The sequence below is a fragment of the Treponema berlinense genome, assembly GCF_052273165.1.
Lineage (GTDB): Bacteria > Spirochaetota > Spirochaetia > Treponematales > Treponemataceae > Treponema_D > Treponema_D berlinense_A.
In genome coordinates this window covers 1-115,343 of the sequence record NZ_DAVZIU010000001.1, presented here as the reverse complement: position 1 = coordinate 115,343, position 115,343 = coordinate 1, and the positions used below count along the sequence as shown (strand labels likewise).

Sequence of the window (115,343 nt, the reverse complement as noted above, 5' to 3'; positions counted from 1 at the left end):
GATTATTATGGCGATTATAACGGCAATTACCAGATTGTAAAGACTTGCGTGAGTTCCGACCGCCTGAGCAAAATTTTCGTCAAAGGTTACGGCGAAGATTTTGTTGTAAAAGACGATAAATGCGGTAATTACGGCAATCGAGAGAATTACGCACAGATAAACTTCTGCTTTTGTAAGCGTCAAAATCGAAGTTGAACCAAAAAGCGTAGAACAGACGTCGCCAGCAAGGTTTGCGGACGAACTAAAAATATTCATTAGAAGATAGCCGAGAGCAAGAGATGAAACGCTTATGACAGCAATTGCGGCATCACCCTGAATTTTTGTGTTTTTTCCAGTGCGCAGGAGGAGAATTGCGGCTATGACGGTAAATGGCAGGACAAGATACATGTTGTTCGACAAATTAAGAACCGCTGCAATCGCCATGGCTCCAAACGCAACATGGCTCAATCCGTCGCCAATAAAACTGAACCGTTTTAAAACCAAAGTTACGCCGAGCAGGCTTGAACAAAGCGAAATCAAAACTCCGACGATAAACGCATACTGCACAAACGAAAAACTAAAATAATGGATTAAAGTGGACATAAAATTGTCTCCAAAATTAAAAAATCAATTTAGATAAGTTGAAACTTTGCTTTTTACAAAAGTTACAAAATTTACAAAAGTTTTACTCCCATAATTCGCTTTATCTGTCCGTTGCAATCTGGGCAGGTCGATTTATGCACAAATTCGGCCTTTGTTCCAAAAAAAAGTTCTTTTCCAATATGCAGAACGTGGGTTGCGAAGCGAAGCGAAGCGTCTATATCGTGGCTTATCATAATGACCGTTATTCCACTTTTATGCAGATTTTCGATAAGCTTGTACATTTCTTCCTGTGCTCCTGGGTCAAGCGCGCTTACAGGTTCGTCGAGCAAAAGCATTTTTTGTGTGGCGCACAATGCCCTAGCAAGAAGAACTCTCTGTTGCTGTCCGCCTGAAAGTTCACGGTAACACCGGCGCGCAAGATGAGCAACTCCCATTTTTTCCATATTTTTCATGGCGAGTTTTTTTTCTTCTCTTTTATAAAACGGACGACAACCGCAACGGCTCTGACAGCCAGAAAGAACTATTTCCCAGACGCTAGCTGGAAAATCCCTCTGAACAAAAGTCTGTTGCGGCAAATATCCAATTTCGTCCGCCAAAAGTCCGTCTCCAGTTTCGATTGTTCCAGAAATCGGTTTTAAAAGTCCAAGAATTGCCTTCATCAAGGTCGATTTTCCAGAACCATTTTCGCCGACAATGCAAAGATAGTCGCCAGAATTTATCTTGAAAGACAGATTTTTTATTATGATTTTTGATTCATAGCCTAAAACAAGGTTTTTGCAAATTAACTGTGCCATAATTCCGGGCGTTTCCCTCCACTTCGCTACGCTCCGTTTCGGGCCGCTATGTCCGCCCTTCGCCGCAAACGCGGCTCATTGCACGGCTCATCGCCACGCAACTTCGGGGCTACCAGCGCTAACGCATTCACTCCTTTCCGAAAAAATTTAATTTTTCGTAATTTTCCTTCATAACGTCGATATAATTTTTTCCAGCTTTTATCTGCTCAAAAGTCGCAGACTGCATGGAATCGATTACAAAAATTTCGCATTTTCCGTCAAAACCAGCATTTTTTATTACAGTTTTTGCAATTTTTTTGTCAGAATTTTCAGTCACAAAAACCTTCGGTTCTTCAAATTCCTGAACCTTTTTTGAAAGAAAGGCAACCGTTTCAAAACTTGCTTCCGTTTCTGCCGAACATCCAGAAAAAGCAGCAAAATATTTTGCTCCAAGCTCGTCGGTCATGTAACGGAACGGAAAACGGTCGCAAAAAATCAAAGGTTTTGAAGAAAAGTCATTTTTTTTGGAAAGTTCAATCGCAAGCTCCGAAAGAGAATCAAGTTTTTCAAGGTAATTCTGCAAATTTTTTGCATAAACAGAAGAATTTGCAAGATCCAAAACTTCAAGATATTCTGCAATTTTTGTAACAGCGGTTTTTGCATTTTTTACAGAAAGCCAGACATGCTCGTCATATTCGATTTCGTCTTCGTGCCCGTCATTTTCTTCATGGCTTTGCATGCCTTCTACGGTTTCTTCTTCCTTAACATTTTGCGCAAGAATTTCCATTAGATTTACGGTAAATTGATTTTTGTTGTTTGAATTTTTTATCACCTGAGAAACCCAAAAATCACTTTCGCCGCCAACATAGATAAAAAGGTCGGAACTTGCAATTTTTACAATGTCGGCCGTGCTCGGCTGGTAAGAATGAAGGTCTGTTCCGTTTTTTACAAGAAGCTCAAGCTCAACGCTGTCGCTCCCTTCAATCAAGTTTTTTACCCAATCGTATTCTGGAAAAATCGTTGCAACAACCTTTATTTTTTGTTTTTCTGTTTCAGATGCGTTTTTTGAATTTTGATTTTTTTTGCAGCCTGCAAAACTCAGAGCAAGAAGCGCCACAAAAAAAACTTTGACAAACTTATTCATTTTCATTTTTTTCTCCACAACTTTTACAAATTCCAACCAAGGTGCTTTCGCCACGACTCACTTCAAATCCTGTGTTTTTTTCAAGAGCAGTAACAAGATTTTCCGCAGCCACTTCATCGAGATGAAAAATTTTTCCGCATTTCTGGCACGAAAGGTGAATATGTGTCCGGCAGGAATTGCAATCAAAAAACTGATAGAAAGATTCCCTTGAACCTGGTTTTGAACATCTTTTGATTTTTCCTTCAGATTCCAACTCCGCCAAATTTCTGTAAATGGCGCTTTTGCTGATTTCTTTTCCGCTCAAGGCAAGTTCAACCTGTTTTGCAGAAAACATCTTGTCGGGATTTTCGCTCAAAAACGCAAGAAGAGAATTTCGCTGTTCAGTAGAATAATTGATTTTAGCCATATTTTAATTTGCGAATTAGTCGCAAATTGATTTAAGCATAATGCAAAATTTTATTCAAGATTTTGCATTAATTTATCAAAAAAAAGAATAAAAATTTGTGAGAAAATTGAAATTTTAAAACCTGGACTGTAACTAAATCCGCACCTGAGCCGTGTAGAGATTAAAATATTCGCCTTTTTTATTCAAAAGCTGTTCGTGAGTTCCACTTTCTACAATTTTATGGTTTTCCAGAACGGCAATTTTATCCGCATTTTTGATTGTACTCAGGCGGTGCGCAATCACAAAAGCCGTGCGTCCACTGCACAACCTGTCAAAAGCGCTTTGGATTTTTTGCTCGGTAATGCTGTCGAGTGCGCTTGTTGCTTCGTCCAAAACCAAAACAGGAGGATTTTTTAAGAAAACGCGCGCAATGCTTATCCGCTGTTTTTGTCCACCAGAAAGTTTAATTCCACGTTCACCGATTACGCTGTCAAAACCGTTCTGCATATTCATTATGTCGTCATAAATTTCTGCTTCTTTTGCAGCTTCGATAATCTCTGCCTCAGTCGCATCTGGCCGTCCATAAGCAATATTTTCTCTTATTGTTCCAGCAAACATAAAAACATCCTGCTGAACAAAACCAATTTGCGAACGAAGAGACTTTAACTTGTAATCACGAATATCAATTCCGTTTATTTTTATTGAACCGTCCTTAACTTCATAAAAACGCGCAAGAAGGTTGCAGAGAGTAGTTTTTCCGCCACCACTCGGTCCGACAAAAGCAACAGTCTGGCCTTTTTTTACTTCGAGAGAAATGTTTTTTAAAACAGGAAAATTTTCAGAATAGTCAAAACTTACGTTTTCAAAATCTACACTTTCAATTTTTTCGGAAAGTTCAACTGCGCCAGGTTTTTCCGGCATTTCTTCGTGAATCTGCATCATTTCCGAAAAACGCATAAAACCTGCCATTCCAGTGCTAAACTGCTCAACAAAATTTGCAAGACGACGAATTGGCTGCAAAAAAGCGGCAACAAACATATTTGCGGCAACCAAATCTCCGAGGGTCATTTCTCCTTTCATTATATAAAATCCGCCGACAGCCAGAATAATTACGCTCAAAATGTGAGTAACAAATTCCATTTTTGAGTGCATTCCTGCCATTGCCTTGTAATAAAGGCGTTTTGCATCAAAAAAATTCTGATTGCTTTTTTCAAATTTTGAAAATTCGTAATCTTCGTTTGTAAAAATTTTTGTAGTTCTTGCACCGCTGATTGAACTTTCGACCGACGAGTTGATTTCCGCAGTTTTTCCTTTTACAAGACTAGAAGAACCCATCAGATTTTTTCGGCTCGAATAAACCGCAAAAATAAGAAGTGGCAAGGTTACAAAAACAATTACCGCAAGTTGCCAGCGAATTGAAAACATTACAAAAAATGCGCCAAAAAGCGTTAAAATCGAAATCAGTAAATCTTCTGGTCCGTGATGTGCCAGTTCAGAAATTTCAAAAAGATCGGTTGTAGTGCGGCTCATAAGTTGACCAGTACGATTTTTGTCAAAAAAAGAAAATGACTGCTTTTCGATATGTTCAAAAATATCGCGCCTCATATCTTTTTCGACGGCAACACCAAAAACATGTCCAAAAAATGTAATAAACCATTGCGCAACAGTCCGCAAAACGCACATTAACAAACAGAGCGCGATTATCGAAAAAAAAGTAAAAATTACAGTCCGCTGAACGGAATTATCGGCAGAATTTAAATATTGTGGCAAAACGTTATTCAATGTGAATCTTGAAATTACCGGAAAAACAACATCAACAGCGGCAACAAAAACTGCACAGAACAAATCCGCAAAAAAGAGCCATTTGTGTGGCTTAAAATACGAAAAAAACAGTTTGTATTCACTTTTTTTTACATCTCTAAAACTTAACGGCAAAACCGCAGATTTTCTATTTTTAGCCATTTTAGTTTTCTTCAACCCATTTTTTTATGCCGTTTACAACATCGACATCAATCTGATGTTCAACACGACAAGCATTTTCTTCGCACTGCTCTTCTGGAAGCCCCGTAATTTTCTGCAAAAAAACCGTCAAAAGTTTGTGGCGTCCGTACACATCTTCCGCCTTAAGCTGCCCTTTTTCAGTCAATTTAATCGTATTGCCGAGCGTAAATTCTATATAGCCGTCTTTTTCCAAAAGTCCCATTGCCCGGCTTACGCTTGGGCGAGAAACAGCAAGTTTATTAGCAACATCAACAGAGCGGACAAAACCATTTTCAAGTTGCAAGCGCAAAATTGCCTCAAGATAATCTTCTCCAGATTCGTACATCGCACTTCCCCCTGCGTCAATTTTCTTCAATATATTCAGACTATTTTAACAAAAAAAACATTTCCGTGCCATAATAAAAGGCGTTATAAACAACAGCGGCAAAAATCGTTTTTAAGCACAAAAATTTCATTCATTATTAAATAATTCTCAAATCCGTGTGACATTCTGCAAAAATTAAAATAGAATAGCCTTATTGAATTTGATTTCAGGCTTATTTTAGTCCGTAAATCCGCGGCTTTTAACACGATATTCAAGCATTATAAAAAACTGGAGATTTCTCTTTTTATGGAAAATTCTTTTTCTATCCGGCCAGTTACGGCAAATGATATGGCTACTTTAAAATCACTTATTCTTGGGCTTGCTGAACACGAACGCCGGCCACAAGATGTGACAGGAACTGAAGACGAAATGCGCCACTGGCTTTTTGACCGTAAAATTGCCACCGCGCTTTTTGCAGAACTCGACGGTCAGGCAATCGGCTATGCGATTTATTATCCGGTTTACGGTTCTTATTCGGCTCGTGGACGAGTTTATATTGAAGACATTTATTTTAAGCCAGAAGTCCGCGGAAAAGGCTACGGAACAAAACTTTTGGCCCATATTTGCAAAAAAGTTCTCGAAGAAGGCTATATTGGACTGGAATGGAGCGCCCTTGATTTTAACACAGGTTCAATCGACTATTATTTAAAGCTCGGTGCAGAAAAAGAAAAAGGCCGTACATATTTTGATTTTTCAAAAGAATGTATGGAAAAACTTATAGCCCGAGTTTCAAAATAATTTTTTTCTGGCATTTTCTACTGTTTTATGACCGGCAGTTCGATTACAAAACGCGCGCCGTTTTTCTTGTCCAAACGGTCGGTTACATACAGTTTTCCATCGTGAGCTTTTATGATATGGGCTGCAATTGAAAGTCCAAGACCTGTTCCGCCCATATCCCGGCTGCGACCTTTGTCAATTCTATAAAAGCGTTCAAAAATCCGCTCTCTAAATTCATTTGGAATTCCCTGACCGTTGTCTTCCACAGAAATTTGAACAAGATTTCTATCTGCAAAAAGTTTTACTTTACAGTCGACTTCGGTATTTTCTGGACAGTATTTTATTGCGTTGTCGATTAAATTTCCCAACGCTTCGTCAAAAAGACCTTCGTTGAGCATACAGCAGACTTTGTCGTTTTTTCCAACATCAACCGAGCGCAAAAGTTTTATTTTTTTTAGTTCCGCCTTGCTCATAAAACGTTCGCAAACCTGTTTTGTGGCAGCAACAACATCGTGCTTCATAGTTTCTGGTTTTTTGTTGTCTTTTTCGAGCCTTGAAAGCGTAAGTAAATCTTCAATAATCGCCATCAGTCTTATGCTTTGAGCGTTTATGATTTGCAAAAAGTGAATTGCCGTAGGTCTGTCGTCGATTGCGCCGTCTAGCAAGGTTTCTGTAAAACCAGTAATCGAGGTAACAGGAGTTTTTAATTCGTGCGAAACGTTTGAAACAAAGTCCTTCCGAACCTGTTCAAGACGCTGCATTTCTGTCGCCATAATTTCCATCCGGTTGCCAAGTTTTCTAAGTTCGGAAGGAGAACAAACAGTGCTTTTTGCATCAAAATTTCCTTTTTTATATTCTCCTGAAAGAATTTCAAGTTTTTTAATTTGATGAACAATATAAGCAGAAACAATAAACGTAAGAAGCAGAATTATGACAAAAACAGTGCACATAGTTTCGATTATCTGTTTTTTTGAACTCGTTGAAAAATAAACTGCCATCGAAAGCGGAACCGAAAGCCTTAATGCGTAAATTCCGTTTTTTGTCTGAATCGGCAAGGCATAGTACATTACGTTGTCGTTTGAAACCGTACTTTTGCGAATCGCCTTTCCTTCTTTTCCAGAAAGCGCTGCTAAAATTTCTTCGCGTTCTTTGTGATTTTCGAGCGCAGAAATTTCATCAGCCTCGGAATCTCCAATCACTTTTCCATCTGGAGCAACAAGCGTTATACGAAAATCTTTTGCCAAAGAATTTGAAACGTAAAATCCAATAGAATCTGTAAAATTGAATTTCTTCAAAAATCCGTCAATATTTTTGTCTTCGTTTTTTTCGTCTAAATGCTCAGACACAATCTGAACAAGAGAGTTTCCAAAAACACTCAGATTTTCTTCAGTTTGATTTTCTGCAACCGTCCGAACCGACAAAATATTCTGTTTTAAGAGATAAAAAAATCCACAGGTCAAAATAAGTCCATTCAGAACAAAAAGCAAAACTGTAATCGAAACCGTTTTTTTCTTAATCATTTATTCAACTGCCTCTTCTCCGTACATTCTATAACCAACACCGCGAATTGTTTCAATCATTTCTTTGCAGCCAGCGTCAGAAAGCTTGTGCCGAATACTCAAAATTTGAACGTCGATTGCCCGTTCTGTAACAGGATAATCCGAACCTTTGATTGCATTTATAATCTGCTGACGAGAAAAAACCTGTCCTGCATGACGCACAAGGTGTTCAAGAATTGCAAATTCGGTCGCAGTAAATTCCACCTTTTTGCCTTCAACCAAAATTTCGTGACGCGGAATATCGACAGAGACAGAACCGGCAGTCAAAATGTCCCCAGAAACCGCAGTAGAATTTTGATTTTGAGCACGACGCAACACAGATTGAATTCTAGCAAGCAAAACTTTTGTAGAAAATGGCTTTGTAATATAGTCGTCCGCACCCAGTTCAAGTCCAGCAACAATGTCGCTTTCTTCGGTTTTTGCAGTAACCATGATGATTGGAATTGAGCGAGTAGAATCATCGCCTTTTAAAATCCGGCAGACGTCAAGACCGCTCATGTCAGGCAACATAAGGTCAAGAAGAATTAGTTCTGGTTTTTCCAAGCGTGCAGACTGAACCGTCTGAAGCGCATTTTCCGCACAAACCGTTTCAAACCCGCTTTTTTCAACATTGTATTTTATAAGTTCACGAATCGGCTCTTCGTCGTCAGTAATTAAAATTTTCATACCAATTCTCCCACATTTTGATTTTGTCGCTTTTTTTTACCGTAAATTGCCGACCTGACCGCACATTTTCCGCAATTCTCAAATTACGCAGTTTTTCCGTCGTTCAGCATTGTTTTTACCGAATGCGCAATGTTTACGGTGTGATCGCCGATTCTTTCAAAATATTTTGCAATCATCAGCACTTCCAAAATCTGTTCCGCTGTTTTTCTGTCTGTTTTTTCGCCGCTTCCCATCATATCGACAAGGATATTTTTTTCTTTTAAGAAAAGTTCATCAACCTCATCATCCATTTTTTCAACAGTTGCCGCAAGTTCTACATCCCGCCTTACAAACGACGAAACCGCAGTGCTCAGCATTTTTATTGTAATATCTGCCATTTGCGTAATCAACTTATTGTATTCATTTTTTGTAAAGTCTATGTGATTTGAAATTTCCGCAATATCACTTCCCTGGTCGCCAATTCGTTCCATATCAATTATCATACGAAGAGCCGCACTTATAACACGTAAATCTCCTGCAACTGGCTGCTGCTGCTGTAAAAGCCTCATGCACATTGCCTGAATTTCGCGTTTTTTTATGTCCGTATTTTTTTCACATTCCATTGCACGTTCAATCATTTCTTTTTGACCAGTCACAAGCGCCTGCATTGCGTAAGTCAAACAATCTTCACACTCTGAGCCAAGAAAAACCAGCGCATCGTTAAGTTCCTTGAGCTGATTATCAAATTTACTTCTCATGATTTCCTCCCATAAAAAGTCGTTTTTTGAATAACTTGAATAAATCAACCGAAACGGCCGGTAATATATTCTTCCGTTTTTTTGTTTTTTGGAGTAGAAAAAATCTGTTCGGTCTCGCCGTATTCCACAACCCTTCCAAGCAGAAAAAATGCCGTTCTGTCGCTGATTCTCGCCGCCTGCTGCATGTTGTGAGTTACAATTACAATCGTAAGGTCATTTCTAAGCTGGTCGCAAAGCTCTTCAATTTTTCCAGTCGAAATCGGGTCGAGCGCAGAAGTCGGTTCGTCCATAAGCAAAACTTCTGGATTTACGGCAAGAGCACGCGCAATACAAAGTCTTTGCTGCTGACCTCCGCTCATTCCTAGCGCACTTTTATTAAGTCGGTCTTTTACTTCGTTCCAAATTGCCGCTTCGCGCAAAGATTTTTCAACAATTTCGTCCAAGTCCGTTTTTTTTGTAATTCCATGAGTTCGCGGACCGTAAGCAATATTGTTGTAAATGCTCATTGGAAAAGGATTCGGCTTTTGAAAAACCATTCCAACGCGTTTTCTCAGCAAATTTACATCGCCGCCGTCATAAATACTAGTTCCATCAAGCAAAACATCTCCAGAAATTTTGCAATTTTCGACTAAATCGTTCATCCTGTTCAAAGATTTTAGCAAAGTCGACTTACCACAACCGCTCGGTCCAATAAAGGCCGTAATTTTATTTTCAGGAATATCCATATCAATCGAATGCAGGGCCTGAAAACTTCCATAAAACAAATCAAAATTACGTATTGAAATCTTCGCCTTCGGAAAATTATTGTTTTCTCCCATATTACATCTGCTCCTCTAATTTTTATTTTTAAGGCGGCTTTTTGTCGGTTTTAACCGCCAAAAACCAGGCTATCCGTGGTTCCGTGCTAACCGCACTTCATTGCTCCGCAACGGCTTCGCCGCCACTCCTATCCTTGCCGTTTTGTCATTGTTTTTTCTATTTTTCCAGAAATAAAGTTCAGCACAACTACAAACAGAACGAGCACAACCGCAGTCGCATACGCCTGCTCAGTCCGCAAACCTTCGCACCACAGCGAATACAAATGCACTGCAAGAGTCCGACCACTTCCCATCAAATTGTTCGGAATATGCGCTACGGTTCCTGCCGTATACAAAAGCGCCGCAGTTTCTCCAATTATTCTTCCTACGCTCAAAACAATTCCATTAACAATCCCAGGAATTGCAACCGGCAGGACAGTCTTAAATACAGTGCGCAATTTTCCAGCACCAAGACCAAAACTTGCTTCTCTGTACGTCATTGGAACAGAAAGCAAGGCTTCTTCAGAAGTTCTCATTATTACCGGCAAAATCATAATTGCCAAAGTGCAGCAACCTGCAAAAAGCGAAAACTGCCATTTTAACGCAGTTACAAAAAGCAAAAGTCCAAACAAACCGTAAACAATCGACGGAATTCCTGTAAGAGTTTCCGCAGTAATTCTAATCACACAGACAAAACGGTTTCCGGCTTTTGCATATTCTGCCAGATAAATCGCCGCCCCAACGCCAACAGGAACTGCCATAACAAGCGAAACAATCAGCACAATCGCCGTATTTACCAATGCCGGAAAGAGAGAGGCATTTTCGCTCGTGTAATGCAAAGAAAAAAGCGACGGATTTATATGCCTTACCCCTTTTGCAAAAATATAAATCACAAGACTTGCAATAATTCCAAAAGTAACAAATGCGCAAGTTCTTAAAATAAACCGAAAAATTGCAGATTGTTTTGTCTGATTCATATCAATTCCTCCAAAAACTGCCATTTTTACGCCTTTTTCTTTGTCATCATAAATACAAAATTTATAATTAAAATAAAAAAGAATAAAACAACCGAAGTTGCAATCAATGCCTCACGGTGGAGTCCGGCGGCATATCCCATTTCAAGAACAATATTTGCCGTTAAAGTGCGGACTCCTTTTACAAGTCCACGAGGCATAACCGCCTGATTTCCAGCAACCATAATTACAGCCATAGTTTCGCCGACAGCACGACCAACTCCAAGAATAATTCCTGCAATAATTCCAGATTTTGCGGCAGGAAGCTCAGCAAAAAATACGCTTCGCTCCTTGCAGGCGCCCAAAGCAAGAGATCCTTCGTAATAAAGTTCAGGAACAGCTCTCAAAGAAGTTTCGCTAACACTTATAATCGTCGGAAGAATCATTATTGCAAGCACAATCGAAGCCGCAAGAATACTAGTTCCGCTTCCTCCAAAAACCGAACGGATTATCGGCACAATAGCCGTCAAACCAAAAAATCCGTATACAACAGAAGGAATTCCTGCCAAAAGATTTACACCGTGCTTCATAACGGGATAAAACTTTGCAGGACAAAAACGGGCCATATAAATCGCCGTCATAATTCCAAATGGAACACCAAGAATAATTGCACCGACTGTCACAACAAGGCTTCCAACAATCATTGGAAAAATTCCGTACAAATCAATCTCTGGTTTCCATTTCATTCCAAGCAAAAAGTTTCCAAAACCAATTTTCTGCATTGCCGGCACGCCGTTTGCAAACATAAAAAAACAAATCAATGCAACCGCCGCAACACTCATACTTGCCGCAAGCAAAAAAATCAATTTCATTGTCGATTCTAATTTTGTTTTCAAAATATTTCCTTCAACAATTCAAAAATTAAAAAACCAGACTGTCCTCAAAAATCACGCATACTCCGTTTTTAAGCATTCACATCACTTTTTTGACAGTCCGCCTTTTTTTACCAGCCAAAAACTACTTTACTTCGCTCCACTTTGTAATTTCGCCTACAAAGATTTTGCGAACCTGTTCTTTAGTAAGAGCGTTTGCAGAGTTTTTCTTATTTACTACAACTGCAATACCGTCGATTGCGATTTTGTCAGCATTTATGCCAGTTTCGCTTGCTTTAAGCTCACGGCTTGCCATACCAATGTCGCAAACACCCTGAATTACACTGTTTACACCAGTTGTAGAATCGCTCTGGGAAACTTCAACAACGATTCCAGGATTTACTTCTTTGAATGCTTCGGCAAGTTTTTCCATAACAGGGAAAACCGAAGAAGAACCAGCAACTGTAACTTTTCCAGATTTTACATTTGCAAGATATGGCTGATTTTTAGCAACAGCAATGTAGCCTTTCTTTTCTACAATTGCCTGACCATCAGCAGAAAGAATGAATCTCTTAAATTCGCTGGCAGCTGGAGAAAGACCGTCTTTTGTTACAATGTTAAAAGGACGGCTAACTTTGTATGAACCGTTTTTGATATTTGCAACAGAAGCAACTGCACCGTCAATTTCCAAAGCCTTTACAGTGCTATTTAACGAACCAAGGGAAATATATCCAATTGAAGAAGGATTTCCAGAAACAGAAGTGATTACAACTTCTGTACTATTTGTAATATCAGCAGAATCAACTGTCATATCAACTTTTTTGCCCTGAGCATTTTTAGTTTCAACACCAAAAAGTTCAACAAAAGCTCCACGAGTTCCAGAACCAGCCTCGCGAGAAATTACAGTAATAGAATCCTTAATTTTTCCATCTTTCTTTCCAAAAGACCAAGCCCACAAATCCGAACAAAAAAGAGACAAACCAGCAACCGCAAAAACTGCAATCTTATTAATTTTCATAGTAAAAACCTCCTGTATGAAAATCTAATTTACAATAAGCAATTTAAGTCTGTGCTGTAAAAATTGTGCTATAAAATTGTTAAAATTCGGTTAATTTTTTTGGAGCGCATTTTTCTCTCAATCCGGCCAACCGCCACTTGCTCACGCGCGGTGCTTCGCACAGCCTGCGGCTTGGCTAATGTCCGGGCTACAAATTGCATAAAAATCAAGTGCATCCGTATTTTTTTAGAATATTGTTTTTTAATGTTTTATCTATTATATTTAAAGTCGGAATTGCAGATGTAATATAACGGTAGTACACGACCTTCCCAAGGTTGGCGCGCGGGTTCGACTCCCGTCATCTGCTCATTTTGGAGAAAGAGTTCGTGACTCCTTATTTTTCGACAATTACCTGCATAAATATTTTTTCCCTTGTAATTCTTTTCTTTTTGGTTTCTGGGAATTCTATAATCAGCACTCATCAAAAGAATAAATTTCAGACAACAGGCGTAATTGTTTTTTTAATCTGCATAATGGAAGTGCTCACAATAATTTTTGACAACACTCCGCCAAAATTCAAATTTTTCCATATTATTTCTAATTATATCGGTTTTAGCCTTACGCCGGCCGTCTACGTTTCTTTGAGCAAAGCGCTTTTTCCATACATTGACAAAAAACGTTTTAAAATAAATCCAATGGTTATTTTGTGCGTAATTTATTCGCTCTGGCTCCTTGTTTCGCTGATTGCAACTCCCAAATACAGCGTTTTTTACGTTGATAAAGAAAATCATTATTCAAGGGCAAAAGGCTTTTTTATTTACGTGGCTTTTTACATGCTCAGCCTTTTTTATTTTTTGCTTACAAACATCCGGCTTTCTGTTCGTTTTTGGAAAAATAACGGAATCGTACTTCTTCTTAATTTTTTGCTTGTTTTTTTTGGAACCACAGTTCAAATTCTTTATCCCGAAATTCAAATCACCTGGCTTACAATAATCTTTTCCATTCTTGTTTATTACATCTATCACACAACCCTTTACCAGCAGCTCGACGTTCAAACCTGTCTTTTAAATTATGGAAGCTTTCAAAAATGGCTCTGCCACCAGAAAAAAGAGCATTGCATTGTTGTTGCAGAAATCGACAATTTTGCCAAACTCAAACTTAATTATTCCCGCAAAGAAATCGACCGGATTATTGTGACGGTTTCAAAAATTTTCAATAAATTTTTCAAAAAATACGGGCAATGCTATAGAATCGGAAGCGAAGAGTTTCTGGCAACCATAAGCGATCTAACGCTCAATTTTGACGAACTCAACCGCAAATTTTTTATCGAATATATAAAAGAAAGTTTCGATTTTAAGGAAATGCCCCTAGTTACGCTCGGTTACGCAAAGTTTTCTGCAAATTCCGACTTAGACAAAATTTTATCGCTGACAGACCTTAAAAAACGCGAATTCATAAAAAAACGTCCGGAATATTTGAGCTAAAAGCCAGTTTTTCTTTATTCTGGCACAAAAATATAACCGCATTTGCTCACAGAAACTATGTGTCGCGGATTTTTTTTATCGTCTTCGATAAGATTGCGCAATGAACGGATATTTACGTAAATATTGCTTTCGAGAGTTTTTTCGTCTGGAATCGGCTCATTCCAAACATTTTGGTAAATCGCCTCGAAGGGCAGGATTTTATTTGAATTTCGGATAAAATAAAGCATCATATCGAACTGCTTTTTGCGCATTGGGATTTTCTTTCCGTTTTTGAAAACCGTAAACGAATCCAGATCAAGTTCAAAAATTCCATTGGTATAAAGCGTTTCGAGTGTGTTTTTATTAAAACCAATTAACGCGGATTTTTCGAGCATTCTTTTTATTCGCAAAATCAATTCTTCAATATAAAAAGGCTTTGTAATATAATCGTCGCAACCTTCCCTAAAACCTTCAACCTTGCTTTTGTCGGTATTTATCGAAGAAACAATCATAACTGGAAGAATTTTGTCCTGGAGCCGGATTGAATGTAAAACCCTCATTCCTCCAATGTCGTCGCCAAGATTTAAATCCAGGATTACAAGGCTTATAAAATTTTTTGAAAGTTTTCTGTAGGCGTCTTTTGCGTTAAAACACTGAATTACTTCAAACCCATTCTCAACAAGATTTTTGGCAATAAAATTATTCAACGACTCAGAATCTTCAACGACCATTATAATTTCTTTTTCGTCCATTTAACCAAGCCTCTTAAAAATCACAGTAAAAATACTGCCGCTCACAGCTTCAGAATTCTCCGCATATTCAAGTTCAAGCCCATTCAATTTACAGATTTCGTTTACGACATAAAGTCCAAGTCCGACAGAATGTTCATTTTTTCCGTGTTTTGAACCAATTCCTGCAAAACGATTAAAAAGAACCGGCCTTTTTTCTTCAGGAATTCCAACTCCATCATCAATTACGTGCAAAAAAATATTTTCTTCGTTTGCATCAATTCTAACTTTAATATTTCCTTCTGACAAAGTATATTTTATCGCATTGTCGACGAGATTTGCATAAATTCCTTTTAAGCTATTTTCGTCGCAAAAAATGCGCGGATTTTGAAAATTGCACTCAAAGGCAAAAGTTTGATTTTTTCGCTTAGCTTTTTGAATCAAAAATTTGTTTTCTTCTAAAAGAAATTCTTCAAGATTTATAATTTTTGGATTTACAAGATACCGTCCGTCTGAAATTCTGTAAGAATTCAAGACATTCTGAATGATTATGTTTATCTGGCTGACGCAATCGCAAATGCTTTGAATTTCTGACAGGAGTTTCTTGTTTTTTTCGTTTTTTGCCGTTTCCTGTAATTGTTGAATTTCATTCAACAAAACCGTCAGCGGCGTATTTACGTTGTGCGTTACAAAATACAAAAAAGTGCTTTTTCCTTTTTCGCTTTTTAAAAGCTCCTGTTTTTCGAGCCAAAGATTTCTGTAATTTTCCAGAATCCGAATTCGTCCAAGAAGAGCAGAAATATCAAAGGGCTGCACAAGAAAATCATTTATCTGACCTTCAAAATTTTTTTCCATAAGGTAAGAATTGTATTTGTTTACAAGCATCAAAATTGGAAATTCAAGAACGGCATATTTTTTCCGAATCGCCTTGCAAAGATAAAAAGCCTCATCATTTTTTGATTCTGGCGAAATTATCAGCATTTGAACAAGGTCGTCTTCGATTGCAAAAAGCGCTTTTTGAGAACCATCCAGAATTCTCACAAAAAAACCATAAGACTGCAAAACAAGCCTTAAAGTCAGGTTATAAGAATTTACATCTCCGTAAATTCCAATCGAAATTCCATGCTCAACATCTTTTTTTACAGGAACATTTTGCACAAGCTGAAGCAAAATATCTTTTTCCGGAATTTTTTGATCATCGCTATAAGTTTTTTGACCAATTATGTCTTTTATAAGATGAATATTTTTTGTAATAAGTCTGGCAGCAGAAATTTGAGAATTTTCATCAAGCGGTTCAGAAAGAATTCCCGCCATTGCCTGAATTGACTGCAAAGGATTTCCAATTTCGGTTAAAACAGTCTCGTAAGATTCGTTTTTTTCTTTTTCAGTTTTTTTAATTGCCGATTTTTCGACTTCGAGAGTGTCGGAAAAAAAATCCTGCAAAGAATCAGTTTTGTTTTCTTTTTCTTCAAAAATTAAATTGAGCATAAAACCCAAAACTGTAATCAAAATTTCTATGCAAACTACGCTGTAAAAAACAATTTCAAAATATTCGCTTTCAAATTCATGCCAAAAAAAAAGAAAAATAAGAAGAATTACAGAAAATACGCTGATTAGTATCGAAAGATTTTTTTTCATTCGCTTTCCTCCGTAAAATATACATTTATTTTTCAAAAAATACCATTAAGCCTTAAAAAAACAGATTGAACGAAATATTCCATTCGTGCCAGTTTTTTTTGTAATTGCGCAAAAAAGAGTAACCGCCCTTCAAAGACGCATTTTTGGAAACTGACAGACAGGATTCAATTCCAAATTTTGAACGCAAATATTCAATATCAAAAACGTTCAGCATAAAATCCGCATAAATTTTGGCTCTAAAAATATCAATTCCGGCAATTAAACCTGTTTCTCCACCGGCAAAAAGTTCCGTTCCATAACTGTAAGATGGAGAAAAATAACAGTCGATTCCAGCCAAAGCATAAAGCTGCAACTTAGAAACTGGACGAATGCTAAAACCGTACAAAGTTTTTAAGCGCCAGGCAAAATTTTCAGAACCGTCTTTGTCGAGATTTTTTTCAAGTCCAGTCAAAAGCTGCGAAGCTCCGTTAAAGAAAAATAAATCGCTTGTCGGAAGCGAAATTATCGAAAGCAAATCTGCTTTTTGAAGATAAAATTCGTTTTTAAAAAAATTATATCTCAAATCAACCATCGCAAACGCAAGTTCCGAGTTTTCAGAATAACCGGCCGAACGCTCAAGCTGCTCGTGCGCGGTCAGACGGAAATTTGCCCCGATAAAACCACCTTTTTTGTCGCAGCCACTGGCAAAAGCAATTTTTTTAGAGCCATGCGCTTCTTCAGGATGCGCAGGAACCGAAAATTCCGGCGGATTGAGTTTTCCAAGTTTGCGTCTGGCAGACAAAACCGAAAGATAGCGTGGCCTGTATTCATCTGAAGAAATTTTATTTGAATGTAGAAGAACGTTCAGATAGTCTGCGCAAAGTTCCCAGATTGTAGCCTGTTTTTCTGGCGAAATATCATCAAAAGGAAAATCTTCCACAGTTGTCTTGCCAAGGCAAAGTTTTTTTGCAAATTTTTGTTCTTTTTTTGTTAAAAGTGTCTTTTCATTTTCGATTTTTGAATAAATCGACGGTCTGTATTCAACTTTATCTGTAAGACCAGATTCATAAACCAATTTTACAGTTTCGACAGGTTCTACAACGCCACTAATCAATTCGGTCACTTTTGTCGAAGGACGGGCCGCTTCAATCAAAAAAAGCAGGTTGTAAGAGCAGTTTTCGCCAGTAAAATAATATCTTGAATAAATTCCTGCCAAGTCAAAAACGTGGCGAAGCATTCTGTCTTTTTCGTCATCTGTCAGATTGAGGCGGTATTCCCACATATCGCGCATATCCATATCAGAATACTGCTTGATTTTTTCGTAATATGCTTCAAAACCATAATATCCGTGAAAACCACCGACCAGTCCCAGAATTGCAAAAAGCGGACCGCCAGTCATACTCGTTACGGCGCCATAATTTATTGAATTTGCAGTAAGGCGGGGACGACCTTTTGTTTCGACTAAAAGAAAAGTATGTCCAAAAACAGAAGCTGGTCTTTTTAAGTATCCTGCCGGAAAAACCAGATAAATGTCGCCTGGATTTAATTTTGCCAAAAGCGCCTGGTAAGCGGCATCTCCGTCATAAGGGAAATCGCCGTTTTTAAGACCAAGTTTTTCGCAAATCCATCTGTAACGTCCCGGAAAACGTTCAATTGCGTGTTTTTTGATTTTTGTATTTTTTTCTGAACCGTCAGATTCTTTTTGACTTTCAGAATTTATTTCTTCTTTAATTTCTTCAGGAATTTCAATTTTTTCTTTAAAAAAAGCGCGGACTGTCGCTATAAGTTCAGCGCGCGGATTAGTTTTTCCATTTTTTGCGCAAAAAAATTCCGGATCGTCAACAAGACTTTTGTAATGTCCAAAAAATGTAGGTTTATAATGAACTAAAGTGCGCCAATAAGGTTCTTCCCAAAGTTTTAAGGATTGCGCCTTTTGAATTACTTCTTCAACATCAATCGATTTTTTTTGTCCGATTAGTTTCTCTACAGAAAAACTCCCTTCAATGTCAGTTTTCTGTCCAAAATTTTCAAAAAAACTTTCTCCAATGCCATTCTCTATCTTAAGTTCTGAAAATGCAGGAAAAATAAAAAAAAGAGAAAAAACGACTATAAACAAATAAGGTACGGTTCTAAAACCGTACCTTATCTTGCTGATTGAAAAAATCAACTTAGCTTACAAAAGAATAAATTTTGCTTGTAACTTCTTCAGCAGAAACGTTTGCAGAAGTGAAGATTTCTTCAAAATTTTTCTGGAGAGTTGCTTTGAAAGCAACAGAGTCAGAAACGTTGAGCATAGTTGAAAGAGTGTCGATATATTCGCCTTCACCCTTAGCGATGTCTGCCGCAAGAGCGTCCATGTTGTCTGCTACGAACTGATTTGTTTCTGTCATTCCAACAAGACCGTTATCATATCCAGAAGTTCCGAATGTGATAGCAAACCACTGGTTCCAGTAAATTCCGTTGAGCCATGAAGCGAGAAGATCCCAACCTGCACCAGTTTTATCTCCAACGAGAACATAACCAAGACCAGGACCTACGTTTGTTGCAAAAGCCGATGAAGAAAGAGCCAACATTCCAGCAGCAACCAAAACAGCAATCTTTTTTCTTAACATAAAAAAAACCTCCTATGTTTTTTTCTACCTAAAAAAACTCTCTCCGATTTTTTTGTTTTTTGTGTTTAACAACTAAATAAATGTTATTGGAAAAAACTAAAAAAAATCTAAAACAAAATAAAAAACGGCGGTTTTTATTAACAAAAAACCGCCGTTCAAAGAATTATCATAAAACAGCAGCAGCTAAAACAAGTCTAGCAACCACTATTTTTAAGATTTTATCTCTGAATACGACCAGATCCGTCGCCGCCTGCAAGTTTGTTAACTTCGTCTTCAGAAACCATGTTGTAGTCTCCGATGATTGAGTGTTTAAGACAAGAAGCTGCAACTGCCCAGTTGATAGAATCCTGAGTGTTCATTTCTTTGAGCTGTGAGTGGATAAGTCCGCCACCGAATGAGTCACCGCCACCAACACGGTCAACGATGTTCATGTCGTACTGCTTAGAGAAAGCGTAGTCTTTGTCATCAACATAGAGAAGAGCCTGCCACAAGTTGCGGTTAGCGTTGATAGAAGTGCGAAGAGTGATTGCAACTTTTTTGAAGTTGAATTTTTCTTTGAGCTGACGAGCAACTGAGAGGTATCCTTCGTTGTTCAATTCGCCCTTAGTTGTATCTGTACCTTCAGATTTGATTCCGAATACATCGTTTGCATCGTCTTCGTTAGAAATACAAACATCGATGTACTTACAGATTTCTGTCATAGCAGCACGAGCTTCGTCTTTTGTCCAAAGTTTGCCACGGTAGTTAAGGTCACAAGAAGTTGTGATTCCTTTTTCGTGAGCTACTTTGCAGCCTTCGATACAGGCCTGAACCATGTTTGATCCGAGAGCTGGAGTAATACCTGTAATATGGAACCATGAAGCGCCTTCGAGGATTTTGTCCCAGTCGAATTCTTCTGGTTTAGCAAGCTGAATTGAAGAGCCTGCACGGTCGTAAACACATTTTGAACCGCGCTGAGAAGCACCTTTTTCGTTGTAGTAGATACCAACACGTGGACCACCGCGAACGATATATTCTGTGTGAACTCCGTATTTGCGAAGTGAGTTTACGGCAGCCTGTCCAATTTCGTGTGTAGGAAGTTTTGTTACAAAGTAAGCGTCATCACCGTAGTTTGCCAAAGAAACTGCTACGTTAGCTTCTCCACCACCGAAAGTTGTTGTCATTGAATCAACCTGAACGAAACGATAATAGTCAGCAGGCTGGATGCGAAGCATCAATTCACCAAAAGTTACTACTTTTGCCATCTGTGTGTCTCCTAAAAAATATTTTTACGGATTAAAACCGCTAATATTAGATATAGAATATATCAAATATAATCAAAACTATCAATTGGAAGAAATACAGGAAAAATTGTATTTTAAAACGAGACGCTTAAATGCAATATTATTTGTTTTTGATGACACTTTTTTCAAAATCTGCTAAATTCTCTCTGCAAAATACAGGGGAACTGTGTGCAATTCACAGGCTCGACGCGGAACGGTAAAACTGGCATTTAATGGTTATTTTTAACTGTACTGCCTTTTAAGTCCGAATACCTGTTTTTACCGTCTTTTTTTTAAGGCGATTTTACAAATCCGACTCTACGCAACACTCTGGAGTCAAGGAGAATTTTTATGAAAAGCACCCGCTTTGTTTTTAGCCGTGCACTTGCCGTTTTGTGCGCACTTTTTTTTGTTTCGTTTAGTTTTATGTCTTGTCAGCAGGAAGACGATGATAATGAACTTCCTTCCGGAGTTTATGAACTCTCAGACAATTCTAATTTAATTGGAACTTGGAAAAGTTCTTACGGTAAAAACTTCGAAATCTTCGCAATCACATCGACTAGTTTGTCTAATAGTTTTTCTGACAGTGGAAACCTGGTCGACTTATACGCAGGAAATAATCTCTTAGTTTCTTACACAGATGACAAAGAAACTTCAGGTTATATCTATATAAAATATACTCGTGCTATAAATCCAGCAGATGTCGGCAAATGGTATGCAATTGCATTTTGGGATTTGACCTCTTCTTCTTTAAGCCTTTCTGGCGCATATAAAAAGGATGGAAAAACTTCGGCCGAAAATCTCGAAGACGCAATTTCTACTTTTACTATTGGTAACGGATATTTTGGCGGTTTCAGCGAATGCGTAAAACAGTAGGTTTTCTGTTTTTATTTCTTGCAACCGGGGTTTTAGGGGCGGAGCCCCTAGGAGATGGGGTAGCGGCCAACGAAGTGGACGCGCAGGGGAAGGCTTTCCCCTCCTCTATTTCTGATTCAAAAACAGAAATTTCGCTTCCAGAAATCGTTACTTATGTTTCGGCACCGGTTGTTGAGCAGAGGATTGTTTTTTCTAAAGAAGACATTGAAAAGTTTCATGCAGAGGATCTTTCTGCTGTTGTGCGCCAGTCGGGGATTCAGAGCCTTGATTACGGTGCTTACGGGTTGGAAAGCAAGCCTTCGATCCGCGGTTTTACGGACGAAACGGTTCGTGTTGTGATTGACGGGCTGTGCATGAACAACGCTCAAACTGGCACTTTTGATTTTTCTTCGATAAATGTTGCTGACGTCGAAAAAATCGAAATTGTACGCGGCGGTTTTACGGAAGGCACGGAAGATGAAGGTTCTGTTGGCGGCGCAATCTACATTACTACAAAAAAACATGATTCTGGACGGCAATTTTCGTCGGACACTGCCCTAAAATCCTTTTTAAACCAGAATTTTCCGCTCGACACGGTAATTCAAAAAATTGCATATTCTGCGGCCTTGTCGGAAAATTCTTTTCTTTCGGTAAGCGCAAAAGGCGGTTTCGCAAAAAATTCTTACATTTACAAAACTTCTCAAAATTCTTTTAAGGAACGCGAAAATTCTTCTGTAAAAGACGGCAATGGCGATATTCGCTTTACACACTGGCACAACGGAAGCAGAATTACTGTGGCTTCTTCCGTTTATTATGGCGACAAAGAAACTCCAGGCGTTGAATACTCGACAAATCAAGGAAAACAAAAAGACCTTAACGTAAATTTTACGTTTTCTTCGTTTACTCCAGGCCTTTTTGAAAAAATGAACCTGACTTCAAACCTCGCATACTTGCGCAACGACAGAAAATACGAGGACAACTATGGTCCAAGCAGACACAAAATCAACAATTTTAAGGGTTCTGCCACAGTGGATTTTTATAGATGCGGATTTTTTGCTCAAAGCGCGGCTGTTTCGTTTGACCTTACGCATTTAAATTCGACAAATTCTGGAATTCATTTTCAGCCGTCTGGAGTTTTTAAAGAAACTTCAAAACTCTATTTTAACAACTTTTTTTCAATGGTTGTTCCGATTGCGATAAAATTCTGCGGAAAAAACCTTGCTTTTATTCCAAAAATTGGATTTGCGGCTAAATTTTCAAAAATCGAAATCTTGCTCGACGGCTACAGAATGGTTCAGTTTCCGAATATGGACGATCTTTATTGGGAAGGTTCAGGTTACCACGGAAATCCAGATTTAAAGCCAGAACAAGGCTGGGGAGCGGATTTGACGTTTAACCTTAAAAACGAAATTTTTCCTTCTTCGGTTCAGTTTTTTTCAAATTTTTACGAAAAAAAAATCACGTGGAGCGGCGGAACTACTCAAAATGTAAACAGCGCATTCTATTTTGGAATTGATTTTAACGCGCAAAAAACTTTTTTTGACGGAATTTTGACTTTAAAAGCCAGCGGCGAATATCTTTACAACGAACTTTTGGACAAATCCAACAAACTCACCTACAAAAAAAGAATAATGTGGACTCCGGATTTTACAGGAACTGCGCAGGCAATTGTCGATTTAAAAAAATTTGACTTTTCGGTCTCGGCGCAATACACAGGAAAACGCTATAAATCGAATATGAATATAACTTTTCTTGAACCGTACACTCTGCTCAACCTTAACCTGAATTTAAAATTCTGGGAAAAAATTCTTCTCTATTTTAAGGCGGACAATATTTTGAATGAACGCTATCAGTCGGTCGAAAATTATCCAATGCCAGGAACTTCGCTCACGATTGGCTGCAAAATCAAAATTGAGAATGAAAAAGCGAATTTACATTGAGCCGAAAAATTACGCGGTTTAAGGCGGACAAAAACGGCTTAGAAAAAAACAAAATCGTAACGACAGTGCTCAACGCCAAAGCAAGGTTAAAAACAAAACCACCTGCAAGCATAACAAAAAGTGACTTTACATTGTCGATTCCAAACATAAAAACACTGCTCAAATCAGAAATCGGTCCTGTTATAAAAATAATTACCAAAAATGATGAAATACAAAAAACGCAATAATCTAAAATTCCAAAATCTACGGTCTTGTTTTTTTGAAAAGTTCTGTTGTGTCCAAACCGAAAGTGTCGAACCAAGCCAAAAATTGCACCCAAAATTCCCCAGGAAGTCATCTGATACAAAGTCCACGGTCCTTGCCCAAAAATAAAATTCGACAAAAGCGCAGAAAGAGAACCAATTAAAAAACCGCGCAAACTGCCAAGAGCAATTCCGCTCAGACAGATGATTGCCATGACAGGATTAAAATATGGGACAAAACTAAAAATTGAACGGATTGCAATGCAAAAAGCGCATAAATCCGCAACGAGAATAAGTTCTCCGCTGGAAGGGTGGGTGCGTTCGTAAGCAAAATAAAAACCGAGATTTATCAAAACTAAAAAGGCGAGCAAAACGCCTTGACCGCTTTGCCAAAAATTCATTTTGTCGCCTCCGTCTCAGGATTTTTGCCGGTTGAATTTTCAAATCCGGACAAAAGACGGTTGCGTGCCGTTGTGTAAAAAATATTTTTTTCAAAAAAATCCGAAGTTTTTTCTAAACTGGCAATCTGCCCTTCAAACATAAGTCCGGTAAAATCCGCAGTATACGCACAAAATTCCAGATCGTGGCAAACAAGAACTATCGAAATTCCAGACTGCGCCATTTTTTTTAAGAGCCAGCCGAATTCTTTTTTGAACGCGTTGTCCAAACCTTTTGTCGGCTCATCTAAGAGCAGAATTTTTGGTTTTTGAAGAAGAATTTTTGCAAGTGCAAGTTTTTGCATTTCTCCGCCAGACAAATCATAAGGATGATGCAAAAAATTTTCTTTAAGCGAAAAAATTACGTTTTGAAGAATTGAATTTTCCGTCAAAAAAACATTTTTTTTCGATCTCTTTTCCGCACTCAAAGAAACATTTTCGTTCAAAGCAGAATTTTCGTCTTTTTTCCAGCCACATTCTTCAAGTTCTTCCAGAACGGTTTGCTTTGTAAAAATATTACGCACGTTTTGAGGAAGCATAAAAATTTTATTGCGCGCAGTTTTTTCAATTTTTACGGTTCCGCGGGAACTTTTTAAAAGCGAACACAAAATTTTGAGCAGAGTTGATTTTCCACTGCCATTTGCTCCTGCAATCGCGTAAATTTTTCCTTCTTCGATACAAAAATCAAGTTCCTGCAAAATCCATGGCAAAGTTTTTTCGTATCTAAAACTCAGATTTTTTATTTTAACGAGATTTTTTGATTTTTGAGGGCAGTTTTTTTCGTCAAATTGATGATTTTTTTCATTTTTTAAATTTTCATCATCTTCCAAAAGACTAAAAATTTCTGGTTCAAGTTTTCCGCCATTTTCTAAAACTTCCAAAATCCAGGCGCGTCCCTGAGCAACACTCAGCGGAAGCTTTTCGGGCTTTTTTTCAAAACGAGAAATGATTTTCGAAGCCGTCGGTAAAAATTCAATTAAATCTTTCTCTTGACAGGCAAAAATTTTCTGACAAAAGTTTTGCGGTTTTTCGTCAAAAAGGATTTGCATTTTGTCCAAAAATAAAATTTTGTCGGCTTTTTCAAAAAGTTCTTCCAGCCGATGTTCGCAAATCACGACGGTCGTTCCAAATTCGCGATTGATTTTTTTTACGGTATTTAAGAAATTTGAAGCTGCAATCGGGTCAAGCTGGCTCGTTGGCTCATCAAGCAAAAGAAAATCTGGATTCAACGCCATTGTGCTCGCAAGATTTAAGAGCTGTTTTTGTCCGCCAGAAAGATTTTCGTTTTTCGAGCAAAGCCAGTCAGAAATTCCAAAATATGTTGCCATTTCCGCAACCCGACGTTCCATAATTTTTCTTGGAACTGCTGTATTTTCGAGGGCGAATGAAAGTTCGTGCCAAACTTTGTCCGTTACAATCTGAGAATCAAAATTTTGAAAAACAAATCCAGTTTTTTGACCGAGTTTTTTAAGTTCGTTTTCAAGTTGAAGAAGAAAAGTTGTCTTTCCTGAGCCGGATTTTCCGCAAACTACGACAAATTCACCCTTTTTTACAAAAAAATCCGTTCCATTAAAATTGATTTTATAATTCATTTTTAATCCCCAGAAAAAAATTTAACAATCATTGGCAAAAACAAAAATCCCGCAAAGGCAAAAAAAGTTTCTGCCGACTGGAGGCTTGCAAAAATTTTTGAAAAACTTATTACAGGATAAAAATTAACCGCGCAATTTCCGTTTTTTATTCCGCAGACAATAAAAAAAGCGCAAAAACTCAAAAAAAACAATTCACAAAAATCTGAAAATCTCCAACGATAATTCAAAAAACTCGTGCGCCTTGCTGTTCCGTAACCGCGTTTTTCCATGCTCAAAGCCGTCATTACGCCGTCTTCCAAAATTGAACTCATAACTGCGTTCAAAACCGAAAATTTTTGTTTAAAAGCCACTTTTTTTAATCCGATTGCCCAACGACCGTCAGAAATTTCGCGTCCCCGTCTTATGCAAAAAGGAACAAGCCGCAAAATCATCACCACCATCAAACTTACAGAAGGAAAAATCGGCGCAAAAAGATAAGTGAATTTGTCCACGGTCATTACGCAGCCGAAGCACAAAAACCATTCAAACATTGCTAAAAAAATAAGCCCCATATTGAGACCGTAAAAAAATGCTTCTTTTGTAAAAGGTTTGCCAAAAATCAAAAAAAGGACAGTTTCTCCCCAATGGCTTACGAGCGGATTTAGTGCAGAAAGAAAAATAAAAATTGGAACACAATAAATTATCAGTTTTAAGGCGTGCCAGTTTTTTTGAAGAATATTGAATAAAACTCCTGCTAAAAGCGAAAGCCCCAAATAAAAAGGATGGCGGATTGCAACACAAAAACAGATTATGCCAAAAAACCACAAAAAATCGACGAGCGGATGCGTGCATTTTTTAAAAATTGAATCTTTTTTTTTAAGCAAATCTTTTTTTGAATTAAATAAAGCTTGCATTAAAAACTGAGCCTCATCAAAAAACCGTTCGGCAAAACTCCAACCTGAATGTTTTCTTTTTTTTCTGCTTTTTTAGACTGATGCAAAAAAGGAACTAAAAATCCTGTGCAAGAGCCAATCAACGCTCCGACGGCAACATCGCTTACAAAGTGATTTCCGGATAAAACGCGGCTTACGGCTGTTGCAGCTGCAAAAGAAAAACTCCCGGCGCAAACAGCGTAACGCAACGGGCTTTCAGGAAAATATTTCCAAAAAACATAGCTCGAAAAAGCGGCTCCGGCAAAAGCCATTGTTGAGTGCCCTGACGGAAAAGAATTAGCAAAATCGCCGTTATCTTTGTACGAATCGTAAGAGTCGCCGCTTTCAAAATAGCACATTGGCCGGTAACGGTTTATTGAAAGTTTTGCAAGTTCCTTAATTCCATTCGCAATTAAAAGAGTTTCGGCATACATTAAGACGACAGTTTTCCATTCGCTTTTTTGAGATTTTCCCAAAATAAAAATCGGAGATGCCATTGCAGAACACAAAAAAATGTTTCCGACAACTTTGTCGAGCATAAAATTGTAATCGTTCATAAAAAGTCTGTCAAAACCGTTTACAGATTTTTTTTCAAAACTGCGGTTTTCATCAAACGTCTGCCTATTGATTTTGAAAACGTTGTCCAAAAACAAATCCGCTCCGGACAAAAAAATTCCGGTGCCAAGCAATGCTCCGTCTTTTTTTTTAGAAAGACAAAATGGACTTTCAGAAACGCAAGCGCTCTTTACAGAATTTGCAACGTCCGCAAAGAAATGTGAGCACAAACAGAAAATCAGGATTTTTAAGAAGAATGCTTTTTTCATATTTTTTACAATTCTAATTTTACAGAACCGCTTTTAAAAACTGCTTTAAACGTTCAGATTTAGGACTGTCAAAAATCTGAGATGGACTTCCCTGTTCAGCAATTTTTCCACCGTCCATGAAGAAAATTCTCTGGGCAACTTCGCGGGCAAACCCCATTTCGTGAGTAACGCAAACCATCGTCATTCCGTCATCTGCAAGATTACGCATAAGTGCCAAAACTTCGCCGACCATTTCCGGGTCGAGGGCGCTCGTCGGTTCATCAAAAAGAATCACTTCTGGATTCATCATAATCGAGCGGATAATTGCAATTCGCTGCTGCTGGCCGCCAGAAAGACTTGCTGGATAAGCACGGGCTTTTTCGACAAGTCCAATTCTTTTTAAGAGTGAATATGCTTTTTCTTCCGCTTCTTCGATTTTCATAATTTTGAGCATAACTGGAGCGAGAGTCAAATTTTGCAAAACAGTTTTGTGCGGAAAAAGGTTAAAATGCTGAAAAACCATTCCCATTTTCTGACGAATTTTGTTGATGTCTGTTTTTTTGTCAGTAATATCAGTTCCTTCAAAAACAATACTTCCGCTGGTCGGAGTTTCCAGTAAATTCAAGCAACGCAAAAAGGTCGACTTACCACCACCGCTCGGTCCGATAATTACAATTTTTTCGCCTTTATTTATAGTTTCCGAAATTCCATCAAGAACAGTCAATTGTCCAAATTTTTTAGTAAGTTTTTTTATTTCAATCATCAATTTTCTCCAGCAAAAAATTCAAGGAATTTTATTTTTTTTCAGACTTAGCAAATTTTGTTTCGATTGCAGAAAAAATCTTTGTAAGACCAACTGTAAGAATAAGATAAACTAGGGCACACGAAAGAAGTGGAACCCAAGCGTTGTAAGTTGCATTGCGAATATTGTCGCACGCTTTCTGAAGATCAACTACGGCGATAAAACTTGCTACTGAAGTTTCTTTTATAAGAGTAATGAATTCCGATGCAAAAGTCGGCAAAATCGTTTTAAAAGCCTGCGGAATAATGATTGCAAACATAGTCTGTGCCCAGTTCAAACCAAGCGAACGTCCAGCTTCCATTTGACCTTTATCTACACCGTTAATTCCAGCCCTGAAAATTTCTGTACAATAGGCCCCGGAATTTACACCAAACGAAATTATTGCAACCAGAACAGTATTTCTTACTCCCAATGGCGAAAAAATAACAAAATAACAAATCATCAATTGAGTTGCCATTGGAATTCCACGAATCAAAGTCGTATAAACGTTAGAAATCGCATTTAAAATTTTTGAATTAGAAAGCTTAAAAATTGCAAAAATACAGCCAAGGATTGTTCCCATTAAAACCGCACACAAGGCGATTAAAAGAGTTGTTCCCAAGCCCTGCAAAATCATCATCCACCTGCCGTGAGAGAACATAATTTCTAAAATTTTTTGAAGCATTTTTTTCTCCTATAAAACTTCGTGTTAGCGGCGAGCCACGGATGGCGGGAATCACAGTTTGAGAAAAGCAACGCTTGAGCAAACTGTAATGATAAAAATTACAAGGATGTAAATTTTATCATGCCTCCTAATAAAATTTAACGGCAGGATTGCCATTTAAGAGCACATTTTAACAAAATCGTTATGATAAAACAGGTGGCTGAACTTTTTATCTGTCCAAACCACCGTATAAAACAGTATGGTCATTTCGACAAAAATCGCAACGACCACACATAAAATTCAAGCAAAAGTAAAAATTCAGTTTTTGAAAATTTTTATTTTCTTACGATTACAACCTGTTTAGATTCGTAATATGGTTCAGAAAAATCAACATTCTGTTTTCTTTCTTCTGTTGCAGTCATTCCAGCAGCAACAAAGTCAATTGAACCAGACTGAAGAGCGGCAATCAAACCGTCAAAAGCCATATCGCTGATTTCGAGATTTTTACCACAATCATTTGCAATATACTGAGCCATAGAAGCGTCAAAACCAACAACTTTAGAACCTTCAACATATTCAAATGGAGGGAAAGCAGCGTTTGTGCCCATTACAATTTTTCCATTACCAGATTTTGCTTCGATGGCAGGAATTTTAATTTTTCCGTCAGTAGGCATAAAATCAGCAACGAGAGCTTCGTATCTTCCGTCAGCTTTCATATCAGAGATTGTCTTGTTGATAGAATTAAGAAGTTCTGTGTTTCCTTTCTGAACGGCAATTGCGTAAACGTCAGTAATAAGGTCGAAATCAAGAATTGTAAGGTCAGAATTATTTTTGCAAACTTCTTTAGCAGGCAATTCGTCGATAATAATAGCATCGATTGCACCATTTTTGAGAGAAAGCGAAGCGTCAATTACATTTTTAAAAGAATTGCATTTTGCGTTTGGCAAATCTTCCTGAATGTAAATTTCGCCAGTTGTACCAGCCTGACATCCAATCGAAAGATTTTCCAGGTCAGCCTTAGAATTGATTACAACATTTTTCTTTTCTTTACAGCCAGCCAAAGCAAAAACAGCCGAAGCCGCGAAAACCGCAAATAAAACTTTTTTCATAAAAAGTCCTCCATAATTTTCGCCATTATAGCATATTGCACATTTTGATAAAACATATAAAAACAGTCAGCCAAAATAAATTTTCTTCAATTTAACACTTTCTTAACTTAAATTTTACAAGAATATTTTAAAATGCGTGTAAATAAATTTTGTTTTTTGTATATTTAATTCATGTTATAAAAACGGAGAAGCCTAATGGATCAGAGACTTCTTACAATTCAAGATATTTCATGCGTGGGACAATGTTCTTTAACGGTTGCACTTCCTGTTATTTTGGCCTGCGGGATTGAAACAGCTGTTCTTCCAAGTTCAGTTCTTTCAAATCATACAGCATTTAAATCCTGGACTTTTAACGATTTGACTTTTGATATAGAAAATATAGAAAAAATTTGCAACGGTCTTATAAAACTTGGAGCAAAAAATGTAGTTCTTACAGGCGTAAGTTTTGAAAAAGCAATCCCATAAAGCAATTCCATATCTTGTAAAAGCATTGGGAAAATAAAGTTTAATAATCCCTTGCATATACAAAAAGACCGGAAAACTTATCGTTTTCTAGTCTTTTTGTTCAATTTTGAACTCGGTAATTTGCCAAAAGAAAAATTATTCGTAAATAAAGGTTTCTTTTGGACCTTCGATTGTTACATTTTCAAATTTAGCGCCTGGAGCATTTCTTACGCGAAAACTTTTTACGCTAACTTCTGGCAATCCATAAAACATATCGCTTTCCATTGGTGAGCGATCAGAATTTTCATCTGTCGTAAAATGGCAGTCGCGGATTTCGAGGTTATCAATCGGCATTTCTGGCAAGCCAACGATAAATCCAGCACTTGCCTTACAGCCAGTTCCCTTACAGCCAATAATTTTTACATTGTGAATTCTAGGAGTTTCGCTTGTTACAGGCATTTTTTCGAGACTGAAGAGCGGAGATTTTGTGTCTGTAATTCCACATTTGTAGTACATATTCATTGCAATCGGACAAAGAGTGTCGTTCATTACGAGATTTTTTAATTCAATATCGTTAATGTCGCCACCGCGTCCACGTCGAGATTTAATGCGGATTCCACGGTCTGTACCCGACAAATCACAGTCGCTTGCGTGAATTCCGCTCATTCCTGCAGCAGTTTCCGAACCAAGAACAATTCCACCGTGTGCGTTTCTTACTGTACAACCTTTTACTTCAACATTTACAGTTGGGCGGTTTACGCGAATTCCGTCAGGACCAGAACCAGATTTTATACAAATTCCGTCATCGCCAACAGAAACAAAACAATCAGTGATTTTTACATTTTCGCACGAATCAACATCAATTCCGTCTGTGTTCGGTGCAGAATATGGATTTTCGATGTGAATTTTTTCGAGAGTGAGATTCTTTACATAAATCGGATGAACTGTCCAGAAAGGAGAATCTACAATTTTAATTCCTTCGAGAACAACGTTTTCGCAGTTAATAAATTCAATAAGAGCCGGGCGCAAGAACTGAGTTTCGCGTCCACCGCCACCGCCAGCCTGATTTTCGTAGCCAGGATTCAATTTTGCAAGCGCGATTTCGTACGGTTCTTCTGGTTTTGACTGCTTGCGTGCTTTTTTGTCTTTTACGGTTTTCCACCATTTTTCGCCATTGCCGTCAATTGTGCCTTTTCCAGTGATTTTTACGTTTTTTGAGTCGGCAGAACGAACAAGAGCATGCATTCCGTAACATTCTACGCCTTCCCAACGGGTAAATGCAGGAGGATACAAAGCTGGATCATCAACAAAAACTATTCTTGCACCTTCAGAAAGCTCAAGTGTCGTATCCGACGGAATATCGATTGGACCTGTAAGCCAGTTTCCAGCATCAACAGTAAGCTTTCCTCCTCCGTCTTTTGCAATTTCTTCAAACGCAGTTTTAAAAGCTTCTCCGTTGTTAAAAACACCGTCCGGTTTTGCACCGAAATCTTTTAGGTTCAAATTTTTCATTTTGTCTGAAAATCCTCCATTTTTAATAATCACTTTTTATTTTGACAGCTTTTATTCAATTTAAATTTTTCCGACGCTGCTTAAATAAAGCTTCTTTCATTATTGCTGACCGCAAAACTTACGGCAAGACTTTAAAAAGAAGTAATTTTGAATAAATACGCGGTTTTGTTCAATAAACCGCACCCTAAACCGATGGCGCAAATTCATCGCGAAGTGAATCCGCTTCCTCTTTTTTCATAAAATATCCGTGCGGATTTCTAACTTCCGTATTGTCTGCTATTTCGTCGCCATTTGAATTTATGCGCTTTATGCCAAATTCCCGCCAACCAAAATCTTTGCAGCCTTTCTCAGGATAAACCGTTTTTTTGCCGTCTTCGTCCGTCCAAATTCTATCATCGTAATTTTCGTCAATCTTGCAGTCAATCAAGGCAATGCTGTCCCAGCGGTCAACACTGTCTTTTGTTCCAGTTCCCTGACTTCTTCCAATCCAAAGTTCGCTTCCTTCAGGTCTTTTGTCTGCCGTAAAAATGCAGTCCACAAAAATAAATCCTGGTCTTGAATTTAGCGCGCGACTCTGAACAACATAAGCAGGTCTGACTCCAGGACGGTTGTCTTCCCTTGTATGAATTTTGCAATTTACCCAAACCGAAGTGTCGCAATATCCCCAGATAAAATCAATGTCGCCGGTAATGTAGCAATCTTCAAAACGGCTAAAACCTTTTACGTGAACTGTGTCTTGACGGCTTATAAACCGCATGTTCTGGCACAAAAGGCTTCCGTTCTGGTTATGAAAACATAACGCTTCCGCCTGATTTCCCAAAGAAGCGTCATCGCAAGTTTTTAAGTGGGTATTTTCAATCGTAAAACCGCGCAACGTAACTTCAGACGCATTCGGTCCGATCACAAAAACAGCACGATTTTCTGTATCCTTATGAAAAGCCTCGCAATTTTCTGCAAGCAAGACAATATCTTCTGGTTTTGTTCCAGCCATTCCTTCAAGAATCAGCGGATTTGGAAGATTATACGAAAGTATTCCAGGATATTTTCCGGCAGCAAGCAAAATGCGCACTGGCGTATCAATATCAATCGAACCGCTGGCCGTTATTTCCTTAATTTTCTTAAAAGTCTGGGCAATTATTCCCGTATTCGACGGAGCAATTTTAAATTCAACCATAATAAACATCCTTACTTTTATAATTGTTGATTATATTATGCGCTAAAAGCACACACTTGTCTTTATTTTCAAAAATTGCAAAACTTCATTTCCACACAACAAGAATAAAGCAAAAATGCAACTTCAAAAACCCATTCGCTTTTTTAATTATATTTTTCGACAAATTTTGTCAGTTCTTTTTCGTATCTGTCCCAATCCACAATATAAGAAACTGCGTGAGGAACGTTTTCAAAAAGAACAAGTTTTGTCTTTTCTGGAAAACGCTGCTTGTAAAGCATAAAATTCGTTACTGTCATTTCGTAAGGAACAGTATGGTCGTCGGTTCCAGTCATAAACAAAAACGGCAACTGAGTTTTTTCGAGAGCTTTTAAGGTTGAATATTCTTTTAATCCAAAACCGCCAATTTTTTTGCAGTACCAGCCGGCAGAATCAAGAAGAATTTTTGCAATTCCTGGCCAAATGTGCATTTCGTTCGTCATCGTCCAACGCACGATTTCGTAAGGTTCGGTAAATCCGCAGTCGGCAATGATTCCTCGCACATTATACGGCAAATCCAGCCCGGAAGCCATTGTGACAGTTGCACAACCCATGCTAATTCCGCCGACAAAAAGCGGCAAGTCGTTGCCGTAAATTTCATTGATTTTTAACATCCAGCCACGACAGTCATAACGTTCCCTTATTCCAAAAGTAATAAATTTTCCTTCGCTCAAACCATGCGACCTTTGATAAGGCATAACAACGTTAAAATTCATCTTATGAAAAAATCTGGCAATCGTCGCAAATTCCCGCACAGGTCCAGACTGAAAACCGTGCATTAAAAGAACAGTTCCACGACAAGAAGAAGAATTTTCGGAATTCCAGACAAGAGCTTTTAATTTTAAAGAATCAAAACTCGTAATTTCAATTAAAGGAAGATTTAGAGAATCAATATATTCGCTGTCGGCAAGATGACGCTTGTAATTTTCTTCGCCAGCATAAAATTTAATTTCGTGCTCGACAGTGCGCTCTTTTGTAGCCCGGCTAAAATTCGGCAGAAAAACAAAGTTGTAAATGCAAATGTTAAAAATAGCGACAACCGCAACTACAATTCCACAAATAATTCCAGCAATTTTTGCATATTTAGAAACATTTTTTTTCATATACGCATTATGTAACAAATTTGCACTTTATGGAAACCTCAAAAGAAGTTTTTTTGCTGGTCAATTAAAAATTTTTAAAAGTTTTTTGGAGCACAATCAGCCTTCTAACCCGTCTTGCGCCCTTCCGCTTTCGCTGCATTTTCAGGGCGGTTAAAAACCACCCTGAAAACTTCGGGGCTACAGCCGGGGCTAAGTTTTACTTGAAAAGTTCATTTTATTTTTTTACCAGAACTTTTCCGTTTCCGGCACCGGCTTTTACAATCTGCTCAACGTTTTCTGCGCTGTCAGCCTTGTAAGAATAATAATCAGCAGGAATCCATTCCGGTTTTTGCGAAAGTCCAGCGGTTTTTATATTTTTGCTCGCAACATCGTACATTGAGCCAAAAGTGTTTGAAGTAACAGACTTTTCTTTGTCTGCAAAAGAATTTGCTTCGCTGTAAATGCGACATTCTGCGCGGCGGTCAATTCCGCGGCTTTCTGTGTTTGTATAAAGATTGTTGTAAATATGTATTGTTGCAAAACGAACCATTGGAAGACGCTGAGTACATTTGTCGTACCAGTTGTGGTGAAGTGTAATTGTCTGATGAAGTCTGTCGACAGTTTTTTTGTCGCTGTTTCCAATCAGCATAGTTTTGTCTTGGTTGTAGAATTTGCACCAACTTACCGTAACAAAATCATTTGTATTCGTAATATCGCAAAGTCCGTCGTAAACCTGCCATTTTACGCTTTTTCCGTCTTTTGTAAGGTATTTGTCAGATTCAACTTCTTTGTGGCTAAATCTCGGACTCAAAGAACAATGGTCTATCCAAACGTATTTCGAATTTTGAATTGCAATACAGTCAAAATCTGCATTTAAGCCGTCAGATTCTTCAATTTTTGGAAAAGGATTGTAACAGTTTGTAAAACTCAAATTTCTTACAATTATATTCTGCACCTTTTTAATACTCACGCTTCCGCCTGTAATTCCAGAATTTTCGTCAAGACCAATTAAAGTCGTATTGTCCTGCAAACGCAAAAGCACAAGTTCGCGCCAGTAATTGTTGAGTTCAGTACGAAGTTCTGCAATTTTTCCGTTCTGATCCTCATCGTAATTAAAACTTGCAGTGTATTTTTCTTTCCATTCTTTGTAAGAATTTACAGGAAGAACAGTTCCGGCTGTTTTTTCTTTTAAGAGTTTGTCCATTTGGGCAGTTGAACCGTTTACTGTTTCTGGCAAAAGAGAACCGCTACCAGTGTCTGTCATGTCGATTATACCTTTTACATAGATAATCCGGCGATCGCCTTGTTTTAAGGCAGAAAGCAGTTCGTTGCGGTTAGTAACAGTCAAAACGACAGAAGCGCCTTCTCCGCCATTTGTACCGTAAGCCGACGGTGGAACAACGGCATTTCCGGAAAGATCTTTTGTACCGGCAAAAGAAGCCCAGCCGTCAGCTTTGTCATTGGCAGAAATTTGAGTGGCAAAAAGTCCCGCAACAGAAAAAAGTGCAACACAAACAACACTGATAAATTTTTTTTTCATAAAAAACTCCAGAAACTCTCCAAACACAGATATTGTAGCGAGAAGATAAAATCTAAGACACAACAAATCTGTAAAAAACAAGTTATTATAAAAAATTATGAGGTAAACAATAAAATGTCTATCAAATCAAAAAATCCGGCTTAAGGATTGGAGTACCGCCAAAGGCGTTCGTAAGCAGCCTGCTGCGTCGAATGGAGCGATAGCGGAAGTACGGAAAGCCTGACGGCGGCAAACCGCCGGAAGCCCCTTTTTATTTTCTTAAGATTCGCATTGCATTTAAGACAGCAAAAAATGTTACTCCTACGTCGCCAAATACGGCCAGCCACATTCCTGTTACGCCGAGTGTACCCAGAACCATTATTGCAACTTTTATTCCGAGACTTAAAACAACGTTCTGCCAGACTACCGCCATTGTACTGCGGCTGATTTTAATAGCGTCGATTAAACGTTCCGGTTTGTCGTCCATTATGACTACATCTGCCGCTTCGATTGCAGCATCGCTTCCAAGCGCGCCCATTGCTACTCCAACGTCTGCACAGGCAAGAACCGGACTGTCGTTGATTCCGTCGCCAACGTACACAAGACTGCCTTTTTTTTGAGTTTTTTGTTCAATGAGTTCTTTTACGCGGTTTACCTTGTCTTCCGGCAAAAGTCCTGCAAAAAGACGGTCGATTCCAAGTTCGCCTGCAACAATTTGGGCTGTTTTCTGGTTGTCGCCGGTCAGCATTGCTGTCTGCCGTACGCCACATTTTTTGAGAGCGCCTATTGTTTTTTTTGCATCTTTTTTTAATTCATCGCTTATGACTATGCAGCCTTTGTAAACGCCATTTTCTGCAACATGAACAGTTGTTCCGGCAAGTTTTTTTTCTTCCAGTTGAATTTTGATTTTTGGGTCAATCTGAATATTTTCTTTTTCCAGAAGTTTTTCGTTTCCTGCAAGAACTGTTTTCTGGTCGAGTTCGATTTTTATTCCGTGGCCGCTGATTTCCCGGGAATTTTTGCGAATACAAAGCTCGCAGCAACTGTTGTCGAGTCCGTTTTTTAAATTCATTTTCTGGTGTGCGCTACAGAGAGATTTTGAGATTGGATGAACCGAATAGTATTCTGCATGAGCCGCTAGTGCCAAAAGTTCATCTTCGCCCACGCCTTCAACCGCAAACACTTTTGAAACCGCAAATGTTCCTTTTGTGAGCGTGCCTGTCTTGTCAAAAACAGCAGTATCAACTTTGCTCAAGGCTTCTATATAATTGCTTCCTTTTATGAGAATTCCATGCCGGCTTGCAGCTCCAATTCCGCTAAAAAACGAAAGCGGAACCGAAATTACAAGAGCGCAAGGACAGCTTACAACCAAGAACATAAGTGCACGGTAAATCCAAGTGTGCCAGCCGTACTGAGCAAAAATTTCCGGCGCAAAGACAGTGAGCGCAAGCGGCGGAAGAACTGCAACGCAAAGAGCGAGAATGCAAACGATTGGAGTGTAGTATTTTGCAAAACGGGTAATAAATTTTTCGCTTTTTGCTTTTGCTTCGGCAGCTTTTTCCGTCAATTCCAAAATTCTTGTGACTGCGCTTTCGCCATAAGTTTTTGTAACGCGAATTCTTACAACGCCCTCGCTGTTTACAAATCCAGCCAAAATTGCACTTCCCTTCTCAACTTTTCGAGGAACGCTTTCTCCAGTCAACGCGCTCGTGTCCATAAATGACGAACCTTCTTCAATTTCGCCGTCGAGCGCAACTCTTTCACCAGGTTTTACCTCGATTATTTCGCCGATTTTTACATTTTCTGGTTTTTCTTCTTCAACTTTTCCGTTGCGGACAACAAAAGCCTTATCCGGCCGAATATCCATCAACGCGCTGATTGAATTTCGGCTTTTATCAACGGCATAATCCTGAAAAAATTCCCCGAGATTGTAAAAAATCATTACGGCAACGGCTTCGCCAATTTCGCCTACAAAAATCGCTCCAACAGAAGCAATGCTCATCAAAAATTTTTCATCAAAAATTTCACCGTGCAAAATATTTTTTACGGCAGATTTTATAACATTTTTTCCGCAAATTATGTACGCCACAAAATACAAAACAAGAAAAACAAGCCTTTGCATTCCAATCGAGCCAAATTGAATTGCCCCCAGAATCTGTCTAAAAACCGAAAGATGCTCAACCGCAAGAGCAGCGCAAAAAAGCACAATCGCGCAAATTATTTTTTTGAGCGAAAGTTCGCCTTCTTCTTCGTGTTCACCTTCTTCATCGTCGCAATCGTGATTGTGGCAGCAAGGGCAGGAATGTTTGTGACGGTGATGCTCGTGCTCATTTTTACATTCTTCTGTTTGACATCCGTCAGCTCTGTTTTTTTCTTCCAAATTATTTTTTTCAAAATCTTCCATCAATTTTTCCATAAAATCCTCCAATAAAACTCCGCGTTAACGGCAAACCACAAATGGCAAGAATCACAATTTGTAAAAACAACGCTTGAACAAACTGCTATGATAAAAATCAAAAATCACTCGCAAACGTGCTCTATTCCTTGGTTCAAAATCGAAAGAACGTGGTCGTCGTCCAAAGAATAATAAATCTGTTTTCCGTCACGTCGTCCGCGCACAAGCTTGCTGTCTTTTAAAATTTTAAGCTGATGACTGATTGCGCTGTCCGTCATTCCAAGCAAGGATGCAACTTCACCAACAGATTTTTCTCCGTCATGTAAGCCAAAAAGAATTTTTACACGCGTCGAATCTCCAAAAATCTTAAAAAGTTCGGCAAGGTCAATCAAAACATCTTCGTCCGGCATTTTAATTTCGTCTTCCATAAACCACCTGCTTTCAAACATTTGAATAATTGTTCAAATGTTCATAATTTATTTATACTTTTCTTTTTCTCTCCTGTCAACAAAATTCCAAAAATTTGCTATATTTTTTTTGCACAGTTTTTACTCTTCGTGCAAATTTTTCCGTGCGTCAGGAGCGTTTTATGAATATCTTATCTATCAGCAACCTTGCAAAACTCGGACGCGAAAGTCCTTTATTTACTGGAGTAACATTCGGCTTAAACGAAGGCGAAAAAGCCGCAATCATCGGCCGCAACGGAACTGGAAAATCAACACTCCTCTCTACAATCGCCGGAGTTCTCGAACCAGACGAAGGAACTGTCGTTATAAACAAAGAAAGCGGAGTAAGTTTTTTAAGCCAAAATCCGCATTTTGACGCAAACGACACAATTCAACAGCATATTTTTAAGTCAAACAGCCCAAAACTTTCCAAAATCCGCGAATACGAAGAACTTTGCCTCTTAATGGAAAAAGGCTTTAACCAGGAACAACAAAACCGCTTCGACAATCTTACTCTCGAAATGGACAAAGGCTCTCTCTGGAACTACGAATCTCAAGTCCGCTCGATTTTGAGCACTCTCGGAATCAAAGATATGACGCGCAAAATGGGAACTCTTTCCGGCGGCATGCTCAAAAAAGTCGCTCTTGCGCAGGTTCTTGTCGAAGACACAAAACTCCTTCTCCTCGACGAACCAACAAACCACCTCGACATCGAAACAATCTACTTTCTGCAAAATTATCTGCACGAAACAAAACGCACAGTCCTTATGGTAACCCACGACCGCTATTTTTTGGATGCAGTTTGTAGCAGCATTTACGAACTTGACCGCAAACGCCTCAAACTTTACGAAGGCAACTATTCAACTTATCTCGAAAAAAAGCAAATTGAACTCGAAATCGAACAAAATACAGAACGCCGCATAGAATCAGTCCTCCGAATTGAACGCGACTGGCTCATGCGCGGTCCATGCGCCCGAGGCACAAAGGCAAAAGCCAGAATCCAGCGCGACAACGCCCTCATAAACCGCGAAAAATTCTCGCAGGACAAGGGATTTTCGTTTGAAGTGGCGGGTCGCCGTCTAGGAGGCAAAATCCTCGAACTGCACAATATTTCCAAAAATTTTCCAAAAGGCTACGTCGGCGAAAAAGAAGCCGGCGATTCAACCGCACAAAACTTCACGCCAGTGCTCAAAAATTTTTCCTACAAATTTAACAAAGGCGAAAAAATCGGCATCTTCGGAAACAACGGCTCAGGAAAATCCACACTCCTAAACATCATAACTGGAACAATTCCGCCAGACACCGGCACAATCGAAAAAGGCGAAAACACATTCATCGGCTACTACCAGCAAAATCCGGTTTTTCCAAACCTAAACCTGACAGTCCTCGAATACATAAAAGAAGCGGCCGAAATCGTACACCGCAACAACGGAAAAGACCTGAGCGCTTCCCAATTCTTAAACGAATTCGGGTTTGAAGGCAAAATTCAACATTCAATGCTCTCCACACTTTCCGGAGGCGAGCGAAAACGCGTTTTTCTGGTACGTCTCTTAATCACAAACCCAAATTTTCTCGTCCTCGACGAACCGACCAACGACTTTGACATTTTTACAATGAACATTCTCGAGCAGTTCCTTACCGACTACCAGGGCTGTCTTTTAATCGTAAGCCACGACCGCTATTTTATGGACAAAATCGCCGACACACTTTTCATAATGGAAGAAGACGGCAGCATAAGCGGTTTTGTCGGCAAATGTTCCGAATACCTGCAAACCCTGGAAGAAAAAAAGAAAGAACAGTCCCAAAATGCAAAGGGGAAAGACTTCCCCTCGCTCCCAAGCCAATCCGCTCCACGAATCGGCTTGTCCGCTACCCCTTCTGCGGGCTCAGACGCCGCCCGCAACGCCTGCTCGCCAGAAAAACCGCGCCGCCGCACTTATAAAGAGCAAAAAGAATTCGAGGCTCTCGAAAATGAAATTCTCGAACTCGAAGAAAAAAAATCCGTTCTCGAAACGCAAATGGCCGATTCTGATTTTACAAAAGCGCGCAAAGCCGGCGAAGAATACACAAAAGCCGAAGAACGCCTAAACCAGGCTTATGAACGCTGGGGCGAACTGGCAGAACTGTCAGAAAATTAAAACCGCGCTTTAATGCGTTTTATATTTTTTTTACTTTATGTTACACTTTTTTCATTATGAAAATTACAACAGTATTAAAAGTTCGTCCCTACGAATGCGACTCTTATAACCACGTAAACAATGCAGTTTACTTAAACTATCTGGAAACCGCCAGAATGGACTTTCTGGAAAAAATCGGTTTTAACTATGACGGAATCTTCAATGCAGGCTACTATCTTTTTGTAACCCACGTAGACATTCACTACAAAGTTTCTGCAAAAATGCACGAAGAACTTTCAATCGAAACCTGGCCAATCAAAATGGGCGCAGTTTCTGGAACAATGCACCAGATTATCAAAAAACCGGACGGTCAAATCAGTGCCGAAGCCGACGTAACCTGGGCCTGCGTAAACCACGAAGCTCATCCGTCAAAAATTCCGCCAGAATTTATGGTAGATGGTCTTAAACCAGAATCAAACTAAACAAAAATGACCGCTGGACACAAACTTCATTCGCTTAAAACCAACGGTCATTTTTATTTATCGTAAATCCGACACCTTCCAGCCGTAAAACCTGTATTCTTCCGTTATTTTTTGTTTGCTATATAAATAAAAAAAGGCCACTCTTTTGAGCAGCCCGTTCACTTTAAGAACTAGTAATCTTTCTTTTCTGACTTGCGTCTTTTGTTAAAAAGTTTGCGTTCCAAAGCAGTTTTCTTCTGATGATTTTCTGCAGAAGGCTTTACATAGTATTCGCGGCGTTTACATTCACGAACAATGCCCTCTTTTTCAACCATGCGCTTAAAGCGTTTAATTGCTTTTTCGAGGTTCTCTGACTCGTCTACAACGATTGTTGCCATGTAATTTCACCTCCTTTCCTCGGTGTTCCGATAAGTTCGATTAGTATATGAAAAATTCAAAATGAATTCAACATATCAACCGCTCAAATTTCAAAAAAACTAGTTTAAAAGCGCCTTTACATCTTCAAGAGCCTGAGAATTTGGAGCAAGCTGAGCTTTTGCAATTCCCTTAAGTTTTGCTCCGGCCGCTTTTACACGTTCGCCCCAGTCGCTGAGCATTTGACCGTCGCCCCAGTCGTACGAGCCAAAAAGACCTATGGTTTTTCCAGAAATCTGACCTTCAATTCCCGAAAAAAATTCTTCCATTGAGTCTTCAAGCTGTTCGGCGCCCATTGCAGGACTTCCCAAAAGAATCAGCTCCGCAGAAAGAACTTCTGAAGGGTCGGCTACATCGGCAGTGCTAAAATACGCATCCGGCGCCGCCTCCTTAATTGCATTTGCAAGCTGTTCCGTATTTCCTGTTGTTGAAGAATAAACAATTGCTGTTTTCATAAATTTTCCTCCATTTTTTTATATTTTTGTGCGGCAAGAGGAACGCTAAGTCCCTGCCTGAACCACGACATACAAATTTCTGTGCAGAGCCTGTACTTTTTCATTAAATCAAGCGCAGCCTGCTTATCTCCATAAACTTTCCAAAATCCGCTAAAAACACAGTTTTTGGCATTTTGAGTTTCAAAACCTATGACATCTTCGAGCGGATAACCCAAAAAAAGTCCAGTTTCGTGCGGAAAAGAATTTTCGTGGGCAAGCCGAAACAAAAGTTCGGTCAAAATTGAATTAAAACCTTTTTCAACTTCATAACCTTTCGTTTTTAAGTATTCCTGGTTTTTCTTTTTGGAACAAACTTCTTCAAGCAAGCTTTTATCGTAAACAAAAATCAAAACCCGTCCGTCTTCTTTTTTAAGGATAACAAAAAAACGCCTGTCTTTTGAAAAATTTTTACGCCAGGAAAAAAGCAGGCTTCTATTAATTGAATAAAATTCATTTTTAAGGCTAAAAAGGCTCGCAGGTTTTATTCCGCAGAGCGCAGGAGCGCTGCAATGAATTACAGTTTCTTCAAATCCCATCAAAAATTCCAAAAAAAATATGGCAGTACAACACTCCAGAGAAACAGTCAGAACTTAAGAATCGTACTGCCACGAGGTACACTTAGATTAGCACAGGCTAACTACGTTTGTTAGCATACACTAACAATATTTTTATGTCAATTGAATTTTCTTTTTTTTTTAGAATTTTACTTTTTTGAAGAATTTAAACCAGAAAATTTGATTTTTAGAAAAAAACATACCCCGGATTGTAACGGCGCGAATGCGTCCGCCCTGGCGGATGAAGCGAAAGCGGAACCGTGAAAAGCCGGCTTGAGCGCAAAATATGGTCCATTTCTATGTTACATAGAACTATTCAATCTTGAACACGGCGCCGTCGGGAGATGGCTGAACTTTTACTTTGCATGGATGGAATTCGGCGTTTGCGCAAAAAAATGGTAAATCCATTGCGTATTCTGAGAGTACGTCTTCTGGCCAATAGTGCAATTTTATGGTTGATGTCTGGCAGTCGCCGTCTGCATCGCTCAAAGCGCCGTAAAGTTCTATCATATCGCTGACTATATTTATGTATTTTGACAGGTGATTTTGTTCAAATTGTCTTTTTATAAAATCTTTCTGCAATTTTCTAATCTGCGGCATTTTTGATTCGGGCGGAAGCATAATTTTTTCTTCGCGAAGATATTTTTCAAATTCTCCGAGAAAAACGCTCGGCTTTTTGTGCAGATGATAAATTATGCAGTTAAACCAGCTTACTGCGCGTCCCTGCGTATAAAAAAGATTTACCGCACGTGCAAGCGAAGCGGCTTTTTGCAAGTCTGATTCTGGAAATTGAGGTGTTCTTAAAACATTGTAAGGCGGTTTTTGTTCCCAAAGCATTCCAAATTTTTTTGCAGAATCGTGCAAATCTGTTCCCGGAAGAACCGAAAGACAAAAAAGCTCGAGATTGTTCGGGTACAGGCTGAGAGCATAATCAATACTGTTTTTAAAACCTTTTAACGTGTCGCCTGGCAATCCGTAAATCAGGTCAAAACCAAAAGTTACGCCGACTTCGTTCAGATAACCAATGTTTTTGCTGAATTTTTTCTTGTCGAGCGTGCGATGTACATTTTTTAAGACTTCCGGATCTGCGCTCTGCATTCCAATTTGCAGGGCACAACGCACACGGCTGAACGCTTTTGCAAGTTCGCGGTCAATAAATTCGGCCCGCGCTTCAAAATAATAAAAAGTATCCGGCGTCTTTTTTTCAATCAGTTTGAGCATCTGAATGGCGCGCTCTTTGCTCGCATTGTAGGTTGGATCAAGGACAAAAACCTGAGGAACTTTTTTTTGGGCAAAAAGGTCAATTTCTTTTTCGATTCGTTCCATCGGAAAATATGCGACTTTTTTTTCGCCTTTAGATTCGTAGCAATATGAACACTTAAAAGGGCAACCCCGGGCAAGTTCCCATAAAGCGCCGCCGTATTTTGCAACGTCGAGTGTGCCGTCAAGATATGGGGAAGAAAGTTTTTCTAAGGCGCAGGGTGAAGTTCTCGCAAACTGGAATACCTGAGGTTTTCCGTTCAAAAAGAAAAGCCCCGGGATTTCTGGCAGTTTTTCTGCACCGTCATTTTTTAAAATCGCCTCCAAAAGCAAAACTGCGGCCTCTTCGCCAGCTCCTGCAATCGTGTAATCAAATCCCTCAAAAACAAACGGATCTGCAGTAACTTCTGGACCGCCAGCAATAGTTATGATTTTAGGATTTATTTTTTTGAGGCAGCGAGCGGCATTTTCCAGGGCAACATGATTCCACACGTAAATGCTAAAAAGCACAATTTGAGGACTTTTTTTTGCCAGTTGCTCAGCAATGTAAGAGCCAGTCTGCATTTCGCCGGAATTTTTTTCTGCTCCGATTTCTGCTTCAGATAAAATTTTTTTTATTTCGGAAGATTCCTTGCAAAAATCACACAATTCAACATTGTAAAAATTTTTTGTGCGGTCATCATTTTTTATAGCAGAAGCAATACAAGCCACCCCCAGGGGCAGAGCCTGAGGGGACTTTTCTATTAAGAGCGTTGTGCAAAGAACTTTTTGCATTATTTGTTTTTATTGATGATTTTTTCTTCAAATTTTCCAGTCTGAATGTCAATAAAGCGGACAAAAAGACTTACTTTGTTTTCTTCGTTGAGACTTGACCAGATTTTGTCTGTAAATTCTTCGATATTGCCTTTGATTTCTACAACTTCTGGTTCACCTTCAAACGACGGAAGAGGATTTCCGTTTCCCATGTAAGTATGAATAAATCTTCCCTGTCCTTTTACAGGATTGTCGTAAGTAAATGTAAATCTTAAAGTGTTGTCTGGATTTCCAGAATCGCTTTTTAAAATTGAAATTGCGTAATCGAATTTACCATTTTCTATATTTAAAAGTGAAGAAATTCTCGGAGTGTAATTTGGAGCGTCGTGTTCATATTTGCGTGAACGCAATGACTGCTCAAAAGTTTTGCCTTCTTTAAGGCCTTCAAAAATCGTGTCTGTCTGATCGCCGTTTGTTACGATTGTACTGTTTTTGAACTGACGAACTGCCGCATAAATTATAAGGCTTGGATCACCTGCGATTAAACTTGGATCAAATGCTTTTGTGCGAATAACTTCACTTCCGTCTTCTGTTTCAACTGTAAAAATGCGATTGCGACTTCCGGCGCTACGTCCCATTGTCCAGTATGCGCTGACAGCATATTTTCCGTCTTCTGAAAGACCTGCAACAATTCCGCGTCCTGGATATTCATTCTGCGACAAAAGCTTTTCGAGCTGATTGATTTTCATAAGTAAATTCCTTTCGGGCAAGGGATTGGAAGGGCGCGTAGCGTTGTTTTGTGCCGGTTGAGTTTATCGAAACCAAACAAAACAATGAAACCCTGCAAAGCCCGGTGCGGCTGTCCAAATTTATTTTTGCCGCGGTTGAGCCTGCCGAAACCGCAAAATACAGAAATTTTGCCTTTTTAACAAGCCGATTACAACTGCAAACAAGTTTTCTGGACAGCCGCATGACCCAAATTTAATAATTTTATTTTTTCAGGTTGAATGTCGAAGTTCAAAAAATCCAAACAATACTTTGTTTTATCGAATTTCCTGAGAAATTGTTTTGGTTTGACTGGAAAATTTAAACTCAAAATAGAACCGCTTGTCCTTATATTATCTACAGTTTATGTGTTTTTTTCAACACTGACAGTTTAAGGAATTTTTGGTTATATTTTGATAAAAAGTGTTTATTTTCCTTTATTGATATGTTTTTTTAAACGATAATAGAGATATTGGACAATTAAAAAAATGACGGGTGAGTGTTTGCTCTTTATTTGGAGGATTGTATGAACGAACCTTTTAATCCAGAACTTGAAAACGACAGAATTATTTCTACCGGAAATCCTGCTTTTAATGAACAAAATTCTTCTGACGAAAACATCGAGGTTTTGGAGGCTTTGGAAACTGCGCCGTCAGAAAAAAAATCTAAACAAAAAAAGCAGAAAACTGCAAAAAAATCTAAGCATAAAATTTCTGTAAAAACGATAACGTGCTCGATTGCCTTTAAATTTGCAGTCGTTCTTTTTATTTTTCTGGCGCTTTCATTTACAACGCTTTCGTTTTTCCTGGTTCATTCGATTGCAGAAGACAACACCGAAACTTACACAAATTTTTCTACGACAATTGCAGAACGAACAGCCGACGGTTTAACTTACTGGCTGGATTCTTTCTCTAAAAGTTTTGGAATTTTTACAAACAGCGAGGCATTTACTTCCGGTGATTATGAACTTGCCTGCAATTATCTGACCGAAAACAAAGATTTAATCGATCCAAGTTTTGATTTTATCGGAATTGCCGGGCAAGACGGAAAAATGTACGATTCTAACGGAACTTACACCGATATTTCACACGAAGACTTTTTTACGGCAATCTACACAAACGGAAAACAGCAATATATTTCTGACCCTGTGCCTTCTCCAGACGGAATCGGCTACATTTTTTATGTTTCTGCTCCAGTCACAAACAAAAACAAGTCGTTTTGGGGTGTCATTGTCGGCGCACTCGCTTTGAGCAAGGTGAATTATCAGATTACACAGTCGAATTTTAACGACAACAGTTTTACCTACGCAATCGATTCAAAAGGAAATATTATCGCTCATCCAGATTCTGAAAAAATCATGAAGAATTTTTACGTAATGAGCGATGAAGAATCTGGCTACAAAGGTTATAAGGAAATGACTCAAAAAATGATTTTGAGCCAAAAAGGAACTGGAATTATCAAAGACAGTGAACGAAATGCAACAAATTACGTTTTCTACTGTCCGATTAACCACACAAACTGGTCGTTGGCAATTGCAATAAACCAAACAGAGATTGTTTCGACGGCAAAAAAGAGCGCTTTTCAGATTTGTTTTATAAGTATTATGATTGCAATCACCCTTTTGGTTGTAACTTCTATTTATCTGACACTACTAGTTCATCCTCTCATTCGCCTTAAAAATTCAATTATCGAAATTGCTTCTGGCGCTGCGGATTTAACAAAGCGAATCGAAGTAAAAGCAAAGGACGAAGTTGGCGAAGTTGTTCTGGGATTCAACACTTTTACAGAAAATTTGCATCATATTATTATGCGGATAAAAGAATCGAAGGACGAACTTTCAAAAGTTGACGGAGAAATGGCGGACACAACTCACGAAACAAGCTCTTCTATCAACAAAATCATTTCCAATATAAGCACAGTAAGCAGTCAGATTGAGGTGCAGGGAAAATCTGTCGAAGAAACCGCAGACAAGGTAAACCAGATTGCGCAAAATATCGAAGCCTTAAATGCAATGATTGAAAACCAGTCGTCGGGAGTTACCCAGGCCAGTGCAGCAGTTGAAGAAATGCTCGGAAACATTACTTCTGTCACTAGAAGCACTGAACATATGGCCGATTCGTTTGTTGCTCTCGAAAACGACACAACTACAGGAATTGAAAAACAGAACAGCGTAGACGAACAGATTCAGCAGATTCAGGAACAGAGCCAGATGCTCATGGAAGCAAACAAGGTTATTTCTAAAATTGCAAGCGAAACAAACCTTTTGGCAATGAATGCGTCAATCGAAGCCGCACACGCAGGCGATGCAGGTCGCGGTTTTAGCGTTGTTGCAGATGAAATTCACAACCTTTCTGAAAGTTCCAGTCGCCAATCAAAACAAATCCGCGATGAGCTTCAGAAAATTCAAAATTCGATTGAAAATGTCGTTGTATCTTCGGCAGAAGCAAAAAATTCATTCCAGTCAGTAACAAAAAAAATCAGCGAGACAGACCAGCTTGTCCAGCAGATTAAAGGTGCAATGGAAGAAAGTGAAATCGGCAGCCATCAGATTACAGATGCCCTCAAAATGATGAACGATTCAACGTCGGACGTCCGTGTTTCTTCTGGAAAAATGTCGGCAGAAAACCAGATAATCTTAGATCAAGTAAAAAAATTGCAACTGGCAACAAAAGAAATCAAATCAAGCATGATAGAAATGACAACTTCTGCAAACCAGATTAGTGGCAACGGAACAACTTTGAGCGATATTTCCAAGGCAATGCAGAATTCAATCTTAAAAATCGGTTCTCAGATTGATTTGTTCCATGTTTAACTAATGTTTAAACTCTAAAAATTGCATTTTTTGGAGATGACCAATATAATATCGGCATGACTTGTGAACTTTCAATCACCCTCATGCCAGAGGACGAAAAAAATCAGGCCGAAATCGACTCAAAGATTCGACAGGCTCTTAAAACAAAAAAAGTTTCTGTAAACGGACAGAAAATCACCCCAGTTTTTATAAAAAAATCAATTGACGCACGACATTCCCAAATTAAGCTCGTTATGCGTTACAAAATTTACATTGGCGAAGAACCGGAAGATTTAGAAAATATTGCTCTCAACTGGCAACACGCTGACGGAAAACACTCTGTGGTTATAATCGGTTGCGGACCGGCAGGACTCTACGCGGCTTTTAAGCTTTTCGAAGCAGGAATTAAGCCGATTATTATTGAACGCGGAAATCCGACAAAAGTTCGGGCAGGCGACATTGAAAACCTTACAAAAGATGGAATTTTGGACGAAAATTCAAACTTTTGCTTTGGTTCTGGAGGAGCAGGAACTTTCTCTGACGGAAAACTCTACACACGCTCAAACAAACGTGGCGACATCTATAAAATTTACAGAATTTTTGTTGAATTTGGAGCAAATCCAAATATTCTTACCGATGCGCATCCTCACATTGGGACAGATAAACTTCCTGGAATTATTGACCGCATGGAAAAAAAGATTGTGGAACTTGGCGGCGAAATTTATTTTAATTCACTTTGCACAGATTTAATCGTAGAAAAAAAATCTCAAAATAATGAATTAAAGGCAACTGGCGTAAAAATCAAAAATCTTACCGATGGAAACGAAAAAGAAATTTTTGCAGATTCAATAATTCTTGCAACTGGACATTCTGCGGCAAATATTTACCAGATGGTTTCTAAAATTACACCAAACGCGCTCGAAGCAAAAACCTTTGCGGTCGGAGTTCGGGTTGAACATCCGCGGGCAATTATAGACTCGATTCAATTCCACGGAAAACAAATGCCCGCCGCCGCCGAATACCGCCTTACAACTCAGGTTGACGGTCACGGAGTTTACAGTTTTTGCATGTGCCCTGGCGGCTTTGTCGTTCCATGCGCAACAGCAAAAGATCAGATTGTCGTAAACGGAATGAGTTCTTCTGGACGAAACAGCCAGTGGTCAAACGCGGCGATTGTCGTTGAACGTAGACCGGAAGACATTCCCCAGGAATTTAAAAAACAGGCAGAAGAAGAAGGCTGTCCTGCGCTTGCTGGACTTTACTGGCGAACCTGGCTCGAAAAATTAACTTTCAAAAACGGTTCTGGTCAGTTTGCTCCAGCTCAAAGACTAACGGACTTTCTTGAAGAAAAAGAATCAAAATCGCTTCCGATTACAAGTTATAAACCAGGAGTTGTTTCGAGCAGACTAGACAAATGGCTCCCAAAAGATATTTGTAAAAAATTACAGGCAGGTTTTAAGGATTTTAACAAAAGCATGAAAGGTTTTGTTTGCCCTGACGCAATTCTAATCGCCTCGGAGACAAGAACTAGTACTCCTGTAAGAATTTTACGCAATAAAGACACTTTGGAGTGTACCGCAATTAAAAACCTTTATCCTTGCGGAGAAGGAAGCGGATATTCTGGAGGAATTGGAAGTTCGGCAATGGACGGAGAACGCGTTGCCGGAGCAATAATAAATTCTCTCAAACTGCAGTAAAAACGGAGGAAACCAAAATGAAACACTGTATTCTTGTAAAATTTGTTCCAGAAATTTCAAAAAAAATCGAAAATTCGTTTATTGAGCAGATTCAGGAACTGTTTAATACTGCAACAACAGAAATTAACGGAGTACATTACGTAAAAATTTACAAATGTTGCATAAAACGCGAAAATCGTGCCGACATTATGATTGAAATGGACATGGACAAAGAAGCGCTAGAAGCCTACGATTCAAGCGATGCCCATTTAATCTGGAAACGTGAATATTCAAGATTTATTGAAGAAAAGACGATTTTTGACTTTGACGACACAAAACCTTTCAAAAAATAATAGATTGACAATAGATCAATGAAAATTGAAAAAAACATTTTTCGTGTTAAAATTATTTTAACTGTGTTTGCATTGCAAGCTTTGTAGACAACATATCAGAAGAGGAGTCGTTATGGCAAAAAAAAGTAGTTTTAACCTTTTTTATTTAATTGGAATGATTGCAGTTATAGTCGGAAGCTTTTTACCGATTATAAGAATTTCGCTTGGTATTCTTGGAAAGATTGATTTTACAATAGTTGATGCTTTTAAGGATTTGAGCAATTTAGATTCGTGGCTTGCACTTTTAATGTTTGTTGCGGCAGCCGTTGGAGTTATCCTGTGCTTTGTAAAAGTAGTTTCTAATGCAAGCATGTTAAAAACAGTTTGTCTGCTTGCTTCTATTGTGCTTGGACTTATCTTTTTTGCACGCGGAAACTTTTTTAAAGACTGGTTTAAAATTACAGGCTTTGGCTTTTATATAATTCTTGCGGGCTGGGTTATCGGTCTGATTGGTACTTTTGTAAAAAAATAAAACGGCTTAGGGGGTGTAGCCACGCGTAGCGTTATAAGCGGCAAGCCCGCTTATAATGAAATGGCGAAACACCCGACACCGCAAAGCGGTGGAAGCCCAGCTTATAAATTTTTATAAAATATTCATTTCGATTTTTATTTCGTTATTTTTTACAGAAATTTTTGAATCCGCTCCAATTATCAAGGGCATTGCCGGATCTATATGACCAATATCGGCATCCAGAACAATCGGAACTCCAAGGTCGCCCAAAATTCCTGTAACCGCATTGTATTGATTTACGCCCATTATTTTCTGCCGAAAAGCCGCAAGTGGCCGCCCAAAAACAAAACCAGCTGCATTTTTAAACCAGCCGCTTTCTTTTAAATGCCACAGCGCCCTGCGAATGTCCATTGGATTGTAATCGCAACTTTCCAAAACCCAAATGATTTTTTTGCGCTCTTCGCTAAACCGGCAAACGTTTTCCAGCCGAGTGCCGCTCAAACCGACAATGCAGTCAAGACAGCCACCCAAAATAGTTCCATCAAATTCAAGTTTTTCGTCTAGCGACAAAAGTTTTAAGGTGTTTCCGTTTTTAGAGGGAATATAAGAAACAAGTTCTTTTTTGTCGGTCAAAATATAAGGAGAAAGAGGATCTTCGCTCTCTACATCTGGATTTTGAAATTTCGGATAACCGCTGACCGTAAAACTCTTTCCTTCGAGAAGGTTCCAGGCATCAAGTTCGCTCTGTTCCCAGGGTTTTCCAAATCCAGTGGCGTTTTGACCGTAGATTGCAGGAATAGAACAGAGGGTTACAAGCGGAAAAATAAAATTTGTATTGTCACTGTAACCAATAAACCACTTTGGTTCGGCAGTTTTGAGTTTTTCAAAATCAACGTAACTCACGGTTTCGCACATGAGCTCACCGCCGCCACAACTAAAAACAGCGTTTATTTTTGGGTCTAAATAATACTTTTGGAGTTCAGCAGCGGCGGTTTCTGGGTCTGTCGAAATTCCAAGACCGTCAGACTTGTAGCAACAACCGCCGATTTCCACATTATATCCATACTCCCTAAAACGGCGAACTGCCTCGTTAAAGCGAGAATTGTAAGGTTCTGTCGTTGCGCCAAAACTCGGAGCAACAATGGCAATCGTATCGCCTTTTTTTAACGGTTTTGGAAAACGCATATTTTTGAATCCTTTTTAGCGACTTAACTCGACAATGAGTTTTGCACACTCATCAAGTCCAATTTTTCCAGAATTCAAGCACAAATCGTAGTATCTGGAATCGCCAAATTCGGTATTTGTGTAGTAAGTGCAATATTTGCAACGTTTGCGGTCAACTCTTACAAGATCCCTCATGATTTTTTCTTCCGAAACATCCTGCATTCTGTTGTTTTTTAAATATTCAACTCTCCACCATGGATCTGCGTGAATAAAAACATGCAAGCTATCGTCAAATTCCTGAAGAATTTGATTTGCGTTTCTACCGACAATAACACAATGACCGTGTTCTCCAAATTTGCGGATAACTTCTTTTTGAGCTTCAAAAATCTGATCGTTTATCGGTTTATTGTAAAAATCAAAAAGCGACTGTGTAAATCCTGTTAAAAAAGGCGCTTTTTCGTCGCTTTTGAGAACTTTAGAAATGTCGATATTTTTTTCACTTGCCGCCTGCAAAATTATGCTTTTGTCATAATATTCATAACCAAGAATTTCTGCAACTTTTTTGCCGATTGTTGAACCGCCTGCACCAAATTCGCGGCTTATTGTAATTATTTTTTTCAATTTTATGCTCCCATAAAAAGTCAAGATTAAAACTTCCGTTTTTAGATTGCTTTTTTAAGCTGTTTCGCAACGTTTTTTAACAAAATTTGCTACAAAACTTTTTCCAAAAAACTTTGAGTTCGTTTTTCTTTCGGATTTTTTAAAACTTCTTCTGGAGTTCCCTGTTCAATTATAAAACCGCAGTCCATAAAAACAACACGATCTGCCACCTCGCGAGCAAATCCCATTTCGTGAGTTACGACAACCATTGTCATTCCTCCGCGGGCAAGTTCCTTCATAACTTCCAAAACTTCGCCAACCATTTCCGGATCAAGTGCGCTCGTCGGTTCGTCAAAAAGCAAAATTTGCGGATTCATCGCAAGCGAACGCGCAATTGCCACACGCTGCTTTTGACCACCTGAAAGTTGCTGCGGATAAGCAAGAGCCTTTGATTCAAGTCCAACGCGTTTAAGCAGTTTCATTCCTTCAATCTTTGCCTTTTCCTTTGACATTTTTTTTAGTTCAGCCGGAGCAAGCATAAGATTGCTAATGATATTCATATTTGAAAAAAGATTGAAATGCTGAAAAACCATTCCGATATTTTCGCGCACCTTGTTCAAATTTACTTTTTTGTCGGTAATATCAGTATCGTTTACAATAATTTTTCCGCTTGTCGGCTCTTCAAGATGATTCAGACATCGCAAAAAAGTCGATTTTCCAGAACCAGACGGCCCAATTATGCAGACAACCTCGCCTTCGTGAACATCCAGCGAAATATCTTTTAAAACTTCCAGATCACCAAAATTTTTCCGAAGATTTTCAACGTGAATTTTTACTTTATCGCTCAACATTTCGCTTTAATCTCCTTTCAATAATTTTTGCAATTTTGCTCAGAGAAACAATTACGACCATGTACATAATTCCAACGATTGCCCAAGTCTGAAGCGATTTAAAAGTATTGCCACTGATTGTCTTTCCCATGTTCGTAAGTTCAGGATAACCAATTACTGATAAAATCGATGTATCTTTTAAGGTGATTATAAACTGATTTATGATTGAAGGAATCATTACCCTAAAAGCCTGCGGCAAAATTACACGGCGCATTGTTATTGCGTAAGGAAGGCCAAGACTTCGCCCCGCTTCCATCTGTCCAACATCAATTGATTCGATTCCTGCGCGAAAAATTTCCGCCATATAAGCACCACAGTTCATCGCAAGCGCAATCGTACCAGCCTGCAATGCCGGAAGTCTAAAATTGTTCATCCCAGCTAGCCTAAAAGCCTGAGGCACGCCAAAATAAATAAAATACGCCAAAACAATCAACGGAACCCCGCGCACTGCATCGACATAAACCGAACCAATAACGTTCAAAATTTTACTGTTACTTACATTGCACAAAGCAAAAATAAGACCAATAACCATTGCAAAAAGCAACGCCCACAGACAAAGAACAAGCGTATAGCCAAGTGAGCGCAAAAGCATCAGCGAATAAACCTGAAGAATCGAAATCAAAATGCAACCTCAAAAAACTAAGTGTTTGGGCAAAAACCCACATTTCATATTTTTTCTACCATATTATAACGAAAAATCCGCCATTTCTCAATCTAAAAGATGCACGATTTTGGGGCCATTTTTGCAAACGCAAAAACCGCGCTTTCCGTACTTCCGCGTCTTTGCGCTCCATCGTTTTGCGGCGCAAAACGACGCCTTCGGCGGTACTCCAATCGCTTGTCCATTAAACAAATTTTTATTAAGACATAAAAAAAGGACTGCTAAAACAATATTCGAGCTAAAAAAAACAATTTTAGAATTGATTTTTAACCGCTTCAAATAAGTTTTAAACAGTCCTTTTTGCAGTAAATGCAAAAACTATTTCAAGTATTTATCAAGAATTGCCTGATAAGTGCCGTTTTCTTTAATATTTTTAAGTCCTGCATTGAACATATCGAGCAACGGCTGGTTTTCTTTGTTCATAATTGCAAAACCGTATGGAGCGCCTGCGCTTTCCATTCCAGCAGGAATTTTAAGAGCAAGTCCGCCAGTTTTAATGTTGTCTGCCATAATCGGAGTATCTTCAACACAAGCAGCGCTGTTTCCAAGGATTACATCCTGATACATTGTCGGAGAATCTTCAAAAACTGTTATCTTAAAGCCATATTTATCCTTAAGAGAATTTGCAAAGTCTGCACCGGCAGTTCCGTTTTTAACAGCAACATTTTTTCCAGCAAGGTCAGCAAAAGATGCAATTGAACTGTCTTTTGTAACTACAAAAGTCTGAGTTGCATCATAATATCCGTCAGAGAAAATCCATCCACTGTCGATTCTTTCCTGTTTGATTGTAGCGCCAGCAATAAGAGCGTCAGCCTGTCCAACCTGAACAGCAGCTACACCAGCATCCCAACCGAGCGACTGAAGATCGTAGTCAAACCCCTGATCTTTTGCAATTGCAGCAAGAATATCAACGTCAATACCAACAAATTCATTTTTTTCGTTAGTGTATTCAAACGGACGGAATACTGTATCAGTTGCAACAATCCAAACTTTTTTGCCAGCAGCCTTGTCTTTTTTAGAACAGCCAATAAAAAGCGAAGTAGCAGCAACCACCGCAAAAACAACACTTAAAACTTTTTTCATAAAAATCCTCCATTAAAAAGTCAAAATTAAAACTTCAGTTTTAATCTTGATTTTTTAAATTGTTTCGCAACGAAGTGAGAAACAATCGATGATAAGAAAGTTTGCAACGCAAACTTTTAAAGATAAAAAACTTTTAAAATTATAAAGAAATTTTATTTGAGATTCAACAAAAAGTATTTACAAGTTACGTAGAATTTTTTGCAAATACTTTTTACAAACACTTATTTTACCTCGCTGTCGGCAACTTCAACCTTGTTTAGATGCCAAATATCGCGGACGTAATCTTCAATTGTGCGGTCTGAAGAGAATTTTCCACTGTTGGCTATGTTGATTAAGGTCTTGCGCGCCCAAGATTTTTTATCGGTGTAAGCTTTTGCAATTTCTTCCTGAGCTTTGCAGTAAAGTTCAAAATCTGCAAGAACGTAATAAACGTCTGGACGCTGGCCTTCAACTCCGTAAACGAGCGAATCGTGAATTTCCTTAAAAATCTGATGACTCGGATCGTAAGTGCCGTCAATCAACTGACCGACAACTTTTGCAAGGGCAGGATTTCGTTCAAGATACTGCTGCGGATTGTAAGAGTGCTCTTTTTCCATTTTTTGAATTTCTTCGGTTGTCAAACCAAATGGGAAACCGTTTTCTTTTCCTGCTTCCTCAAAAATTTCAATATTTGCACCGTCCAAAGTTCCGAGCGTAAGCGCACCGTTTACCATAAACTTCATATTTGAAGTTCCAGAAGCTTCTTTTCCTGCTGTTGAAATTTGTTCAGAAACATCTGCAGCTGGGAAAATCTTTTCCGCAACACTTACACGGTAGTTTTCAATAAACACAATGCGAAGTTTGCCGCCTACACGGCGATCGTTGTTTATGCGCTCTGCAACAGTGTTAATCAATTTGATTATTGCCTTTGCACGACGGTAGCCAGAAGCGGCCTTTGCTCCAAAAATAAAAGTACGGTTTGGAGGATTGAAAGTCGGATCTTCGATAATTCTGTTATACAAATACATAATATGAAGAACATTCAAAAGTTGACGTTTGTATTCGTGCAGACGCTTAACCTGAACATCAAAAATCGAATCCGGGTCAAGAAATTCATTTTGATGATGTTTTAAATAATCAACGAGAATTTCTTTGTTATGCCGCTTAATTGAAATCAATTCGTCGAGAGATTTTTCATCATCTGCAAATTTTTCAAGTTCCTTGAGTTTTGAAAGATTTTTTTCCCAGCCGTGACCAATTCTGTCCGTAATAAATTTTGCAAGTTCAGGATTTGCACTGCACAACCAACGGCGCTGAGTAATTCCGTTTGTTTTGTTGTTAAATTTCTGAGGATAAAGTCCGTACCAATCCTTTAACTCAACATTTTTAAGAAGTTCAGTATGAAGCGCGGCAACTCCGTTTACGCTAAAGCCAGAGTGGATTGCAAGCCAAGCCATGTAAACTTTTCCGTCATGAATAATCGACATTCTGTTCTGTTTTTGATAATCGTCAGGGAATTTTGCGCGCAGTTCGATAAGAAACCGGCGGTTAATTTCTTCAACAATCTGATAAATTCGAGGCAAAAGACTCTGAAAAATTGAGATGTCCCATTTTTCAAGCGCTTCTGCCAAAATCGTATGATTTGTATAGGCAAAAGTTTTTGTAACAATGTCCCAGGCTTCATTCCAGCCCATTGAATATTCGTCCATAAGAATGCGCATCAACTCAGGAATTGCAACAACTGGATGAGTGTCATTCAACTGAATTACATGCAGTTCTGGGAATTTTGAAAAATCCGTTCCATAATCAGCAACAAAATGATGAACCAAATCCTGAAGCGACGCTGAACAGAAAAAATACTGCTGCTTTAAACGGAGAGTTTTTCCTTGAGGACCGTTGTCGTTCGGATATAGAACGCGTGTAATATTTTCTGCATCGTTCTGCTTAAAAACAGCCTCGTTGTAACGCATGTCGTTAAAGAGTTGTAAATCAAAACCGTTTGGACTCGAAGCCTGCCACAGACGCAAAGTATTAACTGTGTTTGTGTCAAAACCGACAACTGGCATATCGTAAGGAGTTGCAATCACCTCTTCGGCATTTTCCAGATAAAATCTGTCTTGTCCATCAGGAGTTTTTCCGTATTTGATTTCTCCGCCAAATTTTACAGTCACTGCCAAATCCGAGCGTTTTACTTCCCAAGGATCGCGGTGTTTGAGCCAGTTGTCCGGATATTCAACCTGATAGCCGTTTTCGATATGCTGTTCAAACATTCCATATTCGTAGCGAATTCCATAACCGTGTCCAGGATAGTCAAGAGTTGCAAGTGAATCCAAAAAACAAGCGGCAAGACGGCCAAGACCGCCATTTCCAAGTCCAGCATCCGGCTCTTCATCTTCAATCACGTTAAAATTTATGTTCATTTCGTCAAGAACTTTTTTAACTTCATTTTTAATTCCAAGATTTATTAAATTGTTGCTCAAGGCACGACCCATCAAAAACTCGGCCGAAAGATAATAAAGCTGCTTTACCGGTTTTTTCTCGTACTCACGACGAGTTGCCATCCAAGAAGGCAAAATCAACTCCTGGACTGAGGCGCTCACTGCATCAAAAAGATCATGTTCATTTGCCTGAGAAACATCTTTTCCATACTGACGGCGCAAACGGGCCGCAAGATTTTCACGAAACTTTTCTGCATTAAACTTCATTTTTTATTCTCCATCCTTTTGTAAAATCAAATTTATATTTTGACCGTTTTTTCTACAATTTGTGCACATTTTTTGCCAAAAATTCATGCATTATTATTTTATCACGATTTTTTGCTATTTGCTGATTAAAACAATGGCAGAACCAGCCAAAATAACATATTTTTCCTGATTTATTAAAAGTTCTTCATTTCCTTCCGAAAGAATACATTCTTCATTTTCTATCGAAGTATCAAGAACCCTGTACCATTTTTTTCCGTCAGACGGTGGTGGCACAGTCACAGTACCGTCGTGAATGTCGGTATTAAAAGCAATATAAAAATCGTTATCTGATTTAGAATCTGATTCTGTAATTCCGCCTCCAAGCCTGAACGCCAAAAACCTGTCCAATTTTGCCCAATCTGGTGTAAAACCTTCAATATTGAACCAATTTATATCAGCAGGACTTGTCTGCGTTGCAGTTTTTTGACCTTTAAAAAAATCATCCCGCATAAACACGCGGTGATTTCGGCGCAATTCAATCAATTTTTTTACAAAATTCAACAAATCGCCGTGCTTTTTTATGTCATTCCAATCAAACCAAGATATTTCGTTGTCTTGACAGTACGGATTGTTGTTTCCGTTTTGAGAACGCTGAACTTCATCTCCGCAAACAAACATTGGAGTTCCCTGGCTCAAAAACAGCGCAACAAAAAAATTTTTTATTTGGCGAATTCTGTTTTTTTCAATTTTTGGATTTAACGTCGGGCCTTCAAAGCCGTTGTTGTAACTTAAATTGTTGTCGGTGCCATCACGGTTTTCTTCGCCATTCTGCTCATTATGACGATAATTGTACGAAACCAGGTCGTTCATCGTAAAACCGTCGTGACTTGCAATGTAATTTATAGAATGATACGGTCTTCTTCCGCTTGAAGAATACAAATCGCTCGAACCGGAAATTCGCGTTGCGGCTTCTGTCGAAAGTTTTTCATCTCCACGGATAAAACGCCTTATGCCGTCGCGAAATTTGTCGTTCCATTCGCACCATCTTCCGCCAGGAAAAGAACCAACCTGATAAGCGCCACCACAATCCCAAGGCTCTGCAATTATTTTTACATCGCGCAAAAGAGGATCTTCGCTTATTCTTCTTGTAAGAGGCGCTTCCAAGGTCAAAAAACCATTTTCGTCACGGGAAAGAACGCTTGCAAGGTCAAAACGGAATCCGTCTACGTGCATTACTCGAACCCAATAGCGCAGACAACCGATTATATATTCTTGAACGACAGGATGATTGCAATTGAGGGCATTTCCACAACCAGAAAAATTTACATAATATTCTTTATTTGTGCTTACAAGCTGATAATAAACTGAATTGTCGAAGCCTCTAAAACTAAATGTAATTCCATGCTCGTTGCCTTCGGCAGTATGGTTGAATACAATATCCAAAATGACTTCGATTCCAGCTTTGTGAAAAGCCTTTACCATGTCTTTAAATTCGTCAACGCAGGCTCCAGGGCTTTTGTCCGAAGAATATGCTGCTTTCGGCGCAAAAAAAGCCGTCGTACTGTAGCCCCAATAATTTACAAGGCGTTTGCCAGTTTTTGGATTTGTGTTCATATTTTCAAATGCGTCAAATTCCTGAACAGGCAAAAGTTCAACCGCGGTAATTCCAAGTTTTTTTAAATACGGAATCTTTTCGATTGCCCCGCGGTAAGTTCCAGGAAATTTTACTTCAGAAGAAGGAGAAGCTGTAAAGCCTTTTAAGTGCATTTCGTAAATAATGCTTTCGTTTAAAGGCGTTTTTAGAGGCTGATCATCTTCCCAATCATAAGCAAGTTCGTCAACAACTACGCATTTTGGCATTTTTTCGAGTGGACAAACTTTTTGAAAATTTAAATTTTTAAAAAGGGAACCGTCGGTCAGAGCCTTTGCGCGAGGGTCGTAAAGAAAAATGTCTTTGTTAAATCTGTGCCCATTTTTTGGCTCAAAAGGACCGTCAACTCTAAAAAGATAAAGCGCTCCTGGTTTTAAACCTTCAATAAAGACATGCCACAAATCGCCAGTGCGATTTATTTTGGGATCTAATTTTATAGTACAGGAAGAAGCACTGTCGTCCGATTTTTTAAAAAGTTCCAAATAAACAGCCGTTGCATTACGGCTGAAAACACAAAAATTTACACCGCTGCCAATATACACCGCTCCCAAATCCCAAGGGTTGCCTGGCAGGACTTTTAACCGCTCCATAAGTATTGAATATTCTAACACAGTAAGTACAGGCAAACCAATAATTTTTCGTAAATGTTTTATTAAACTGTTTATTTTTGATTTTGGATTTTTCTTACGCCGGGGTGGAGGCGCGCGAAGCGTTGCGAAATGCACGCATTTTGCAATGAAGCGAAAAGCGGAACGCCGGAACACCGGTTAGAGCGTGAATGCCGTCCTGCAAAAAACTTACAATTTTTTTTAAAAATGTTATACTTGAAAAATGGAAAATATGAATCTTGAATCAGAACAGAAAGAAAACACAATCGGTGATAAAACGGCTCTTGTTACGATTATTGGGCGACCTTCTGCCGGAAAATCGACATTTTTGAACACGGCTTCGGGAGAAATGGTAAGCATTGTAAGTTCGATTCCGCAGACAACCAGAAACGCAATTCGTGGAATTGTAAATACTTCGCTCGGTCAGTTAGTTTTTGTGGACACTCCGGGCTATCACGAATCAAACAAAAAAATGAATCTTAAAATGCGCAGTATTGTTGCAGACCAGCTTGCAAATGCGGATTCAATTCTTTATGTCGTGGATTCGACACGGCCTTGTGGCGATGAAGAAAAATTGATTACTGAACTTTTAAAAGGACACGAAAAAAAGACCGTTGCCGCCTTGAACAAGATTGACGAAAAAGATTCAAATCCGTCGGCTGCCAGAGTTTTTCTGTCAAAACAGCTTCCAGAACTTTCCGAAAAAAATATTTTCGATGTTTCGGCAAAAAACGATGAAGGAATCAACGACGTTTTGAGGGCGCTTTACGAACTCGCACCAGTTGCGCCTCATCTTTATCCAGAAGAATTTTACACAGACCAGGAAGTTGACTTTAGAATTGCGGAAGTTATCCGTGAACAGGCAATTAACCGTCTTGATCAGGAAATTCCGCATTGCGTTTATGTTCAGATTGCAGATATGGAAATGCGTTCGCCGACAAAAATGTGGTGCCGCGCGTTTTTATGCGTTGAAAAAGAAAGCCAGAAAGGTATTGTAATCGGAAAAGGCGCTCAAATGATTAAGACAATCCGAGTAGAATCAATTAAACAACTGCGCAAAATTTTTGATTACAAAATTGACCTCGATTTGCAGGTCAAAGTAGACAAAAACTGGCGACAGAACGATTTAAGACTGAATAAATTATTAAACTAGACAAAAAAACAGGCTTCACGGAATTGTGAAGCCTGTTTTGTATTTTTTATATAAGTTGTTTGTACAATTCAAACTGTGCAATTCCCTGGTAAAGCAACATTCCAGCGCCATTGCAAACTTTACAACCTGAAGCATCTGCACGAGCCATAATGGGAGTTACTTCCGGAGAATAAATTACATCGTAAACATATTCTTCTCCGTTAAAGTCGTAGAACCAAATCGGGTCATTTTCTGGGTTTGAAGGGTCGTTGCTACCCATGCCTTTTGAAGTTGTCTGAACGATTACATCAGAATATTTGTTCAATTTTTCAAGGCTTTCTGGACCGAGCGTTGCATAGTCAAAACCGTATTTTTCAGCAATTAAACGGGCTTTTGCCAGAGTGCGGTTGAATACACAGGCCTTTGCTCCAAGTTCCTTTATAATATAAGCAATTGCCCTGCTTGCTCCGCCAGCACCGATTATTGCAACTTTTTTTCCTTTTAAATCTTTTGTACCAGTAAACTCCAAAAGCGCTTTTTCAAAACCAAGCGCATCGGTGTTATAACCTTTCCAATCATCGCCATAGCGGACAACTGTATTGCAGGCGCCAATTGACTCTGCTTTTTCATCAATATTTCTTATCAAAGGAATAACTGTTTCTTTGTGAGGAATTGTCACAGAAAATCCCTGAATATCAAGGGTTTTTGAAAAATCCAGCGAATCTTCGATTGTTTCCGACTTGAACGGAATAAATACTGCATCTAAATTTGCCTTTTCAAACATTCCATTTTGCAACTCTGGGCTGGAAGTGATTTTTAGCGGATAGCCTGTAATTCCAAAAATCTTTGTTTTTTCGCTAATCGAATGAAAATGATATGTTTTTTCAAGTGTGATTGGATCTGTGTGTCCGATTTCAAGCAAATTGCCCAAAAGTTCAGATGGACTTGTGTATGTAAGATATGAATGCAACCTTTCTGAAAGAATTCTTGTCGGAAGTCCAAGAGGCCCCATTGCGCATACAATCTGCTCTGTATTCTTCCATTTATCTGCTTCGTTAAAAACTTTTGTAACGTCAGAAAGGCGATGTGGCATAAAAGCAATTTTCGGAATTTCATAAGAATTCTGTCGAAGTTCATCAAATTTCTCAACAATATTTTTAATCGGAGAACTCATATTGTGGTAAGATCGGATAATTCTCGTTCCAAAAGCCTGAGCCGCATCTTCCAGACTTGGAATATGAAAATCCTCTTCAAAATCAACATAGGCAAAATTTTTCTTCGGATCTTCTTGAGCAAACGCAAGACCGCGCGCAAAAAGCATTGTACGTGTTGATTCACCTTCGATGTAATGTCCACCGTCAATTTTGCGACGGATTGTTAGAATTGCAGGAATATCTACCATTGCAGGAAATTTGCGGATTTTTAGACGTTCGTCTTCTTCAAGAAAATCTACACGAAGTTCAACTACATCGATAAATTCTTTGTATTTTTCAACAATTGCAACATCTTCCGCCAAAGTTTTTCCAGTTACGCACAGACAAACCAAAGATTTTGCCATTTTATCCTCCAATCACAATCAAAAAACTATTCGTTTATTGTTATTCGTTTTGCAACTTTTCCAGCAACACGCAAAATCAATTCGCTTCCTTCTGTTACAGCGTAAGGAACAGAGAAATGTCCGCCAGTGTGATTGAGCGCCACAAGCTGGCTGCGCTGACCGTTGCTTTCGATACATTCAACCGTCATTGCTACAGGATAAGGGAATTGAGCAAGTTCAGTTTCAAAAATTCCATAAATCAAATCGTCTTTTGGTTTTACTGGGAATGCCATTTCGACAGACATTCTTGTGTAATTTTCAATATATTGGCTGTCGAATTCCTGCTGGCTTACAACTGAATTTTCTTTTTCGTCTTTTGCAGCCTTATGGGCAGAAAAATCAAGAACAACGCGCAAATTTGGCAAGAGAGCGAGCATTTCTTTTACAGATTTTCCGACAAGTCTAGGAACAGCAGTGTTGTCAAAACTTGGACCACGGCTGACAATCAAATTGACTGTAACAGGATCAGAAATTTTTGTTCCGGCAGGCGGTTCCTGTTCAAGAATTGTGCCTGCTTCTTCTAGAGAAGCCTTGTAAACAGGTTCTGCAAGCAAAATAAGAGGCCGGGAAGAACCTGTAAACATCGTTGTCAAATCAATTTTTAAGTCATCATATTTCTGACCAACGTAATTGCCAACTTCCGAAACGATTGCTCCGCGACTGACAGTAAGATTTACGCGAGTTCCGGCCTTTACAATTGCTCCAGAAGACGGCGACTGAGAGAGAATCGTTCCCGAAGGCTGTTCATCATAACGAAGCTGAATTTTCGGATACAATTCCTTTACCTGCATTTCCAAAAGAGCCTGGGTCAATTCCTTTCCTTCAACTTCTGGAACCAAAACCTTTTCTGGACCTTTTACAGTTGCAAAAAAAACTGCAAGACAAGTCAAAAGCATTACGACAACTGCAAGAATTATCGTAACAAAAAGCGACCTGCCGTTTGCCTGCAAATTTTCCATTCCCTTTATAAAACTTACGCGGCAATCCTGAATATTGAAATTTTTAATTTTTTGCCAAAGTTTAGAAAAAAATCCTTTAAAATTGATTTTCATAAAATTTTCCTAATTTTTTTATTTTCCTAGAGATTGATTTTATCATCAAGAACGCAGCCTATAAAGACCCGCGCTCCGTTCATAAAACTTTTGTAATCCATAGCTTTTTTACCCTGCCATTGAAGTTCTTTAACAACAAGCACAGTTCCGCCACCGCAGACAATTTCAACACCAACATTTTTCTGGTAAGGCAGGACAGTTCCTGGAACACTTTGAATTTTTTCGCTATTTTCAAAAGAATTTCCGTCCGGTTTTCCAGGTTCCGCCTTCAAAATCGAAAGCTTTATGCCATGACAGGCAGTAAAACACAACGGCCAGGGAGTAAATGCGCGAATCTGACGGTCAATTTCTACAGCCGTTTTATTCCAATCAATAAGTCCATCTTCTTTTTTTATAAACGGAGTATAGTCGCTTTCGCCCTGCTGAACTTTTCCGTCAAAACTTCCATTTGCGTATTTTTTTAAAACCTGAATAAAAAGCTGAGTTCCAACTTCTGCAACTGGACTGTTTTTTCCATCTCCGTCCATCAAACTCAAAGTTGTTTCGGTTCCGTCCAAATTTACAAAACTTTGAGCAAGAATGTCGCCTTCGTCGGTTTTTAACGCGATTTTCTGCACAGTAACGCCGAGTTGTTTTTCTCCGGCAAGAATCGCAGCAGGAACAGGAGTACATCCTCTGTGTTTTGGCAGTGCTGACGGATGCAGGTTTATTCCACCAAGAGCAAAAAGTTCAAGAAATTTTGGTCCAAAAATCCGGCCATAATCAAAAGTTACCAGAAGTTCAGGTTTTAAAGCGCAAACCGCTTCCCGAGCCTCTGCAAGAAGATGTTCAAATTCCAGAACAGGAATGTCGTTTTCTCTTGCGCAAACAGCAACATCCGTAGGAATCAAATCTTTTTTGCGCCCACGAGCCGACGGAACATTTGTCAAAACTCCGACAATTTCAATGCCAAGAATTTTGCCTTCGCCAGAACGAGAAAACTCAATTAAATTCTTTAAAACCATGGCCGACGCCAATGGGGAGCCTGCATATAAAATCTTCACTATTTTTTACTTTCCTTTGCAACCTGTTTAGCGGCAATTTTTGCAGCAATCGAAGCTGCTTTTCTTGCTTTTTCCGCTTCTTTTTTCTGAGCACGTTCAAGCCGCTTTTTCATCTGAGCTGTAACTTTGGCAGCAAACTCAGGATCGCCACGGTCAATATAAACAATTCCGTCCAAATGGTCATTTTCGTGCTGAATACAACGGGCCAAAAGACCGTCCGCCTCAAGAGTAAAAGGCTTGCCAAATTCATTTAAAGCCGAAACTGTAACTTTTGAAGGCCTTCTAATTTTTTCTTCAAAACCCGGAAGCGAAAGACAACCTTCCTCATAATCGCACAACTCGCTGCTAGTATGAACAATCTGAGGATTTATAAAAACCCGACGTACTCCATCGTCAACAGTGATTACAAAAAATCTTTTAGAAACGCCAACCTGCGGACCTGCCAGCCCAACGCCCTGAGCTTCGTCCATCGTCTCAAACATTTCGTTAAAAAAATTACGCATTTCGTCGTTAATTTCAGCCGGGTCAACTGGAACACATTTTTGACGGATAACGTCTTCACCTAGTTTGTAAATTTTCATAAAAACCTTCAAAAAAACAGAATTTTCGGATTCAGCCTACCACAAAAACCGTTTTTTTTCTATAAGATAAAAATTTGAAGCGCAAAACACCTGCCGCGACCCGTCTTGCATGGTTTTATCCGGCAAAAGCCGGACGCTGCGCGCCATTCCAGCCGGGGCTAAGATTTTTTGTTAATAAAAGTCGTTTCTCGCGCCCTGCGAATTTTCCCAAAAAACTCTTTCTCTAGCAACAAAGAACAAAATTCAATAAACTGTTTTAAAATTGCAAAATGTTTCTGGAGCATACAAATGATTAAAATCATAAACTATAAAGATTTAAAAGACGATTTTTTTAACGGACGCGACTTTGGTTCTTCGATCGACATTGTAAAAGACATTCTTCTTAATGTAAAAACAAACGGCGACAAAGCGCTTTTAGAATACGGCACAAAATTTGACGTAAGCGCGCCTTCTTCGCTCGAGATTCCGCAATCAGAATTAAAAGCCGCCGCTCAAAAAATGCAAAAAGAAAATCCAGAACTTTACAAATCGCTCTGCTATAGCCACGATCTTGCGCTTCGCTTTGCAAAAAAACAACGCGAGTCTTTTGACAATTTTGAGGTTGAACTTGAACCTGGACTTTTTACCGGTCAGAAAAATATTCCTGTCGAAAAAGCAGGTGTTTATGTTCCAGCAGGACGATTTCCGCTCGTAAGCACAGTTGTAATGACAGTTACTCCAGCAGTTGCAGCAGGTGTTAAAGAAATTATTCTGTGTACACCGCCAAGAGTTCATCCTGACGACAAAGAAGCCGCACAAAAAACAGGAACTGGAATTCCAGGCTCTCCTTTTGTCGGTGGAAAACCTTATGCTGACGAAAATATTATGGCGGCGGCATATATTTGTGGCGTTACAAAGGCTTACGCCTGTGGCGGAGCACAGGCAATCGGAGCACTTGCTTTTGGAACGCAGTCAATTCCCCGCACAGACGTAATCGTAGGTCCAGGAAACAAATTTGTTGCAGAAGCAAAAAAACTGGTTTACGGAACAGTCGGAATCGATATGGTTGCAGGTCCGACAGAAGTTTTTATCATTGCAGATAAATCGGCAAATCCAGAATGGGTTGCGGCCGACCTTCTTGCGCAGGCAGAACACGACATTGTTGCACAACCAATTCTGGCAACAGATTCAAAAGAACTTGCACAGGCAGTTCAAACCGAAATCGAAAAACAGCTTAAAGTCCTCGAAACAAGAGAAACGGCGGAAAAATCAATCGAAAACTGTGGCGCAATCATTCTCTGCGACAATATTGAACAGGCGGCAGAAGCCGCGAACCGCAAAGCCCCGGAACACCTCGAACTTGCAATGAACGAAGGAACAGCACGCGACAAAATCGCAGATCTTTGCCACAACTACGGTTCGCTCTTTTTGGGACACGGCAGCGCAGAAGTTTTTGGCGACTACTCCGCAGGACTAAACCACACTCTTCCTACTTCTGGAAGCGCCCGTTTTACAGGCGGATTGAGCATACGCGTTTTCTTAAAAACAGTCACAACTTTACGCACAATTCCAGGCTCAGAAGGTGCCGTTTCTTCTGCAAAAGCCGCTGGACACCTTGGAGATGCCGAAGGTCTGGCAGGACACGCACATGCGGCTCGCTTAAGACTTGAATAAAAAGTAAGTCCAAGCAACTGGCTAAAAAGAAAATAATTTTTTGTCAGGAAATTCTCCGTAAACTGGGCAACTTAGCCCGGATCGGAATGGCTTTTGTTGTCGGGTCAGGTTTAGAAAAACTAAAACTGACCCGACAATGGAGCGAACAGCGCAACCATGCAGAGCCGGTTTGACCGCAAATTGCGCTCCAGTTTTTTGATTTTATTTTGTTAAGTCTGCACCAAAATATTTTTGGGAAATTTGGGCAAGTTCACCGCTTTGTTTTAATTCTTCGATTGCTTTATTTACGGCTTCGAGCAATGTTTTTGTTTCTTCGCCTTTGCGCATTGGAATTGCAACGTGGCTTGCGTTTTCTGTCAGCGCTGCAAGTTTAAATGGATTTTCTGGCTTTATTTTTTGGTAATAAAAAAATGTTGCGTTGTCGTTTAAAGTTGCGTCGGCCCGTCCGTGTTCAACAAGCTGCAAGGTTTCTTCAAACGAGTCAATTGTAACAACTTTTGCTCCAAGACTTTCGGCAAATTCTGCATAAGTGCTGCCGAGTGAATTTGTCGTTGTCCTGCCTTTCAAGTCTTCAAATTTTTTTATTGAATCGTTGTCTTTTTTTACGATTAAAGCAGTGTGTGTATATGCGTACGGTTCTGAAAAATCGTATTTAAAGGCGCGTTCCTGTGTTACTTCTACGCCGTTTAAACTCAAATCGTAGCGTTTTGAATCAATTCCTGCAAAAATTCCGTCCCAGTCAACTTCGACAAATTCTGCCTTTACGCCCAATTTTTCGGCAATTTTTTTGCCAACTTCGACATCGTAACCGACAAGCTCATTTTTTTCGTCATGGTAGGTCCACGGCGCCCAGGTTCCTTCCATTGCAATTGTAATCTTGCCTTTGTTTTGAATCTGGCTCAAAAGGTCGGAACTCTCGTTTTTTTTGCAAGACATAATTCCTGCCGAAAAAACTGCCACCGCAAAAATAAATAGTTTTTTTTTCATAAAATTCTCCCATAAAAAGTCAATTTTCGTTTTGCTCTTTAACGTATTTTCTTTTTATTCAAACTTTCCAATAAACTCTCTTGTACGCTGATTTTTTGGTGATTCAAAGAATTCTTTTGCTCCTGCTTCTTCAAGGATTTTGCCTTTTTCCATAAAAACAACACGAGTGCTCACATTTTTTGCAAAATTCATTTCGTGAGTTACAACAATCATCGTCATTCCTTCTTCTGCAAGATTTTTCATTACCTGCAACACTTCGCCGGTCAATTCCGGGTCAAGGGCGCTCGTTGGCTCATCAAAATAAATAATTTTTGGATTGGTTGCCAAAGCCCTGGCAATTGCTACACGCTGCTGCTGTCCGCCAGAAAGCTGGTGCGGAAAATATTCTGCCCTGTCCTCCATTCCGACTTTTTTGAGCATTTGAACTGCACTTTTTTCTGCCTGTTCTTTTTTTATTTTTCGGGCAACAATCAGTCCCTCCGTTACATTTTGAAGGACATTTTTGTTTCTGAACAAATTGTAATTTTGAAAGACAAATCCTGTTTTTTTGCGAATTTCGCTTATCTGTTTTTTGTGCATTTTTTTTAAGTCATAAGTCTGACCGTCAAAAACTAATTCTCCTTCATCGGCTTTTTCGAGAAAATTAAGGCAACGGAGCAAAGTTGTCTTTCCAGAACCAGAAGAGCCAATAATAGAAATCACATCGCCTTTGTTTACACTCAGGTCAATTCCCTTCAAAACTTCTAAATTTCCGAACGACTTATGAAGGTTTTTTAATTCAAGAATTTTTTCCGCCATATTTTACCGCGTTTCTCCGTCAAAAGTTTTTTCTGACAAAAAATTGATTTTTTTCTCAGCCTTCCTCTGAACCCAGGTCAAAACAGTCGAAAAAATCAAATAGATGAGAGCAACTTCAATGTAGAGGGCAAGCGGCTCGTAAGTTCGGGCAACAATTCTCTGAGTTGCCATAAACATTTCTGTGACCGTAATGTTTGCTGCAAGAGAAGTTTCTTTAACCATTGCAATCAAAGAATTTGAAAGTGGCGGAAATGCAGTTTTAAAAGCCTGAGGAAGCAAAATTCGCCAAAACGTCTGAAAATAACTCATTCCAACGCAATAACCAGCTTCAAGTTGTCCAGCCGGCACCGACTCAAACGCGGAACGCATTGTTTCTGCCGTGTAAGCACCTTCATTTACCGCAAAAACCGCAACCGCCGCCGGGAAAGGCTCAATCATAATTCCAAGATTTGGCAATCCGTAAAAAACAACATAAAGCTGAACCAAAATCGGAGTTCCACGAACCACCCAAATATAAAAACGGGCAATATGTTTTAAAACTTTTACATTTGCAAATTGAACTAAGGCCGTAAGTATCCCAATCACAAGCGCCAGAAAAAACGAAATTGCAGTAAGCGGAATTGTCGTAACAAGACCAGGAATTAAAATCTTAAAAAAAGAATCAGTTAAAATGTGCCAGAGATGTTCGCTCACAATCACTCCAACCAATTAAAAAATGGCAATCAAGGCAAAAAAATAAAAAATTACAGCCAAAAGGTCATTTCGACTAGCGCAACAACCTTTTCATGGCTTAATTTTGCCGAATTTCTATTTTTCCTTATGGCGTCTATCAAGTTCGTCATAAACATCCTGCCAGGTAACGCCCTCTTTGTACATCAAAACGCTCACAAAATAAATCAGGTCAGCCGCTTCCCAAATAACGTCCTCACGAGATTCTGCTTCGTCCGTCAGTTCTTCGGCTTCTTCCATTACTTTTTCGCGCACACGCTTAGAGTCAAGAGTTGCAGTGTAGCTTCCAGGACGAGGATTTGCAAAGCGTTCTGCAATTGTCGCATAAAGCCGTTCAAGGTTTGATTTTGCGTCAGGTTCACCGTTAAAGCAAGTATAAGAACCAGTGTGGCAAACTCCACCGTTTGGAAAAACCGTTGCAAGGACAGTATCGCGGTCGCAATCGACACGCATTTTTATCAAATCAAGGTAATGATGACTTTCTTCGCCTTTTGTCCAAAGCCTGTTTTTTGTACGGCTAAAAAAAGTAAGTCTTCCAGTTTCAAAAGACTTTTCAAACGCTTCTTTATTTGCATAACCGAGCATCAAAACTTCGCCAGCCGGACTCTGGGCAATCACTGGAATAAGACCGTCAGTTTTTTCATAATTCAGGCAGTTTACAAAAGCATCCTTTAAATTTACAGCGCCTGTGTACAAAGCCATTCCGAGTTGAACATCGCAACCGATTTTTTCAAGTTCAACAATCTGTTCAAGATTATTAACTCCGCCAGCAACAACAAGACGGCACTTTACTGCATTTCTCAAGGCTCTGCAAGCTTCCATATCAGTTCCCTGCATACAGCCTTCTTTTTCAACACAGGTAAATAAAAGTTCAGAGCAAAATTTTTCGGCCTGTTTTGCACCTTCAACCAACGGAATATCAACTGTCTCAGTCCATCCTTTTACGGCAATTTTTCCGTGAATTGCGTCAACCGAAATAATCACGCGTTGTTTTCCAATCGCGTCGCAAAGTTCCTGTAAAAATTCTTCATTCAAAAAAGATTCGCCGTCTTTAGCATCAGCATTCCAGGCAGCCGAACCAATAATAACTTTTTCCGCGCCAAGGCTAATCAATTCGCGGGCTTTTTTAACAGAACGAATTCCACCGCCAACGCGAACATTTCCCTTTCTTAAAATCTGCTTTAAAAGTTCAGTATTTTTGGTGTTGCCTTTTTCGTCGGTATTACGCAAAGCCTGATCAAGGTCAATTACAGCAACCTCACCATATTTATTGAAATCAGAAATCAAAGCCTCAGCATCATCACGCTGAAGAACCAAATCTTTGCCGTTTTTTAACTGGACAACGTGTCCGTCTTTCATGTCGATAGAAGCAATTACCATAATGCCTTATTCTAGCGAAAATAAAACAGTTTTACAATTGAGAAAGATTTTTAGTATTTTTAAATTTGGAGCGCAATTTCCGCACAAACCGGCTTTCCGCCCTTCCGCTATCCGCTCCATTACAGCACGAAAATTAAAAAATTTCCGTGCTGCAACTTCGGGGCTATAAATCCATTGCAAACTGAGTCAAAAGTTGATCGATTACGGCAGGATACATTTCAACAAGAGCGTCGGCATCATATTTTCTGCCAGCAACTTTTAAAGTTTCAGCACCTTGAACCGTATAAGTTTTATATTTTATTTCTTTTCCAATCTGGTCAAAAATCTTAGTCTTCATCTTAACAAAAGGACAAACAGTTCCGTTTACCGTCGTTCCCGAGGCAGTTTTTTTGAAAAATTCAAATTCAATAACGACTCCACCTTTTGCACCGACAGATTCACACAATTTTTTTAAGTCATATTTTCCAGGATTGCGCAAATCTTTGTAATTAGTTGCAGTAATTGTCGTATTCATTATGGATAAAAGACCTTCCGACATTGATTTGTATTTTTTTGAAGAAACAACCTCTTCTTTTCCAACAAAATCAATTTCGCAAATTTCTCCCAAAATTCTGCGCAGAGCATCTTCTGCATAATCAAGCCGGTTAAAACTTGAGACAACTTCCGGATCATCATCATAAAATTTGGAATTTATCGCATTTTGCAAAAGCCCTTTCGTTGCCTTCGGCTCTTCTCCTTCTTTTACAACATACCACGGCAAAGAACTGTTTCCAGCCACGGTGATTATCGCAAGCGGCGAAATGCTTTGTTTTTCAATTTTAGCAGAAGCACAACCTGAAAATACCGCTACAAAAACCAAAGTTCCCATCAAAAAAACAATTCTTTTTAAACCTAATCTTTTTTTCATTTTATTCTCTCTTAATTTTTATTTTTTACAGATATTTTACTATAAATTTATTTATAAGCTGGTCAATTACAGAAGGAAACAGTTCAACCATTTCATCTTTATCATATTTTGTCATCCGCATTTCAACAGATTCTGGCGAAATTACAGTAAATTCATCTTCAAGAACTTTTTTTCCATGCTCATTGTACATAAGAACATTCATAATTCCCATTGCTCCAAGATTTGCGTTAAGATTATCTCCATTATCTTTTATATATTTTTTAAACGTAAAAGACAGAAAAACAAGGCTTTTTGCGCCAGTTTCCCTTGAAATCAACCGCGCTTTTTTTGAACCAATATCGTCCATAAACTTGTAGCCTTCACCACGAATTTTTACATCTATGTACGAAAGCAAACTGTTTTTTCCAATGTTTGCATAAGTCGGAGAATTCATTACAACTTCTTTTGGAACAACTTCAACGCCAACAACTTCTGGCAAAATCCGTCTGAAAGCATCTTCGGCATAATCAACACGATCAGCGGCGGTTTGAATTTCAGGATTATTTTTCCCAAAAAAACTATTTATAGCATTCGATAAAAGGCCATCTTCTTCGCCATATTCGTCATCCCGAACTTCGGAAGAATAATAAGGAACGTGAGTATTTCCACAAACTCCAAGAATCGCAATCGGAGAAGCATTTTCCGTCAAAGAATATTTCGTAGAAGCACAACTAACCAACAACAAAGGCAAAGCCGTAAAAAGAGCCACTTTTTCAGTTATTTTTTTTAAGCAAGACATAATTTTCCTTTTTTAACGCAACTTTTTCAAAAAAAACAAATTTTTTAATGTAAAGTTACTTTTTATCTTCAGCAAGTCTACCACAAACACAAAAAAAATGGACTGCCAAAAAAAATTATTTTTAGACAGTCCATTCAAAAATCAGAAATAAGTTTTTTTGACTTTTATTATGCCTGCAAAGCAGTTACTGCAACTGTGTCAACAATTTCGTCAACATTGCAGCCACGGCTCAAGTCGTTGAGAGGTTTTGCAAATCCCTGGCATACAGGTCCAATTGCTTTCCAGCCGCCCATGCGAGCAGCGATTTTGTAGCCAATGTTTCCTGCATTGATGTTTGGGAAGATAAATGTGTTTGCGTGTCCTGCAACTGCGCTTCCTGGAGCCTTAAGTTCGCCAACTTCTGGAGCAATTGCAGCGTCAAACTGGAATTCACCGTCGAGAGCAAGCTCTGGAGCTTTTGCTTTTGCAAGGTTTGTAGCTTCTACAACTTTTCCAACTGTGTTCAAGCCCTTTGCATCGTTTCCTGAACCTTTTGTAGAGAATGAAAGCATTGCAACTTTTGGTTCGATTCCTGCGATTTTTTTAGCAGTTTCTGCTGTTGCAACGGCAATATCAGCCAATTCTTCAGCAGATGGTTCGATATTGATAGCACAGTCACCAAATACAGAAATTCCGTTTGGAAGATATTTATTTGAACCTTCAGGAGTAACCATGATAAAACAAGAAGAAACAGTTTTGATTCCAGGTGCTGTTTTGATAACCTGAAGTCCTGGGCGCAAAGTATTTGCTGTTGAATGGCAGGCACCAGAAACAAAGCCGTCAGCATCGCCTGCTTTCAAAATCAAAGCACCGTACATTGTATAATCTTTAAGAGCAGCAGCTTTTGCAGCAGCAACATCTGCATATTCAGGAAGACCAGTCTTTTTATTGATTTTTCCTTCGCGTGCCTTGTAAAGAACTTCTGCATATTTATCAGCATTTGAATCAGTTTTTGGGTCTACGATTTTTACACCAGACATATCAAAACCAAATTTTGCAATTTCGTCTGCATTTCCGAGAAGAATGATTTTTGCGATTCCTTCTTTTACAATTACTGAAGCAGCTTCAACAACACGTTTGTCTTCACCTTCACAAAGAACGATTGTTTTTCCAGCAACTTTTGCCTTTGCACGTAAATCTTTTACAAAGTCCATGATTTTTCCTCGTATAAAAAATTAATTTCGGTTCAATAAAATGAATCAATTCACTTTATCACTTTGCAAAAAATTACACAAACACATTTATTGGCAAAACCAGCATTGACAAAACCAGAAAACATTATTTTACAAAAGTTTTACAAATTCCTTTTCTGGCATTGGCGGACTGTAGAAAAATCCCTGAATATTATCGCATTTTAAATCCATAAGAGAATTTTTTTGCGACTCATGCTCAACGCCTTCAGCAGTAATCGTCATTCCCAAATCTTTCAACAGCGCGATTATGTGCTTTATCGATTTCAAGCCTTTTACATCGCCAATTGTGTCGATCAAACTTTTATCAAGTTTAATGTTTGCAAAAGGCAGAGAATTTAAAAGCGAAATTGAAGAATATCCGGTTCCAAAATCATCCATACACAAAACAAAACCGCGACGGCAAAATTCATTTGAAATTTCTTTTATATTCGAATTGCTAACTGCGGCACTTTCCGTAATTTCAATCGGTACATATTTTGGATTTATTCTCGCATCCTGAACTATTTTTTCGTACTGCTCGACAATCCCCTCATAACAAATACTTGCCCGCGAAAGATTTACAGAAACCGGCAAAACAGGCAGGTTTGCATCAGTTCTTGCCCTTATAAAACGGCAAACCTTGTCAAAAATATATTCATCCAGAATACGAATAAGCCCGTCCCTTTCAAAAACAGGAATAAACATTCCCGGCGGAACCAGCATTCCATCTTCTCGTCGCCAGCGGACAAGAGCTTCAGCACCAACAATTCTTCCACAAACTGGACTTACCTTCGGCTGATACCATATTTCAAAACAATTTCCGAGAATCGCGTCAAAAAAATTATCTTCCATTTTTTTCTGTTCAATAACTTTGTCGCTCTCTTCAACCGAATAAAACTGAAAATTTAGATTTTTTTCGTCTTTTACGCTGTGTTTTGCAAAAGTCGTATAACTGTAAACTTCTTCAATATTCTGTCCAGGAACCCATCTTGCAATTCCAAAATACGGATGCAGGCGTGGCCAGCGCATTTTTATCGAAAGCTTAGAAAGATCAGACGTAAGTTTTCCAATCTTTTCTTCAACTTCCTCCCGAGGCGAAGTCGGAACAAAAACAATAAAGTGGTCGGCATTTACGCGGGCTGCAAAATCCTGCTCTTTTAAATTTTCAACAATTGTATTCCAAATTTCCTTCAAGACCCTGTCGCCAACTTTTATTCCGCAAATTTGGTTTACAATCTTGAATTGATGAATATCCATCGAAACAAAATATCCAGGCTTATTAGTTTCACCCAACTGCTTTTTAAAATAATTATAATTATTGCCTTCGGTAATCGGATCAACATACGCAAGACGTTCAACTTCAAAAATTTTTGCCTTTGTCATGTCAGAAAAAGCAATCATAAAATCTGAAAGTTTTTCCGAATTTCCTAATTTTGCAATTTTTAACCGGCAATAAATTGTCTTTCCATCGCGAATTCCCCGATAATCATGAAGAATTACGTCCTTTTCTTTAAAACACTCTTCGATAAATTTATATGAACAGATTTTCCGCATTTCCTCTTTTTCAACATCAATAACAGTTTTGTCGATGTAACAATTTATCAAATGCTCATAATCTGAATTCTCGCGAATCGATTCTCCATATTCGCGCTTAATATCATCGCTAATTCTGTAAGGAAACAAAGTTCCTTTTTCAACATCAATGTAATAAATGCTACCGTAATCTTTGACAAGCGCCCTAAAAAGCCTTTCGGAACGGTTTTGTTTTTCAATATTTTCTGCAAATCCCAGCGCAACAATCGCTTTTCCGTCACTGTCCCATTCGCACGGAACAATCGTAATTCTAAAACAACCGCCACAAACAGATTCAAAAGTGTCAGAAACTTTCTTTTCGCCATTTTCAAGTTTTTCTATAAGTTTATAAAAATTTTGACGCTCTTCCTCAGCAATAACAGCCTTCGCAAAACTGTACGGCATATTTGAATAAACTTTAGACGCGTGACAAGATTCAACAAACCTGTCAGAAACAATCATTATTTTTTCTTCAGGATAGTATCTGAACGTCAAAAGTCCAAGCGAAAAGAATGCATCCTGAAAAGTCCGGGAAAGCAGGCTGTAATTTTTTCCGTTAAAAACAAAAGTTTCTAAATCCCTTGTCTTCATAAAGCTCCTTAAAGTTGCAGTTCGCCCAAATTTTTATATGGGCGGTCCGGCAACTTGTTGCCGTCGGGTCTTGCGTGGCTACGGCGTCTAATGCGCCTCCGGTACTACGCACACGCTATGCGTCCACTCCAGCCCCTACCGCATTCCACAAATCAATAACCATCGCTCATACTACGGTTAATATCCCTCTGGTAAAGTTCCTGATATACAACAGACCGTTTTTTCAGTTCATCTTTTTTCTGCTGGTTAAACGGCACAAAACGCCAGAAAATCGCACGCAGTTCTTTATCCATTCTCTGCACGCCATTTACTTCTTTTGTAAGCCAGAGCACATAATCCGAAATAAAATATGATTTTAAATCACCTTTTAATTTCTGATTTTCAATATACTGATAATATTGTCCAGTAAGTCCTTCTTCCATCCAATAATAAGACGCTTTTTCTTTTGCAACCTGCCAACGCAAATCGGCAACTGCCATCAAAACGCTGATTTTTAAATCTCTCGGATACATTGGAATTACAATTCGTCCACGGCTAGTAATTCTGTTGTAACGGTCAAAAGGTTCCCAACAAAATCCAAAATCACCATAAGTCGGAACAAGCAAAACATATGGAACAATTCTATGCGCAGCATTTTTATGGATTCGGCAAAATGCGCCTGGATCCATTTCTTCAATCCAGGACATTACACTTAAAACATTTTCTCTAAAACCTGTTCCATTTGGCGTACTGTGATAAAATTCCCTCGTAAAAACTGGAAATTGATTTCCCTGACGGCCAACTGTCATTTTTGCCATCTGACGGACAGTATTAAATTCCGTATCGATATCGCCTTTGTTTACTTCAACATTCACAGGACCGTTCGCAATTTTTGCTTCAAGAGTGCCGCTTACAGACTTTGCCTCTTCAAGTTCTTTTAAATAACCTGCAAGTTCCTTGTCGTTTTTCTGCAAAGCACGGAGCCTCTCTTGAATTTCTGCAAAAAGTTTTTTTTGCATATCAGTGTACGGCATACGGTGTGGCTCAAGTCCAATCATAGTAGAATGTTCACAGAGAGCGTGAATACGATTTAAAAGCTCATTTTCCATCATCTGACGTTCGCTTTCTTTTGCATTCACAAAACTTTCGGAACTCTGCAATTTTCCGTCGTTCTTGCTTTTTAACTGCACAAGATGTTGCTGTTCTGCAGAACCACCGTCATTTGCCGATTTTTTTACGCGAACTTCATCGGTTGCCGAAAGAGTAAGTCGTCCGCTTGCAATTTCCTTAAACCATTCATCCATGTAGTAAACAGGTTCGCCACTCGTATTGTCCAAAATTACTTTAGAAAAAAGTTCTTTTTGTTCCGGAGTAAAAAGCGACGGCAAAACAACACCAAACCGCATCATCATTCTTTTTACTTTTGGCAGGTTTAAATCCGCCATTTTTGGCGCCATATTATGAACAAGCTCCCAATAAGCCATTACCATTTGCTGTCGGTAAACTGTTCTGTCCTTTGGATCTGTACATGTTAAGTATTTTGAAAGTACTTGATGAACTCTCTGAGCCGGCTGACCTTCGCCTGTAAGACAAGTCTTATAATATGCCGGATCGTCAAAATACGGCATTGGCTTATCTTCAAAGAATTTTTCAATCGGACTGAATTTTGTAACGCTTAAATCAACTTTATTGGCTTGTTTTTGCTTTTCGACAGGCTCTTGCTTATTTGCATTAAAACTTCCCTCACTAAAAGACACTGTTTCTGTCAGTTTGTTTGAAACATTGCTCAAAGTTGGACCGGAGGATTCCTGGGTTTCTGCAAGGAGTGCTGCAATCGTCGGGTCAAGTTCTTGGTCACTCATTCTAAAAATACTCCAAATACCTTTCAATTATATCATAACTTATTTAAAAAGCATTATAAAAATATTGGAAACTATTAAAATAATTTTTCAGCTTGGATTAGTAAAATTTGAACTTTTTAGGCTCACTTCTCCAGAAAACAATTTTTTTTGAATTCCATCTTCCGTCAAAACCAAAAGTTCCGCTTCGTCCGTTACATCAAGAACCTTAGCTTTGTATATTTTTCCTTCAAGCCCCGCAATTGGATTAACACAAACTTCAAGCCCAGTCAAAAGAGAACGACTTCTGTATTCGTCCATAGTTCTTTTGATTTCCTGCTTATCGTCTGCAAAATAAAAATCGTAAATTTTTAAAAGATTAGAAATTACTTCCGAAACAATCTGATTCCGGCTTACTTTTGGAACGGATTTACCTTCTCTGGCAATAATTTCTTCAACGCTGCCTGCAACTTTTGAAAGTTCTTCATCAAAACCGCTGTTCCGCACATTTATTCCGATTCCGACAATGGCAACGTCGATTGTGCCGGTTTCAAAATTCGTAACACCCTCGGTTAAAATTCCGCAGATTTTTTTACCCTTCAAGAAAACGTCATTCACCCATTTTATTTTGCAATCTTCTCCATAAAGAGATTTTATTGCCCTGCTTACAGCAACTGCCGCAGCCGCTGTCAAAAAAGCAGGATTTTTTATGCAGGTAACAGGTTTATAAACAAGCGAAAAATAAATTCCTGAATTTGCAGGCGAAACAAAAGTCCGCCCCATTCTTCCGCGTCCTGCCGTCTGTCTTCCGGCAACAAAAAGCACGCGGTTAAGTTCTTTGTCGGCTGTTTGTCTTTTTGCCTCCAAATTTGTCGAATCAATTTCATCAAAAGCAAGAATTTTACATTTTTCGCCACATTTTAAAATTTCTTTTTCGATAAAATCAGAATCAATTTTGTCAGGGATACTTTCCAGTTTATACCCCTTATTTGTAACAGCCTCGATTAAAAAACCCTGTTCACGAAGAACAGAAATTGCCTTGTGAACAGCCGCACGGCTCACCTGACAGCGCGATGCAAGTTCTTCGCCAGAAATAAAATCGTTTTTTAACGAATCCGAATTCAAAATTGAAATGATTTTTTCTTTTGTGCTCATTTTTTTACAAGTTTTAGTAATTTTCAAAACAGCAGACTTTGTTTTTTCCAGAATTTTTGGCTTCGTACAAGGCGGTGTCCGCATTTTTAAAGAGCGTCTCAAAATCCGTATCTTCAAAAACCGCAAAACCTATGCTCGACTGTATAAATCCAGAATTTTCGGGATCGTCCGTCAAAACTGGAGTCTTATTCAGCAATTCCAAAAGTTGTTCACAACGCATCCTTGCAATATCTTTTTGATTTGCACCAACCATAAAAATCAAGAATTCATCGCCACCAAAACGTCCCATTACATCGGAAGAACGGAACACTTTCTGAATGCAGACCGCAACTTTTTTTAGAACTTTATCGCCAACAAAATGTCCGTAAGTGTCGTTTATCTGCTTAAAATAATCCAAATCAAGCATTATTAAAATTCCAGTATTTGTTGAATTAAGATATTTTTTTGTCGAACGAATGAATGCCGCCTTGTTTGAAAGTCCAGTCAATTCATCAGTATCGCGTTGATTTTCAATAATCTGCCTTAAAAAAAATTCACGGACACGGATTTTTGTCAGATAAAAACATGGAATAAAACTTAATCCGTAAAAAAGCCACATGTAAAAGATGTCAATTCGGGCAATTTTTACGTCTTTAAAAAGAATTGTACAAATCGTATTCAAAAACACAAGCAAGCCTGTATTTCTAAACATTCTCGAAACTCTATCAATAAAAATAACTGGAATTGCAAATTCCAAAACGACAAACATGACCGAATAATTACCAGTGTTTCCGTAAATTCCTCGAAAACCTGTAAAAACACTTAAAGTCCATATAAAAACATAAAGAAGCGGTACTGCAAGCTTTAATTTTTCCTGAGAAATCTTTATTGATGAAATAAAAATAAACAGCATTACGGCAAAAACCGCAAAATAGACAATTGTTCCTGCATTTGGAAACGAATTAAAAAAAATTCCGACAATTCCTAAAACAAAAAAAAGAACGCAACCAACAAGGGAACAGACTCCAAGCATCGAAAGGTTTGTCTGATAAGTTTCAGTTTTAACACAATCGTACTCAAAGTCAGAAACCCTGTTTCTTAATATGAGCGTCTTTACCTGTTTATAAAGATTTTTCATCAATGCTAATTTTACTTCGCTTTTCCTAAAAGTGCAAAATCTTCGACTTTTCCAGAATATGCGATTCCCATTCCAGGATCTTTCAAACATTTTAGCTCACGGATTGCAGAAATTACCGACTGCTTTTTGTCGCTCGGAACAACCATTACAAGCATTTCCTTTTCAGAAACAATGTGCATTCCAAAAAAACGTTCGTCTGTTTCTTTTGCAGTTCCACGCGCATTTATTACTGTTCCACCACCTGCACCTGCCTGTCTGGCGGCAGCCATTACATCGTCGGCATAACCTTTATTTACAATTACTGTAATCATTTCATTTTGTGTGCTCATAACGTCTTCCTCCATGTTTTCATCAGCGGCATTTGAATTTTCAATGATATTTCCACCCTTTAAAAGCGAATCAACTCCAACACTAAAAAGTTCGCCAAAATGCCTTTTTTCTTTTGAAGTCGCTGTTTGAATCGCATTTTTTACAGACTCGCAAACCGATTTTTCAACAACCATCATTATCACGTCTTTTGAATTTTCACCAAGACCGAGAATTGCCGCAAGATTTGTTTTTGCAAGTCCACGTCCCATTAAAACGGTTCCACCACGACAACCACTTTCCATTGCAGCGCGAGTAAGTTTTTCTCCTTTTCCGTGAGGAACTACGCTGAAAAATAATTTAAATGAATTCATGCCTTTTCCTCCAGAAGTTCAGTTTGTTCCATTTTTTTATGAGAATTTGTTTTTACTTTAAATACAATTCCAAGAATTTGAATTGCAATAAGAGGAGTCATTGCAACAAGAGCAATTACACCAAATGCTTCGCTCGCAGAACCTGCATTTACTGCATGACCTACGCCAATCGTAAGAGAAAGAATAAATGTACTTGTCATAGGTCCGCTTGCAACTCCACCAGAGTCAAAAGCAATTCCTGTAAAAAGTTTTGGACACCAAAAAGAAAGCGCAAGCGCAATCACATATCCAGGAAGAAGAATAAACCAAAGACTAAAGCCATATAAAACTCTCGCCATTGAAATTCCGATTGAAATTGCAACTCCGGCGCTCAACGCAACAAGAATTACTTTTCTTCGAATCATTCCACCAGAAATTTCTTCAACCTGATCCGTCAAAACCCAAACCGCAGGCTCAGCGCAAACAACAACTGCTCCAAAAATACAGCCGATTAAAATAAGGACAATCGGACCGACAATTTTAGGAATTACAAAGAGAGTTTTGGTTATTCCGTTGCTTGTACTCGAAATCAAAACGTCGCCCGAATTTGCGGCAAGTTTTCCAAGTAAAACTCCAAGTTCCTGACCGACAGGCATAAACCCGCCCTGAGCACCGCCCAAAAAAATAACCAGACCAATAAAACTCAGTACAAAACCACGGATCATGCGGACAACCTGCATTGGTGGCATTTTTATAAGCGTAATCTGAAAAAATACTGCCATTGCCGCCAAAGGAGCCAGCGCAGAAACAACTTCTTTTGCAATTGCTGGAAGATGTGCAAAAACAACAGAAAGTCCGACAGCAATCTCTTCTTCAGAACCAGAATCAACGCTTTCAGCAACTCCGATTCCTCCATTTATTTTAGAAATTGCAATCGCAAAAATAATAACTGCCAAAACTGGACCGATAGATGCGATTCCAGTAAGACCAAAACTTCCGTCATTGTCCATGGAGTTTTTTTCAGAATTCTGAAGAGTTTTTCTACGAACAGCCGCAACTCCGACGCCAAGCGCCAAAATAAACGGAACTGTCATTGGACCAGTTGTTGCTCCGCCAGAGTCAAAAGCAACTCCTTGCAAAGCCTGAGGCGCAAAAACAGCAAGACCAAAAACTGCTATATAAGAAATTATTAAAATCAATCTGAGAGGAATTGAAAGAATTACGCGCATAATTCCCAATGCAACAAAAAGACCAACGCCTGCTGCAATCGCAATAATCAATCCCCATTTTGAAACAGAAGATTCAATTTTACGAACCTGATCTGCCAAAACTTGAATATCCGGTTCTGCAATTGTTACGATAAAACCGATAAAAAATGCGGCAATCAAAAGAAGCGGTAAATTCCGCTTTGAAGTTAGGGCTGCTCCACTACGCTCGCCGACGGGAATAATCCCAATATCAACGCCCAAAAGAAAAATGGCGAGTCCTATAATGACCATAACTCCGCCCAGCATAAACTGAAGCAAAAGCTGACCACCCAAAGGTGCAATCGTTACACCCAATAAAAGCACCAAAAGCATAATTGGCGCTACAGAAAAAATAGTCTCTTTAAGTTTTAGATAAAAGTTCACTTAAGTAGACCCCCAGCGGAAAAAATTTTACAGCCCGTCAGGAAAAGCACTCCAACCTTTTTTGCTGATTCCCTCAATCCAATTTTTTGCGAATTTTTTTGCACCTTCCAAATCCATGTCGCGGTAGTTTCCGCACTGAATTTCGTTGGCAGCTGGAATTTCGCCAGTCCAGTCAATAACTTTTTTAAAAACAGGGATTAAATGGTTTGCAATGTATTCTTCATCAACATCGCCCCAGACAGTAAGATAAAAACCTGTGCGGCAGCCCATTGGCGAAAAATCAATTACACCAGGAATTTCATCACGCAAATATTCAGCAATGATATGTTCCATTGTATGCAAGGCGCCTGTATTCATAAATTCTTTGTTTGGCTGACAAACACGCACATCAAATTTTGTTACAACGTCGCCTTTTTCGCCCTGTTTTTTTGCAGCGACGCGAACATAAGGGGCAACCACTTTTCTGTGATCCAAATTAAAACTGTCTACATTGTATTTTTTTAATTCCATTTAGAAATGCCCCTTAATAAAGAAAAAAAGCTTTAATAGCGCGATTTTATATTGCTTCAATAAGTTTTTCAACTACCTGAGCACTCAATTGAGCGGCAATTCCCTCATTAAATTCATAACCATTTGAACTTAAATCATCCGCCATATCGCTCATGCAACGGATAATTACAAAAGGCGTTTTGTTGAGCCAACAAGCCTGAGCAATTGCACATCCTTCCATCTCAACACACGCAGGAGAAACATTTTCCGCTATTTTTGCCTTGAGCGATTTTTCAGAAATAAACTGGTCGCCTGTGGCAATCCTTCCTTCAATCATTTTGTGGTCCTTTGATTCTTCGCAATTTTCAAATGCTTTTTTTGCAGCAAGAACCATTTTTTTGTCTGCCTCGAACGAATAAACCGGCATCTGCGGAATTTGACCGATTTTGTAACCAAATCCTGTTGCATCCATGTCGTGATAAACTGCATCACTCGAAACTACAAAATCCAAAACACCAAGTCCTTCAGCCATAGCTCCAGCAATTCCCGTATTGATTATATTTGTACATTTAAACTGAAGAATTAGCCTCTGAGCGCACAATGCAGCGTTCACTTTTCCAACTCCGGAACGAACGACAACAACTTCCTTTCCGTGAATTTTTCCAGTTTCAAAATCAAGACCGCCAGCACAAATAGTTTTTGCCGAACCTTCTTTTGCCATTAATTTTTTTAGCCAGTCGATTTCAATTTGCATTGCACCAATAATTCCAATTTTTTCCATATTTAGCCTCCAATGAATTTCAAATTAGCGTAAAAACCGCAAAATTTTCAAGTATTTTTCAATAAAACCGCAAGATTTTCAACCTTTTTCATAAAAAATGCGTTATTTTAGCGATTTTTCAGTAATTTTTCTTAAAACTCAATTGCATAAAATCCTGTAAAGTTATATTTTATTATCAGCAGCAAGAAATATAACAAAAACGATTCACAAAGGGCTACTTTTTTCCTCCTTCAGTAGCCCTTTTTTCTTTTTAAACCGTTTTTTATAATATTATTATGAATCACGAAAAAATTGAATTATGTCCACCTTCAAAGGCCAGTATTGCTCCTTTTATTTTAAAAAATCAGAAAAAAAATCCTTTTATTCTGGTTGTTCCAGGTGGTGGCTACAATCATTTCGGAAAAAAAGAACAGGAAACCATTGCTCTTTTTTGGAATTCCTTGGGATTTTCGTCGGCAGTACTTTATTACACACTTGCACCGTTCAAATTTCCTGAACCACTTTTTGACCTGGCAAGAGCGGTTGCTTTTATTAAAAAAAATTCCGATGAATGGAATATCGATCCTCAAAAAATTTACCTCTGCGGATTCAGCGCGGGCGGACACCTTTGCGCAAGCCTTGGCTGTTTCTGGAACACTCCTCTTTTGAAAAATCTTACTCTCGACGGTAAAATTTTACTGCCAGAGCAGATCCGTCCAGACGCGCTATGCCTTTGCTATCCGGTAATTTCTGCCGACAAAAAAATTTGTCACGAAGGCTCAATCCAGCGTCTAACCGAAAATTTAACGGAGGACGAACGAATTGAAATTTGCAAGAAAACATTCACTCAAAATCCAGAAAACAAAAATTCTGAAGAACTGATTCGAGATGTTGTTTCTCTCGAAAAACACATTTCCAAAGATTTTCCAAAAACTTTTGTCTGGCACACGCGCACAGACAAGGCAGTTCCAGCAGAAAATACATTGGTTTTTACAAAAAGCCTAAAAGATGCCGGAATTGAATTTGAATACCATCTTTTTAAAGAAGGTGAACACGGACTTGCGCTTGCAGAAGACACGCCGGCACAAATTTGGCCACAAATGTTTGTCAATTTTATAACATCTGCGGCAGGGATAGTAGCCACGCCGAAGGCGTTCTAAAAAAGTCGGGTAAATTACCCGACTTTTTTAGAATGATAATGGCGAATAGCCCGGTTTTTACGCAGCAAAGCGAAGTAAAAAGCCGCCCGACTAAAATAAAAATTAAATTTGCCTAAACAAAAAACTTTTTTTTCTATAAAATAAGAATGCCTCTGAAATTTTTGCTTTTAGAGTTACCAAAACAATATGGAGATCTAAAAAATGTCAGTTTTGCAGTCGATTTTGCTTGGAATTTTACAGGGAATTGCTGAATTTTTGCCTATTTCGTCGAGCGGACACCTTGCCGTAGCTCAATTTCTTTTTAACCTGGACAATGTGCCTCTTTTGTACGATGTAATTCTTCATCTTGCAACCTTGCTTGCCGTTGTTATTTTTTTTCGTGCAAAAATCTGGAAACTTTTATGCTGCTTTGGACGTTGGATTGCACGCCAGCCGCTAAATTCTGACAACGATCCAGAAGATTTGCTTTCTGGAAACGACATTCTCGGTCGAAAAACAATTGTTGCGATTATTTGCGCAACTTTTGTGACAGGAATTTTGGGAATTTTAAGTTCAAAACTGATTCCAGAAATGCCGATTAAATTTACCTGTGCAGGTTTTCTTGTTACGGCAGCACTTTTAATTTTTAGCAGTTTCTGGCAGAAAAAAAGCCGTGGTACCGAAGTTTTGAGCAGCGACAAAAAGGGAATCGGCATTTTTCAGTCGCTTTTTATCGGTTTGATGCAGGGAATTGGAACTTTGCCGGGAATCAGCCGTTCAGGTTCAACAATTGCTGGAGCGCAACTTGCAGGAATTGACCGCCAAAGCGCAGGAGAATTTTCTTTTATCGTAAGTATTCCAGCAATTTTGGGAGCATTTGTGCTCGAAGCAAAGGATTTGGGAGAACTTGGTTCTTCTGTAGGACTTTTGCCTGTTATTTTTGGATTTGTTTCGGCTTTTGTGGCAGGTTATATTTCTCTCGTGTTTTTAATGAAATTGATCAAAAAAGGCAAACTTGAATGGTTCGCAGCTTATTTAATTCCTCTTGGAATTGCAGGTTTGATTTTCTTTTAAAATAGGATGAATTTGTGTTAAACTCATTCTATGAGTAAATTAAATGCGCCTAGATGGAATTTAGATTCAATTTTTTCTTCTATCGAAAGTCCCGAATATAAATCGGCTCTTGATAATTACAAAACTGGCATGGAAAAACTCGAAAACCTTATAAAAACTTCCAGCCGGTTTAATTTTTGCTTTTGGCTAAAGGGTTTTCTTGACGCAAAAAAAGGAGTTCTCGAACTTTCTCAAAGCCTTGGAGCCTACGCTTACATAGTTTATTCAGTTGATACAACAAACACCGCTTTTTTAAACAATATTTCTTTAATTGATGAACTCGCCCTCCGCCTGAAAAAAATCGATATTGATTTTAAGACAATTCTCGTAAAAAATTCTAAAAAACTCGATGATTTTTTTGAGAGGTTTCCAGAATATCGCGAACAAAGTTTTTTAATCGAAGAAGAAATTGCAGAATCAAAGCATAAAATGTCCGCAAAAGAAGAAAATTTGGCAGGTTCTTTACAACGCACCGGAGGAGATGCGTGGGATAGACTGCACGAACAAATAATTTCAAATCTAAAAGACGCAGACGGAAAAACTTTTAACGAACTTAGAAACGACGCTTATTCGGCAGATTCTAACTTAAGAAAATCTTCCTACGAAAAAGAACTTTCGCTCTTAAAACAAAACGAAATCGCTTTTGCCGCCTGCCTGAATAATTTAAAAGGCGAAACTTTAACCCTCAACAAGCAGCGAAAATGGAAAAAACCAGTTGACCGCACTCTTTTTTCGAGCCGAATGGATAAAAAAACGCTAAATGCCTTGATTAAGGCAATTGAAAAAAGTCTTCCAGAGTGGCGAAAATATTTTAACGCAAAGGCAGATTTTTTACGAAAAAACAACCTTACGGCAAGCACGCCAAAATACATAAACGGCAAAGCAGAAAAAGGACTGGCTTTTTACGACCTTTTTGCGCCAATGGAAGTTTTAGAACAAGACAAAACCGAAAACGAAAATTCCCTGCTTTCAAAAACCTGGACCTTTGAAGAAGCCGAAAATTATGTTATCGAACGCTACAGCAGTTTTTCGGAAGATATGGGGAATTTTGCAAAGAAAGTTTTCCAAAACAACTGGATTGACGCAGAAGTCCGCCCCGGAAAAGTCGGCGGAGCATACGATGAAGATTTTGCACTTGGACACCAAAGCAGAATCATGACAAATTTTACAGGCAGTTTTAGCGATATTATAACGCTTGCCCACGAAATCGGCCATGCATACCATTTTTCCTGCTTAAAAGGAAAATCCGTTGATTTTTTCAGTTATCCAATGACGCTTGCAGAAACTGCTTCAACCTTTGCAGAAACAATCGTAAAACAGGATATGCTCAAAAAATGTGGCGAAAAAGACCGATTGCAACTTTTAGATCTCGATTTACAGGACGTAAGCCAGGTTCTTGTCGATATTTTATGCCGTTTTTATTTTGAAAAAAATGTTTTTGAAGAACGCGCAAAAGGAGAATTAAACGCTCAGGATTTTTGCAGAATTATGCGCGAAGCTCAGGAAAAATCTTACGGAAAAGGCTTAAATTCCGAACGCCACGAATATATGTGGGCGGTAAAAAGCCATTATTATTCGACAGCCCTTGATTTTTACAACTTTCCGTACGCGTTTGGACAGCTTTTTGCGGTTGCGCTTTATCAAAGATATTTAAAAGAAGGAAAAAGTTTTGCAGAAACTTACAGGCAAATTTTAAGTTTGACAGGAAGCATGAACTGCGAGGAATTGTGCAAAAAAGCAGGATTTGACATTACAAGCATAGATTTTTGGAAGTCTGGAATTGAATTCTATTCTTCAAGAATCAGCGAATTTATTGAACTTTGCAAAGGAAAATCAACTGCCGTAACAGTAAAAGCAGGAAGTTCACCAAAAACCGTTTACGAATCTAGTCCGGCAGAAAAAACTGAAATTCCGGCAAAAACCGAAAAAAAAATGGGACTTTTACAGCGTGCCGAAATTCTGAATAAAAAAAATTAACGCAGACCTTCCAAAGCAAAAATTGCTTTATAAAAGCATGGAAGTTCTGCGTTTTTTAACTGGCACTTATTTTTTTATTTCGTCGTGCTGTTTTTCAAGATATTCCATAACGTGGTCGATCATAGCCTGTTTTGGATCTGGACAGTCTTCCGGCAAAGAAGCAAGATATTCTTTACGGAAAGGCTTACATTCGATTACAGGACTTGCCTTGTAAACGCAAACCGCTGGGGCACATTCATCGGCGAGCATATCGTTCATGTTGTCTGGATTGAATTTTAAAATCATGCCGTCAATAGAAACCAAAAGCATAACGTCGAACATTCTCAGATAACTGTCGATTTCTTTTAGGCCACGTTTTGTTTCTGGTTTTCCAGGACGATAACGGGTTCCTGAAGGAAAAACAAGAATCGCTTCTCCGTTGCGCTTGCATTTGTCCATTGCGTGCATTGCGGCAAGGTTGATTGCACGGGCCTTTTTTGTTTCTGCCTCGATTTCTTCCTGAGAAGCGGCAGTTTTTGTAGCAGAATCAAGTGAGCGTGTCGGATAAATTACAACGCGGGTAAAACTTTCGGCAAAAGCACGAACCATTGGGTCTGCTTCGTTGAGTTTCATTCCTGCAATGGCAACTACTTTACCACCAAGTTCGCGACAATCAGGATCGTCAGAATTCTCAAGAAGCCAGATAAGACCAGGCAAATCGGTATTTGCATAATGTTCCATCAAGATAAGTCCGCTTTTTCCAGACTTAATCGCAGCCAAAAAAGCCTTGAAGTTTTCTACACCCTCAAGACGGCTTCCTTCTGCCATATTGTCCGAAATCAACTTATCCATCAGTTTTTTTGTGTTAGGGTTCGCTTTTTGATAAACATTTGTAGTATCAATTTTTGCAGCAGCGTGCGAAAAATTTGCAAGTTCTTTAAACTTATCACCATAGCGTTCACGAATCGAAGCCATTTTTTCCTCTCAATAAAGTATAGGCTCGCCAAAGCCGGCATCTTTGCCTTTTTTTAAGTATTTTTGACATTTCCGAACAATTGAAAATTCAGAAATGTCGTTTTTTAATTCTAGTTTCAAAGTACAATTTTTGCAAGGACAGTCAGAATTCTAAAAAGCGTGCCAAAATTAAAGCGCACAACCCCTAAAATCATCAAGCGTTTTATAACCTTTTTTTGCCATAAAATTTTTGATTCCTTTTACGATTTCTGTCATTACAAGCGGATTTCCGAAAGTTGCTGTTCCAACTTCTACAGCACTTGCTCCTGCCATGATAAATTCAACAGCATCTTGCCAGCACGAAATTCCACCGAGCCCAACTACAGGAATTCTTTCGTTTTCTGGAAGTTTATTCATTGCAAGGCATAGATCATAAACCATGCGAAGAGCAATTGGTTTTACAGCAGGTCCCGAAAAACCAGCACGGATATTTTCAAAACAAGGACGACCAGTTTCAATGTTTATTGCCGTTGCCTGAAAAGTGTTTACAAGGCTGATTGCATCAGCGCCCGCACTTTTTACAGCCATTGCAACTCCAATCAAATCAGGCGCATTCGGACTGAGTTTTACCATAAGCGGCTTTTTTGTTGCTTTGCGAACAGCTTCCACAACAGATGCCGCGGCTTTTGGTTCCATTCCAAACGCCATACCACCGGCTTTTACGTTCGGACAACTGATATTCAATTCAATCATCGGAGCGTCTGTTTTATCCAGCAATTTTGCCCCTTCAACATAGGTTTCAAGACTTTTTCCGCTCAAATTGACAATTGTCTTTGCCTTAAATTTCTGCATTAACGGCAATTCGTTTTCGATAAAGTGTTTTATTCCAGGATTTTCAAGTCCGATAGAATTTATAAGTCCCATTGGAGTCTCAATCAGGCGAACTCCAAAATTTCCCGGCTGACCGTCCAAAGTAAGTCCTTTTGAACAAATTCCGCCAAGCGAATCAACATCGAGAACGGTCGAATATTCAATTCCGTAGCCAAAAGTTCCGCTCGCGGCAAAAACAGGATTTGCAAATTCAACTCCGGCAATTTTTACACTCAAATCTGGTTCTTCGTTTTTAGAAAGCGGTTCGCGTCTTGCCATTCTCTGAGAAGTTACAGGCGAATCAATTTTCGCAAAATCCAAAATTTCAGAATTAAAAACCGGACCTTCTTTACAACAGCGCTTATTTCCTTCTTTTGTGTGAATTGTACAGCCAAGACACGCGCCAACACCGCATGCCATTCTATTTTCCATACTAAGCCAGCACTTTACACCAGCATCGGCACAAATTTTTTGAACCGCTGCAAGCATAGGCGTAGGACCGCAGGCATAAACCGCATCGTATTTTTTTACGCTTTCGCTGTCGAGCGCAGCAGTTACCATTCCTTTGATTCCAAGCGAACCGTCATCTGTCGTAATCGTAAGTTTTTCTGGAAAAATATAATCAAGTCCATAAGAACCGCTTTTAAATGCGGCAACAAAATCATAGGATTTTTTAGGAAGAGTTATTGCAAAACCTGCAACAGGCGCAACTCCAACTCCACCGCCAACACACAACACTTTTGAGTTTTCAGCAGGAACCGGCCAATTGTTTCCAAGAGGACCAAGAAGTTCAATTCCATCTCCGCTTTCAAGAGTAATGAGCTCTTTAGTTCCAGTTCCTTTTAAGAGAATTAAAAATTCAATGCTAACATTGTTGTCAGAAATTCTGCGCGAATTATAAACGCTAATTGGACGGCCGAGCAAAAGTCCCGAACGAACAGAGCGCAACATATAAAACTGACCGGGATTTGGAGCAATCGCATTTCCGCCGTTTATTCCCATCACATTCACTTTCAAATACCAGACGCTTCCGTATGGAACAGCAGACTGCACGATTGAACAGCCGTTTACCTTACCTGTAGCAAAAACAGGATACGTTTCTCCAGCACAATTTTTTATTTCCGACATAATTTTAACCTCGCTTATAAAACCTTAAAGACTGTTTTTTGCATTGAGCAGGTCAAGTTTTGCAGCAATACAGGCATTTCCTGCAGCATCAGCAATTTCCTTTAAACAGAGATTTCCGCTTTCAACTTTATCAGCAAGCTCAGGAGCCTTTTTCCATGCGCACAAAATACCGCGGCTTGAATTTACAGTACCGCCGGCCTTATCGAGCAAAGTAGCCGCAATTCTTGCAGCCCCGCCCTGAGCGCCATATCCAGGAATCAAAAAGAAAATTTCAGGATAAGCATTGCGAAGAGCACGGGCATCGCTTTCTTCTGTACAGCCAACAACCGCACCAACCGGCGAACAAGTCTGTCCAGGATAATTTTTTTCAAATTCAGCAGCAATTCTCTTTAATTCGCTTCCAGTACGGTCAAGAACACGACCGCCATTTTTTAATTCTTGCTGCTCAATATCAACCATTCCAGGATTTGAAGTTCTCAAAAGAACAAAAATTCCTTTTGAACCAGTTGCAACTTTTGATTCGGCAGTATGTGGCGCACAATATTCGGTAAAAGGCTTTAAAGTATCAAAACCCATATATGGATTTACAGTAATTATGTCACTTTCAAATTCGCCAGAAAAATGAGCGCGTGCGTATGCTTTTGCAGTATCGGCAATATCGCCCCTCTTAATGTCACTGATTGCAATAAAACCCGCTTCGTGCACAGCCTTGATAGTTTCTGCATAAACTTTTAAGCCTTCAAGTCCCATCGCCTCATAATAAGCAATCTGAATTTTAAAACAGCAGGCAGATTTTTCAGCAACAACCCTTTTAATGATTTCTTTATTGTAAGCAAGAACCGCATCAGTCTTAGAACCAAAAACATTTAAAAGCGGAGCCGGAATATAAGAAGGATCAGTATCCAGACCAACGCAAAGAGGTCCATATTTTGCCGCAGCTTCTTGTAAAATCTGCATATTGTGAGTCATAAAAAATACCTCGTTCAAAAAAATAAAACATAAATAGTTTAGCAAATTTTCGATATGATTTAAAGAATGGGCGTTCCGGAACCCTGAACCAGGATTCCGGGCAGGCTGTCGCGTTATAAAATTGCTCTGCAATTTTTCCGTTCAGCCACGCAAGCGTGTCCGAACCGCTATGCGGCTTCCATCCTTAACGCGGTTTATTCTCCTGGCCATTCAAAATGCTGATAATCTTTTACGCCCTGCCAGTCTCCGCCCCATTCAAAACCATTTTTTGTAAAAATTTTATAGGCAAGGTCGCGATGGTCAATTTTATAAGAAAAATTTTTAGTTCTGTCCACAAAATCAACAGCATTCGCCGGCTCAACGCTAATCTTTCCTTTTACGGTTTTTACGCACGGATTGTAGAGAGGATTTATATCAACCGCAAGTCCGGAACCATGTTTTGACACTTTTTTTGTAAAATTTATAAACCTAAAATTAAAACAAGACGAGTTATTGTCCGCCATGCTTTTTTCGTCATCGGCATCGTATTCATCTATCAAGCAGATTTTTTCAATCGGGTAATCAGAAACATAAAGTTCCTTAAAAATTTTCAAAAGAGTTTCTGCAATTTTTTCGTTACAAATCAATTCGCCTTCAAGAGTTTTTCCGGACAAATTCTTGTGCAAAATATGAAGGATCCGCAAATTTTCGCGCGGAAATGTGCAGTTCTTCTTAAAACTTTTTCCATTTATTTTTTCAAAAACAGAATCACTGATTTTAGAAACGTAAAATTCCCTTTCCAAAACAAAATCTTCATTCAATTCAATTTTTTCCGCTTTATTCAAAGAAAATTCAGATTCAATTGGATTAAAATCCTGCGCCACACAAAAACTAAAAATAAAAACAAAGTTCAACAATATTAAATTTTTTTTCATTTTGTTATAATTTTTCCATGCAAGAAACAGTTTTTAGAAAAAACATCGAAGTTAAAAAAGAAATGGAACTTCTCTACCGCGGAAACCGCTACAAACTCGACTACGGAATCGACAATGCCGGAAAATCCTACATTTCTTTTGGCGAAGAATTTCTTCCGGCAAAACATTTTTACAGTTACGGCCAACTCGTAAACGAAGCCATGCTCGGAATTTCGCCACTCCGCGACTCAATCGAAGTTCTTCAACTTTTAAATCCGTAAAAAAACATTCCGACATTCTATTGCAAAAAAAATCAAAAATGAAGTGCGCTTCAAAATAAATCCAGCATGCTGTCCAAATAAATATTTTCCCGAACCTGCAGCTGCGCTTCCGGTTTTGTCATGTAATAAAGCAAAAATTCAAGAATCATTGCGCTTCCAAGTCCGCGACCTTCGATTTTAAAATTAGAAAACCCCATCGGAACATATTTATTTTTTATATCTTCAATTCCAATAAAAGAAGGATTTTCTTTTGCCTTAGAAAAAACATAGCCTTTGTTTCCGCCGGGAGATTTACAGACAAAATCTGGACAATTTTCACCCAAATTTTTGCGGCTTACGTTTTCGTAGCAGATTTTTCGTTCTTTGCAGCCGGTCCAGCAACATTCATTGCACAAAAATTCAACCTTGCTCTTTTGTTCGTCAGTTAACTTTTCAAGTTGTGCAAAATTTTTATTTAGCCGAAAGTCCGGAACAACAAAATCAAAATCCTTTCGGTTTAATTCAGCCAAAAATTTGTCAAAATCGGTTATTACTTTTGTAGTTGAAGAAACAAAATAGAAATCCGGATAATTTTTTTTAAGATAATCCAGCAAAATTTCAGAATTAACAATGATTCCGTTTTGAACATTCTTACTTTTTTCAAAAAGCGCGCAAAGCTGATTGCATTTTTTGTCTAGGAGATGTTCGTTTTTTAAAAGTGAATTGCTAAAAGTGAGGCGGACAGAAATTCCATATTTCTGCAATAATTCTAAAATTTGACCGGAATTATTTTCGCCAAAACCAGCCCTTCCGCCACCCCAAATGCAATCGGCAGGAGCACCGTAAATTGAACCAATTTTACACCAGTCATAAAAATATTCACGATGCTCAAAAAAAAGTGGCAGAAAGGCCTTATATAATTCGTAAAATTCAAAAAGCCCCGGCAAATGATAACAAACACAGGGGTTATTCATAAGCCGGAAATTCAACAAAACCGTAATTTACTAAAGTTTTTACGTACACAGAAATTCGAGGATAAAGAGGATCCGCTTTTTCGCCGAATTTTTCATGCAATAAATCGGCAATTTCTTTGACGGTTCTTTTTCCATCAATTTTTTGCCAGATAAAACTTCCAAATTCTTCAAGGTGAATTTGGGTAAACCTCGGTTTTTTAAACAGTTTTTGTGCAGCAAGATTGAAAAATCCCTTGTTTTCCACAAAAACTGTAACTTTGCCTTCTTCGTCAACTTCAAATCTGTATTTTTTCGACTGACGAGGAACTAAATCTAAAAGATTCTGGCTTTGTTTTTTATTCTGCTTTTTCATTTTTTGCCGAACGGTTATGACAAACAATCAAAGTAACGAGCGCAACAAGCAGAATAACCGAACCGGCAAGTCTTATGCCAGCAGGAATATTTCCGCCAAGACCGATTTTGTCTGCAATGCCTGCAACTGTCAAAATTGCAAGAAGAACGCCCATCAAACCTTCTCCGGCTATCAAACCTGAGCAGAACAATACGCCTTTTGAACTTTCGCTTGACTGAGTTTTGTTCTTTTTATCCATAAGTCTGCGCAAAACGCCACCGAGCATAATTGGAGCAGTAAGTTCAATTGGAAGATAAATACCAATTGCAACGGCAAGAGAAGGCAATCCTAAAAGTTCAAACAATACTGTACAAGCAGCGCCAATAAATACATAGCTCCAAGGAAGGTTTCCGTTCATAACGCCTTCTGTTACAAGTTTCATCAAAGTTGCCTGAGGAGCAGCAAGTTCTTTTGAACCAAAGCCCCATGCCGAATCCAGCAAAATTAAAACTCCGCCAATCGTCAATGCAGAGATAATCGCGCCAACTAATTCGCCAATCTGCTGCTTTTTAGGAGTTGCACCAAGAATATAACCAGTTTTCAAGTCCTGAGAAGTGTCGCCGGCAATAGCAGCAATTACACAGATGATAGCACCGATTGTAATTGCACTAACCATTCCGTGAGCACCAGTGTCGCCAGAAACTTTAAGAAGGATTGTCGAAATCAACAAAGTTGCAATTGCCATACCAGAAACTGGATTGTTAGAAGAACCAACAAGTCCAACCATTTTTGAAGAAACAGTTGCAAAGAAAAATCCGAAAATAATAATCAAAAGAGCACTTACGATTCCAGCTTGAATCGGAGGAAGAATCCAAATTGCAAAAGCAATCGCAACAATGCCGATTATTACAGCCTTAATGCTTATTTCCTGAGAAGTTCTTTCGCTGTTATCAGAAGCAGCAGAACTTTTCAAACCTTTGATTGCACTTGCAAAAGTTTTGCAAATCAACGGAAGAGATTTTGCAAGACTGATAATTCCAGCAGCGGCCAAAGCGCCTGCACCAATGTAACGCACATATTTAGACCAGATTGCACCAGCACCGCCAGCAGCATAAAGTTCAGAAACGCCAATGTCGCTCGGGAACAAAACAGTATTTCCGCCAAAAGCAACAATCAACGGAATCATTACAAACCAGGCAAGCAAACCTCCGGCAAAAAGGAAAGATGAAATTCTGTATCCACAAATATAACCAACGCCAATTACAGCAGGATAAATTTCGGCAGAAAATTCAGTCCTAAAAGCCTTGAGAGGAACAGCGATTACGCCTTCAACAGCCTTAATTCCGTCAATGATAAATTTAAATGCGGCAGCAATTCCCATTCCAGAAAAAACAGCCTTAGCATCGGAACCTTTCTTTTCTCCAGCCAAAAGAACTTCGGCACAAGCTTGAGCTTCTGGATAAGGCAAAGTGCCGTGTTCCTGAACGATAATTGAATTTCTGAGCGGAATCATGAACAAAACGCCCAAAATAGCACCACAAAGAGTAATGAGAGAAATTGTAAGAAGGCTAGGCTGGTTGATTAAACCTTCTTTAGCCCAAAGAAAAAGAGCCGGCATTGTAAAAATTGCACCTGCAGCAACCGACTCACCTGCAGAACCGATAGTTTGAACCATATTGCTTTCAAGAATAGAATTTTTCTTAAAAATGATTCGTGTAATACCCATTGCAATAACAGCCGCCGGAATGGAAGCGGAAATTGTCATTCCAACGCGCAAACCTAAATACGCATTGGCAGCACCAAAAACAATCGCAAGGATAATACCGGTTAAAATTGATGTGATTGTGAATTCCGGAGTAATTTTGTCAGCCGGAATATAGGGTTTGAATTCTGAGGAACTTTCAGCCATCGGAATCTCCTTAAAAAATTTGAAAAATGCGGTTTGTAAAACGTAATAACAACAAATCTCGCATCCTGAAAAAACACAAAATGAATTTTAACAGAACCTGAATATTATATCACAATTTGGCGTTAAATAATTTTAAAAAGTCGTTTTTCGTCAGTTTGCACAAATTTTTTTTTCCTGTACAATTCAATTATGAAGATTTTTCCTGCTAAAAGTTTTGATATTCTGGACATTTTAAAAATTGAACATGCGGCATTTATTCCAGCAATTCAAGAAAAACAAGCAACATTTGAAGAGCGCCTCCGTGTTTTTCCTGAAGGATTCCTGCTTCTTTCTGACAATTCTCCGGAAACCGTTCTCGAAAACGGCAAACCTCTTACCGCAGGTTATTTTACGAGCGAAATTTGGTCTTGCGTTCCTCAAACAGACAGTATTTTTATGCTCGGACATTCCGCCGAAAAAACACACGATCCGAACGGCTCGGTTTTATATTTTTCTTCATTTGCACTTTTGCCGGCTTTTCAGGGCAAAAAACTCGCAGAACCATTTTTAACCGGCTGCCTGGATTCAATTTGCGGAGCGTTTCCTCAAATTAAACAAATTATTCTTCTTGTAAACGAAGAATGGCACGGTGCAAAACACCTTTACGAAAAATTGGGATTTAAAGAACTCCGCACAATCAAAGACTTTTTTCCGTCATTAAAGAAAAGCGCTTCAGACGGAATTGTCATGCTAAAATCTGTCAAATAAGAGTTTTTTGATTTTTCAATGACTTTCTAACGAATCTGCCCGTCGCCGTCAATCAGATATTTTGTCGTCGTAAGAGCTTTAATTCCCATAGGTCCGCGAGCGTGCAGTTTTTGAGTACTTATTCCTAGTTCCGCACCAAAACCAAATTCTCCGCCGTCGGTAAAACGCGTGCTTGCATTTACGTAAACACAGGCTGCATCAATTTTTGACTGAAAAATGCGCGAATTCTGGCGGTTGTTCGTAACAATACATTCTGAATGTTTTGTATTGTGGGAATTTATAAAATCAATTGCTTCGTCCAAAGTGGAAACGGTTTTTACAGAACAAATAAAGTCTAAAAACTCAAACCCAAAGTCTTCGTCTGCGGCTTTTTTAATTTTTGCAGAATTTTGTACATTTTGAACAAATTTATACGATTTTTCGTCTAATCTCAATTCAACTTTACCGTCAAATTTTTCGATAAGTCTTGGAATAAACTGATTTAAGATTTTTTCGTTTACGACAATTGTTTCTATTGCGTTGCAGGCTCCCGGACGCTGAGTTTTTGCGTTCCAGGCAAGATTTAAAGCCATTTCAAGATCTGCGCTTTCGTCAACATAAAGATGGCAAATCCCCGCTCCAGTTTGAATTACAGGAACTTTCGCCGTCTGAACAACCATATTTATGAGTTTTGCGCCACCACGCGGAAGAGCAACATCAACTTTTCCAACCGCTGTCAAAATCTGTTCAACTTCTTCATGATTCTTGCACGGAGCAAGCGAAATTGATTCTTCTACTCCATTTTCTGCATTTTTTAAGCCTTGTTTTATCGCTTTTTCAAGAGCCTGATTTGAATTTATCGCGGAAGAAGAGCCTCTTAAAAGAATTGCATTACCGCTTTTGTACGCAAGAGCAAAGGCGTCTGCCGTTACATTCGGACGGCTTTCGTAAATAATTGCAACAACTCCAAGCGGAACACGAACCTGCCGAATTGTCATGCCAGCAGGAGTTTTCCAACCAGCAACTTCTTCTCCAACAGGATCGGTCTGACTTATTATCAATTTAAACGAATCTATTATTGAATCAATTTTTTTGTCATCAAGCGAAAGCCTTTCTACAAGACTCTCGCTCATTCCTCGTTCGCGTGCATTTTTCACATCGAGAGCATTTGCTTCAAGAATGATTTTTCGATTTTTTTCTATTGAATCAGAAACACTAAGCAAGGCCTCATTTTTTTGACTCGCAGTCTGCAAGGCAAGTTCAGATGAAGCGTTTTTTAAGCTGGCAGTTATTTTTTCAATATCCATAAATCAATCATCCGATAAAAATTTTAGTAATTTGCAAGAAAATACATTCCAAGCAAAAGAAGCGCGCGGCTTTTCTGGTCAGAAAAATTTGCTTTTTCTGGAAGATTTTGAATATACCACCAAAAAACTCCAAATTCTGGATCAATACGCAAAGAATACTCTTCAAAAATTGGTTCTTTAGAAGTCGGTCCAAACATCAAGTAAACGACATCAGACAAAATATGGCCAAAACGGCTATATTCATCTGCATATTTTCCAGCTTCGATGTAAGCGCAGAACTGCTCCAGATTGTACAAAACTTGCTCTTTTACGGTCTCATCGTCTTTTTCAACCCAGGTTTTTTGAATCAAAAGCGTAAGATTTTTTTTAAATGAAGAAATTAGCTTTGAGTCATCACTACCAGCAAGAATTTCTGCAAAAACTTGTTCTGCACTAAACAGTCTGGAAATCGTTACTGCAAGAGAATTCACTTCTTGAATGTCTGCAACATCTTTAATTTTTTCAACTGCACTGATAATTTCTGGCTCTACAAATTCGCTAATTAAATTAGATTTTGTCATATAACAATTTTATAATTTTTCAGCGTATCTGTTCAAGTGCAACAAAAATGAAAATTTGACAGTTTGCAAATTCAGTTTCAAAATATATCAATAAAGTTAAATTAACTTTTGTCATTCTGACAGTGCACTTATGTGTAAGGTTTGCGTTGCAAACTTCATCATCACTAAAAATCAAATCGAAAATTAATTTTTTCGCGTTGAATTTTTATCGGAGGTTCTCAATGAAAAGATCTTTATTTATTCTTTCGGCAGCGGCTATTACGTTGTTCGGTTTTGCTTCGTGCAATAAATCTCAGGCAAAAAAATCTGCCGTTCAGGAAATTATTTCTCAGGCAGAAAATATGACTTTTGATGAACTTTGCCAAAAGGCAATCGAAGAATCAAAAAATGCTACATTAAAGGGCATCGGAAACTCAAGCCGCGGAAAAACTGCTGGAGCCTCATTCATCAAATATCTCAAGTCGCTTGACTCAAGTTATGCAGGAAAGATTGAATGGTCTCAGCCAAAAAACAATTCAATCTTTACAACCCTCAATGTTGACTACAAAAGTGCAAATCCTGAATATTTTATGACACTTATTCAGGACGGAAACCAGATTCAGAGCAAGATGATGGACACTGGAGTTCTCCGCACATTTATTCCAAAAGAATGGGCAGAAGCAAACAAACTTGCAAAAAAAGACTATCCAGAGCTTCTTCCTTTGCAGACTTTGAATAAAATTTTTATGTACAACCATTTGAACGGCGTAAAATTTACAAACTGTTGGGATTTTGTTGCTCCAGGAACACATGGTCTTTTCATGGGCGTAAATTCCGAACTTGTCGGAAAAAACTTCCTTTATATGCTCACTGCTGACAAATACGCAACCTGGCTCAAAAACGCATTTGACAAACTGCCAGCCGAAAAACAGGCTCAGTTTAATTCTGTACTCGATGAATGTGCAAAACTTGCAGAAAACTTTGGTCTTGAATCAAAGAACGCAAAATACGGTCTTGCTTACATTAAACTCTGGGTACAAAACTACAACGAAGAAACAGACGACGGTCCAATCTGCAATAGCATTGTAAAAACTTCTGCTGCAGGCGAATTTGCTCTCATCGTTTATTCAAAACTTCGTTCAATTGCCGAAACAGCTGACGTTTCTGTAAAAAATATTTCTGTTGCAGCTTACGAAGAAGGTTACACCGGAATCGGTGGTTACGGATACAGTCACTATCTCGAAGTTATGGATTCTTCTCCATACCCATGGACTGCCTGCGCATTTATTTCTTACATGGTTACAAAACTTGACGGTTTTACAGCCTGGGGAAAAGACATGGGCGGTTACTCTGCAAACCCTGTTCTTGCAGCAGAAAACGAAGCAAAATTCCATCACAGCATAGCTGGTGGAAACGACTTCCCTGCAAAAAACGACAGAGGCTTTGAATGGTGGGCTGCAGAAAACGGTGGCGAACTCGTAATCGAAGATCCAAAATATTGTGCCGAAGTTTCAGTTGACCTCGGCGACTGGATTGACATTACACGTGCAAACCGCAAATAAGTTTTAACCCATTTTTGCCACAAAGCGAAAGTTGAGCCTGTCAAAATACAATATCCGTTTTGACAGGCTCTCTAACCTTTATGGAGTCAACTTTTTAAGCTGGAGGTGCTTTTTCTATGGCAAACAACAATCTTCAGACCCAGCTGAAGCTCAACAAAATAAAAACATTTTTTTACAAACCACAAAATGTAATTCTTCTCTTATGCGGAATTGTTCTTTCTGTAACGACAATTGCTCCAATCCTGTATTTGATTCAAGATACGGTAGCAGTTCATGCAGGAACAGTCGATTCCTTAAAAACCGGTTTAAAAGAAGGTCAAATAACTTTCTACAACTGGATTGATCTTTTTACAGGCCGTCTTGCAAAAGCAAATTTATGGACACCACTTCTAAACACTGTCCTTCTTTCTGTTTTTGCCTGTCTTATTGCAATTTTTTATGGCGGGCTTTTTGCATATTTAATCACCCGAACAAATTTAAAATTCAAAAAATATCTTAGCGCAATCTTTATTTTTCCTTACATTATGCCACAGTGGACACTTGCCATGGTCTGGAGAAACGCTTTTAACAGCAATGCCGTAACTGGCGGTTCAGACGGACTTTTGGCATCACTTTTTGGAATAAAAATGCCTTTATGGTGGTGTCAGGGAATTTTTCCTTCAAGCATAGTTCTCGGTCTGCACTACGCAGCCTTTGCATATATTTTAATCGGTGGAATTTTCCGCAACATGGATGCAAACCTCGAAGAAGCGGCAACAATTCTGGATACTCCAAAATGGAAAATCTTCCTTCACGTGACAATTCCTCTCGTAAAACCTGCAATTCTTTCGACAATTTTGCTCGTTTTTGGAAGTTCGATGGGAAGTTATCCTGTTCCGCATTATTTAAGCCTCGAAACTCTTTCTACAAAATATGTCGGTTTGAGTTCTGGCCGTGCTGGAGAAGCCAGCGTTATTGCAGTAATAATGATGGTTTTTGGAATTGCAATCCTTCTTTTAAACCAAAGAAGCACTTCAAGCCGTCAGAATTTTACAACTGTAACTGGAAAATCTGGTCAAATTTCAAAAGCAAATCTCGGTAAAATCGGAAAATATTTAATCGCTTTTATTTTTATCGTAGTTACGCTTTTTACAAGCATTTATCCGATTATTTCGTTCGCCATTGAAACATTCCTGCCAAATCCAGGCGACTACAGTTTCTTAAAAACAGGCGATTTTGAAATGCTTACGACAAAATGGTGGACAACTTCAGACACCTTGGGCGAATACGGACTTTTTGGACAACTCGGAATTCTGCACAACGTTCAAATCTGGAAATCTTTCTGTGGACAATTGTTTGTTGCAATCTGCTGTGCACTTTGCGCTGGAACAATCGGAACCCTGGTCGGCTATGCGGTAAGCAAAAACCGCAGAAGCAAGAGCGCCGCCTATGTAAATTCGGTGGCATTTTTGCCTTATCTTATGCCCTCTCTTTCTGTCGGTGTAGCCTACTTAATTTTTGGAAAAGCGCTTTCGATTGGCGGAACCTTCCTTATATTGATTCTTGTTGGAACGGTAAAATACATTCCTTTTGCAAGCCGAAGTTCGCTCAATTCAATGCTGCAACTTTCCGGAGAAATCGAAGAAGCCGCAATAATTCAGAATATTCCATGGGTAAAGCGAATGTTTGGAATCATAATTCCAATTCAAAAGAGCTCGATTCTTTCGGGATTTTTGCTTCCGTTTATGACCTGTCTGCGAGAACTGACGCTCTTTATGCTTTTGTGCGACCAGTTCAAGATTATGACAACAGCAATGGATTATTTTGACGAAATGGGACTTTACGCCTTCTCAAGCGGAATGAACCTTATTCTTATTATTACGATTTTAATTTTTAACGCTTTAGTAAACAAACTTACAGGCGCAAGCATTGACAAAGGTGTAGGAGGTAACTGATATGCCACAGATAAAACTTACAAATGTTACAAAACGCTGGGGAAAATTCTTTGGTGTTGATAAATTGAATCTTGTCATTGACGACAATTCATTCGTTACTCTCCTCGGACCTTCCGGCTGCGGAAAAACAACAACCTTAAGAATGATTGCCGGCCTAGAAACTCCAACCAGCGGAAAAATCGAAATTGGCGACACTGTTGTTTTTGACAGCGAAAAAGGAATAAATATTCCTGCAAACAAGCGAAAAGTGGGATTTTTGTTCCAAAATTACGCACTCTGGCCAAATATGACGGTTTACAAAAATATTGCCTTCGGTTTGAGCAATATTTCCGAAGAACTGCCTGTTTATGACTTTGAAGCAAAAACTTCTGACCAGATTACACAGATTTTGCGCGGTTCTGTCGAACTTGTGGAACTGATAAACGGCTGCAAGGGCAAAGACGGAAAAATCGATGAAGAAAAAGTTCTCTTAAAAATCATAGATACTTTTACGGTTTCGATGTTTACTGCAAAAAAAATATTTGCAATGAAGCTCCAGAACGAAGAATTCCCGTCAGAAAAAGCAAATTCGCTCTGCAAAGAATACGAAGCAAAAATCAAAGCTATCGAAGAAAATTACAAACAAAAAGGAATTTCCTTAAATGATGATTTTGCTTTAGTTCAAAACGGAAAAATGCTTACAAAAACGCGCAAACTCACTTCTGAAGAAATTGACCTTGCAGTGCGCCGTGTAAGCCGCGTCGTAAAAATTGGAATGTTTATGGATCGCTATCCAGCAGAACTTTCCGGCGGACAGCAGCAGCGCGTAGCAATCGCAAGAACACTTGCTCCAGAACCAAGCGTTCTTTTTATGGACGAACCGCTTTCAAACCTCGATGCAAAACTCCGATTAGAAATGCGATACGAACTTCAGCGGCTGCATATCGAAACAGGAAGCACTTTTGTCTACGTAACTCACGACCAACTCGAAGCTATGACGCTTGCAACAAAAATATGTCTTATAAACAACGGTGTTTTGCAACAGTACGATGCTCCTCTCGACGTTTACAATCACCCGAACAACCTTTTTGTTGCCGATTTTGTAGGAAATCCTTCTATTAATTTTATAGACGCAAAAGGTGAACAGACAGCCGACAAACTTGAACTTACGCTCTTTGGCGACAAAAAATTGATTTTTAAGCCGGAAACAAAAAACGGCGAAGAATTCAATTTGGAAAAATGGTACAAAACCAGAGATGCCGACGAAGTTGAAACAGCAAAAAAACTCGAAGACGAGTCAAAACAAAAAGGCTATGTTGAAAAACAGAACAAGGACGAAGTTTTTAAGTATCATATTGCAAAAGTGAACGAAGAAGAAGGCTTTGCTGCAAAAAAAGATTCGCCAGCTCAAAACGGCGACTTTGTTCTTGCAGTCCGTCCAGAATTCATAAAACTGACCGAAAATGGAAAATTTGACGGCGAAATTCGAGGTGCGTTGCCAACAGGAATGGAATCGACAATAAAAATCAGTATTGGCGAGTTTTTGTTGACAAGCGTTGTTTTTGGCGGCGTAACGTTCAAAATTGGAAGCAGTCAAAAATTCGATTTTACCGGCAACGACTTAATGCTTTTTGACAGAAAAAGCGGAAAACTCATTACGCACGGAAAAATTGAATAGTTTGTCCTGATTTTCAAAAATGGCGGTTTTTCTGTAAAAAGACAAGCCGCTGTTTTTTGAAAGCAAATCCTAGCCCGTGCCGGAACAGCGCGCAAGCGTCCGCCACGGCGGATGAAGCGAAAGCGGAACTGTGGAGCGGACGGTTAGAGCGCAAAATATGCTCCAGAATTTCATTTTTCTTTTATTCGTTATAAAATATTTTTATGATAACATCTTCTCTTAAACGTTTTGTCCATCCAGATTTGTTGCATGGAAGCATTTTTAAGGCAATTGTGCTTTTTACGTTGCCACTTTTTGTTTCGTATATTTTTCAGCAGCTTTATAATGCGGCAGACACGGTTATTATCGGGCGGCTTTTGGACGACAGCGCGCTTGTCAGCATAGGAGCGTGCACGGCTCTTTACGAACTTTTGGTCGGTTTTGGAATTGGTTTTGGAAACGGTCTGAGCATTGTTGCGGCAAAAGCGTTTGGGGCAGGGGAAGTTGAAAAATTAAAAAAAATTACGGCGGCTTCGCTTGTAATTACAATTTTTGTTACCGTTTTTATTATGATTTTGACAGCCTTTGGGCTAAAACCAATTATGATTCTCCTAAAAACGCCAGCCGACCGTCTGAACGAAGCATATTCTTATATTTCGGTGATCACGCAGTTTTGCGGAGTTTTGTTTGCATATAATCTTTTTGCAGGAATGTTGCGCGCAATCGGAAATTCTTTTGTTCCGCTTTTGTTTTTGATTTTTTCTTCGGTTTTAAATGTAATTCTGGATTTTGCTTTTATAAAGGCGACAGGTTCAATTCGAGGAGCTGCAATTGCGACGGTGATTGCGCAGTTTGTGTCGGGATTGCTCTGTCTTATCTACATTTTCTGCGCAGCAAAAATTCTTGTTCCATCTTTTAAACATTTTTCGTTCGACAGTTCGCTTTATAAAGACTTGGTAGGGCAGGGGCTTTCCATGGCATTTATGGGAGCAATCGTCCATTCGGGAACTGTAATCCTTCAAAGCGCCATTAACTCGCTCGACCAAATGATAATTGCCGGTCACCTTTGCGCCAGAAAAATTTTTACCCTGACAAACATTCCAATTATTACGCTTGGGCTTGCCGCTTCGACCTTTGTTTCGCAAAATTACGGAGCCGGACAAATTGAGAGAATCCGAAAAGGTGTAAGAATTTCGATTTTTATAACAATTGTCTGGACATTTTTGCTTTTTTTGCCGGCGTGGTTTTTAACAGAAGATTTAATCAAATTTATTACAAATTCAACAAACCCAATTCTCCTTGATTACGCAAAAAAATACATCCTGTTTACTCTACCTTTTTATCTTGTTTTGGGCGGACTTATCGTAATCCGGAATGCCTTGCAAGGTTTTGGACAAAAAATTCTGCCTTTAATTTCGAGCGTAATTGAACTTGCAGGCAAAGTTACCTTCACCTGCCTTATAATTCCAAAACTCGGAAAATGGGGAGTTATTCTGTGCGAACCGCTGATTTGGTGCGTAATGCTCGTGCAACTTTTGACAGTTTATGTGCGGCTTACTAGAGGCAATTCGTGTACGCCGTCGCCAGAGCCGCAGGCAAAAAATCCTGCCGAATAACCAATTTTTTGAGTATAAGCCTTTTGGACATTTTCGATAAAAGAATCGACTTTTTGTTTTTGAACCAAGGCGATTGCACAGCCACCAAAACCAGCTCCAGTCATTCTTGCACCCAAACAACCCTCCTGTTTCCAAGCGGTTTCTGCAAGAGTGTCGAGCTCAATTCCTGTAACTTCGTATTTTGAGCGGAGCGACTCGTGGCTTTCGTTCAAAAGTTTGCCGAGAGCCTCTAAATCTCCATTTTTTAAGGCAGCGGCCGCTTTTAAGACACGCTGATTTTCAAAAACACAATGTTCCGCCCTTTTTTGCAAAATTTCGTCTTTTATGAGCGATTTATTTTTTTCCCATTCTTCAGCCGAAAGTTCGCAAAGAGCATTGATTTTAATTCCGGCAGATTGCAAAATTTTTAAGCCCTGTTCACATTCTGCACGGCGTTCATTGTATTTTGAATCCGAAAGTTTTCGCACCTTGTTCGTATTCATTACGATAAAACAGCAGTCGCCGAGTTCAAGTGGAACATATTCGTATTCAAGGGTTGCGCAATCCAAAATTTCAGCAAACTTATTTTTTCCAGTTGCAATAATGAACTGATCCATAATTCCACACTTTGTATTCATAAAACGGTGCTCGCTCATCTGCCCGATTTTTGCAATTTCTGTCCTGCTCACGTCAAAACCAAAAGTTTCGCAAACTGCAAAGGCAAAACCACATTCCAAAGCCGAAGAAGACGAAATTCCGCCGCCAGCAGGAATATTTGACGCCATTAAAATTTCAAAACCGCAGTCAAAAACAAAACCCTTTTCTTTTAACTGAGTCAAAATTCCATTCAAATAATTCGCATAATCATTTTCTTTTGAATAAGCAAAATTATCGTTTATATCAAACTCAAAACTGAGCGGAAATTTTACATCTTTATAAAAAATTTTCGAATCGCGCCGTTTCCTAATCGCCACATACAAATAACGGTTAATGCAAGCCGGAAAAACCTTGCCTCCGTTGTAATCGATATGTTCGCCAATAATATTTATTCTAGCTGGAGAAGCAAAAATCCGCACGGAGTCCTTCTCGCCACCGTAAATTTCCATAAAATCATTCAAAAGTTCTTCCGGTGAATATTCTTTTTTTGTAAGTGAATTTTCCATTTTGTCCTCCAGAGCAAAAATTCAATATTCGGGTGGCTTTTTGTTCTACAAAAACCGGGCTTTTCGGGGTTCCGGCTTTCGCCTGCATTCCTCCGCAAAGCTCCGGAACGGCTCCGCCGCCCCTACAATCCCTGCCACAAAACCGCAAGGTGTGCACTTTTAACATTTTTCTGTTAAAAATTCATAAATCGTTTTTTGATAATATTCTTCGCCAGAGAGCAAAATGCAATCTGGAAAATTTTTATGGTTCATGCAATCTGGAAAACGCTGGGCTTCAAAGCAAAGTCCGTCAAAAGGCTTTTGCAAAACTCCATTCTTTCCCGTAAAATTTTCAAGATAATTTCCAGTATAAAACTGAATTCCGCGTTGGTTTGTATAAATGTTCATTTTTATGCCAGATTTTTCAGATTTGCACCAACCAACTCTTTCCACATTTTTTTCGTCCGCCTTTGTCACAAAACAGTGGTCATAACCGCGCATTCCCGTCATTTTTTGCAATTTTTCTAAATCTTTGCCAACAAGTTTTGGCTCCAAAAAGTTGAATACAGAATTTTCACTTTTTCGAACATCTAAAAATTCTCCCGTAGGAATCATTTCGTCCACTTTTAAAATCTGCTGACAATCCAGACAGACAGTGTGATTTAAGATATTTTCTCCTTTACAGCCGTTCAAATTAAAATATGCGTGATTTGTTAAATTTATTGGAGTTGCTTTGTCTGTTTTTGCAAAATATTCGAGAACAAGCTGATTTTTGAAATTTAATGAATAAATAACTTTTAACTCGAGATTTCCAGGAAAATTCTGCTCGCCGTCGCAGCTCAATCTTGTAAAAACAATTCCGGCACTGTCGTCCTTTAAAAAAGGTTCGGCCTGCCATATTTGCTTTTCGTAACGAAAAAATCCCCCGTGCAGACAGTTTTTTCCGTTATTTACGTCCAAAACATAATTTTTTCCGTCAAGAAAAAATTTTCCGCCGGCAATTCTGTTGGCAAACCTACCGACAATTGCATTGTGCGCCTGAGTTCCATTTTTCCAGCCAGAAAAAGTATCAAAACCTAAAAGAACATCGTTTTTTTCGCCGTTTTTATCTGGAACAAAGAGATTAGTAATCGTGCAACCAAAATTCATTGCAGAAAAACTCATCTGACCGTTAGAAACAGTCCAGCCGTCAACATTTTTTTCTATATTAAAATGCAAAATGTCCATAATCTATATTCAAGCCGAAAACACGATTTGTCAAGAAAGATAAAAAATCCGCCTGCTAAAACTAAAAAACTTTTATTAACCGCCAAATTTAGCCCGTGCCGGAACAGCGCGAAGCGTTCAAAAGACGGAAAACTTTTCCGTCTTTTGAATGGAGCGTAAGCGGAACTGTGGAGCGGACGGTTTATGGGTATGATGCGCTCCTAAAAATAAAAAAATCTGACCAATTCTAATTTTTAAACATAATTCTGCACAAATGACTGTCGAGCGTTTTCCACGAAACTCCGAGTTCCCGGGCAAGAGAACTTTTTGTGCGTCCCTGGAGGATTTCTTTTTTTATGTAATCGCTGTTTTGAGAAAGTTTGTAAATCGTTGATTTTTGGCCTTTTTTGCGTCCAATGTGCTTGCCTTCCCGGCGAACCCGGTTTAGCCCGATTTTTGTGCGCTCAGAAATAAGCTGCCGTTCAATTTCTGCCGAAAGTCCGAACGCAAATGCCAAAACTTTTGACTGAATGTCGTTACCGAGCCTATAACCGTCTTTAATTGTCCAGACTTTTACGCCGTTTTCCAAAAAATGCTGCAAAACGTTCATAATCATAATGAGCGACCGGCCAAAACGCGAAATTTCCGTGCATATTATAAGGTCGCCCGAATGAGCCGAATTCATAAGAATTTTACCAAGTTTGCGGTTTTCTGGCCGCTTAGTTCCGCTTATTTTTTCTTCAATCCAAGAATCAATTTTTAGACCGTTAAGCTGGCAGAATTTTTCAATTTCCATCTGCTGATTTTCCAAATTCTGGTGGCTGGTCGAAACCCGAATGTAACCGTAAGTCATTTAATATCTCCAAAAAAATAAAATTTAAAGAATATAGTAGCACACCGCACAAACACTCCCCACACACAAAAGAAATACCAAAAAATATAGCCACAAAAAAAATTAAACATTCCGCAAAAAAGTCAAGCCCCCAAAAAATGCAAAAATACACCAAACCCCTATTAAAAAAAACCGTTGGTTTAAATTCCATAGAAAAATAGGAGGATTTTTTATTATGAAAAAAATCGTAACCGCAGCTGCAATTGCTGCTATGGCTGCTTCTTTTGCTGCTGCTGAAGTAACAACTTCGTTGAATGTTCGTGTTCGTCCAGACCTTTATAAAGTTGAAGGAATAACAAAGACGAAGACTGCAGACGCTTACACAAAAACAACTTATGCTGACATCGATGGAGTTGCTACAAACAGCGACACACTGGCTGTAAAAGGCTCTACAGACTACGCTGGTGTAGTTGCAGAAATTACTCTTTTAAATCCAGGTAACAAGAACACAGAGAATGGAGGAGTTAAAATCGACAATTACTATGGCTGGTTGAACTGGGGCGCTCTAAAGTTTACAGCTGGTACTTACGACAGCCGCTACACAAACCGCGGTAACTACACAGCTACAGAACAGGGTATTCTTGATGAAGAATTCTCAAAAACTCATGGTCTTTCTATAAAGAATGGACTTTCAAAAACAGCATTTGGAAAAACCGGGGGCTTCAGTTGGTTGGTAGATTTCGGCAACGTTTCTCAGGTTGCAGCCGGCAACAACACCTCTTTTATCGCAGACTATACTTTCAACGACATTGCTGGCGGAAAACTTCTTTTGAAGGGCGGTCTTGTTGAAAATGGTTCTAATAAACAGTATGACGATACTACTGATGCGACAAAGAAGGATAAAGATGTATTCAAACAGTCAGAAGGATACGTATTCGAAGCGGCTTGGAGAAAAGACGGTATAGCTGCTGTAGATTTTATCTTTAAGAATCCTGTAAACAAACTTTACGGCTTTGGTCTTTATGTAACACCGCTTATGATTGCTAATACAAAAAATGTTGTAGTCGGCTTTACTTACGGTATGGATACAAATGACTATGATAAAAAGGAAAACGGTCTGGACAAGGCTTTCGCGATCGACCTCCGCGGTCAGTACAACATCAACTCTAATATGACCGTTGCCCTCGGTGCTAAGTACGAATCTGTTTCTTACCAGAACGATGTTTCATTGACGGATTCTGATGGAAAAACGGTAAAGGAAAGTTCAGCTTCTGCTATGCAGGTTGCAGCCGAATTCTCTTACAAAGTAAACGACATCGTAACTGCTGCCTTTGACTTCGGCTACTTCAATGAAGACCTTACAGATGTAGACAGCAATTCAGACGACAGCTCACAGTTCATCGTAACTTCTCTCCGTGGTAAATTCACAGCTGGAAAGAACGCTGCTATTACAACAGCTCTCCGCTTGAACAAAGTTCTCAATCCTAAAGACGGTGGAACAGACTACACATTCGACATTCCAGTTGTTCTCCGTGTAAAGATGTAACTTTAAGTCATTTGATTTAATGAGTTAAAATTTGCTTGGACTTCCTGTATTTCTTAAAAAGACATGCAGGAAGTCTTTTCTTGTTATATATAATATATGAATACAAAATCAAAAAAAAATTTTTATGTGTCATTTTCTTTAATGGCAATTTTTGTTTTATCTTTTTTTATTTTTTTATCTTGTCAAACGGTTAAAACCCTTAGTTTTAACGATATGTCGCCATTTGCAATAATCTCTGTAACAGGAACAAACCTTGTTTCCTGGCAAAACACAGAACAAAATGATAATGACGAACAGATCGACACCGATGGTGCATTTAATTCTTTGGTAAATCGTGTAATAGATTCAAAAAATCCTGAAATTTTAACAGCAATTGACCGTTTGGATTATGCAGAAGAATCTTTTCGTCTGATAACAAATGAACTTACAAATGCGAAAGTTATTGCTAAAGAAGCTGTTGTAAATTCAGACATATATAAATATTCATACCGAAGTATTTTTAATTCACTTTCGGACTCAACCTGCGCTACAGGTTACAAGGACATGACTGTGATCGGCGCAAAAAAAGCGCGCTTGTTGATTCAAGGATTGGAAGCAAAGTCGCTTGTAGCGATGGATTTTAATTTTAAGAAAATACTTGCATCCGGAAATAAAAGAAACGGACAGGTTGCGGCAGCAATTACAATGAAAATGAAAATCCTCGATGAAAAAGGACGAGTTGCCGTCAACAAAGACTATTACAGGCAATCTTCACAGGCAGTCCTAATTCAAGGAGGATACTACGATAAAGATGCGCTTATCGAAATAATAAACACGACAATAGACGAGCTTATAACAGCATTTGTCGTTGAATATATGTAATTTTTACAGAGAGTCTGTTCTAAAAAACGAACAGCCCACTTTTTTTACGGCTTATGAGCTGGTAAAAGAAGAAGCAATTGTAAAAAAATTTGATTTAAGACTGTTTGTGGTGCGCTCCAAACAAAAAGTCAAGCAAAAAAACACCAAAATTGGCATCAAAAATTAACAAAAAATAGTTGATTTTTATAAAAAAATAATTTAGGCTCTTGCCTGTTAGCATTATAAAACAATAGTTGTCCTACACAAACATAACAAACGGACAATATACTGTTTTTTTTAATTTCAAAACTGGAGGAAAAAATGTTTTGTAAAAATGTAATCAAATCTTTGTCAGCTGTTGTATTTTCAACAGCAATTTTGGCTTCTGCTTCTGCAGAACTTTCTGTTTCTGGTCACGTACGCGCAGGTGCGGCCGTAAACACAGATGCAGAATCTCTTGAAACTTCAACCTGGCTGGGCGGAAACTACTTTGGTGGCGGTTCTCGTTCTCGTATCGAAATTTCTTATGACGAAAAATTTGGCGGAGCAACATTCAGATATACAAATACTGATTTTGAAAATTTCTTTGACAGTGAATGTATTGACTGGGCAATGGCTTACGCAAACTTTCTTGATGGAAAAGTAATTGCCGAAGCAGGAAAAATCACAGACCGGTTTACATCTTCTGCTGGTTGGGAAGATACAGCCCTTGACGGTGGAAAAGGTGTAAGAGTTGTTGTAACTCCTGTTGAAAATCTTTTCCTGACAGCTTCTGCAACAGACGCAAATGCAGAAAAATACGAAGCAACTGACAACAAAGTAAAAGACGGAAAAGCTAAGGCAGGCGACCTAAAATTTAATAAAAATATTCTTGCATTTTCTGCAAAATACAGCACAGACGCATTTTTTGCAACAGCAGCTTATTCTCCGGCAAAACTCGGATACGCTTCTTTAGGATTTACAGCGGTAGAAAATCTCAGTTTTGTAGTTGAAGGTATTTACGACGGAACAGCCGACAGCGATGCAGAAGACAATACAGAAATCTGCTTTTGGGCAGAATACACAGGTATCAAAAACCTTACAATCGGTGGTATTGTAAGCTACTTTGTTGCAGACAGCGAGTACTACGATGCAGGAAACACAAAAATCCTCATAAACCCAGCAGTTGCTTACAATCTTACAAATGTTGTAAAACTTTCAGCAGAAGCATCATATAACGTGTATGACTGCAAAACAAAAGACGATTACTTTACAGTTACACCAGCAGTTACATTTAGCGCAGGAAAAGCTTCAGCAACAGTTTACGCAACAATTCCATCTGACGACGACTACGAAAAAACAACAATCGGAACGGGCGTACGTTATGATTTCTAAAAAAAAATAACAAAAATCAGGAGCTAGACTCCTAAGACAAAGAGAGAAGTGCTAAAAAAATACAGTGCTTCTCTTTTTTTATTTTAAAGGAGCGCACCACAACCTCAAACCGGCTTCTTCACGGTTCCGCTTACGCTCCATTCAAAAGCCGGAAAAATTTTTCCTGCTTTTGAACGCTTTGCGCCGTTCCGATCCGGGCTAAGTTTTTTTTTCAAAACTAAAAGTACAGCCAACAACCTTGCTTAGAGCAAAGTTAACCGTTGTTTTATGCATAAAAAAACCAGCCTTTCGGCTGGCTTTTGTTCATTTAGAACTATTTTTGGCTATGCAACATTACATCTTAACACGGAAGATCATTGGAATAGCAATGTTCTGTACTGAATCACCGTATGTTTCTGCTACGTCGTAGTTTTCGTATACAACACCTACAGAGATTGAATTTCCGCCAGCATAGAACTGTGCCCATGCAGAAGCGCGCAACTGGATAAGTGCATCTGTTGTTTCTTTTCCGTCTTTGTCTGCAAGTTTTTTACCACCGTTTTCGCCAAGACCAATCATGTCTGCAACAATACCGTATACTGCAAATTTGCTGTTAACCTTGTAGCGAACCATCAAGTTGTTTGTAAGAACTGAATCACGTTTAACTGTTGTACCACCGTGTTTACCGTTTGTTACAGCAGCATTGTCTGCAATACCTTTTGTTGTTTCATTTTTCTTTCCATTGAGTTTGTTAATGCTTTCTTCTGCGTCAACAAGTGCTGAGTAGCTGTGGAAAGATGTAAAAGAAAGAGCTCCCATTTTGTAGTACAAACGGAGGTCTGCAGACCAGTCTGTAAAATCACCGTCTACAACAGAACCAGCGCCACCGATTGTTGCAGTAAGGTTGTTCATGATTTTTGGCTGGAGGTAAGCACCGAATGCCATTGCATCAGTGTATTTATTGTCTTTCTTATATTCGCTCTGTCCGTATTTGAATACAAATTCGCCTGAGCCATAAGCAGTATTTGCTTCAACAAGACCTACGAGAGTGTGTCCCTGAAGATTTCCACTTGATTTAGAGGCGCTTTCGTCAGATTTTTCATTAGAAATATAAACACCGTTTACTTCGAGTTTGCAAGCCTTAAAGTTGCGGATGTTGTATTTAGCACCAATTGCATAGCTTTCTGAAGCATTTACATTTACTGGCAATACAATGTTGTCTACGAAGAATGATGGTGAACCTTTGAAAGCAGAACCAAGTTTCTTGAATTCAAAGTCCATACCTTCAATGTTTCCCGCATCAACATCTGCCTTGTTGCGGTATGCACCTTTTACTTTTCCGTCTGCCCAGAAACCTGCAAAAAGACCAACTTTGCCAATCTGCAAGTCAGCTCCGAGTGTCTTTGTGCGGAGTTTTGAAGTAGTAGCTTCATCACCTACAACTGTAATTGCGAAAGAGGCAATATCCCCATCAAGTTTAATTCCGAGGTTATCTGTACCAGCTCCAGAATATGCATCTGTAAACAAGATTTTTGATGCTTCGTCTGTTGTACCATATTCATTGTTATGAGAGAGGAGTGTTGCACGCTGTCTGTAGTTGAGAGTAACTCCAACATCTGCAAATGCGGCTCCTGCAACCATTGCACCTAAAGTAAGTGCGCTAATTATCTTTTTCATTTAATTCCTCCAAGAATTTTTATCTAAGCAAGTTCCTTTCCGTTTATTACAGAGAAAGAGTTACATAGATTGGCAATGAAACATCGCCTACACCTGCATAAGGAGTTTTGTTGTCCCAACGCATGTCGAATGCAGCAGTAAATAATGCTTTTTCAGAAATCTGGATTTCGCAAGCTGGTGTAAATGCTGTAAGGTTGTTGCCATTGCTAGCATCGAAGTCGCGAACTGTGTTCTGCAATGTAGCGAGGAAGCGGATATTGTCGCCTGCAACATGGTTTACAGAAAGCATTGTCCACATTGCGTTTAAATCATCTCCTGATGCAGACGATTTAATTTCTTTAGCAATTGAAGAATAGTTGAACATACCTGTTACAGCAGTTTTTTCTGTAATTGCATAGCGGGCACGTGCATCAATTCCGAATTCTTTATCGCCGTCATAATTACCCATTGTAAAGCCAACTGTAGCTCTGAGGTTTTCTACCATAAGAGGGCTTACGAAAGCACCAATAATAGTTGCTTTATCCTGAGGGTTTTTGATTGCAACGTCTACGTTGATAAGACCTTCCTGACGGTATCCTACTTCTGCAACAAATCCTGACTGTGAGTCATATTTGCCATAATCACTTTTTACGATACCAGCTTTTACAAGAAGAGTTCCTGGAAGTGTGTCTGCAAGAGTGTAAGCAAGAACGGTAGCCATCTCACCTTCTGTAAGGTTGTCTGAGTCAGAAGCTCCTAGACCATCGATTACACCGAGTTTATATGCTTCGTAATATTTTCCGTCGAGATCACCAGCATCGCTCTTTATGCGGTCGCTGTAGCGTCCAGACCATTTTCCAGAAGTTACCTGCAAATTTCCAACTGGAAGACCAAATGTCATCCAACCATAATATGAATCGAGTTCGAGTTTGCTTGTTGCTTTAGACCCGTCTTCATTAATATCCCAGTCAAAAACTACACCGGCAATATCGTTAGAAAGTTCAAGACCAAGACAATCTGAGCGTTCTACGCTGTTAAATGCCTTAGATGTTCCACCAACGATATTTGTTCTTTTCCAAGAAAATGAAACGTCGGCAAATGCAGTACCAGCAAGAATCAAACCTGCAGCAGCTGCGGCTACGATTTTTTTCATAATAAAAAATCCTCCTATTTTTTCAGGAAATTTAAACCAACGGTTTTTTTTAATTCCCTTTACCCTAAATTATAAATCCCTGTTTTTTTATAGTCAACGTTATTTTTTGTAAATTTTCTGTCAAATTTGTAACTTGGAAGACGAAAGTTTGTTATTTTCCTACTTTTTAAGGAATTTCTTCTAAATAACGAACAATGTATTTTTTTGAAGAAAAATTATCTGATTATAGAACTTGAAGCTCGGCATAATAAAAAAAAGCACCTTTTTACCGCAATTGCAAAACCAAGGTGCCTTAAAAATTTTTATTTTTTTAACTTGTCGACTTGAGAAATCTCCAGCCCAGTGCACTTAGCTACAATTTCTGCCGGGATATTATTTTCAAGCAATTTTTTGGCAGTTTCGAGAGTTTTTTCGTTAGCCATATCCTTTGCCATGTCCTTTGCAATGTCTTTTGCCATGTCCTTTGCAATGTCTTTTGCCATGTCCTTTGTAATATTTTTTACTCTTTCCTCTGTCCGGGCTTCGACCTGCAGCTTAATCT

The 115,343-nt window shown here is 38.9% G+C and carries 101 protein-coding genes, 1 tRNA gene and 1 pseudogene (1 of these 103 running past the window's edge); 26 read left to right on the top strand and 77 right to left on the bottom strand.

Annotated features, from left to right (window positions below; translation table 11 throughout):
* From ACT6XC_RS00515 to ACT6XC_RS00490, 6 genes are all read right to left on the bottom strand, one after another.
* On the bottom strand, positions 1 to 582 hold the 5' portion of the coding sequence (locus ACT6XC_RS00515; protein WP_443738271.1) for a metal ABC transporter permease. 249 nt of this gene lie to the left of the window's left edge; 582 of the gene's 831 nt are visible here — the first part of the coding sequence; the start codon lies at positions 580 to 582; its stop codon lies beyond the left edge, outside the window.
* Between the two features lie 71 nt (positions 583 to 653).
* Positions 654 to 1,376, bottom strand: coding sequence for a metal ABC transporter ATP-binding protein (locus ACT6XC_RS00510; RefSeq protein ID WP_443740461.1), 723 nt, complete (start codon positions 1,374 to 1,376; stop codon positions 654 to 656).
* Positions 1,377 to 1,503: 127 nt separating this feature from the next.
* Positions 1,504 to 2,505: a metal ABC transporter substrate-binding protein gene (locus ACT6XC_RS00505; RefSeq protein ID WP_443740460.1), complete on the bottom strand. Its 1,002-nt coding sequence runs from the start codon at positions 2,503 to 2,505 to the stop codon at positions 1,504 to 1,506.
* On the bottom strand, positions 2,492 to 2,905 hold the full coding sequence (locus ACT6XC_RS00500) for a Fur family transcriptional regulator (protein ID WP_443738541.1): 414 nt from the start codon (positions 2,903 to 2,905) through the stop codon (positions 2,492 to 2,494). The genes ACT6XC_RS00505 and ACT6XC_RS00500 overlap by 14 nt, the downstream gene beginning before the upstream one ends.
* A gap of 132 nt (positions 2,906 to 3,037) precedes the next feature.
* Positions 3,038 to 4,846, bottom strand: coding sequence for an ABC transporter ATP-binding protein (locus tag ACT6XC_RS00495; RefSeq protein ID WP_443740459.1), 1,809 nt, complete (start codon positions 4,844 to 4,846; stop codon positions 3,038 to 3,040).
* Between the two features lies 1 nt (position 4,847).
* Positions 4,848 to 5,210, bottom strand: coding sequence for a metal-dependent transcriptional regulator (locus ACT6XC_RS00490; protein ID WP_273443564.1), 363 nt, complete (start codon positions 5,208 to 5,210; stop codon positions 4,848 to 4,850).
* A 285-nt stretch (positions 5,211 to 5,495) separates the two neighbouring features.
* On the opposite strand from ACT6XC_RS00490, the gene ACT6XC_RS00485 reads away from it, so the two are divergent.
* Positions 5,496 to 5,987: a GNAT family N-acetyltransferase gene (locus ACT6XC_RS00485; protein ID WP_443738543.1), complete on the top strand. Its 492-nt coding sequence runs from the start codon at positions 5,496 to 5,498 to the stop codon at positions 5,985 to 5,987.
* A gap of 17 nt (positions 5,988 to 6,004) precedes the next feature.
* On the opposite strand, the gene ACT6XC_RS00480 is transcribed toward ACT6XC_RS00485, so the two are convergent.
* The 7 genes from ACT6XC_RS00480 to ACT6XC_RS00450 all read right to left on the bottom strand — a co-directional run bounded on the left by ACT6XC_RS00480 (position 6,005) and on the right by ACT6XC_RS00450 (position 12,568).
* Positions 6,005 to 7,486 (bottom strand): ATP-binding protein, encoded by a 1,482-nt coding sequence (locus ACT6XC_RS00480; protein ID WP_443740458.1) that lies wholly within the window; start codon positions 7,484 to 7,486, stop codon positions 6,005 to 6,007.
* On the bottom strand, positions 7,487 to 8,191 hold the full coding sequence (locus tag ACT6XC_RS00475; protein WP_443740457.1) for a response regulator: 705 nt from the start codon (positions 8,189 to 8,191) through the stop codon (positions 7,487 to 7,489). It abuts the gene before it with no gap.
* Between the two features lie 83 nt (positions 8,192 to 8,274).
* Positions 8,275 to 8,928, bottom strand: coding sequence for a phosphate signaling complex protein PhoU (gene phoU / locus ACT6XC_RS00470; RefSeq protein ID WP_443740456.1), 654 nt, complete (start codon positions 8,926 to 8,928; stop codon positions 8,275 to 8,277).
* Between the two features lie 44 nt (positions 8,929 to 8,972).
* On the bottom strand, positions 8,973 to 9,746 hold the full coding sequence (gene pstB / locus ACT6XC_RS00465; RefSeq protein WP_443740455.1) for a phosphate ABC transporter ATP-binding protein PstB: 774 nt from the start codon (positions 9,744 to 9,746) through the stop codon (positions 8,973 to 8,975).
* Positions 9,747 to 9,874: 128 nt separating this feature from the next.
* Positions 9,875 to 10,702, bottom strand: a complete 828-nt coding sequence (gene pstA / locus ACT6XC_RS00460; protein WP_443740454.1) for a phosphate ABC transporter permease PstA — start codon at positions 10,700 to 10,702, stop codon at positions 9,875 to 9,877.
* Between the two features lie 26 nt (positions 10,703 to 10,728).
* Positions 10,729 to 11,574, bottom strand: coding sequence for a phosphate ABC transporter permease subunit PstC (gene pstC / locus ACT6XC_RS00455; RefSeq protein ID WP_443740453.1), 846 nt, complete (start codon positions 11,572 to 11,574; stop codon positions 10,729 to 10,731).
* 121 nt (positions 11,575 to 11,695) lie between these two features.
* Complete coding sequence (locus ACT6XC_RS00450) at positions 11,696 to 12,568, bottom strand: substrate-binding domain-containing protein (RefSeq protein ID WP_443740452.1); 873 nt, start codon at positions 12,566 to 12,568, stop codon at positions 11,696 to 11,698.
* Between the two features lie 275 nt (positions 12,569 to 12,843).
* On the opposite strand from ACT6XC_RS00450, the gene ACT6XC_RS00445 reads away from it, so the two are divergent.
* A tRNA-Gly gene (locus ACT6XC_RS00445) sits at positions 12,844 to 12,914 on the top strand.
* Positions 12,915 to 12,933: 19 nt separating this feature from the next.
* Positions 12,934 to 14,031, top strand: a complete 1,098-nt coding sequence (locus ACT6XC_RS00440) for a diguanylate cyclase domain-containing protein (RefSeq protein ID WP_443740451.1) — start codon at positions 12,934 to 12,936, stop codon at positions 14,029 to 14,031.
* 14 nt (positions 14,032 to 14,045) lie between these two features.
* Here ACT6XC_RS00440 and ACT6XC_RS00435 read toward each other — a convergent pair whose 3' ends face one another.
* The 5 genes from ACT6XC_RS00435 to ACT6XC_RS00415 all read right to left on the bottom strand — a co-directional run bounded on the left by ACT6XC_RS00435 (position 14,046) and on the right by ACT6XC_RS00415 (position 20,211).
* Positions 14,046 to 14,762: a response regulator transcription factor gene (locus ACT6XC_RS00435; protein ID WP_443740450.1), complete on the bottom strand. Its 717-nt coding sequence runs from the start codon at positions 14,760 to 14,762 to the stop codon at positions 14,046 to 14,048.
* Positions 14,763 to 16,376, bottom strand: coding sequence for an ATP-binding protein (locus tag ACT6XC_RS00430; RefSeq protein ID WP_443740449.1), 1,614 nt, complete (start codon positions 16,374 to 16,376; stop codon positions 14,763 to 14,765).
* A 52-nt stretch (positions 16,377 to 16,428) separates the two neighbouring features.
* Positions 16,429 to 18,522: an Lnb N-terminal periplasmic domain-containing protein gene (locus ACT6XC_RS00425; protein WP_443740448.1), complete on the bottom strand. Its 2,094-nt coding sequence runs from the start codon at positions 18,520 to 18,522 to the stop codon at positions 16,429 to 16,431.
* A 1-nt stretch (position 18,523) separates the two neighbouring features.
* Positions 18,524 to 18,967, bottom strand: coding sequence for a DUF3015 family protein (locus ACT6XC_RS00420; RefSeq protein ID WP_443738555.1), 444 nt, complete (start codon positions 18,965 to 18,967; stop codon positions 18,524 to 18,526).
* A gap of 218 nt (positions 18,968 to 19,185) precedes the next feature.
* The gene (locus tag ACT6XC_RS00415; RefSeq protein WP_443740447.1) at positions 19,186 to 20,211 is read right to left on the bottom strand and encodes a PfkB family carbohydrate kinase; all 1,026 of its coding nucleotides are present in this window, start codon (positions 20,209 to 20,211) and stop codon (positions 19,186 to 19,188) included.
* A 369-nt stretch (positions 20,212 to 20,580) separates the two neighbouring features.
* Between ACT6XC_RS00415 and ACT6XC_RS00410 the strand changes: the two genes are divergently transcribed.
* Both ACT6XC_RS00410 and ACT6XC_RS00405 read left to right on the top strand, forming a co-directional pair.
* The gene (locus ACT6XC_RS00410; protein ID WP_443740446.1) at positions 20,581 to 21,105 is read left to right on the top strand and encodes a hypothetical protein; all 525 of its coding nucleotides are present in this window, start codon (positions 20,581 to 20,583) and stop codon (positions 21,103 to 21,105) included.
* On the top strand, positions 21,090 to 23,024 hold the full coding sequence (locus ACT6XC_RS00405; RefSeq protein ID WP_443740445.1) for a TonB-dependent receptor domain-containing protein: 1,935 nt from the start codon (positions 21,090 to 21,092) through the stop codon (positions 23,022 to 23,024). Before ACT6XC_RS00410 ends, ACT6XC_RS00405 begins: the two co-directional genes overlap by 16 nt.
* On the opposite strand, the gene ACT6XC_RS00400 is transcribed toward ACT6XC_RS00405, so the two are convergent.
* The 7 genes from ACT6XC_RS00400 to ACT6XC_RS00370 form a co-directional block, all read right to left on the bottom strand.
* On the bottom strand, positions 22,990 to 23,667 hold the full coding sequence (locus ACT6XC_RS00400) for an ECF transporter S component (RefSeq protein ID WP_443740444.1): 678 nt from the start codon (positions 23,665 to 23,667) through the stop codon (positions 22,990 to 22,992). The two genes, ACT6XC_RS00405 and ACT6XC_RS00400, sit on opposite strands and share 35 nt — an antisense overlap.
* Positions 23,664 to 25,295: an ATP-binding cassette domain-containing protein gene (locus tag ACT6XC_RS00395; RefSeq protein ID WP_443740443.1), complete on the bottom strand. Its 1,632-nt coding sequence runs from the start codon at positions 25,293 to 25,295 to the stop codon at positions 23,664 to 23,666. Before ACT6XC_RS00395 ends, ACT6XC_RS00400 begins: the two co-directional genes overlap by 4 nt.
* A gap of 2 nt (positions 25,296 to 25,297) precedes the next feature.
* On the bottom strand, positions 25,298 to 26,188 hold the full coding sequence (locus ACT6XC_RS00390; RefSeq protein ID WP_443740442.1) for an energy-coupling factor transporter transmembrane component T family protein: 891 nt from the start codon (positions 26,186 to 26,188) through the stop codon (positions 25,298 to 25,300).
* Positions 26,188 to 27,030, bottom strand: a complete 843-nt coding sequence (locus ACT6XC_RS00385; protein WP_443740441.1) for a phosphatase PAP2 family protein — start codon at positions 27,028 to 27,030, stop codon at positions 26,188 to 26,190. The genes ACT6XC_RS00390 and ACT6XC_RS00385 overlap by 1 nt, the downstream gene beginning before the upstream one ends.
* Positions 27,031 to 27,049: 19 nt before the next feature.
* Positions 27,050 to 27,772 carry an amino acid ABC transporter ATP-binding protein gene (locus ACT6XC_RS00380; RefSeq protein WP_443740440.1) on the bottom strand — a complete coding sequence of 241 codons (723 nt, stop codon included), beginning with the start codon at positions 27,770 to 27,772 and terminating at the stop codon, positions 27,050 to 27,052.
* A 31-nt stretch (positions 27,773 to 27,803) separates the two neighbouring features.
* Positions 27,804 to 28,475, bottom strand: a complete 672-nt coding sequence (locus ACT6XC_RS00375) for an amino acid ABC transporter permease (RefSeq protein ID WP_443738564.1) — start codon at positions 28,473 to 28,475, stop codon at positions 27,804 to 27,806.
* A 314-nt stretch (positions 28,476 to 28,789) separates the two neighbouring features.
* Complete coding sequence (locus ACT6XC_RS00370; RefSeq protein WP_443738565.1) at positions 28,790 to 29,563, bottom strand: transporter substrate-binding domain-containing protein; 774 nt, start codon at positions 29,561 to 29,563, stop codon at positions 28,790 to 28,792.
* Positions 29,564 to 29,758: 195 nt separating this feature from the next.
* On the opposite strand from ACT6XC_RS00370, the gene ACT6XC_RS00365 reads away from it, so the two are divergent.
* Positions 29,759 to 30,028 carry a hypothetical protein gene (locus ACT6XC_RS00365; protein WP_443740439.1) on the top strand — a complete coding sequence of 90 codons (270 nt, stop codon included), beginning with the start codon at positions 29,759 to 29,761 and terminating at the stop codon, positions 30,026 to 30,028.
* Positions 30,029 to 30,163: 135 nt separating this feature from the next.
* Here ACT6XC_RS00365 and ACT6XC_RS00360 read toward each other — a convergent pair whose 3' ends face one another.
* The 6 genes from ACT6XC_RS00360 to ACT6XC_RS00335 form a co-directional block, all read right to left on the bottom strand.
* Positions 30,164 to 31,519 (bottom strand): glycoside hydrolase family 28 protein, encoded by a 1,356-nt coding sequence (locus ACT6XC_RS00360; protein WP_443740438.1) that lies wholly within the window; start codon positions 31,517 to 31,519, stop codon positions 30,164 to 30,166.
* A 184-nt stretch (positions 31,520 to 31,703) separates the two neighbouring features.
* Positions 31,704 to 32,693, bottom strand: a complete 990-nt coding sequence (locus tag ACT6XC_RS00355) for a pectinesterase family protein (protein ID WP_443740437.1) — start codon at positions 32,691 to 32,693, stop codon at positions 31,704 to 31,706.
* 143 nt (positions 32,694 to 32,836) lie between these two features.
* On the bottom strand, positions 32,837 to 33,832 hold the full coding sequence (locus ACT6XC_RS00350; RefSeq protein WP_443740436.1) for an alpha/beta hydrolase: 996 nt from the start codon (positions 33,830 to 33,832) through the stop codon (positions 32,837 to 32,839).
* Between the two features lie 214 nt (positions 33,833 to 34,046).
* Positions 34,047 to 35,351, bottom strand: coding sequence for a pectate lyase family protein (locus tag ACT6XC_RS00345; RefSeq protein ID WP_443740435.1), 1,305 nt, complete (start codon positions 35,349 to 35,351; stop codon positions 34,047 to 34,049).
* Between the two features lie 250 nt (positions 35,352 to 35,601).
* On the bottom strand, positions 35,602 to 37,746 hold the full coding sequence (locus tag ACT6XC_RS00340) for a heavy metal translocating P-type ATPase (protein WP_443740434.1): 2,145 nt from the start codon (positions 37,744 to 37,746) through the stop codon (positions 35,602 to 35,604).
* Between the two features lie 104 nt (positions 37,747 to 37,850).
* Complete coding sequence (locus ACT6XC_RS00335) at positions 37,851 to 38,153, bottom strand: ArsR/SmtB family transcription factor (RefSeq protein WP_273066655.1); 303 nt, start codon at positions 38,151 to 38,153, stop codon at positions 37,851 to 37,853.
* 161 nt (positions 38,154 to 38,314) lie between these two features.
* Here ACT6XC_RS00335 and ACT6XC_RS00330 point away from each other — a divergent pair, with 161 nt between their 5' ends.
* Both ACT6XC_RS00330 and ACT6XC_RS00325 read left to right on the top strand, forming a co-directional pair.
* Entirely contained in the window at positions 38,315 to 40,309 is a 1,995-nt protein-coding gene (locus ACT6XC_RS00330) for an ABC-F family ATP-binding cassette domain-containing protein (RefSeq protein WP_443740433.1), read from the top strand.
* A 56-nt stretch (positions 40,310 to 40,365) separates the two neighbouring features.
* Entirely contained in the window at positions 40,366 to 40,770 is a 405-nt protein-coding gene (locus tag ACT6XC_RS00325; protein ID WP_443740432.1) for an acyl-CoA thioesterase, read from the top strand.
* Between the two features lie 170 nt (positions 40,771 to 40,940).
* Here the strand turns inward: ACT6XC_RS00325 and rpsU are convergent, their stop codons facing one another.
* From rpsU to ACT6XC_RS00300, 5 genes are all read right to left on the bottom strand, one after another.
* A complete protein-coding gene (gene rpsU, locus ACT6XC_RS00320; RefSeq protein ID WP_078930978.1) occupies positions 40,941 to 41,147 on the bottom strand; it encodes a 30S ribosomal protein S21 in 207 nt (68 codons plus the stop codon).
* Between the two features lie 99 nt (positions 41,148 to 41,246).
* A complete protein-coding gene (locus tag ACT6XC_RS00315) occupies positions 41,247 to 41,639 on the bottom strand; it encodes a flavodoxin domain-containing protein (RefSeq protein WP_443738849.1) in 393 nt (130 codons plus the stop codon).
* Positions 41,636 to 42,214 carry a DUF3793 family protein gene (locus ACT6XC_RS00310; protein ID WP_443738850.1) on the bottom strand — a complete coding sequence of 193 codons (579 nt, stop codon included), beginning with the start codon at positions 42,212 to 42,214 and terminating at the stop codon, positions 41,636 to 41,638. The genes ACT6XC_RS00315 and ACT6XC_RS00310 overlap by 4 nt, the downstream gene beginning before the upstream one ends.
* Positions 42,215 to 42,544: 330 nt before the next feature.
* On the bottom strand, positions 42,545 to 44,266 hold the full coding sequence (locus tag ACT6XC_RS00305) for a B12-binding domain-containing radical SAM protein (protein WP_443740431.1): 1,722 nt from the start codon (positions 44,264 to 44,266) through the stop codon (positions 42,545 to 42,547).
* On the bottom strand, positions 44,266 to 44,994 hold the full coding sequence (locus ACT6XC_RS00300; RefSeq protein ID WP_443738483.1) for an IMP cyclohydrolase: 729 nt from the start codon (positions 44,992 to 44,994) through the stop codon (positions 44,266 to 44,268). The genes ACT6XC_RS00305 and ACT6XC_RS00300 overlap by 1 nt, the downstream gene beginning before the upstream one ends.
* Positions 44,995 to 45,536: 542 nt before the next feature.
* Here ACT6XC_RS00300 and ACT6XC_RS00295 point away from each other — a divergent pair.
* From ACT6XC_RS00295 to ACT6XC_RS00280, 4 genes are all read left to right on the top strand, one after another.
* Positions 45,537 to 47,822, top strand: coding sequence for a methyl-accepting chemotaxis protein (locus ACT6XC_RS00295; protein ID WP_443738481.1), 2,286 nt, complete (start codon positions 45,537 to 45,539; stop codon positions 47,820 to 47,822).
* A 56-nt stretch (positions 47,823 to 47,878) separates the two neighbouring features.
* Entirely contained in the window at positions 47,879 to 49,498 is a 1,620-nt protein-coding gene (locus ACT6XC_RS00290) for an NAD(P)/FAD-dependent oxidoreductase (RefSeq protein WP_443740430.1), read from the top strand.
* Between the two features lie 17 nt (positions 49,499 to 49,515).
* Positions 49,516 to 49,830 carry a Dabb family protein gene (locus tag ACT6XC_RS00285; RefSeq protein WP_443738479.1) on the top strand — a complete coding sequence of 105 codons (315 nt, stop codon included), beginning with the start codon at positions 49,516 to 49,518 and terminating at the stop codon, positions 49,828 to 49,830.
* A 112-nt stretch (positions 49,831 to 49,942) separates the two neighbouring features.
* A complete protein-coding gene (locus tag ACT6XC_RS00280) occupies positions 49,943 to 50,341 on the top strand; it encodes a hypothetical protein (protein WP_443740429.1) in 399 nt (132 codons plus the stop codon).
* A 111-nt stretch (positions 50,342 to 50,452) separates the two neighbouring features.
* Here the strand turns inward: ACT6XC_RS00280 and ACT6XC_RS00275 are convergent, their stop codons facing one another.
* From ACT6XC_RS00275 to glgX, 7 genes are all read right to left on the bottom strand, one after another.
* Positions 50,453 to 51,505 (bottom strand): S66 family peptidase, encoded by a 1,053-nt coding sequence (locus ACT6XC_RS00275; RefSeq protein ID WP_443740428.1) that lies wholly within the window; start codon positions 51,503 to 51,505, stop codon positions 50,453 to 50,455.
* A 15-nt stretch (positions 51,506 to 51,520) separates the two neighbouring features.
* The gene (locus ACT6XC_RS00270) at positions 51,521 to 52,105 is read right to left on the bottom strand and encodes an AAA family ATPase (RefSeq protein ID WP_443740427.1); all 585 of its coding nucleotides are present in this window, start codon (positions 52,103 to 52,105) and stop codon (positions 51,521 to 51,523) included.
* Between the two features lie 89 nt (positions 52,106 to 52,194).
* Positions 52,195 to 52,935, bottom strand: coding sequence for an amino acid ABC transporter ATP-binding protein (locus ACT6XC_RS00265; protein ID WP_443740426.1), 741 nt, complete (start codon positions 52,933 to 52,935; stop codon positions 52,195 to 52,197).
* Positions 52,922 to 53,596, bottom strand: a complete 675-nt coding sequence (locus tag ACT6XC_RS00260) for an amino acid ABC transporter permease (RefSeq protein WP_443738475.1) — start codon at positions 53,594 to 53,596, stop codon at positions 52,922 to 52,924. The genes ACT6XC_RS00265 and ACT6XC_RS00260 overlap by 14 nt, the downstream gene beginning before the upstream one ends.
* 357 nt (positions 53,597 to 53,953) lie before the next feature.
* The gene (locus ACT6XC_RS00255) at positions 53,954 to 54,718 is read right to left on the bottom strand and encodes a transporter substrate-binding domain-containing protein (RefSeq protein ID WP_443740425.1); all 765 of its coding nucleotides are present in this window, start codon (positions 54,716 to 54,718) and stop codon (positions 53,954 to 53,956) included.
* A 221-nt stretch (positions 54,719 to 54,939) separates the two neighbouring features.
* Positions 54,940 to 57,402: a glycogen/starch/alpha-glucan phosphorylase gene (locus ACT6XC_RS00250; RefSeq protein ID WP_443740424.1), complete on the bottom strand. Its 2,463-nt coding sequence runs from the start codon at positions 57,400 to 57,402 to the stop codon at positions 54,940 to 54,942.
* Positions 57,403 to 57,516: 114 nt separating this feature from the next.
* Positions 57,517 to 59,622, bottom strand: a complete 2,106-nt coding sequence (gene glgX, locus ACT6XC_RS00245) for a glycogen debranching protein GlgX (RefSeq protein ID WP_443740423.1) — start codon at positions 59,620 to 59,622, stop codon at positions 57,517 to 57,519.
* Positions 59,623 to 59,872: 250 nt separating this feature from the next.
* On the opposite strand from glgX, the gene era reads away from it, so the two are divergent.
* On the top strand, positions 59,873 to 60,793 hold the full coding sequence (era, locus tag ACT6XC_RS00240; protein WP_443740523.1) for a GTPase Era: 921 nt from the start codon (positions 59,873 to 59,875) through the stop codon (positions 60,791 to 60,793).
* Positions 60,794 to 60,839: 46 nt separating this feature from the next.
* On the opposite strand, the gene ACT6XC_RS00235 is transcribed toward era, so the two are convergent.
* From ACT6XC_RS00235 to def, 4 genes are read right to left on the bottom strand one after another with little or no spacing between them, the layout of a single operon-like run.
* Entirely contained in the window at positions 60,840 to 62,330 is a 1,491-nt protein-coding gene (locus tag ACT6XC_RS00235; RefSeq protein ID WP_443740422.1) for a type I 3-dehydroquinate dehydratase, read from the bottom strand.
* A gap of 26 nt (positions 62,331 to 62,356) precedes the next feature.
* Complete coding sequence (locus ACT6XC_RS00230; RefSeq protein ID WP_443738469.1) at positions 62,357 to 63,421, bottom strand: PASTA domain-containing protein; 1,065 nt, start codon at positions 63,419 to 63,421, stop codon at positions 62,357 to 62,359.
* A gap of 26 nt (positions 63,422 to 63,447) precedes the next feature.
* Complete coding sequence (fmt, locus tag ACT6XC_RS00225; protein ID WP_443740421.1) at positions 63,448 to 64,464, bottom strand: methionyl-tRNA formyltransferase; 1,017 nt, start codon at positions 64,462 to 64,464, stop codon at positions 63,448 to 63,450.
* Positions 64,464 to 65,045 carry a peptide deformylase gene (gene def, locus ACT6XC_RS00220; protein ID WP_443740420.1) on the bottom strand — a complete coding sequence of 194 codons (582 nt, stop codon included), beginning with the start codon at positions 65,043 to 65,045 and terminating at the stop codon, positions 64,464 to 64,466. The genes fmt and def overlap by 1 nt, the downstream gene beginning before the upstream one ends.
* A 288-nt stretch (positions 65,046 to 65,333) precedes the next feature.
* On the opposite strand from def, the gene hisD reads away from it, so the two are divergent.
* Positions 65,334 to 66,698, top strand: coding sequence for a histidinol dehydrogenase (gene hisD / locus ACT6XC_RS00215; RefSeq protein ID WP_443740419.1), 1,365 nt, complete (start codon positions 65,334 to 65,336; stop codon positions 66,696 to 66,698).
* Positions 66,699 to 66,899: 201 nt separating this feature from the next.
* On the opposite strand, the gene ACT6XC_RS00210 is transcribed toward hisD, so the two are convergent.
* The 15 genes from ACT6XC_RS00210 to ACT6XC_RS00140 all read right to left on the bottom strand — a co-directional run bounded on the left by ACT6XC_RS00210 (position 66,900) and on the right by ACT6XC_RS00140 (position 83,300).
* Positions 66,900 to 67,685 (bottom strand): transporter substrate-binding domain-containing protein, encoded by a 786-nt coding sequence (locus ACT6XC_RS00210; protein WP_443740418.1) that lies wholly within the window; start codon positions 67,683 to 67,685, stop codon positions 66,900 to 66,902.
* A gap of 54 nt (positions 67,686 to 67,739) precedes the next feature.
* Entirely contained in the window at positions 67,740 to 68,483 is a 744-nt protein-coding gene (locus tag ACT6XC_RS00205; RefSeq protein WP_443738464.1) for an amino acid ABC transporter ATP-binding protein, read from the bottom strand.
* Positions 68,484 to 68,486: 3 nt separating this feature from the next.
* Complete coding sequence (locus ACT6XC_RS00200; RefSeq protein WP_078930948.1) at positions 68,487 to 69,176, bottom strand: amino acid ABC transporter permease; 690 nt, start codon at positions 69,174 to 69,176, stop codon at positions 68,487 to 68,489.
* A gap of 114 nt (positions 69,177 to 69,290) precedes the next feature.
* Positions 69,291 to 70,592: a bifunctional phosphoribosyl-AMP cyclohydrolase/phosphoribosyl-ATP diphosphatase HisIE gene (gene hisIE / locus ACT6XC_RS00195; protein WP_443740417.1), complete on the bottom strand. Its 1,302-nt coding sequence runs from the start codon at positions 70,590 to 70,592 to the stop codon at positions 69,291 to 69,293.
* Positions 70,593 to 70,755: 163 nt separating this feature from the next.
* Complete coding sequence (locus ACT6XC_RS00190; protein WP_443740416.1) at positions 70,756 to 71,499, bottom strand: hypothetical protein; 744 nt, start codon at positions 71,497 to 71,499, stop codon at positions 70,756 to 70,758.
* A gap of 25 nt (positions 71,500 to 71,524) precedes the next feature.
* Positions 71,525 to 72,277 (bottom strand): hypothetical protein, encoded by a 753-nt coding sequence (locus ACT6XC_RS00185; RefSeq protein ID WP_443738330.1) that lies wholly within the window; start codon positions 72,275 to 72,277, stop codon positions 71,525 to 71,527.
* Between the two features lie 167 nt (positions 72,278 to 72,444).
* Positions 72,445 to 73,470 carry a phosphate acetyltransferase gene (gene pta / locus ACT6XC_RS00180; protein ID WP_443740415.1) on the bottom strand — a complete coding sequence of 342 codons (1,026 nt, stop codon included), beginning with the start codon at positions 73,468 to 73,470 and terminating at the stop codon, positions 72,445 to 72,447.
* Positions 73,471 to 73,599: 129 nt separating this feature from the next.
* Positions 73,600 to 75,651, bottom strand: coding sequence for an EAL domain-containing protein (locus ACT6XC_RS00175; RefSeq protein WP_443740414.1), 2,052 nt, complete (start codon positions 75,649 to 75,651; stop codon positions 73,600 to 73,602).
* A gap of 152 nt (positions 75,652 to 75,803) precedes the next feature.
* Positions 75,804 to 77,492 (bottom strand): hypothetical protein, encoded by a 1,689-nt coding sequence (locus ACT6XC_RS00170; RefSeq protein WP_443740413.1) that lies wholly within the window; start codon positions 77,490 to 77,492, stop codon positions 75,804 to 75,806.
* Between the two features lie 87 nt (positions 77,493 to 77,579).
* The gene (locus ACT6XC_RS00165; protein ID WP_443740412.1) at positions 77,580 to 78,623 is read right to left on the bottom strand and encodes a biotin--[acetyl-CoA-carboxylase] ligase; all 1,044 of its coding nucleotides are present in this window, start codon (positions 78,621 to 78,623) and stop codon (positions 77,580 to 77,582) included.
* A gap of 13 nt (positions 78,624 to 78,636) precedes the next feature.
* Positions 78,637 to 79,740 (bottom strand): GGDEF domain-containing protein, encoded by a 1,104-nt coding sequence (locus tag ACT6XC_RS00160; protein ID WP_443740411.1) that lies wholly within the window; start codon positions 79,738 to 79,740, stop codon positions 78,637 to 78,639.
* Between the two features lie 11 nt (positions 79,741 to 79,751).
* Positions 79,752 to 80,420: a P-II family nitrogen regulator gene (locus ACT6XC_RS00155; protein ID WP_443738325.1), complete on the bottom strand. Its 669-nt coding sequence runs from the start codon at positions 80,418 to 80,420 to the stop codon at positions 79,752 to 79,754.
* A complete protein-coding gene (locus ACT6XC_RS00150; protein WP_443738324.1) occupies positions 80,417 to 82,030 on the bottom strand; it encodes a DUF1538 domain-containing protein in 1,614 nt (537 codons plus the stop codon). Before ACT6XC_RS00150 ends, ACT6XC_RS00155 begins: the two co-directional genes overlap by 4 nt.
* A 27-nt stretch (positions 82,031 to 82,057) precedes the next feature.
* Positions 82,058 to 82,540 carry an S-ribosylhomocysteine lyase gene (locus ACT6XC_RS00145; RefSeq protein WP_443738323.1) on the bottom strand — a complete coding sequence of 161 codons (483 nt, stop codon included), beginning with the start codon at positions 82,538 to 82,540 and terminating at the stop codon, positions 82,058 to 82,060.
* 46 nt (positions 82,541 to 82,586) lie between these two features.
* Complete coding sequence (locus ACT6XC_RS00140) at positions 82,587 to 83,300, bottom strand: 5'-methylthioadenosine/adenosylhomocysteine nucleosidase (protein ID WP_443740410.1); 714 nt, start codon at positions 83,298 to 83,300, stop codon at positions 82,587 to 82,589.
* A gap of 275 nt (positions 83,301 to 83,575) precedes the next feature.
* Between ACT6XC_RS00140 and ACT6XC_RS00135 the strand changes: the two genes are divergently transcribed.
* The 3 genes from ACT6XC_RS00135 (at position 83,576) to ACT6XC_RS00125 (ending at position 87,508) form a co-directional block, all read left to right on the top strand.
* Complete coding sequence (locus tag ACT6XC_RS00135; protein ID WP_443740409.1) at positions 83,576 to 84,439, top strand: alpha/beta hydrolase; 864 nt, start codon at positions 83,576 to 83,578, stop codon at positions 84,437 to 84,439.
* Between the two features lie 201 nt (positions 84,440 to 84,640).
* On the top strand, positions 84,641 to 85,492 hold the full coding sequence (locus tag ACT6XC_RS00130; RefSeq protein WP_443738320.1) for an undecaprenyl-diphosphate phosphatase: 852 nt from the start codon (positions 84,641 to 84,643) through the stop codon (positions 85,490 to 85,492).
* 30 nt (positions 85,493 to 85,522) lie between these two features.
* Positions 85,523 to 87,508 carry a M3 family oligoendopeptidase gene (locus ACT6XC_RS00125; RefSeq protein ID WP_443740408.1) on the top strand — a complete coding sequence of 662 codons (1,986 nt, stop codon included), beginning with the start codon at positions 85,523 to 85,525 and terminating at the stop codon, positions 87,506 to 87,508.
* A 66-nt stretch (positions 87,509 to 87,574) separates the two neighbouring features.
* Here the strand turns inward: ACT6XC_RS00125 and ACT6XC_RS00120 are convergent, their stop codons facing one another.
* From ACT6XC_RS00120 to ACT6XC_RS00105, 4 genes are all read right to left on the bottom strand, one after another.
* Entirely contained in the window at positions 87,575 to 88,462 is an 888-nt protein-coding gene (locus ACT6XC_RS00120) for a 1-acyl-sn-glycerol-3-phosphate acyltransferase (RefSeq protein ID WP_443738318.1), read from the bottom strand.
* 168 nt (positions 88,463 to 88,630) lie between these two features.
* Positions 88,631 to 90,439, bottom strand: a complete 1,809-nt coding sequence (locus tag ACT6XC_RS00115) for a dihydroorotate dehydrogenase (protein ID WP_443740407.1) — start codon at positions 90,437 to 90,439, stop codon at positions 88,631 to 88,633.
* Between the two features lie 24 nt (positions 90,440 to 90,463).
* Complete coding sequence (gene pyrF / locus ACT6XC_RS00110; protein WP_443740406.1) at positions 90,464 to 91,408, bottom strand: orotidine-5'-phosphate decarboxylase; 945 nt, start codon at positions 91,406 to 91,408, stop codon at positions 90,464 to 90,466.
* Positions 91,409 to 91,602: 194 nt separating this feature from the next.
* Positions 91,603 to 92,322, bottom strand: a complete 720-nt coding sequence (locus ACT6XC_RS00105) for a M15 family metallopeptidase (RefSeq protein WP_443738315.1) — start codon at positions 92,320 to 92,322, stop codon at positions 91,603 to 91,605.
* 17 nt (positions 92,323 to 92,339) lie between these two features.
* Between ACT6XC_RS00105 and ACT6XC_RS00100 the strand changes: the two genes are divergently transcribed.
* Positions 92,340 to 92,582 (top strand): hypothetical protein, encoded by a 243-nt coding sequence (locus ACT6XC_RS00100; protein ID WP_078930928.1) that lies wholly within the window; start codon positions 92,340 to 92,342, stop codon positions 92,580 to 92,582.
* 50 nt (positions 92,583 to 92,632) lie between these two features.
* Here ACT6XC_RS00100 and ACT6XC_RS00095 read toward each other — a convergent pair whose 3' ends face one another.
* From ACT6XC_RS00095 to ACT6XC_RS00085, 3 genes are read right to left on the bottom strand one after another with little or no spacing between them, the layout of a single operon-like run.
* Positions 92,633 to 93,535 carry a hypothetical protein gene (locus ACT6XC_RS00095; RefSeq protein ID WP_443740405.1) on the bottom strand — a complete coding sequence of 301 codons (903 nt, stop codon included), beginning with the start codon at positions 93,533 to 93,535 and terminating at the stop codon, positions 92,633 to 92,635.
* Complete coding sequence (locus tag ACT6XC_RS00090) at positions 93,528 to 93,887, bottom strand: PqqD family peptide modification chaperone (RefSeq protein ID WP_443738313.1); 360 nt, start codon at positions 93,885 to 93,887, stop codon at positions 93,528 to 93,530. Before ACT6XC_RS00090 ends, ACT6XC_RS00095 begins: the two co-directional genes overlap by 8 nt.
* Complete coding sequence (locus ACT6XC_RS00085) at positions 93,871 to 95,775, bottom strand: OPT family oligopeptide transporter (protein ID WP_443740404.1); 1,905 nt, start codon at positions 95,773 to 95,775, stop codon at positions 93,871 to 93,873. Before ACT6XC_RS00085 ends, ACT6XC_RS00090 begins: the two co-directional genes overlap by 17 nt.
* Before the next feature lie 189 nt (positions 95,776 to 95,964).
* Between ACT6XC_RS00085 and ACT6XC_RS00080 the strand changes: the two genes are divergently transcribed.
* A complete protein-coding gene (locus ACT6XC_RS00080) occupies positions 95,965 to 96,522 on the top strand; it encodes a GNAT family N-acetyltransferase (protein WP_443740403.1) in 558 nt (185 codons plus the stop codon).
* A 26-nt stretch (positions 96,523 to 96,548) separates the two neighbouring features.
* Here the strand turns inward: ACT6XC_RS00080 and ACT6XC_RS00075 are convergent, their stop codons facing one another.
* Together ACT6XC_RS00075 and ACT6XC_RS00070 are read right to left on the bottom strand one after the other, a co-directional pair.
* The gene (locus ACT6XC_RS00075) at positions 96,549 to 97,808 is read right to left on the bottom strand and encodes a glutamate-5-semialdehyde dehydrogenase (RefSeq protein ID WP_443740402.1); all 1,260 of its coding nucleotides are present in this window, start codon (positions 97,806 to 97,808) and stop codon (positions 96,549 to 96,551) included.
* A gap of 23 nt (positions 97,809 to 97,831) precedes the next feature.
* A complete protein-coding gene (locus ACT6XC_RS00070) occupies positions 97,832 to 98,368 on the bottom strand; it encodes a hypothetical protein (RefSeq protein WP_443740401.1) in 537 nt (178 codons plus the stop codon).
* Positions 98,369 to 98,589: 221 nt separating this feature from the next.
* On the opposite strand from ACT6XC_RS00070, the gene ACT6XC_RS00065 reads away from it, so the two are divergent.
* From ACT6XC_RS00065 to ACT6XC_RS00050, 4 genes are all read left to right on the top strand, one after another.
* On the top strand, positions 98,590 to 99,909 hold the full coding sequence (locus ACT6XC_RS00065; RefSeq protein WP_443740400.1) for a hypothetical protein: 1,320 nt from the start codon (positions 98,590 to 98,592) through the stop codon (positions 99,907 to 99,909).
* A 116-nt stretch (positions 99,910 to 100,025) separates the two neighbouring features.
* Positions 100,026 to 101,843 (top strand): ABC transporter permease, encoded by a 1,818-nt coding sequence (locus ACT6XC_RS00060; RefSeq protein ID WP_443740399.1) that lies wholly within the window; start codon positions 100,026 to 100,028, stop codon positions 101,841 to 101,843.
* A 1-nt stretch (position 101,844) separates the two neighbouring features.
* Entirely contained in the window at positions 101,845 to 103,500 is a 1,656-nt protein-coding gene (locus ACT6XC_RS00055) for an ABC transporter ATP-binding protein (RefSeq protein WP_443740398.1), read from the top strand.
* 203 nt (positions 103,501 to 103,703) lie between these two features.
* On the top strand, positions 103,704 to 105,095 hold the full coding sequence (locus ACT6XC_RS00050) for an MATE family efflux transporter (protein ID WP_443740397.1): 1,392 nt from the start codon (positions 103,704 to 103,706) through the stop codon (positions 105,093 to 105,095).
* Here the strand turns inward: ACT6XC_RS00050 and ACT6XC_RS00045 are convergent.
* From ACT6XC_RS00045 to ACT6XC_RS00035, 3 genes are all read right to left on the bottom strand, one after another.
* Positions 105,023 to 106,237 carry a galactokinase gene (locus ACT6XC_RS00045; protein ID WP_443740396.1) on the bottom strand — a complete coding sequence of 405 codons (1,215 nt, stop codon included), beginning with the start codon at positions 106,235 to 106,237 and terminating at the stop codon, positions 105,023 to 105,025. The two genes, ACT6XC_RS00050 and ACT6XC_RS00045, sit on opposite strands and share 73 nt — an antisense overlap.
* Positions 106,238 to 106,396: 159 nt before the next feature.
* Positions 106,397 to 107,443: an aldose epimerase family protein gene (locus tag ACT6XC_RS00040; protein WP_443740395.1), complete on the bottom strand. Its 1,047-nt coding sequence runs from the start codon at positions 107,441 to 107,443 to the stop codon at positions 106,397 to 106,399.
* 226 nt (positions 107,444 to 107,669) lie between these two features.
* Positions 107,670 to 108,275 (bottom strand): recombinase family protein, encoded by a 606-nt coding sequence (locus ACT6XC_RS00035; RefSeq protein ID WP_443738302.1) that lies wholly within the window; start codon positions 108,273 to 108,275, stop codon positions 107,670 to 107,672.
* A gap of 214 nt (positions 108,276 to 108,489) precedes the next feature.
* Here ACT6XC_RS00035 and ACT6XC_RS00030 point away from each other — a divergent pair, with 214 nt between their 5' ends.
* The 3 genes from ACT6XC_RS00030 to ACT6XC_RS00020 all read left to right on the top strand — a co-directional run bounded on the left by ACT6XC_RS00030 (position 108,490) and on the right by ACT6XC_RS00020 (position 112,014).
* Positions 108,490 to 109,800 carry a hypothetical protein gene (locus tag ACT6XC_RS00030; RefSeq protein WP_443740394.1) on the top strand — a complete coding sequence of 437 codons (1,311 nt, stop codon included), beginning with the start codon at positions 108,490 to 108,492 and terminating at the stop codon, positions 109,798 to 109,800.
* Between the two features lie 213 nt (positions 109,801 to 110,013).
* Positions 110,014 to 110,661, top strand: a complete 648-nt coding sequence (locus ACT6XC_RS00025) for a hypothetical protein (RefSeq protein ID WP_443740393.1) — start codon at positions 110,014 to 110,016, stop codon at positions 110,659 to 110,661.
* Positions 110,662 to 110,961: 300 nt separating this feature from the next.
* Positions 110,962 to 112,014 (top strand): hypothetical protein, encoded by a 1,053-nt coding sequence (locus tag ACT6XC_RS00020; RefSeq protein ID WP_443740392.1) that lies wholly within the window; start codon positions 110,962 to 110,964, stop codon positions 112,012 to 112,014.
* A gap of 333 nt (positions 112,015 to 112,347) precedes the next feature.
* Here the strand turns inward: ACT6XC_RS00020 and ACT6XC_RS00015 are convergent, their stop codons facing one another.
* From ACT6XC_RS00015 to ACT6XC_RS00005, 3 genes and pseudogenes are all read right to left on the bottom strand, one after another.
* A complete protein-coding gene (locus ACT6XC_RS00015) occupies positions 112,348 to 113,670 on the bottom strand; it encodes a hypothetical protein (RefSeq protein ID WP_443740391.1) in 1,323 nt (440 codons plus the stop codon).
* A gap of 46 nt (positions 113,671 to 113,716) precedes the next feature.
* The gene (locus tag ACT6XC_RS00010) at positions 113,717 to 114,802 is read right to left on the bottom strand and encodes a hypothetical protein (protein WP_443740390.1); all 1,086 of its coding nucleotides are present in this window, start codon (positions 114,800 to 114,802) and stop codon (positions 113,717 to 113,719) included.
* 302 nt (positions 114,803 to 115,104) lie between these two features.
* Positions 115,105 to 115,343, bottom strand: a pseudogene (locus tag ACT6XC_RS00005) (hypothetical protein); the annotation flags it as partial.

Bases quoted from the DNA above. Each gene is read 5' to 3' on its own strand.
- ACT6XC_RS00510 (WP_443740461.1), bottom strand. From the start codon at position 1,376: ATGGCACAGTTAATTTGCAAAAACCTTGTTTTAGGCTATGAATCAAAA.
- ACT6XC_RS00505 (WP_443740460.1), bottom strand. From the start codon at position 2,505: ATGAAAATGAATAAGTTTGTCAAAGTTTTTTTTGTGGCGCTTCTTGCT.
- ACT6XC_RS00500 (WP_443738541.1), bottom strand. From the start codon at position 2,905: ATGGCTAAAATCAATTATTCTACTGAACAGCGAAATTCTCTTCTTGCG.
- ACT6XC_RS00495 (WP_443740459.1), bottom strand. From the start codon at position 4,846: ATGGCTAAAAATAGAAAATCTGCGGTTTTGCCGTTAAGTTTTAGAGAT.
- ACT6XC_RS00490 (WP_273443564.1), bottom strand. From the start codon at position 5,210: ATGTACGAATCTGGAGAAGATTATCTTGAGGCAATTTTGCGCTTGCAA.
- ACT6XC_RS00485 (WP_443738543.1), top strand. From the start codon at position 5,496: ATGGAAAATTCTTTTTCTATCCGGCCAGTTACGGCAAATGATATGGCT.
- ACT6XC_RS00480 (WP_443740458.1), bottom strand. From the start codon at position 7,486: ATGATTAAGAAAAAAACGGTTTCGATTACAGTTTTGCTTTTTGTTCTG.
- ACT6XC_RS00475 (WP_443740457.1), bottom strand. From the start codon at position 8,191: ATGAAAATTTTAATTACTGACGACGAAGAGCCGATTCGTGAACTTATA.
- phoU (WP_443740456.1), bottom strand. From the start codon at position 8,928: ATGAGAAGTAAATTTGATAATCAGCTCAAGGAACTTAACGATGCGCTG.
- pstB (WP_443740455.1), bottom strand. From the start codon at position 9,746: ATGGGAGAAAACAATAATTTTCCGAAGGCGAAGATTTCAATACGTAAT.
- pstA (WP_443740454.1), bottom strand. From the start codon at position 10,702: ATGAATCAGACAAAACAATCTGCAATTTTTCGGTTTATTTTAAGAACT.
- ACT6XC_RS00450 (WP_443740452.1), bottom strand. From the start codon at position 12,568: ATGAAAATTAATAAGATTGCAGTTTTTGCGGTTGCTGGTTTGTCTCTT.
- ACT6XC_RS00435 (WP_443740450.1), bottom strand. From the start codon at position 14,762: ATGGACGAAAAAGAAATTATAATGGTCGTTGAAGATTCTGAGTCGTTG.
- ACT6XC_RS00430 (WP_443740449.1), bottom strand. From the start codon at position 16,376: ATGAAAAAAAATCTTTCGATACTAATCAGCGTATTTTCTGTAATTCTT.
- ACT6XC_RS00420 (WP_443738555.1), bottom strand. From the start codon at position 18,967: ATGTTAAGAAAAAAGATTGCTGTTTTGGTTGCTGCTGGAATGTTGGCT.
- ACT6XC_RS00415 (WP_443740447.1), bottom strand. From the start codon at position 20,211: ATGGCAAAAGTAGTAACTTTTGGTGAATTGATGCTTCGCATCCAGCCT.
- ACT6XC_RS00410 (WP_443740446.1), top strand. From the start codon at position 20,581: ATGAAAAGCACCCGCTTTGTTTTTAGCCGTGCACTTGCCGTTTTGTGC.
- ACT6XC_RS00405 (WP_443740445.1), top strand. From the start codon at position 21,090: ATGCGTAAAACAGTAGGTTTTCTGTTTTTATTTCTTGCAACCGGGGTT.
- ACT6XC_RS00400 (WP_443740444.1), bottom strand. From the start codon at position 23,667: ATGAATTTTTGGCAAAGCGGTCAAGGCGTTTTGCTCGCCTTTTTAGTT.
- ACT6XC_RS00395 (WP_443740443.1), bottom strand. From the start codon at position 25,295: ATGAATTATAAAATCAATTTTAATGGAACGGATTTTTTTGTAAAAAAG.
- ACT6XC_RS00390 (WP_443740442.1), bottom strand. From the start codon at position 26,188: ATGCAAGCTTTATTTAATTCAAAAAAAGATTTGCTTAAAAAAAAAGAT.
- ACT6XC_RS00385 (WP_443740441.1), bottom strand. From the start codon at position 27,030: ATGAAAAAAGCATTCTTCTTAAAAATCCTGATTTTCTGTTTGTGCTCA.
- ACT6XC_RS00380 (WP_443740440.1), bottom strand. From the start codon at position 27,772: ATGATTGAAATAAAAAAACTTACTAAAAAATTTGGACAATTGACTGTT.
- ACT6XC_RS00375 (WP_443738564.1), bottom strand. From the start codon at position 28,475: ATGCTTCAAAAAATTTTAGAAATTATGTTCTCTCACGGCAGGTGGATG.
- ACT6XC_RS00370 (WP_443738565.1), bottom strand. From the start codon at position 29,563: ATGAAAAAAGTTTTATTTGCGGTTTTCGCGGCTTCGGCTGTTTTTGCT.
- ACT6XC_RS00365 (WP_443740439.1), top strand. From the start codon at position 29,759: ATGGATCAGAGACTTCTTACAATTCAAGATATTTCATGCGTGGGACAA.
- ACT6XC_RS00360 (WP_443740438.1), bottom strand. From the start codon at position 31,519: ATGAAAAATTTGAACCTAAAAGATTTCGGTGCAAAACCGGACGGTGTT.
- ACT6XC_RS00355 (WP_443740437.1), bottom strand. From the start codon at position 32,693: ATGGTTGAATTTAAAATTGCTCCGTCGAATACGGGAATAATTGCCCAG.
- ACT6XC_RS00350 (WP_443740436.1), bottom strand. From the start codon at position 33,832: ATGAAAAAAAATGTTTCTAAATATGCAAAAATTGCTGGAATTATTTGT.
- ACT6XC_RS00345 (WP_443740435.1), bottom strand. From the start codon at position 35,351: ATGAAAAAAAAATTTATCAGTGTTGTTTGTGTTGCACTTTTTTCTGTT.
- ACT6XC_RS00340 (WP_443740434.1), bottom strand. From the start codon at position 37,746: ATGGAAAAATTGATGGAAGATTTTGAAAAAAATAATTTGGAAGAAAAA.
- ACT6XC_RS00335 (WP_273066655.1), bottom strand. From the start codon at position 38,153: ATGGAAGACGAAATTAAAATGCCGGACGAAGATGTTTTGATTGACCTT.
- ACT6XC_RS00330 (WP_443740433.1), top strand. From the start codon at position 38,315: ATGAATATCTTATCTATCAGCAACCTTGCAAAACTCGGACGCGAAAGT.
- ACT6XC_RS00325 (WP_443740432.1), top strand. From the start codon at position 40,366: ATGAAAATTACAACAGTATTAAAAGTTCGTCCCTACGAATGCGACTCT.
- rpsU (WP_078930978.1), bottom strand. From the start codon at position 41,147: ATGGCAACAATCGTTGTAGACGAGTCAGAGAACCTCGAAAAAGCAATT.
- ACT6XC_RS00315 (WP_443738849.1), bottom strand. From the start codon at position 41,639: ATGAAAACAGCAATTGTTTATTCTTCAACAACAGGAAATACGGAACAG.
- ACT6XC_RS00310 (WP_443738850.1), bottom strand. From the start codon at position 42,214: ATGGGATTTGAAGAAACTGTAATTCATTGCAGCGCTCCTGCGCTCTGC.
- ACT6XC_RS00305 (WP_443740431.1), bottom strand. From the start codon at position 44,266: ATGCAAAAAGTTCTTTGCACAACGCTCTTAATAGAAAAGTCCCCTCAG.
- ACT6XC_RS00300 (WP_443738483.1), bottom strand. From the start codon at position 44,994: ATGAAAATCAATCAGCTCGAAAAGCTTTTGTCGCAGAATGAATATCCA.
- ACT6XC_RS00295 (WP_443738481.1), top strand. From the start codon at position 45,537: ATGAACGAACCTTTTAATCCAGAACTTGAAAACGACAGAATTATTTCT.
- ACT6XC_RS00290 (WP_443740430.1), top strand. From the start codon at position 47,879: ATGACTTGTGAACTTTCAATCACCCTCATGCCAGAGGACGAAAAAAAT.
- ACT6XC_RS00285 (WP_443738479.1), top strand. From the start codon at position 49,516: ATGAAACACTGTATTCTTGTAAAATTTGTTCCAGAAATTTCAAAAAAA.
- ACT6XC_RS00280 (WP_443740429.1), top strand. From the start codon at position 49,943: ATGGCAAAAAAAAGTAGTTTTAACCTTTTTTATTTAATTGGAATGATT.
- ACT6XC_RS00275 (WP_443740428.1), bottom strand. From the start codon at position 51,505: ATGCGTTTTCCAAAACCGTTAAAAAAAGGCGATACGATTGCCATTGTT.
- ACT6XC_RS00265 (WP_443740426.1), bottom strand. From the start codon at position 52,935: ATGTTGAGCGATAAAGTAAAAATTCACGTTGAAAATCTTCGGAAAAAT.
- ACT6XC_RS00255 (WP_443740425.1), bottom strand. From the start codon at position 54,718: ATGAAAAAAGTTTTAAGTGTTGTTTTTGCGGTGGTTGCTGCTACTTCG.
- ACT6XC_RS00250 (WP_443740424.1), bottom strand. From the start codon at position 57,402: ATGAAGTTTAATGCAGAAAAGTTTCGTGAAAATCTTGCGGCCCGTTTG.
- glgX (WP_443740423.1), bottom strand. From the start codon at position 59,622: ATGGAGCGGTTAAAAGTCCTGCCAGGCAACCCTTGGGATTTGGGAGCG.
- era (WP_443740523.1), top strand. From the start codon at position 59,873: ATGAATCTTGAATCAGAACAGAAAGAAAACACAATCGGTGATAAAACG.
- ACT6XC_RS00235 (WP_443740422.1), bottom strand. From the start codon at position 62,330: ATGGCAAAATCTTTGGTTTGTCTGTGCGTAACTGGAAAAACTTTGGCG.
- ACT6XC_RS00230 (WP_443738469.1), bottom strand. From the start codon at position 63,421: ATGAAAATCAATTTTAAAGGATTTTTTTCTAAACTTTGGCAAAAAATT.
- def (WP_443740420.1), bottom strand. From the start codon at position 65,045: ATGAAAATTTACAAACTAGGTGAAGACGTTATCCGTCAAAAATGTGTT.
- hisD (WP_443740419.1), top strand. From the start codon at position 65,334: ATGATTAAAATCATAAACTATAAAGATTTAAAAGACGATTTTTTTAAC.
- ACT6XC_RS00210 (WP_443740418.1), bottom strand. From the start codon at position 67,685: ATGAAAAAAAAACTATTTATTTTTGCGGTGGCAGTTTTTTCGGCAGGA.
- ACT6XC_RS00205 (WP_443738464.1), bottom strand. From the start codon at position 68,483: ATGGCGGAAAAAATTCTTGAATTAAAAAACCTTCATAAGTCGTTCGGA.
- hisIE (WP_443740417.1), bottom strand. From the start codon at position 70,592: ATGGTAATTGCTTCTATCGACATGAAAGACGGACACGTTGTCCAGTTA.
- ACT6XC_RS00190 (WP_443740416.1), bottom strand. From the start codon at position 71,499: ATGAAAAAAAGATTAGGTTTAAAAAGAATTGTTTTTTTGATGGGAACT.
- ACT6XC_RS00185 (WP_443738330.1), bottom strand. From the start codon at position 72,277: ATGTCTTGCTTAAAAAAAATAACTGAAAAAGTGGCTCTTTTTACGGCT.
- pta (WP_443740415.1), bottom strand. From the start codon at position 73,470: ATGGACTTTGTAAAAGATTTACGTGCAAAGGCAAAAGTTGCTGGAAAA.
- ACT6XC_RS00175 (WP_443740414.1), bottom strand. From the start codon at position 75,651: ATGAAGACAAGGGATTTAGAAACTTTTGTTTTTAACGGAAAAAATTAC.
- ACT6XC_RS00170 (WP_443740413.1), bottom strand. From the start codon at position 77,492: ATGAGTGACCAAGAACTTGACCCGACGATTGCAGCACTCCTTGCAGAA.
- ACT6XC_RS00165 (WP_443740412.1), bottom strand. From the start codon at position 78,623: ATGAGCACAAAAGAAAAAATCATTTCAATTTTGAATTCGGATTCGTTA.
- ACT6XC_RS00160 (WP_443740411.1), bottom strand. From the start codon at position 79,740: ATGAAAAATCTTTATAAACAGGTAAAGACGCTCATATTAAGAAACAGG.
- ACT6XC_RS00155 (WP_443738325.1), bottom strand. From the start codon at position 80,420: ATGAATTCATTTAAATTATTTTTCAGCGTAGTTCCTCACGGAAAAGGA.
- ACT6XC_RS00145 (WP_443738323.1), bottom strand. From the start codon at position 82,540: ATGGAATTAAAAAAATACAATGTAGACAGTTTTAATTTGGATCACAGA.
- ACT6XC_RS00140 (WP_443740410.1), bottom strand. From the start codon at position 83,300: ATGGAAAAAATTGGAATTATTGGTGCAATGCAAATTGAAATCGACTGG.
- ACT6XC_RS00135 (WP_443740409.1), top strand. From the start codon at position 83,576: ATGAATCACGAAAAAATTGAATTATGTCCACCTTCAAAGGCCAGTATT.
- ACT6XC_RS00130 (WP_443738320.1), top strand. From the start codon at position 84,641: ATGTCAGTTTTGCAGTCGATTTTGCTTGGAATTTTACAGGGAATTGCT.
- ACT6XC_RS00125 (WP_443740408.1), top strand. From the start codon at position 85,523: ATGAGTAAATTAAATGCGCCTAGATGGAATTTAGATTCAATTTTTTCT.
- ACT6XC_RS00120 (WP_443738318.1), bottom strand. From the start codon at position 88,462: ATGGCTTCGATTCGTGAACGCTATGGTGATAAGTTTAAAGAACTTGCA.
- ACT6XC_RS00115 (WP_443740407.1), bottom strand. From the start codon at position 90,439: ATGTCGGAAATAAAAAATTGTGCTGGAGAAACGTATCCTGTTTTTGCT.
- pyrF (WP_443740406.1), bottom strand. From the start codon at position 91,408: ATGACTCACAATATGCAGATTTTACAAGAAGCTGCGGCAAAATATGGA.
- ACT6XC_RS00105 (WP_443738315.1), bottom strand. From the start codon at position 92,322: ATGAAAAAAAATTTAATATTGTTGAACTTTGTTTTTATTTTTAGTTTT.
- ACT6XC_RS00100 (WP_078930928.1), top strand. From the start codon at position 92,340: ATGCAAGAAACAGTTTTTAGAAAAAACATCGAAGTTAAAAAAGAAATG.
- ACT6XC_RS00095 (WP_443740405.1), bottom strand. From the start codon at position 93,535: ATGAATAACCCCTGTGTTTGTTATCATTTGCCGGGGCTTTTTGAATTT.
- ACT6XC_RS00090 (WP_443738313.1), bottom strand. From the start codon at position 93,887: ATGAAAAAGCAGAATAAAAAACAAAGCCAGAATCTTTTAGATTTAGTT.
- ACT6XC_RS00085 (WP_443740404.1), bottom strand. From the start codon at position 95,775: ATGGCTGAAAGTTCCTCAGAATTCAAACCCTATATTCCGGCTGACAAA.
- ACT6XC_RS00080 (WP_443740403.1), top strand. From the start codon at position 95,965: ATGAAGATTTTTCCTGCTAAAAGTTTTGATATTCTGGACATTTTAAAA.
- ACT6XC_RS00075 (WP_443740402.1), bottom strand. From the start codon at position 97,808: ATGGATATTGAAAAAATAACTGCCAGCTTAAAAAACGCTTCATCTGAA.
- ACT6XC_RS00070 (WP_443740401.1), bottom strand. From the start codon at position 98,368: ATGACAAAATCTAATTTAATTAGCGAATTTGTAGAGCCAGAAATTATC.
- ACT6XC_RS00065 (WP_443740400.1), top strand. From the start codon at position 98,590: ATGAAAAGATCTTTATTTATTCTTTCGGCAGCGGCTATTACGTTGTTC.
- ACT6XC_RS00060 (WP_443740399.1), top strand. From the start codon at position 100,026: ATGGCAAACAACAATCTTCAGACCCAGCTGAAGCTCAACAAAATAAAA.
- ACT6XC_RS00055 (WP_443740398.1), top strand. From the start codon at position 101,845: ATGCCACAGATAAAACTTACAAATGTTACAAAACGCTGGGGAAAATTC.
- ACT6XC_RS00050 (WP_443740397.1), top strand. From the start codon at position 103,704: ATGATAACATCTTCTCTTAAACGTTTTGTCCATCCAGATTTGTTGCAT.
- ACT6XC_RS00045 (WP_443740396.1), bottom strand. From the start codon at position 106,237: ATGGAAAATTCACTTACAAAAAAAGAATATTCACCGGAAGAACTTTTG.
- ACT6XC_RS00040 (WP_443740395.1), bottom strand. From the start codon at position 107,443: ATGGACATTTTGCATTTTAATATAGAAAAAAATGTTGACGGCTGGACT.
- ACT6XC_RS00035 (WP_443738302.1), bottom strand. From the start codon at position 108,275: ATGACTTACGGTTACATTCGGGTTTCGACCAGCCACCAGAATTTGGAA.
- ACT6XC_RS00030 (WP_443740394.1), top strand. From the start codon at position 108,490: ATGAAAAAAATCGTAACCGCAGCTGCAATTGCTGCTATGGCTGCTTCT.
- ACT6XC_RS00025 (WP_443740393.1), top strand. From the start codon at position 110,014: ATGTCGCCATTTGCAATAATCTCTGTAACAGGAACAAACCTTGTTTCC.
- ACT6XC_RS00020 (WP_443740392.1), top strand. From the start codon at position 110,962: ATGTTTTGTAAAAATGTAATCAAATCTTTGTCAGCTGTTGTATTTTCA.
- ACT6XC_RS00015 (WP_443740391.1), bottom strand. From the start codon at position 113,670: ATGAAAAAGATAATTAGCGCACTTACTTTAGGTGCAATGGTTGCAGGA.
- ACT6XC_RS00010 (WP_443740390.1), bottom strand. From the start codon at position 114,802: ATGAAAAAAATCGTAGCCGCAGCTGCTGCAGGTTTGATTCTTGCTGGT.